Source organism: Bradyrhizobium sp. USDA 4353 (genome assembly GCF_054063215.1).
On sequence record NZ_JBSSGB010000001.1, the window covers coordinates 4,691,205 to 4,805,092 of the forward strand.

General features: G+C 62.9%; 107 protein-coding genes and 3 pseudogenes (2 of these 110 cut by a window edge). 68 read left to right on the forward strand and 42 right to left on the reverse strand.

Translation table 11 applies throughout. From position 1 onward, the window contains the following. From ACVILH_RS21055 to ACVILH_RS21095, 9 genes are all read right to left on the reverse strand, one after another. Positions 1-889 carry the 5' portion of a hypothetical protein gene (locus ACVILH_RS21055; RefSeq protein ID WP_456714582.1) on the reverse strand. 167 nt of this gene lie to the left of the window's left edge, so the window shows 889 of its 1,056 coding nt (coding positions 1-889); the start codon lies at positions 887-889; the stop codon falls past the left edge of the window. 4 nt (positions 890-893) lie between these two features. Then, positions 894-1,238, reverse strand: a complete 345-nt coding sequence (locus tag ACVILH_RS21060; RefSeq protein WP_172108188.1) for a hypothetical protein — start codon at positions 1,236-1,238, stop codon at positions 894-896. Between the two features lie 143 nt (positions 1,239-1,381). Next, entirely contained in the window at positions 1,382-2,014 is a 633-nt protein-coding gene (locus tag ACVILH_RS21065) for a RebB family R body protein (RefSeq protein WP_456714583.1), read from the reverse strand. A 1-nt stretch (position 2,015) separates the two neighbouring features. Further along, a complete protein-coding gene (locus tag ACVILH_RS21070; protein WP_315805053.1) occupies positions 2,016-2,237 on the reverse strand; it encodes a RebB family R body protein in 222 nt (73 codons plus the stop codon). Positions 2,238-2,305: 68 nt separating this feature from the next. Beyond that, positions 2,306-2,578 (reverse strand): RebB family R body protein, encoded by a 273-nt coding sequence (locus ACVILH_RS21075; RefSeq protein ID WP_172108192.1) that lies wholly within the window; start codon positions 2,576-2,578, stop codon positions 2,306-2,308. 73 nt (positions 2,579-2,651) lie between these two features. Next, positions 2,652-2,921: a RebB family R body protein gene (locus ACVILH_RS21080; RefSeq protein WP_456714584.1), complete on the reverse strand. Its 270-nt coding sequence runs from the start codon at positions 2,919-2,921 to the stop codon at positions 2,652-2,654. 70 nt (positions 2,922-2,991) lie between these two features. Beyond that, the gene (locus tag ACVILH_RS21085) at positions 2,992-3,261 is read right to left on the reverse strand and encodes a RebB family R body protein (RefSeq protein ID WP_456714585.1); all 270 of its coding nucleotides are present in this window, start codon (positions 3,259-3,261) and stop codon (positions 2,992-2,994) included. Positions 3,262-3,326: 65 nt separating this feature from the next. Next, positions 3,327-3,617, reverse strand: a complete 291-nt coding sequence (locus ACVILH_RS21090) for a RebB family R body protein (protein WP_456714586.1) — start codon at positions 3,615-3,617, stop codon at positions 3,327-3,329. A gap of 572 nt (positions 3,618-4,189) precedes the next feature. Continuing rightward, complete coding sequence (locus tag ACVILH_RS21095; RefSeq protein ID WP_456714587.1) at positions 4,190-6,565, reverse strand: xanthine dehydrogenase family protein molybdopterin-binding subunit; 2,376 nt, start codon at positions 6,563-6,565, stop codon at positions 4,190-4,192. Between the two features lie 200 nt (positions 6,566-6,765). Between ACVILH_RS21095 and ACVILH_RS21100 the strand changes: the two genes are divergently transcribed. The 10 genes from ACVILH_RS21100 (at position 6,766) to ACVILH_RS21145 (ending at position 17,607) form a co-directional block, all read left to right on the forward strand. Beyond that, positions 6,766-7,839 (forward strand): Ppx/GppA phosphatase family protein, encoded by a 1,074-nt coding sequence (locus tag ACVILH_RS21100; RefSeq protein WP_456714588.1) that lies wholly within the window; start codon positions 6,766-6,768, stop codon positions 7,837-7,839. Positions 7,840-8,064: 225 nt separating this feature from the next. After that, positions 8,065-8,760, forward strand: coding sequence for an RlmE family RNA methyltransferase (locus ACVILH_RS21105; RefSeq protein WP_456714589.1), 696 nt, complete (start codon positions 8,065-8,067; stop codon positions 8,758-8,760). 99 nt (positions 8,761-8,859) lie between these two features. After that, a complete protein-coding gene (locus ACVILH_RS21110; RefSeq protein WP_456714590.1) occupies positions 8,860-9,138 on the forward strand; it encodes a DUF3551 domain-containing protein in 279 nt (92 codons plus the stop codon). An 82-nt stretch (positions 9,139-9,220) separates the two neighbouring features. Next, positions 9,221-9,583, forward strand: coding sequence for a hypothetical protein (locus ACVILH_RS21115; RefSeq protein WP_456714591.1), 363 nt, complete (start codon positions 9,221-9,223; stop codon positions 9,581-9,583). Between the two features lie 207 nt (positions 9,584-9,790). Then, the gene (locus tag ACVILH_RS21120) at positions 9,791-10,759 is read left to right on the forward strand and encodes a Bug family tripartite tricarboxylate transporter substrate binding protein (RefSeq protein ID WP_456714592.1); all 969 of its coding nucleotides are present in this window, start codon (positions 9,791-9,793) and stop codon (positions 10,757-10,759) included. Beyond that, positions 10,756-11,244: a tripartite tricarboxylate transporter TctB family protein gene (locus ACVILH_RS21125; RefSeq protein WP_456714593.1), complete on the forward strand. Its 489-nt coding sequence runs from the start codon at positions 10,756-10,758 to the stop codon at positions 11,242-11,244. Before ACVILH_RS21120 ends, ACVILH_RS21125 begins: the two co-directional genes overlap by 4 nt. Beyond that, on the forward strand, positions 11,244-12,743 hold the full coding sequence (locus tag ACVILH_RS21130) for a tripartite tricarboxylate transporter permease (RefSeq protein WP_456714594.1): 1,500 nt from the start codon (positions 11,244-11,246) through the stop codon (positions 12,741-12,743). The genes ACVILH_RS21125 and ACVILH_RS21130 overlap by 1 nt, the downstream gene beginning before the upstream one ends. A 201-nt stretch (positions 12,744-12,944) precedes the next feature. Next, a complete protein-coding gene (locus ACVILH_RS21135; protein ID WP_456714595.1) occupies positions 12,945-14,423 on the forward strand; it encodes an HlyD family secretion protein in 1,479 nt (492 codons plus the stop codon). Beyond that, positions 14,420-15,634, forward strand: a complete 1,215-nt coding sequence (locus ACVILH_RS21140; RefSeq protein WP_456714596.1) for a hypothetical protein — start codon at positions 14,420-14,422, stop codon at positions 15,632-15,634. Before ACVILH_RS21135 ends, ACVILH_RS21140 begins: the two co-directional genes overlap by 4 nt. After that, complete coding sequence (locus ACVILH_RS21145) at positions 15,634-17,607, forward strand: glycosyltransferase family 2 protein (RefSeq protein WP_456714597.1); 1,974 nt, start codon at positions 15,634-15,636, stop codon at positions 17,605-17,607. The genes ACVILH_RS21140 and ACVILH_RS21145 overlap by 1 nt, the downstream gene beginning before the upstream one ends. A 343-nt stretch (positions 17,608-17,950) precedes the next feature. Here the strand turns inward: ACVILH_RS21145 and ACVILH_RS21150 are convergent, their stop codons facing one another. Beyond that, positions 17,951-18,484, reverse strand: a complete 534-nt coding sequence (locus tag ACVILH_RS21150) for a DUF1003 domain-containing protein (protein WP_456714598.1) — start codon at positions 18,482-18,484, stop codon at positions 17,951-17,953. 189 nt (positions 18,485-18,673) lie between these two features. On the opposite strand from ACVILH_RS21150, the gene ACVILH_RS21155 reads away from it, so the two are divergent. Continuing rightward, a complete protein-coding gene (locus tag ACVILH_RS21155) occupies positions 18,674-19,957 on the forward strand; it encodes a hypothetical protein (RefSeq protein WP_456714599.1) in 1,284 nt (427 codons plus the stop codon). 347 nt (positions 19,958-20,304) lie between these two features. Further along, positions 20,305-20,778, forward strand: coding sequence for an SgcJ/EcaC family oxidoreductase (locus ACVILH_RS21160; protein ID WP_456714600.1), 474 nt, complete (start codon positions 20,305-20,307; stop codon positions 20,776-20,778). Between the two features lie 168 nt (positions 20,779-20,946). On the opposite strand, the gene ACVILH_RS21165 is transcribed toward ACVILH_RS21160, so the two are convergent. Next, positions 20,947-22,434, reverse strand: a complete 1,488-nt coding sequence (locus ACVILH_RS21165; RefSeq protein ID WP_456714601.1) for a DHA2 family efflux MFS transporter permease subunit — start codon at positions 22,432-22,434, stop codon at positions 20,947-20,949. 139 nt (positions 22,435-22,573) lie between these two features. Here ACVILH_RS21165 and ACVILH_RS21170 point away from each other — a divergent pair, with 139 nt between their 5' ends. From ACVILH_RS21170 to ACVILH_RS21200, 7 genes are all read left to right on the forward strand, one after another. After that, positions 22,574-22,822 carry a hypothetical protein gene (locus tag ACVILH_RS21170; RefSeq protein ID WP_006612633.1) on the forward strand — a complete coding sequence of 83 codons (249 nt, stop codon included), beginning with the start codon at positions 22,574-22,576 and terminating at the stop codon, positions 22,820-22,822. A 250-nt stretch (positions 22,823-23,072) separates the two neighbouring features. After that, positions 23,073-24,560 (forward strand): IMP dehydrogenase, encoded by a 1,488-nt coding sequence (gene guaB, locus ACVILH_RS21175; protein ID WP_456714602.1) that lies wholly within the window; start codon positions 23,073-23,075, stop codon positions 24,558-24,560. A gap of 152 nt (positions 24,561-24,712) precedes the next feature. Then, positions 24,713-25,735 (forward strand): NADP-dependent oxidoreductase, encoded by a 1,023-nt coding sequence (locus tag ACVILH_RS21180; protein WP_456714603.1) that lies wholly within the window; start codon positions 24,713-24,715, stop codon positions 25,733-25,735. A gap of 148 nt (positions 25,736-25,883) precedes the next feature. Continuing rightward, complete coding sequence (locus ACVILH_RS21185) at positions 25,884-26,216, forward strand: MAPEG family protein (RefSeq protein ID WP_456714604.1); 333 nt, start codon at positions 25,884-25,886, stop codon at positions 26,214-26,216. A 13-nt stretch (positions 26,217-26,229) separates the two neighbouring features. Then, positions 26,230-27,531, forward strand: a complete 1,302-nt coding sequence (locus ACVILH_RS21190) for an RsmB/NOP family class I SAM-dependent RNA methyltransferase (protein ID WP_456714605.1) — start codon at positions 26,230-26,232, stop codon at positions 27,529-27,531. A 604-nt stretch (positions 27,532-28,135) separates the two neighbouring features. Further along, entirely contained in the window at positions 28,136-29,740 is a 1,605-nt protein-coding gene (guaA, locus tag ACVILH_RS21195; protein WP_456714606.1) for a glutamine-hydrolyzing GMP synthase, read from the forward strand. Positions 29,741-30,032: 292 nt separating this feature from the next. After that, positions 30,033-31,289, forward strand: coding sequence for a tyrosine-type recombinase/integrase (locus ACVILH_RS21200; RefSeq protein ID WP_456717036.1), 1,257 nt, complete (start codon positions 30,033-30,035; stop codon positions 31,287-31,289). Here ACVILH_RS21200 and ACVILH_RS21205 read toward each other — a convergent pair. Continuing rightward, entirely contained in the window at positions 31,243-31,539 is a 297-nt protein-coding gene (locus tag ACVILH_RS21205; protein WP_456714607.1) for a helix-turn-helix transcriptional regulator, read from the reverse strand. The two genes, ACVILH_RS21200 and ACVILH_RS21205, sit on opposite strands and share 47 nt — an antisense overlap. A gap of 975 nt (positions 31,540-32,514) precedes the next feature. After that, complete coding sequence (locus ACVILH_RS21210; protein WP_456714608.1) at positions 32,515-33,318, reverse strand: helix-turn-helix domain-containing protein; 804 nt, start codon at positions 33,316-33,318, stop codon at positions 32,515-32,517. A 187-nt stretch (positions 33,319-33,505) separates the two neighbouring features. Between ACVILH_RS21210 and ACVILH_RS21215 the strand changes: the two genes are divergently transcribed. Next, on the forward strand, positions 33,506-34,696 hold the full coding sequence (locus ACVILH_RS21215; protein WP_456714609.1) for a hypothetical protein: 1,191 nt from the start codon (positions 33,506-33,508) through the stop codon (positions 34,694-34,696). 341 nt (positions 34,697-35,037) lie between these two features. Here ACVILH_RS21215 and ACVILH_RS21220 read toward each other — a convergent pair whose 3' ends face one another. The 6 genes from ACVILH_RS21220 to ACVILH_RS21245 all read right to left on the reverse strand — a co-directional run bounded on the left by ACVILH_RS21220 (position 35,038) and on the right by ACVILH_RS21245 (position 40,025). Then, a complete protein-coding gene (locus ACVILH_RS21220; RefSeq protein WP_456714610.1) occupies positions 35,038-35,727 on the reverse strand; it encodes a hypothetical protein in 690 nt (229 codons plus the stop codon). 33 nt (positions 35,728-35,760) lie between these two features. Beyond that, entirely contained in the window at positions 35,761-37,965 is a 2,205-nt protein-coding gene (locus ACVILH_RS21225; protein WP_456714611.1) for a DUF6371 domain-containing protein, read from the reverse strand. After that, positions 37,955-38,269, reverse strand: coding sequence for a hypothetical protein (locus ACVILH_RS21230; protein WP_456714612.1), 315 nt, complete (start codon positions 38,267-38,269; stop codon positions 37,955-37,957). The genes ACVILH_RS21225 and ACVILH_RS21230 overlap by 11 nt, the downstream gene beginning before the upstream one ends. Continuing rightward, on the reverse strand, positions 38,266-38,562 hold the full coding sequence (locus ACVILH_RS21235; RefSeq protein WP_456714613.1) for a hypothetical protein: 297 nt from the start codon (positions 38,560-38,562) through the stop codon (positions 38,266-38,268). Before ACVILH_RS21235 ends, ACVILH_RS21230 begins: the two co-directional genes overlap by 4 nt. Beyond that, on the reverse strand, positions 38,559-38,918 hold the full coding sequence (locus ACVILH_RS21240; protein ID WP_456714614.1) for a hypothetical protein: 360 nt from the start codon (positions 38,916-38,918) through the stop codon (positions 38,559-38,561). Before ACVILH_RS21240 ends, ACVILH_RS21235 begins: the two co-directional genes overlap by 4 nt. 408 nt (positions 38,919-39,326) lie before the next feature. Further along, entirely contained in the window at positions 39,327-40,025 is a 699-nt protein-coding gene (locus ACVILH_RS21245) for a hypothetical protein (protein ID WP_456714615.1), read from the reverse strand. A 428-nt stretch (positions 40,026-40,453) separates the two neighbouring features. Here ACVILH_RS21245 and ACVILH_RS21250 point away from each other — a divergent pair, with 428 nt between their 5' ends. From ACVILH_RS21250 to ACVILH_RS21275, 6 genes are read left to right on the forward strand one after another with little or no spacing between them, the layout of a single operon-like run. Further along, positions 40,454-42,298, forward strand: coding sequence for an N-6 DNA methylase (locus ACVILH_RS21250; RefSeq protein WP_456714616.1), 1,845 nt, complete (start codon positions 40,454-40,456; stop codon positions 42,296-42,298). Then, positions 42,291-43,517: a restriction endonuclease subunit S gene (locus tag ACVILH_RS21255; protein WP_456714617.1), complete on the forward strand. Its 1,227-nt coding sequence runs from the start codon at positions 42,291-42,293 to the stop codon at positions 43,515-43,517. Before ACVILH_RS21250 ends, ACVILH_RS21255 begins: the two co-directional genes overlap by 8 nt. Further along, entirely contained in the window at positions 43,514-44,137 is a 624-nt protein-coding gene (locus tag ACVILH_RS21260; protein WP_456714618.1) for a hypothetical protein, read from the forward strand. The genes ACVILH_RS21255 and ACVILH_RS21260 overlap by 4 nt, the downstream gene beginning before the upstream one ends. Next, positions 44,134-47,067 carry a type I restriction endonuclease subunit R gene (locus tag ACVILH_RS21265; protein ID WP_456714619.1) on the forward strand — a complete coding sequence of 978 codons (2,934 nt, stop codon included), beginning with the start codon at positions 44,134-44,136 and terminating at the stop codon, positions 47,065-47,067. The genes ACVILH_RS21260 and ACVILH_RS21265 overlap by 4 nt, the downstream gene beginning before the upstream one ends. After that, positions 47,064-47,405, forward strand: coding sequence for a M48 metallopeptidase family protein (locus tag ACVILH_RS21270; RefSeq protein WP_456714620.1), 342 nt, complete (start codon positions 47,064-47,066; stop codon positions 47,403-47,405). Before ACVILH_RS21265 ends, ACVILH_RS21270 begins: the two co-directional genes overlap by 4 nt. 42 nt (positions 47,406-47,447) lie before the next feature. Next, entirely contained in the window at positions 47,448-49,964 is a 2,517-nt protein-coding gene (locus ACVILH_RS21275; RefSeq protein ID WP_456714621.1) for a DEAD/DEAH box helicase family protein, read from the forward strand. A gap of 51 nt (positions 49,965-50,015) precedes the next feature. Here the strand turns inward: ACVILH_RS21275 and ACVILH_RS21280 are convergent, their stop codons facing one another. Both ACVILH_RS21280 and ACVILH_RS21285 read right to left on the reverse strand, forming a co-directional pair. Further along, entirely contained in the window at positions 50,016-50,459 is a 444-nt protein-coding gene (locus ACVILH_RS21280) for a hypothetical protein (protein WP_456714622.1), read from the reverse strand. Between the two features lie 54 nt (positions 50,460-50,513). Further along, complete coding sequence (locus ACVILH_RS21285) at positions 50,514-51,359, reverse strand: abortive infection family protein (protein WP_456714623.1); 846 nt, start codon at positions 51,357-51,359, stop codon at positions 50,514-50,516. Between the two features lie 1,092 nt (positions 51,360-52,451). Here ACVILH_RS21285 and ACVILH_RS21290 point away from each other — a divergent pair. Further along, positions 52,452-52,733, forward strand: a pseudogene (locus tag ACVILH_RS21290) (DNA-directed RNA polymerase subunit alpha C-terminal domain-containing protein); the annotation flags it as partial. Positions 52,734-52,830: 97 nt separating this feature from the next. Here the strand turns inward: ACVILH_RS21290 and ACVILH_RS21295 are convergent. Together ACVILH_RS21295 and ACVILH_RS21300 are read right to left on the reverse strand one after the other, a co-directional pair. After that, positions 52,831-53,592 (reverse strand): site-specific integrase, encoded by a 762-nt coding sequence (locus ACVILH_RS21295; protein ID WP_456714624.1) that lies wholly within the window; start codon positions 53,590-53,592, stop codon positions 52,831-52,833. Next, positions 53,564-54,145, reverse strand: a complete 582-nt coding sequence (locus ACVILH_RS21300; protein WP_456714625.1) for an integrase arm-type DNA-binding domain-containing protein — start codon at positions 54,143-54,145, stop codon at positions 53,564-53,566. The genes ACVILH_RS21295 and ACVILH_RS21300 overlap by 29 nt, the downstream gene beginning before the upstream one ends. A 660-nt stretch (positions 54,146-54,805) precedes the next feature. Between ACVILH_RS21300 and ACVILH_RS21305 the strand changes: the two genes are divergently transcribed. From ACVILH_RS21305 to ACVILH_RS21350, 10 genes are all read left to right on the forward strand, one after another. Next, positions 54,806-55,018, forward strand: coding sequence for a M48 metallopeptidase family protein (locus tag ACVILH_RS21305; RefSeq protein ID WP_456714626.1), 213 nt, complete (start codon positions 54,806-54,808; stop codon positions 55,016-55,018). Positions 55,019-55,158: 140 nt separating this feature from the next. Then, positions 55,159-55,503 (forward strand): hypothetical protein, encoded by a 345-nt coding sequence (locus ACVILH_RS21310; protein ID WP_456714627.1) that lies wholly within the window; start codon positions 55,159-55,161, stop codon positions 55,501-55,503. Positions 55,504-55,567: 64 nt separating this feature from the next. Continuing rightward, positions 55,568-57,448: a caspase family protein gene (locus ACVILH_RS21315; RefSeq protein WP_456714628.1), complete on the forward strand. Its 1,881-nt coding sequence runs from the start codon at positions 55,568-55,570 to the stop codon at positions 57,446-57,448. Between the two features lie 196 nt (positions 57,449-57,644). Then, complete coding sequence (locus ACVILH_RS21320) at positions 57,645-58,601, forward strand: ArdC family protein (RefSeq protein ID WP_456714629.1); 957 nt, start codon at positions 57,645-57,647, stop codon at positions 58,599-58,601. Positions 58,602-58,711: 110 nt separating this feature from the next. Next, complete coding sequence (locus tag ACVILH_RS21325) at positions 58,712-60,838, forward strand: chromosome partitioning protein ParB (RefSeq protein WP_456714630.1); 2,127 nt, start codon at positions 58,712-58,714, stop codon at positions 60,836-60,838. A gap of 201 nt (positions 60,839-61,039) precedes the next feature. Next, positions 61,040-65,353 (forward strand): strawberry notch-like NTP hydrolase domain-containing protein, encoded by a 4,314-nt coding sequence (locus ACVILH_RS21330; protein ID WP_456714631.1) that lies wholly within the window; start codon positions 61,040-61,042, stop codon positions 65,351-65,353. Continuing rightward, positions 65,353-66,402, forward strand: coding sequence for a DUF7146 domain-containing protein (locus tag ACVILH_RS21335; RefSeq protein WP_456714632.1), 1,050 nt, complete (start codon positions 65,353-65,355; stop codon positions 66,400-66,402). Before ACVILH_RS21330 ends, ACVILH_RS21335 begins: the two co-directional genes overlap by 1 nt. A gap of 339 nt (positions 66,403-66,741) precedes the next feature. Beyond that, complete coding sequence (locus ACVILH_RS21340) at positions 66,742-67,677, forward strand: DUF2493 domain-containing protein (RefSeq protein ID WP_456714633.1); 936 nt, start codon at positions 66,742-66,744, stop codon at positions 67,675-67,677. 161 nt (positions 67,678-67,838) lie between these two features. Then, positions 67,839-68,303, forward strand: a complete 465-nt coding sequence (locus ACVILH_RS21345; protein ID WP_456714634.1) for a hypothetical protein — start codon at positions 67,839-67,841, stop codon at positions 68,301-68,303. Positions 68,304-68,848: 545 nt separating this feature from the next. After that, on the forward strand, positions 68,849-69,169 hold the full coding sequence (locus ACVILH_RS21350; RefSeq protein WP_456714635.1) for a DUF736 domain-containing protein: 321 nt from the start codon (positions 68,849-68,851) through the stop codon (positions 69,167-69,169). A 333-nt stretch (positions 69,170-69,502) separates the two neighbouring features. Here the strand turns inward: ACVILH_RS21350 and ACVILH_RS21355 are convergent, their stop codons facing one another. Then, positions 69,503-70,423: an AraC family transcriptional regulator gene (locus tag ACVILH_RS21355; RefSeq protein WP_456714636.1), complete on the reverse strand. Its 921-nt coding sequence runs from the start codon at positions 70,421-70,423 to the stop codon at positions 69,503-69,505. A gap of 72 nt (positions 70,424-70,495) precedes the next feature. On the opposite strand from ACVILH_RS21355, the gene ACVILH_RS21360 reads away from it, so the two are divergent. Continuing rightward, complete coding sequence (locus ACVILH_RS21360) at positions 70,496-71,230, forward strand: SDR family oxidoreductase (RefSeq protein WP_456714637.1); 735 nt, start codon at positions 70,496-70,498, stop codon at positions 71,228-71,230. A 225-nt stretch (positions 71,231-71,455) separates the two neighbouring features. Here the strand turns inward: ACVILH_RS21360 and ACVILH_RS21365 are convergent, their stop codons facing one another. From ACVILH_RS21365 to ligD, 4 genes are all read right to left on the reverse strand, one after another. Next, entirely contained in the window at positions 71,456-72,463 is a 1,008-nt protein-coding gene (locus tag ACVILH_RS21365) for an HWE histidine kinase domain-containing protein (RefSeq protein ID WP_456714638.1), read from the reverse strand. A 132-nt stretch (positions 72,464-72,595) separates the two neighbouring features. After that, on the reverse strand, positions 72,596-74,041 hold the full coding sequence (locus ACVILH_RS21370) for a PAS domain-containing protein (protein ID WP_456714639.1): 1,446 nt from the start codon (positions 74,039-74,041) through the stop codon (positions 72,596-72,598). Between the two features lie 241 nt (positions 74,042-74,282). Next, a complete protein-coding gene (locus ACVILH_RS21375; protein ID WP_456714640.1) occupies positions 74,283-74,663 on the reverse strand; it encodes a hypothetical protein in 381 nt (126 codons plus the stop codon). Continuing rightward, positions 74,663-75,583 carry a non-homologous end-joining DNA ligase gene (gene ligD / locus ACVILH_RS21380; protein WP_456714641.1) on the reverse strand — a complete coding sequence of 307 codons (921 nt, stop codon included), beginning with the start codon at positions 75,581-75,583 and terminating at the stop codon, positions 74,663-74,665. The genes ACVILH_RS21375 and ligD overlap by 1 nt, the downstream gene beginning before the upstream one ends. A 474-nt stretch (positions 75,584-76,057) precedes the next feature. Between ligD and ACVILH_RS21385 the strand changes: the two genes are divergently transcribed. Both ACVILH_RS21385 and ACVILH_RS21390 read left to right on the forward strand, forming a co-directional pair. Further along, a complete protein-coding gene (locus ACVILH_RS21385) occupies positions 76,058-76,570 on the forward strand; it encodes a DUF2243 domain-containing protein (RefSeq protein WP_456714642.1) in 513 nt (170 codons plus the stop codon). Positions 76,571-76,739: 169 nt separating this feature from the next. Next, positions 76,740-76,838, forward strand: a pseudogene (locus ACVILH_RS21390) (succinate dehydrogenase iron-sulfur subunit); the annotation flags it as partial. A gap of 149 nt (positions 76,839-76,987) precedes the next feature. Here ACVILH_RS21390 and ACVILH_RS21395 read toward each other — a convergent pair. Next, positions 76,988-77,245 (reverse strand): helix-turn-helix domain-containing protein, encoded by a 258-nt coding sequence (locus tag ACVILH_RS21395; RefSeq protein WP_456717037.1) that lies wholly within the window; start codon positions 77,243-77,245, stop codon positions 76,988-76,990. A gap of 177 nt (positions 77,246-77,422) precedes the next feature. On the opposite strand from ACVILH_RS21395, the gene ACVILH_RS21400 reads away from it, so the two are divergent. The 26 genes from ACVILH_RS21400 (at position 77,423) to ACVILH_RS21525 (ending at position 99,525) form a co-directional block, all read left to right on the forward strand. Continuing rightward, positions 77,423-77,701 (forward strand): DNA -binding domain-containing protein, encoded by a 279-nt coding sequence (locus tag ACVILH_RS21400; protein WP_456714643.1) that lies wholly within the window; start codon positions 77,423-77,425, stop codon positions 77,699-77,701. A 167-nt stretch (positions 77,702-77,868) separates the two neighbouring features. Next, positions 77,869-78,057: a transcriptional regulator domain-containing protein gene (locus ACVILH_RS21405; protein WP_456714644.1), complete on the forward strand. Its 189-nt coding sequence runs from the start codon at positions 77,869-77,871 to the stop codon at positions 78,055-78,057. 58 nt (positions 78,058-78,115) lie between these two features. Next, on the forward strand, positions 78,116-78,637 hold the full coding sequence (locus ACVILH_RS21410; protein ID WP_456717038.1) for a DUF2285 domain-containing protein: 522 nt from the start codon (positions 78,116-78,118) through the stop codon (positions 78,635-78,637). Positions 78,638-78,776: 139 nt separating this feature from the next. Next, positions 78,777-79,079 (forward strand): helix-turn-helix transcriptional regulator, encoded by a 303-nt coding sequence (locus tag ACVILH_RS21415; RefSeq protein ID WP_456714645.1) that lies wholly within the window; start codon positions 78,777-78,779, stop codon positions 79,077-79,079. Between the two features lie 2 nt (positions 79,080-79,081). After that, entirely contained in the window at positions 79,082-79,963 is an 882-nt protein-coding gene (locus ACVILH_RS21420) for a replication initiator protein A (RefSeq protein ID WP_456717039.1), read from the forward strand. Between the two features lie 292 nt (positions 79,964-80,255). Then, positions 80,256-80,720, forward strand: a complete 465-nt coding sequence (locus tag ACVILH_RS21425) for a DUF2840 domain-containing protein (RefSeq protein WP_456714646.1) — start codon at positions 80,256-80,258, stop codon at positions 80,718-80,720. Next, positions 80,717-81,232, forward strand: coding sequence for a S26 family signal peptidase (locus ACVILH_RS21430; RefSeq protein WP_456714647.1), 516 nt, complete (start codon positions 80,717-80,719; stop codon positions 81,230-81,232). Before ACVILH_RS21425 ends, ACVILH_RS21430 begins: the two co-directional genes overlap by 4 nt. Positions 81,233-81,692: 460 nt before the next feature. Next, the gene (locus ACVILH_RS21435; RefSeq protein ID WP_456714648.1) at positions 81,693-83,453 is read left to right on the forward strand and encodes a relaxase/mobilization nuclease domain-containing protein; all 1,761 of its coding nucleotides are present in this window, start codon (positions 81,693-81,695) and stop codon (positions 83,451-83,453) included. A 19-nt stretch (positions 83,454-83,472) separates the two neighbouring features. After that, on the forward strand, positions 83,473-85,461 hold the full coding sequence (locus ACVILH_RS21440) for a conjugal transfer protein TraG (protein WP_456714649.1): 1,989 nt from the start codon (positions 83,473-83,475) through the stop codon (positions 85,459-85,461). Positions 85,462-85,471: 10 nt separating this feature from the next. Continuing rightward, on the forward strand, positions 85,472-85,900 hold the full coding sequence (locus tag ACVILH_RS21445; RefSeq protein WP_456714650.1) for a ribbon-helix-helix domain-containing protein: 429 nt from the start codon (positions 85,472-85,474) through the stop codon (positions 85,898-85,900). 136 nt (positions 85,901-86,036) lie between these two features. Continuing rightward, positions 86,037-86,564 carry a hypothetical protein gene (locus ACVILH_RS21450; RefSeq protein ID WP_456714651.1) on the forward strand — a complete coding sequence of 176 codons (528 nt, stop codon included), beginning with the start codon at positions 86,037-86,039 and terminating at the stop codon, positions 86,562-86,564. Between the two features lie 43 nt (positions 86,565-86,607). Then, a complete protein-coding gene (locus tag ACVILH_RS21455; RefSeq protein ID WP_456714652.1) occupies positions 86,608-87,972 on the forward strand; it encodes an MFS transporter in 1,365 nt (454 codons plus the stop codon). A gap of 273 nt (positions 87,973-88,245) precedes the next feature. Further along, complete coding sequence (gene trbB / locus ACVILH_RS21460; protein WP_456714653.1) at positions 88,246-89,211, forward strand: P-type conjugative transfer ATPase TrbB; 966 nt, start codon at positions 88,246-88,248, stop codon at positions 89,209-89,211. 53 nt (positions 89,212-89,264) lie between these two features. Further along, positions 89,265-89,531: a TrbC/VirB2 family protein gene (locus tag ACVILH_RS21465; RefSeq protein WP_456712881.1), complete on the forward strand. Its 267-nt coding sequence runs from the start codon at positions 89,265-89,267 to the stop codon at positions 89,529-89,531. After that, positions 89,531-89,794, forward strand: coding sequence for a VirB3 family type IV secretion system protein (locus tag ACVILH_RS21470; RefSeq protein WP_456714654.1), 264 nt, complete (start codon positions 89,531-89,533; stop codon positions 89,792-89,794). The genes ACVILH_RS21465 and ACVILH_RS21470 overlap by 1 nt, the downstream gene beginning before the upstream one ends. 8 nt (positions 89,795-89,802) lie before the next feature. Beyond that, on the forward strand, positions 89,803-92,244 hold the full coding sequence (trbE, locus tag ACVILH_RS21475; RefSeq protein WP_456714655.1) for a conjugal transfer protein TrbE: 2,442 nt from the start codon (positions 89,803-89,805) through the stop codon (positions 92,242-92,244). Next, positions 92,244-92,969: a P-type conjugative transfer protein TrbJ gene (trbJ, locus tag ACVILH_RS21480; RefSeq protein WP_456714656.1), complete on the forward strand. Its 726-nt coding sequence runs from the start codon at positions 92,244-92,246 to the stop codon at positions 92,967-92,969. The genes trbE and trbJ overlap by 1 nt, the downstream gene beginning before the upstream one ends. A gap of 52 nt (positions 92,970-93,021) precedes the next feature. Further along, positions 93,022-94,245, forward strand: coding sequence for a P-type conjugative transfer protein TrbL (trbL, locus tag ACVILH_RS21485; protein WP_456714657.1), 1,224 nt, complete (start codon positions 93,022-93,024; stop codon positions 94,243-94,245). Between the two features lies 1 nt (position 94,246). Further along, a complete protein-coding gene (gene trbF, locus ACVILH_RS21490; RefSeq protein ID WP_456714658.1) occupies positions 94,247-94,930 on the forward strand; it encodes a conjugal transfer protein TrbF in 684 nt (227 codons plus the stop codon). Between the two features lie 17 nt (positions 94,931-94,947). Further along, the gene (trbG, locus tag ACVILH_RS21495) at positions 94,948-95,895 is read left to right on the forward strand and encodes a P-type conjugative transfer protein TrbG (protein ID WP_456717040.1); all 948 of its coding nucleotides are present in this window, start codon (positions 94,948-94,950) and stop codon (positions 95,893-95,895) included. Continuing rightward, positions 95,892-97,091 (forward strand): TrbI/VirB10 family protein, encoded by a 1,200-nt coding sequence (locus ACVILH_RS21500; protein WP_456712887.1) that lies wholly within the window; start codon positions 95,892-95,894, stop codon positions 97,089-97,091. The genes trbG and ACVILH_RS21500 overlap by 4 nt, the downstream gene beginning before the upstream one ends. A gap of 2 nt (positions 97,092-97,093) precedes the next feature. Next, entirely contained in the window at positions 97,094-97,324 is a 231-nt protein-coding gene (locus ACVILH_RS21505; RefSeq protein ID WP_009032023.1) for a DUF2274 domain-containing protein, read from the forward strand. Positions 97,325-97,597: 273 nt separating this feature from the next. Beyond that, complete coding sequence (locus ACVILH_RS21510; RefSeq protein ID WP_456714659.1) at positions 97,598-97,957, forward strand: hypothetical protein; 360 nt, start codon at positions 97,598-97,600, stop codon at positions 97,955-97,957. 9 nt (positions 97,958-97,966) lie between these two features. Next, positions 97,967-98,416 (forward strand): hypothetical protein, encoded by a 450-nt coding sequence (locus ACVILH_RS21515; RefSeq protein WP_456714660.1) that lies wholly within the window; start codon positions 97,967-97,969, stop codon positions 98,414-98,416. Between the two features lie 2 nt (positions 98,417-98,418). Next, positions 98,419-99,141: an SOS response-associated peptidase gene (locus ACVILH_RS21520; protein WP_456714661.1), complete on the forward strand. Its 723-nt coding sequence runs from the start codon at positions 98,419-98,421 to the stop codon at positions 99,139-99,141. Between the two features lie 120 nt (positions 99,142-99,261). Further along, positions 99,262-99,525, forward strand: a complete 264-nt coding sequence (locus ACVILH_RS21525; RefSeq protein ID WP_456714662.1) for a hypothetical protein — start codon at positions 99,262-99,264, stop codon at positions 99,523-99,525. A gap of 59 nt (positions 99,526-99,584) precedes the next feature. Here ACVILH_RS21525 and ACVILH_RS21530 read toward each other — a convergent pair whose 3' ends face one another. From ACVILH_RS21530 to ACVILH_RS21590, 13 genes and pseudogenes are all read right to left on the reverse strand, one after another. Next, positions 99,585-100,217, reverse strand: a complete 633-nt coding sequence (locus tag ACVILH_RS21530) for a histidine phosphatase family protein (protein ID WP_456714663.1) — start codon at positions 100,215-100,217, stop codon at positions 99,585-99,587. 323 nt (positions 100,218-100,540) lie between these two features. Further along, complete coding sequence (locus ACVILH_RS21535) at positions 100,541-102,262, reverse strand: peptidoglycan D,D-transpeptidase FtsI family protein (protein ID WP_456714664.1); 1,722 nt, start codon at positions 102,260-102,262, stop codon at positions 100,541-100,543. A 201-nt stretch (positions 102,263-102,463) separates the two neighbouring features. Further along, a complete protein-coding gene (locus tag ACVILH_RS21540; protein WP_456714665.1) occupies positions 102,464-103,312 on the reverse strand; it encodes an IclR family transcriptional regulator in 849 nt (282 codons plus the stop codon). A gap of 234 nt (positions 103,313-103,546) precedes the next feature. Then, on the reverse strand, positions 103,547-104,152 hold the full coding sequence (locus ACVILH_RS21545; protein WP_456714666.1) for a cell envelope biogenesis protein TolA: 606 nt from the start codon (positions 104,150-104,152) through the stop codon (positions 103,547-103,549). A gap of 6 nt (positions 104,153-104,158) precedes the next feature. Beyond that, positions 104,159-104,485, reverse strand: coding sequence for a hypothetical protein (locus ACVILH_RS21550; RefSeq protein WP_456714667.1), 327 nt, complete (start codon positions 104,483-104,485; stop codon positions 104,159-104,161). Beyond that, positions 104,482-105,411, reverse strand: a complete 930-nt coding sequence (gene ku, locus ACVILH_RS21555; RefSeq protein WP_456714668.1) for a non-homologous end joining protein Ku — start codon at positions 105,409-105,411, stop codon at positions 104,482-104,484. The genes ACVILH_RS21550 and ku overlap by 4 nt, the downstream gene beginning before the upstream one ends. A gap of 313 nt (positions 105,412-105,724) precedes the next feature. Continuing rightward, complete coding sequence (locus ACVILH_RS21560; protein WP_456714669.1) at positions 105,725-106,612, reverse strand: outer membrane protein assembly factor BamB family protein; 888 nt, start codon at positions 106,610-106,612, stop codon at positions 105,725-105,727. A gap of 55 nt (positions 106,613-106,667) precedes the next feature. Further along, positions 106,668-107,849, reverse strand: a pseudogene (locus ACVILH_RS21565) (outer membrane protein assembly factor BamB family protein); the annotation flags it as partial. Next, positions 107,846-108,208, reverse strand: coding sequence for a hypothetical protein (locus ACVILH_RS21570; protein ID WP_456714670.1), 363 nt, complete (start codon positions 108,206-108,208; stop codon positions 107,846-107,848). The gene ACVILH_RS21570 and the pseudogene ACVILH_RS21565, both read right to left, overlap by 4 nt. Before the next feature lie 201 nt (positions 108,209-108,409). Beyond that, positions 108,410-109,144 (reverse strand): DUF4396 domain-containing protein, encoded by a 735-nt coding sequence (locus tag ACVILH_RS21575; RefSeq protein WP_456714671.1) that lies wholly within the window; start codon positions 109,142-109,144, stop codon positions 108,410-108,412. A gap of 19 nt (positions 109,145-109,163) precedes the next feature. Continuing rightward, entirely contained in the window at positions 109,164-110,618 is a 1,455-nt protein-coding gene (locus tag ACVILH_RS21580) for an aldehyde dehydrogenase family protein (RefSeq protein ID WP_456717041.1), read from the reverse strand. A 73-nt stretch (positions 110,619-110,691) separates the two neighbouring features. Further along, positions 110,692-111,633, reverse strand: a complete 942-nt coding sequence (locus ACVILH_RS21585) for an NADP-dependent oxidoreductase (protein ID WP_456714672.1) — start codon at positions 111,631-111,633, stop codon at positions 110,692-110,694. 210 nt (positions 111,634-111,843) lie between these two features. Further along, positions 111,844-112,776 carry an FUSC family protein gene (locus ACVILH_RS21590; RefSeq protein ID WP_456714673.1) on the reverse strand — a complete coding sequence of 311 codons (933 nt, stop codon included), beginning with the start codon at positions 112,774-112,776 and terminating at the stop codon, positions 111,844-111,846. Between the two features lie 426 nt (positions 112,777-113,202). Here ACVILH_RS21590 and ACVILH_RS21595 point away from each other — a divergent pair, with 426 nt between their 5' ends. Further along, positions 113,203-113,349 carry a zinc ribbon-containing protein gene (locus ACVILH_RS21595; RefSeq protein ID WP_456714674.1) on the forward strand — a complete coding sequence of 49 codons (147 nt, stop codon included), beginning with the start codon at positions 113,203-113,205 and terminating at the stop codon, positions 113,347-113,349. Further along, on the forward strand, positions 113,316-113,888 hold the 5' portion of the coding sequence (locus ACVILH_RS21600; RefSeq protein WP_456714675.1) for a (2Fe-2S)-binding protein. 9 nt of this gene lie beyond the right edge of the window; 573 of the gene's 582 nt are visible here — the first part of the coding sequence; the start codon lies at positions 113,316-113,318; its stop codon lies beyond the right edge, outside the window. The genes ACVILH_RS21595 and ACVILH_RS21600 overlap by 34 nt, the downstream gene beginning before the upstream one ends.

Consider the following 113,888-nt stretch of genomic DNA (forward strand, 5'->3'; position numbering starts at 1 on the left):
ACGACTGGGCGTTGGCGAGATACAGCGTGACGACTTGCTGGGCCGCGGCGCCGGTCTCCTGCGTGAAGGTCGTGCTCTCGATGATGCGGCAGACCCCCTCCGACAGCCGCGCGAAGCCGAGCCGCCGGCCTTGCCGCAGCCAGTTGTTGACCGCGGCCGCGACCTCGTGCGGCGGCACCAGGCCCTTGACCTGCGGGCAGTCGAGCGCGCCGAACAACAGCGGCAGCAGCGTCTGCACAGCGGCATTGGCTTGCGACAGGCGCTGGTCGGCAGGGTTGGCGGCGCTCTTGAGCTTGGCCGTCAGCGCCATGTAGATGCGGTAATAGTCGCAGAACTCCTCGGGCGTGCGGGCCTGCTGCACGGCGAATGTCGCCGCGTCGTTGCGGATGTCGGGATGGCCGTCCTGCGGCTGCGGCAGCGCGATGAGCTCCCACAGCGCAATGGTCTCGTTGAGGCCCAGGCACTGGAAAGCGGGCGACGTCGCGACGCCGAGCTGGGTGAGCAGGGCCGGGACCGCGGCGAGATCCGATTGTCCACGAATGCCGTGGGCATTGAGGATGCTCTCGGTCTGGCTTACCGTCGCGGCATCCTGTGCGCCGCTCTCCGCCTTCGCGAGCGTGCGCAGGTCGCCGAGATTGAAGGTCAGGAGCTTCACCGGGCTGACCTGCAGGCGGAGGCCGGGCAGCAGCGCCAGCGGCGAGCCGTGCAGCCCGTCCTGGATTTCCGCCATCATGCTGGTTTCGTCCGGGAAGCTGTAGCTCGCGGTCGGTGCGCGCACCGCCCAGTCCAGCCATTGCACTCCGCCGTCGATGAACGCCAGGACCACCGCCCCGATCTCGGAGAGGCCGCCGCGGCCTTGGATCAGCCTGTTTGCGACCGTCACCGTCATGACATCACCCCGACGGGAAGTTCTTCAGGATGGTGGAGGCGGCGGCGCCGATCTGCGCGAAGTCCTCCGTCGCCGATTTCATCATGCCCTGTGCCGTCACCAGCGCTTCGGCATATTTCGGCTCGCCGGTCGCCAGCAGCTGCGCCATGGCGACGCCGGAGGCGGTGGTGGCGATGGTCGAGACGTTGCGCAGGGCGTCGGCCGCATCCTGGATCGCGATCGCCGCCGACTGCGCCACCGACTGATAGGCCTTGCCGGCGCCGCTGGTGAGCACGACCTGCGGCGCCATGGTCGCCTTCTGGACCTGGTTGATCACGTCGATGATCTGCGCGTCGACATTGCTCGGCATCTGCGTTTCCTCAACCGAACCGGCAGCCGCAGCAGGATGCGGCCTTCCGGATCATGATGGTCTGGTCGTCAGCTCGTCGGCCTGTCCGGCGCGGGGACCGGCCGGCGCTCGGATCTTTGATCAGGATCAGGTCCTGATCAGGATCATGTCTTGGGTGGAGGGGGCGGCGTTCCGCCCGCTTCGGTGATCAGCTTGTTGAGATCGTCCTGCGCGGCCTGCGCCAGGCTGTTCGCGCTCGCGGCCTGCGCCTTCAGCGTATCGATCGCGGTCTCGGCGTCGGCAAAGGCGGTGGCGATCGAGCTGCCCGGCGTCGGCGGCGTCGCCGGCGTCGTGCCGCCGGCATCGGCGACGATCTGATTGAGATCCGCGGTCGCAGTCTGCGCGAGGTTCGAGGCTGCGCTGGCTTGCATCTTCAGCGCCGTCACCGCGCTTTCGGCCTCGGCGAAGGCCGCGGCGACCGCTGCGCTGGGCGACGGGTTGGGCGGCGGTCCGGGCAGCGGATCGACCGAGGGCGGCGGGGGCTTCGGCACGGGCGGCGGTGCGATCGGAAACGGCACCGCCAGCATCTTGGCGCAGGCGGCGGTCACCGCGGCCGAGCCGATCACGCTCGCGCCTTGCTGGCGCCCGATGGCGTTGTGCATAGCCATGCCGAGCGTCTCGACCATGACGGCATCGAGCAGCCCGAACGCCTGCGAGGGGGACTGACCGGTGAGCAGCGTGACCACGCCGGTCGTCGAGTCGATGATCTGGCTGTTGACCGTACCCGGATCGTTCATGTCACGAGCTCCCTTGTGCGATGATCATCGCCAGGACCTGCGCGAGCGCCGCGCCGGCCAGGACCTGGCCACGTTGCTGATTGGCCGCGGCGTTCGCCATCGCGAGCCCGAGGCTGTCGGCCATGGCCACATAGGTCATGCCCATGGCGACCGATGGCGCGAGGCCGACATTGACGACGTTGCCGTCGACCACGGCTGTCAGGGATGCGGATGCAGCTGGCACGGCGAACCGCTCCGTTGGCCGCGCGCACGCCTGCGGCTAGCCGGCGGCACCGTCGATGGACGGCCGGCTTACACCAGGCCGAGCACCTTCTCGGTGGCGATGCCGGTCGTGCCCGTATCCAGCGTCAGCAGCGTGGAGATGCCCTGCGTGGTCGAGGCCTGCATCGTCACATAGGACTGCTGCTGATTGTTGGTGGCGTTGTGGGCCGCGTTGGACAGCGCCTGGCTGGTGGCGATGAACAGATTGCCCATCGCGACGGCCGGCGCATCACCGAGCACCTTGGTGTTCACCTGGCTGATGGAGTCGGTGATCTGACTGTTGACGGCGGTGGGGAATGCCATGATGTCTCTCCTTTGCGAGTGCTGTTGCAGTAGGGTCGTCTCTCGATCGGCCAGGCGTCACGCGGGACGATGCCTAGCTCTTCAGGATGGTCGACGTCGCCAAACCGGTCGACGCGGTATCGAGCGAATACAGCAGCGCGACGCCTGCCGTCGTCGCTGCCTGGGCAGTGACGTACATCTGCTGCTGCGCCAGGGTGGCGTTATGCGCCGCATTCGCCAGCGCCTGCGCCGTCGCCTGGTACAGGTTGCCCATTGCGATCGCAGGTGCCGTACCGATCACCTGGACGTTGCTCTGGGTCACGGAGTCCGTGATCTGACTGTTGACTGCCGTGGGAAATGCCATCTCACCAGCTCCCTGGGATCGTTAGGCGCGTGCCAAGATCGGACGTGACCGGTCCCGCGCTCGTGCTTCGTCAGGACGACAGGATGTCCTTGGTGGCGATACCGGTGGCGGCGGTGTCGAGCGAGTAGAGCGTGGCGACGCCCATGGTCGTTGCCGCCTGCGCGGTCACGTAGCTCTGCTGCTGCGAGTTGGTGGCGTTGTGCGCGGCGTTCGCGAGCGCCTGCGCGGTCGCCTGGAACAGGTTGCCCATCGCGATCGCCGGCGCGTCGCCGAGCACCTTGGTGTTGGCCTGGGTGACGGAATCGGTGATCTGATTGTTGACTGAGGTCGGGAATGCCATGGTTTGATCCTTTCGGGTGGGAGGCGATCGAAGTTGTCAGCCAGCGAACCGGTGCAGAGCGTGCGTCAGTTGGTCAGGCCCTTGACGCCGGTGTTGAGAATGTCGGCGGTTGCGACGCCGGTGGAGGCGGTGTCGAGCGAGTAGAGCGTGGCGACGCCCATGGTGGTGGCGGCCTGGGTCGTCACGTAGCTCTGCTGCTGCGCATTGGTCGCGTTGTGGGCGGCATTGGCCAGCGCCTGCGCGGTGGCCTGATACAGGTTGCCCATCGCGATCGCGGGCGCGTCGCCGAGGACCTTGGTGTTGGCCTGGGTGACGGAATCGGTGATCTGGTCATTGACTGACGTCGGGAAAGCCATCTCGTCCTTCTCCCTGTTTGAACCGAGATCCACCTCGTGACGCGTTGCGCGTCCTTCGGCGTGGCACCGGCGTCCGGCGTGTCCGATGCCAACCGGCGTTGCAACAACCTTAGGGCGAGCGGAACTCGCGCGATAGGCGAAAGGAATGGAACTCAGGGACAAATCCGGGAGAAAACGGCCGGGTGGTTTCGTCGATTCTGCCGTAATTCAGCGATTTGTACGCATGCAAATCATGTGGCGGCCAGTGGAGGCGAGGGCACCTGCGCCAGATGGCCGCTGATTGCGAGCGCCGCGCGTCAATCCGGCATCCGGTCCAACGCGCTAGATGGCGTCGCCGGGGCCGCCCTCGCATCGACGCCATGTTTCGACAAACCAAATCGCATGCCCGGGATTACCCCGGGGCATCGATGTCGATCGTCGTTGTGGCCCGTAGATGACCGGGGCGAGCCCGGCCATGGCGATTGACGAGAGTTTGTCCTGAAGCGGTGGCTTACGGCGAGGGGGCAGCGGTGGCGGCGTTGAAGCTCACGTCGCCAGATCCCGCGCTGCCCTTTGCCTCACCACACGCGGACTCACGCCGCCGTCTTCGCCTTGCCGTCCTGGATCGCACGCCAGATCTTCTCGGCGGTGAGCGGCATGTCGAGGTGCTTCACGCCGTAATCCGACAGTGCATCGATCACCGCATTGATCACGGATGCCATCGAGCCGGCGCAGCCGGCTTCGCCGCAGCCCTTGGTGCCCAAGGGATTGCTCTTGGCCGGCACCGGGTGATTGTCGACCGTCATCATCGGCACGTCGGAGGCGCGCGGCAGCGCGTAGTCCATCAGCGAGCCCGTGATCGGCTGGCCGCTCTCGTCGTAGCGCAGGTGCTCCATCATCGCCTGACCGATGCCCTGGGCGACGCCGCCATGCAGCTGGCCGGCAACGATCATGGGGTTGATGACCGTGCCGAAGTCGTTGATCGCGGTGTAGCCGACGATGTGGGCCACGCCCGTATCCGGCTCGATCTCGACCTCGCAGACATGGCAGCCGTTCGGGAATGTCGACTCCGTCGCTGTCGAGTTGTGGTCGACGTCGAGCGAGGCCGGCACGCCGTCGGGCATCTTGCCCTCGCGCATCCGCCGCGCCAGCTCCATGATGTCGATGCTGCGGTCGGTTCCGGCGATGGTGAACTGGCCGTTCGCGAACTCGATGTCGGCTTCCGAGGCCTCCAGCAGATGCGCCGCTGCCTGCTTGCCCTTGGCGATCACGAGCTGCGAGGACTCGACGATGGCCTGGCCGGTCGCGGTGATCGAGCGTGAACCGCCGGTGCCGTTGCCATAGCGGACGAGATCGGAGTCGCTCTGCTCCAGCCGGATCTTCTCGAAGGGCACGCCGAGCTGCGCCGACAGCACCTGCGCGAACGGCGTCGCATGGCCTTGGCCGTAATCGAGCGTGCCGGTGGTGAGCGTCACGCCGCCATCGGCGTCGAAGGTGATCTTGCCCAGCTCGCCGTTGGGCGGCGCGGTCACCTCGAGATAAGAGCCGACGGCAATGCCGCGCAGCTTGCCTTGCTTGCGGCTCTCGCGCTTGCGCTTGGCGAAGCCGGCGTAGTCGGAGACCTCGAGTGCCTTCTCGAACACGGCGGCGAAGTCGCCCGAGTCATAAGTGACGCCGGATGCGGCCGGGAACGGCATCTGGCTCGGCTTGATGAAGTTGCGCTTGCGGATGGTGAGGCGGTCGATGCCCATCTCGCGCGCGGCGGTGTCGATCAGCCGCTCCATGAAGTAGTTGGCCTCAGGCCGGCCGGCGCCGCGATAGGCCCCCATCAGGGTGACGTTGGTCAGCACCGTCTTGATGTCGACGCCGAGCAGCGGCGTCTTGTAGACGCTGGCGAGGTTCTTGCCGGTGTTGAGCGACAGCGGCAGCGGCGCGACGCCCATGATGTAGGCGCCGAGATTGCCGTAGCCGGAGAGTCTCACGGCGAGGAACTTGCCGTCGGCATCGAGCGCGAGCTCGCCATGGATGATCTGGTCGCGGCCCTGGCTGTCGGACAGGAACGCGGTGGTGCGCTCGTCGCGCCACTTCACCGGGCGCCCGAGCTGCTTAGCCGCATGCAGGATGCAGACATACTCGGGATAGGAGACGTTCTTCATCCCGAAGGAGCCGCCGACATTGGTGGTGACGATCCGGACCTTCTCCGGCGCGACGTTGAGGATTTTGGCCAAGGTCGCCTTGTTGCCGGACACGCCCTGCGTCGGCACCTGCAAGGTGAACCGCTCGCTCTTGCCGTCGAACGCAGCGAGCGCCACGCGCGGCTCCATCGACACCACCGCGACGCGGGTGTTGACGATGTCGAGCTTGGTCACATGCGCGGCCTTCGCGAAGGCCTCGTCGATCTTGGCGGTGTCGCCATAATGGTAATCGAGCGCGACGTTGTTCGGGATGTGGTCATAGAGCTGCGGCGCGCCGGGCTTGGTGGCTTCCTCGGCATTGGTGACCGCGGGCAGGGGCTCGATGTCGACCTCGACCGCCTCCGCGGCGTCGCGGGCCTGCGCCGCGGTCTCCGCCACCACAAAGGCGATGGGGTCGCCGACGAAGCGCACTTTGTCGGTGACCAGCGCCGGCCGGTTGGTCTGCAGCAGCGGCGAGCCGTCCCGGCTCTTCATCGGCAGGCCGCAGGTGAACGGGCCATAATTGGCGCTCGCGAGGTCCGCGCCGGTCCACACCCCGAGCACGCCAGGCATGGCCTTGGCCGCGGCGGTGTCGATGCCCTTGATGATCCCGTGGGCGTGGCTGGACCGGACGATCCAGGCATGCGCCTGTCCCGGCAGGTTGAAATCGTCGGTATATTTGCCGTGGCCGCGCACCAGCGTGTCGTCCTCCTTGCGCCGGACCGGCTGCCCGACGCCGAATTTCTGCAGCGCAATCGCGTTTTCGAGGGAGGCCGGGGCGGTGTGATCTTGCATGGAAAGTGACCTGCGAAGCTGGATGGAGCGCAAATGCGGGCTGTTCCCAGATAGTGCAGCGCCCGCGGCCGGACAACGGTTGATTAGGAATGGTGCATCACGCCTGGCGGAGGGACTGTTGCGCCAGCGCTATGCACTGATAATGTCTCGGGAAAGAGAACTTCCATCTGGGCCGGTTCGGCCAGCGGAAAGACATTTGAATGATCAATGACACGCGGCTGCGGGAAAGTCCGACGCCGCGCGGGAACTTGGAGCCCGGCTTGCATCCGGGTCTGGACGTCGCGACACCGGCCTGCGCCAGCAATGGCAGCAGCGTGTACGCGGCGCTGGACCTCGGAACCAACAATTGCCGGCTGCTGATCGCCTGTCCCTCGGGCGACAGTTTCCGCGTGGTCGACTCGTTCTCGCGCATTGTCCGGCTGGGCGAGGGCATCTCGACCACCGGATGCATCAGCGACGCGGCGATGGACCGAGCCATCGCGGCGCTCTCCATCTGCCGGGACAAGATCCAGTCGAAGAAGGCGAGGCGCCTGCGCCTGATCGCGACCGAGGCCTGTCGCGCGGCAGCCAACGCCGAGGGGTTCCGGACCCGGGTGGCGGCGGAGACGGGTATCCAGCTCGAGGTGATCGATCGCGAGACGGAGGCGGCGCTCGCGGTGAAGGGCTGCGCGCCGCTGCTCGACTCCGGCGGTCGCGGGGCGATCCTGTTCGACATCGGCGGCGGCTCCAGCGAGCTGGTGCGCATCGAGCGCGATCCGGCGGACCGGAATGCGGAACCGCGGATCAAGGCCTGGATGTCGATCCCGCTCGGGGTCGTGACCCTGGCCGAGCGCTTCGGCGGCCGCGACGTCACGCCGGAGATTTACGCCGCCATGGTCGAGGCCGTGGCCGAGCATGTCGGGCCGTTCGCGGCCGAGAACGGCGGTGATCTCGACGGCATGCATCTGCTGGGCACGTCCGGCACGGTGACGACGCTTGCGGGCATTCACCTCAATCTCGCGCGCTACGATCGCCGTCGCGTCGACGGCATCTGGATCAATGATGCCGACATCACCGCGACGATCGGCAAGCTGCTGGCGATGACCTACCAGGAGCGCGCGGAGAACAACTGCATCAGCATCGACCGCGCCGATCTCGTGCTGGCCGGCTGTGCCATCCTCGACGCCATCCGCCAGTCCTTCCCGCTGCCGCGCCTGCGCGTCGCCGATCGTGGCCTGCGCGAAGGCATGCTGGTCGAGATGATGCGCGAGGACGGCGCGTTGAGGACGGCGTAACGCGCGTTTCCTCAATGGCCGCAATGGTCGCCACGCCCTCGGTTCACCTCTCCCCGTCGGGGAGAGGTCGGCGCGCAGCGCCGGGTGAGGGGCCGCAGGCCTCTTGATGGACCACAACCCCTCACCCGGATTGCATCTGGCGATGCAATCCGACCTCTCCCTTCGGGAGAGGTGAACGCCCGTCGCCGCACGAGTTGACCGAAACGTCGCCAGACAGAGACCGACATGGCAAAAGACACCACCGGCCGCATGCATGTGCAGGTCAAGACCGGGGGCAAGCGCAAGCTGTCCTCAAAGCTCTGGCTGGAGCGCCAGCTCAACGATCCCTATGTGGCGCAGGCCAAGCGCGACGGCTATCGCTCGCGCGCGACCTACAAGCTGATCGAGATCGACGATAAATATCACATGCTCAAGCCCGGCATGACCGTGGTCGATCTTGGCGCTGCGCCCGGCGGCTGGAGCCAGATCGCGGCGCGCCGCGTCGGCGCTGAAGCGGGGAAGGGCAAGGTGGTCGCGATCGATCTCCTGGAGATGGGCGAGATTCCGGGCGTCACCTTCACCCAGCTCGACTTCCATGCCGAGGATGCCCCGGAGAAGCTGCGTGAAATGATCGGCGGCCGCGCCGATGTCGTGATGTCGGACATGGCGGCCAACACCACGGGGCATCGCAAGACCGACCAGCTCCGCATCGTTGGCCTCGTGGAACTCGCCGCGCATTTCGCCGGCGAGGTCTTGAAGCCCGGCGGCAGCTTCCTCGCCAAGACGTTCCAGAGCGGCGCCGATGCCGAGCTGCTGGCGCAGCTCAAGCGTGATTACGCCACCGTCCGTCACGTCAAGCCGGCGGCGAGCCGCCAGGATTCGTCGGAGCGCTACGTGCTGGCGATGGGCTTCCGTGGCGGAGAGCAGGGCGACGTGTTGTAATGGCGTCATTGCGACGGCCCGGCCCCGGCGATACAGAGCAGGGGCAATCAAGGTCTCGGGAATCGGCGTGGGCCGGCGAGATCAGACCGGAGGTCCTGCATGCGTGTTCTGACCTGGAGCGCCCTCGTGCTTGCTGTGACGGCGGGCTGGGCGATGACAAGCCCCGCTCAGGCCCAGGCCTATGATCCGCGCTATCCCGTGTGCATGAAGGTCTATGAAGGCGGCCGGTTTGGCGGTGGCGAGTGGATCGACTGCAGCTATACGTCGCTGCCGCAATGTCGTGCGACCGCATCCGGTCGGTCAGCGACGTGCGACCTCAATCCGTTCTACGCGCCGCCGGAACCGCCGCCGCGCCGGGCGCATCGGCGGCATCACTGAAACATGTCGTGACGGAACGGCGGTTGCCGTGCCACGCGAACCAGCTCAAGATCCGAGACACCATCGCCATCGGACCGCCGCCATGCCGCATCGCTTCATCGTTTCGATCCTGACGCTCCTGCTGCTGGTGCCCGCGATCGCGCTCGCCGCGCCGGCGCACAAGCGCAAGGCGCAGCGGTGGCAGGGCTATGGCTTCCTGCCAGGCTACAAGCAACCGCCGAACAACAGCCTGCCGCTCTATGCGGACAAGGAGGCGATGCGCAACGGGCCGCCGCGCGGCAGCCGCCGCCACTGGTACATCGATGGCACGCCGAAATACATGCTGTACAACGGCGAGTGGCACTATTTCGGCCAGCCCGGCTTCTATCGCGGCCATTACAATGGCGGCAGCTTCGGCCCGTGCTGGACACGGACCCCGGTCGGCATGGTCTGGACCTGCGGCTAGGCCCGCTCGGTAGCTTACTCCAGACCGAACGCCCGCAGATGGGTGCGCTATCCTGTCGCAGCCCGGCGCCTTGAACGGCCCCCCTGCGGCTGTAGGCTTTTGGCGCGTCTTGAGAATCCGGGAACCGCTCCAGCCGTTCGCGGTGACTGCTCGCTTGTTCAAGCGCAAGAAGAAACGAGAGCCGCCGAGGCGGTCGTGGAGGGTGCTTTGACGTGGTTTTGTGCGCGCCTGTTCGGCGCGGTGGTCGCGCTGACGGCGCTGACCGGTGCTCCGGTTTTGGCTCAGCAGATGGAATTGAAGGTGATGGCGCCGGCTGCGCCTGGCGGCGGCTGGGACCAGACCGCGCGGGCGATGCAGCAAGCGTTCGTCGCCTCGGGCGTTGCGCGCAGCGTCCAGGTCACGAACGTGGCGGGCGCGGGCGGTACTGTGGGCATCGCGCAGTTCGTCAACGGCGCCAAGGGCGACGGCAACCAGCTGATGGTCAACGGCTTCGTCATGGTCGGCGCGCTCGCCATGAACAAGTCGCCAGTGACCCTGGAGCAGGTGACGCCGATCGCGCGGCTGACGGAGGAGATTCAGGTCATCGTCGTGCCGGCGAATTCGCCGATCAAGACCGCGCAGGATCTCGCAGCGGCCCTGAAGGCCGACATCGCCAAGGTCACCTTCGCCGGCGGCTCGGCCGGCGGCGTCGACCACGTCATGGCGGCGCTGTTCGCCGGCACCGTCGGGGCCGATGCGAAGAAGGTCAACTACATCCCGTTCTCCGGCGGCGGCGAGTCGCTGGCGGCCATCCTCGGCGGCAAGGTCACCGCCGGCATCTCCGGCCTCTCCGAATATGACGGGCAGATCAAGAGCGGCAAGCTGCGCGCGATCGGCGTGTCCTCGGAGAACCGCATTCCCGGCGTCGACATCCCGACCTTCAAGGAGCAGGGCATCGACCTCGTGCTCGCCAATTGGCGCTCGGTGGTCGCTGCGCCCGGCATCACGCCGGAGCAGAAGAAGACGCTCAGCGAGGCCGTCGAGAAGATGGTCAAGTCGGATGCGTGGAAGGACATCCTGAAGCAGAAGGGCTGGGATGACGCCTATCTCGCCGGCGATGCCTTTGCCGACTTCCTGAGGAAGGAGAACGTCCGCGTCACCGACGTGCTCAAGTCGGTCGGCCTCGTCAAGTCATGACGGACAGCGCCGCAAGGGAAGCTCCCGCTGGAGGCATCGACAAGGCCGGCATCGCCATTGCGGCGCTGCTGGCCGCCGTCGCGCTGGTGCTGGTCTACGACGCCAACCAGATCCCGGCGACGACGATGTACGGCATGGGTCCGCAGGTCATGCCGGTGGTGATCGCGATCGGGCTGGGCATCCTCGCGCTCGCCAATCTGATCGACGCGCTCAGGGGCAACCTGCCGCCGCGCGAGAGCGCGGATCCGGTGGCGGTGCTGCTGATCCTCGTTGGCCTCGCGCTCCTCATCGCGGTCATCGGCTTCGGCGGCGGCTTCATCCTGGCGACGACGGCGCTGTTCGTGACGACATCTGCCGCGTTCGGCCGCCGCGCCTTCGCGACCGACCTCGTCATCGGCGCGGTGCTGACGACCTTGATCTACCTGGCCTTCGACCGTCTCCTCACCCTGAGCCTTCCTGCCGGCCCGCTCGAAAGACTGCTTTGATGGACACCTTCGCCGCGCTCGCGCATGGGATGGCGATCGCCGCCCAGCCTATGAACCTGCTCTATGCGCTGATCGGCGTGTTCCTCGGCACCGCGGTCGGCGTGCTGCCGGGCATCGGTCCCGCGCTCACCGTCGCGCTGCTGTTGCCGGTCACCTACAAGCTCGATCCCGGCGGCTCGCTGATCATGTTCGCCGGCATCTATTACGGCGGCATGTATGGCGGCTCGACCACCGCGATCCTGATCAATACACCGGGCGAGAGCGCCTCGATGGCCACCGCGCTCGAGGGCAACAAGATGGCCAAGGCCGGCCGCGGCGGCCCGGCGCTCGCGACCTCGGCGATCGGCTCGTTCGTGGCCGGCACGATCGCCACCATTGGTCTCGCGTTCCTGTCGCCGTATCTCGTCGACATCGCCGTGCGCTTCGGCCCCGAGGATTACTTCGCATTGATGTGCGTCGCCTTCATCACGGTGTCTGCGACGTTCGGCGACTCGCCGGTCCGGGGCCTCACCAGCCTGTTCATCGGGCTGGTGCTCGGCCTTGTCGGCATCGACAAGCTCACCGGACAGGCGCGTCTCGCTTTCGGCGTGCCGGAGCTGCTCGACGGCGTCGAAGTGACGACACTTGCGGTCGGCCTGTTCGCGGTCGGTGAGGCGCTCTATGTCGCCTCGCGCCGGCATCATACCGAGGAGAAGATCGAGGCCGTCAAAGGCTCGCTGTGGATGACGCGCGAAGACTGGAAGCGCTCGTGGAAGCCGTGGCTGCGCGGCACCGCGTTCGGCTTTCCGATCGGCGCGCTGCCGGCCGGCGGCGCGGAGATTCCAACCTTCCTGTCCTATTCGACCGAGCGGCGGCTGACGAAATATCCCGACGAGTTCGGCAAGGGCGCGATCGAAGGCGTCGCCGGGCCGGAGGCCGCCAACAACGCGTCCGCCGCCGGCACCTTGGTGCCGCTGTTGACGCTCGGACTACCAACCTCCGCAACCGCGGCGATGATGCTCGCGGGCTTTCAGCAATATGGCCTCAATCCGGGGCCGCTGCTGTTCGCCGAACGTCCTGATCTCGTCTGGGGCCTGATTGCGAGCCTGTTCATCGCCAACACGATGCTGCTGGTGCTGAACTTGCCGCTGGTCGGCCTATGGGTGCGGCTCCTGAAGATCCCGACGCCCTGGCTCTATGCCGGCATCCTCGTGTTCGCGACCATGGGGACGATCGCCGCGAAACCATCGGTGGTCGAACTGTCCATGCTCGCCGGCTTCGGCGTGCTCGGCTTCCTGATGCGGCGCTTCGACTTTCCGATTGCGCCCGTCGTCGTCGGCCTGATCCTCGGTCCCATCGCCGAAAGCCAGTTGCGCCGCGCGCTGGCGATCAGTCTCGGCGATCCCATGACTTTGCTGCAATCTCCGATCTCCGCGACATTGTTAGTTGTCGCGCTGATTGCGCTGATCGCGCCGTTCATCTTGAAGGGACTCGGGCGCTTCAAGGCGAATGAGGATTGAGTGTGGCGACGACGGCGGAACCCGCGCCATCGCACTGCAACATAACGTGACCGGCAGCCGGGGCGAACATCGGACCCGGCTTGAAACGATGTCGGCGTGATCTGGTTTGCGCTTCAACCATCGAGACCGAGGCCTGGAACCTCGGATCAACTTGGAGGAAGCGTCTTTCGGGGCGTGTCACCCCAAACCGAAAGAGACCCGATGACCGATCGCTTCGATGACGGTTTCAAGCCAGCCGCCGCACCTCCTCGCTCCGCGCCGAAGACACCGGCCCGGCCGCCGCGCCATCCCGTGATCCTGCGCGCCTCCGCCATCGGCGTCGCCGGCATCCTGTCGGCGCTGATGCTGACGGCCGTGGTGCCGCCGATCATCGCCGACCAGTCGGACCGCGCTGTGGTCGATGCGCCGGTGATGCTGCTGACCTCGCCGATCGCGGGCCAGGTCGAAACGCTCGACGCCACGCCAGCGGCCGAGGTGAAGGCCGGGGATCGCCTGGCTCAGATCACCAATTCGCGGCTCGATCGCACCACGCTGATCTCCTTGGAGGAGAAAGCGGGCGATGCGCGGCAGAAGCTCGACGCCACGCGCGCGAAACATCAATCCGACATCAGCTATGTCGCTTCGCTCGATCAGGAGATCAAGAGTCAGGCCGAGCAGTTGAAGGCGCAGCTGCAGTCGCAGATCGAGGAGCTGCGCGCGCGCGTCGCTCAATCGAATGCGATGAGCAGCGAGAAGAAGGCGATCGTCGACCGCCAGAACCGCATGGTCGCGCGCGATGCCGCGAGCGCCGAGATGCTGAAGCCGACCGAGCAGCAATATGCGGCGGCGCTGCACGACACCGATGCGCAGAATGCGAAACTGAACCAGAAGCAGACGCAGTTGAAGGCGCTCAACGCCGGCATCTATGTCGGCGAGGATCTGGTCGCGCTCAACATGCTCGGCCAGAAGCGCCGCGACATCGATCTCGACGCGAGACGGATGGAGATCGAGGAGAAGCAGCAGGCCGCTGTGCTCGACGATCTCGAAGGCCTGATCAAGTCCGAGCGCGCGCGGCTCGCGCGGCTTGCTGCTGCGGACGTCCTTTCGCCAGGCCCAGGCAAGGTCCTCGCGGTCGGCGCCGATACCGGACGACAGGTCAGCGCCGGCGATACGATCGCTTCGGTGGTCGATTGCGACAAGCGCTTCGTGGTCGCGATCTTCTCCTACCGGCAGGGTGAGGCGATGAAGCCGGGCACCAAGGTCCGCATCGACGGCGGCGGCTTTCACACCGGCGTCGTCAGCGCCGTGTTGCCGAAGACCAGCGACAAGGTCGACGAGCGCTTCGCGGTGCCGTTTCCGCAGACCGAGCGGCGCGAGCTCTATGTGATGATCACGCCGGATGCGGCCGATGAAAAGGCTGCGGCGCAGCCTGCGTCCGCGGCGACGCCGGCCTGCACGGTCGGGCAGTGGGTCACGGTGACCCGTGACAACGGCATCGTGCCGTCGATGTCGGTGACATGGCGGCGGCTCGGGCATCTGGTGGCGTCTCTCGCCGATCTCGACTCGTCGGGGCCCGATGAGGCGACGCGGCGTGCCGGCGTCGCCAAGCTCGACTCCGCGCTGCGGTCGCAGCCGGCTGCGCAGCAGAGCGAGCTGACGAATCCTTGGCTTCCGGCCACCGACACGGTGGCGGCGCAATGAGGCTCGTCATCATGATGCTGTCGATGGCGCTGCTCGGCGCCGTCATGCCGTCGCACGCCGAGGCCTCGCTCTGCCCAGGTCTGATCAAGGCCATCGAGCCGAAGCTCGCTGGCCACGAGGCGGCGTTCATTCGCAGCTACGAGCCTGGCGCGGACGAGGAGGGGCTGCCGCTCGGCCTCTCCACCACCGCGTTCACCTACGACAATGCGTTGGCCGCGATCGCGCTCGTCGCATGTGGCCGCGTCAAGGAGGCCCGCGTGATCGGCAATGCGCTCGTGCACGCGGCCTCGCACGATCGCACCTTCGATGACGGTCGCCTCCGCAATGCCTATCGCGCCGGTCCGGTCGGTCTGGGCGCCGCGCTGCTGCCCGGCTGGTGGGATCACCAGAAGAACATCTGGGGCGAGGACCCTGCGCAGGACGGCACCGCGACCGGCAACGTCGCCTGGGCGGCGCTCGCGCTGCTGACGCTGCATGAGGCGACGGGTGATGCGACGTATCTGACCAGCGCAAGGAAGCTGATGGACTGGGTCATCGTCAACGCGAGTAGCGGCGATGACGGCTTCAGCGGCGGCTTCCACGGCTACGATCCGCAGCAGGTGCGGCTGACCTGGATGTCCACCGAGCACAATGCCGATGTCTACGCCGTGGCGTCATGGCTGCACCGCCTCACCTCCGAGCCGCGCTATCAGGATGCCACACGGAAGGCGCGACGGCTGCTCGATCGCAGCTTCCGCGGCGATCACTTCCTGCTCGGGACCAAGCCGGACGGCAGCGACGCCGATAGCAAGCTGCTGGCGCTCGACGTGCAGCTATGGCCATGGATGGCGGTGCCGGATGCGCCCGACTGGCGCAAGGCGCTCGGTTTTGCGCAAGCCCATCTCGCCGTCGATAACGGCTTCGATTTCAACGGCGATCGCGACGGCGTGTGGGTCGAAGGCACCGCGCAGGCCGCGTTGGCCTATCGCATGGTCGGCGATATCGCCGCGAGCGAGCGGCTGCTCGCCGGGATGCGTGCCGACGGCACGCCGTCCGGGCTGCTGAACGCAACCCGCAATGCGCGTCTGACCACCGGGCTGTCGATCGATCCGACCGGGGCGACCACCATCCAGGACTTCTTCTACTACAAGCGGCCGCATCTCGGCGCCACCGCCTGGGCCGTGCTGGCCGAGGCCGGCTGGAATCCGTTCACCGGCGCGAGGGTGCCCTGATGTTTCCAACTGCCAGCAATGCTCCCTCGGTGCTGTCCACCGATCTCGGGGTCCTGCTCGGGCTCCTTGTCATGGCCCGGCTGCTCGATCCCATCAGGCTACGCGATCGGCTGCTGTTCGGCGCCACCGCCGCGTCGTTCCTCCTGATCTACACATTGTGGCGCTGGAACGACACGCTGCCTCCACTCGATCTCACCTTGCAGGCGTTGTGGCCGCGGCTGTTCATCACGCTGGAGATCATCGCCATCTCCTACACGCTGATGTCGATCCTGATCCTGTCTCGCAGCGTGGACCGCTCGGGACAGGCCGATGCCGCGCAGCGCGCGCTGGCCGAGCGCGGCGAGCAGCCGGCCGTCGACGTCTTCATCTGCACCTATGACGAGCCCAAGGAGATCGTGGAGCGCTCGATCCTCGCCGCGCTCGCCCTCGACTACGCCAACAAGACGGTCTGGGTGCTCGACGACACCCGTCGCGACTGGCTGCGCACGTTTTGCGACGAGGTCGGCGCGCGCCATCTGATACGGCCTGACAACAAGGGGGCCAAGGCCGGCAATCTCAACAATGCGCTCGCAGCTACGGGGCAACTGTCGAACGCGCCGGTCATCCTGGTGCTCGACGCCGACTTCGCGCCGCGACGGGATTTCCTGCAGCGCACCGTCGGCCTGCTGCTGTCCGAGCCGGATATCGCCGTCGTGCAGACGCCGCAGTTCTACTACAATCCCGATCCGATCCAGCACAATCTGCTGGCGTCAGGCCATTGGGTCGACGACCAGCGCTTCTTCTTCGACGTCTTCCAGCCGGCCAAGGACGCCTGGGGCTGCGCGTTCTGCGTCGGCACCTCCTTCGTGGTCCGCCGCGAGCGGCTGAAGGAGATCGGCGGCTTCCCGCATGCGGCGATCTCCGAGGATCTCAATCTCACCTACACGCTGCTCAAGCGCGGCTTCCGCACCGTCTGGCTCAACGAGTCGCTCAGCTTCGGGCTCTCAGCCGAAGGCGTGCCGGAATACATCACCCAGCGCGCGCGCTGGTGCCTCGGCACGATCCAGGTCGCGCTGCTGCGCGACGGTCCGATGCGCAGCCGCGGCTACAGCTTGACGCAACGCTGGCACTTCCTGCACGGCGTGCTCAACTGGGCCTGCAAGCCGTTCATGGTGCTTCTCTTGATCGCACCGCCGATCTACTGGTTCGCAGGTCTCCCGGCCTTCGAGGCCGATTATCTGTCGTTCCTGCGCTACGGCGTGCCGGCGCTGCTCGGCACCATCATCTACATGGGCTGGATCTCGCGCTCCAAGACCTTGCCGCTGTTCATGGAGGCGACGCATGCGGTGACGTGCTTCGCCGTCACCGCGACGTTGCTCAGTTCTCTCGTGAGGCCGTTCGGCCGCCCGTTCAAGGTGACGGACAAGGGCGGCGACCGCTCGCAGCCGCGGGTCCACGGCAGGCTCGCCGCGATCTTCGGCCTGATCGCCGCGAGTTCGGCCGCGGCGATCGTCTGGGCCTTCATATCGCCGAACGCGGCGAGCGAGATCTCGTCGATCGATTATTTCAACCTGCTATGGGCCGGCATCGCGATGCTGATCGCCTTCATCGCATTCCTCGTCTGCTTCGAGCTGCCGAGGACAGAGGATCTGTTTCCGACGGATGAAGCAGGGTGGTTGGCGCACGGTGGTGAGGTCGTGCCGTGCCGCATCGAGGCGCTCTCGCTGTCGTCGGCGCGCATCGCGGGCTTGCGCAGTGGCGTGTCCAAGCCAGGGAGCGCGATGCCCGTCCATCTCGATGGTCTGGGCTGGATCGACGCCACCGTCGACGTCGTCGCGAAGAAGACCACGCATCTTCGCCTGCACCCAACCGAAGCGCAGCGACGTCAGCTCGTGGTCCGCCTGTTCAGCTCCTCCTGCGGCGTCATCACCAACCGCGCCCGCCTGCGCGGTGCCCTCACAGGCCTCGTCCGCCGCGGCTTCGTCGGACGGTGATGCGCGAGCGCGTAGCTCGGGCGAGCGAAGCGAACCCGGGTTCTCCGACGCAGTCGCGTGACCCCGCACCAACTATCATCTTGGGACGCGCTCGCTATGGGTAACCTGACGCGTTGCCTATGAATGTGCCCTCTCCCCTTGCGGGAGAGGGCATGTACGGCCCGTCCACGTATACGGTTGGGTGAGGGGTATCTCTCCCCAGTCACTGCTCGCGGAAGCATACCCCTCACCCTAGCGCATTTGCGGCGCTGTCTACATGCCCTCTCCCGCAAGGGGAGAGGGCGCTGTATTGCACAGCGGCGATCGCTGCAATCAAAGTGAATCTTCAGCGAGCTCGCGCTTATCACTTCTGCACTTCTTCGATCTTGTCCAGCACGCGCTCCGGCGCGATGTCCTTCGAGGCGTCGCGCAGCTCGGGCTTGGCGTCGGGCTCGATCCCCATCTGCTTCGCCATCTTGCTGAGCAGCGTCACGACCTGCGTCAGCTCGTGCTCGGTCAAGAGGCTGATCTGAAGATCGAGATCGGCGCGCTTGTCGGCTTCGCCGGCCATGCGGTTCTGCGAGATCAGCACGAAAGTCGACAGGAAGATCGCTTCGACCGAGGCGATCATCGCCAGCACGACGAAGCTTTCGTCCCAGGCGGGGACGCCGGGGATGAAGTGCAGATTGGCGATGATCCAGAAGCCGAACACGGCCAGATGCAGATAGACGAAGGTCATCGAGCCGGTGAAGCCAGTGATGGCGTCGGCGACCTTCTGCTGCGTGGTCGCCTCGCGCTGCTCACGCTTGCGGCGGTCGACCAGCGCCTGGATGTTGCGTTCGAGCGCGGGCGTGAGCCCCGGGCTCGGGGTGGGATGCGGTGCCAGCTCTTCGGTCATGCGATCAGAACGAAACCTCGCGGCCAAGCGTTCCATCGTTCGCTCGCAAACCGGCGGCGCGCGCAGCTGTGGCCGCGCGGCCACGCGAGGCCAATCTTGCCTGCTCTCCATCATTTGGCGGAGGCGTCGCGCCGTCGCGATTGGCAAGCAGCAATCTCGCAGTTTCTTCGATTGCAGATGGGAATGACCATGAGCACCGCGCTTTGTCGTAACGTGTCGATCCTCAGCCTCGTGCTTGCATCGGCGAGCGCGTCGGCGTCCGAGGTCGAGGATCTCAATGCCCGGCTGGCAAGGCTGGAACGGGAGAATGCAGCCATCCGGATGGAGAACGCGGCGCTGCGCGAGAACAAGCGGCTGCGCGAGGAAAACGGCAGGCTGCGCTCGGCGCAGGATGCCGAGCCCGTGCGATCGGTCCTGCCGGGCGGCTTTGGCCGACCTGCCGCCGATCGAAGCGCTGCGTCGGCTGCGTCGCGGCTCGGACTGGAGAACAGAGATCCCTATCGCAGCTTTGCATCGGCAGAGGGTCCCGGCCTGTACAAGGCTCCGGCGCGTTTCGCCGGGGGCGTGCTGAAGATCTGGGGCGAGGGCGGCGCCGTCTGGAGCGGTGGCGACCGGTTCTTCCAGGATGCGGGCACGCCGCTCGCTGCATTTCCCAACACGCCCGTGTCGTCGCCGCTCGATCTGACGCCCAAGGTCGGTTGGGAGGCCGCTACCGGCTTCGACTATCTGATCGCCGGCTCACCATGGCATGTCAGCGGCCAGCTCCGCTACGGTCAGAGCGGCCAGGCCAGCGCACAACTCCTGTCATCCGGACGGCTCGATCTCGGACAGGGCCGCGTCATCACTGCGTCCGACACGTTCGGCGCGACCTATCAGGAGTCGCGTTGGCTGGCCGATATCGCCATCGGGCGCGACGTGTTGGGAGCCGGGCCGGCGGCGATTCAGGTCAAGGGCGGACTGCGGCTGCTCGACTTCGAGACCCGCGCGACCAACTCCGATCTGCTGCGGCAGAATGCGAGCATCGTGAATCTCGGCAACGCCGTCTTCACCAACGTCGACGCCGCGCTGCTGAACGACGGCGAGACTCGCAACAGCTTTCTTGGAGCCGGCCCGCGTGTCGGCGTGGAAGGCTCGATTCCCTTCGCCGGCCGCTGGTCAGTGGATTATCTGAGCGACGTCGCCGTGCTGTTCGGCGTTCAGCGCAACGTCGTCAACAGCAGGTCGCAGTCATCCGCCAGCGTGCCCGGGCTGGCCCCACCCGGCACCAGCGTCAGCTTCTCCACGGAGCGCAACACCGCGCTGTTCAATGCCGATCTACAGTTCGGCCTGTCGTATTGGATCACCGAAAACGTCAAGCTCGGCGGCAGCTATCGAGTCGATGCCTTGATCAACACGCAGGACACGGCCTTCACGCCGAACCGCTATACGCATGGTCCGCGATTGACCGTGACGGGACAATTCGATGCGCGCTGATGCGCCGTGGGCCTCTTGCCGGCCGAGAGCTCGGTCCTGAAGCGGCCTCAGGCACGCGAGACGCCTTTCGCTCGCTTGTCGACCTTTCTGAAGCTGAGCTATCCCAGCTTCTGATCCCGCGCGTCGTGCGTGGTCTCGCTCGCGCACTCGGTGGCCGCTTTCTCAATGCCCTTACGGCTCGCAATCCTCGCGACCTCGCGGCCCGAGAGCTCGCTGCCCACATCACCAGCCTCTGGTTGACGCCGGCCAGCGTCGTGGCGCGGAGACGCAGGTCAGGTTGTCGCAGTGCCTTGCCCGATCGCAGCTTCTATTTAGATGCTCGCCACTGTCCACAGGAGAACAGAGACGTGTCTATCGGAGTGAAGTCCACGGTGTCGGCCCTCGTCGTGATGGCGTCCTTGAGTGCAGCCCAGGCCAAGAGCATGGAATGTCCGACGATATCCGAGACGCAGATTGAGGGCCTGTTCACCAGCTTCAACGAGGCCTGGGCAACCAAGGACCCCGGGAAGGTCACCGCGCTCTTCACCAAGAAGCCGGTGCTGCTGGCCACCGTATCGAACCAGCCGCGCACCACACCCGAGGAGGTCAACGACTACTTCGTCAAATTCCTCAAGAGCAGCCCGGTCGGCCGTATCGACACCTCGACCATCGAGCTCGACTGCAACACGGCCACCCGTCTCGGCACCTGGACGGTGACCTTGACCGATCCGGCGAGCGGCACGAAGACCGACGTCAAAGCGCGCTACTCCTTCATCTATCGCTATGAGGACGGCGCCTGGAAGATCGACCATCTGCACTCGTCGATGATGCCGGAGAAGTAGGCGGCCTCGGACCGCTCCGGCCGGAACGGGTCCGCTCTCCACGTCGCCCCGGCGTGGATGACATTGCTCGCGATGTGGAGCCCGGATGAACAGTGCGACATCCGGGTTCTCACAATTGTCCATCACACCGATGGCGCGCGCGTGCGCTCGCCCGGGCGACGCGGCCAACTACCCCAGCTTCTGATCCCGCGCGTCGTGCGTGGTCTCGCTCGCCGACTTGGTCGCCGCTTTTTCTGCGCCTTTCTCGGCACCCTTGCGGCTTGCGATCGCCGCGACCTTCCGGCCCGAGATCTCGCTGCCGGCATCGTCGGGCATCTGCCAGAAGAAGAATGACGACAGCGCCGAGGTGATGGCGACGACGATGAAGGCCGGCGCGAAGGAGGTGGCGGTCAGCTCGCTCGCGCCATGGGCCCACATCGTCGTTTCAACTGAAAATGCGCCGACGGCGACGCCGGCTGATATCGCGAGCTGCTGGTTGACGCTGGTGAGCGTCGTGGCGCGGCTCATCTGGGCGGTCTCGACCTCGGCATAGGCCACGGTGTTGATCGCGGTGAACTGCAGCGAGCGGAAGAAGCCGCCGACGAACAGGATGATCACGATCAGGAGCAGCGGCGTCGCCGGCGTGAACAGCGCGCAGGCGGCGAGGAAGACCGAGCTGACGACGGCGTTGACGGTCATCAAATGGCGGAAGCCGAAGGTCTTGATCAGCCGCGCCGCCAGCGCCTTCATGCCCATCGCGCCGGCCGAGGAGCCGAAGGTGACGAGGCCGGACTGGAACGGCGACAGGCCGAAGCCGAGCTGCATCAAGAGCGGCAGCAGGAAGGGCAGGGCGCCGATGCCGAGCCGGAACATGAAGCCGCCCACGATCGAGGCGCGCAACGTCGGCAGCCGCAGCAGCGAGAAGTCGAGCACCGGCGAATTGGTGCGCCAGGAGTGGCGCACATACAGCGTCATCGAGATCGCGCCGATCGCAATGAGGCTGCCGACCACCGACCATGGCAGCAGATTGAGGCCGGCAACCGAGAGGCCGAAGGCGAGGCCGGCGAGACCGATGCCGGCGAGCACCATCCCATACAGATCGAACGGCTCGGGATTGTCGCTCTTGATCGGATCGATGAAGCGCAACGCCATGATGATGCCGACGATGCCGATCGGAATGTTGATCAGGAAGATCCAGTGCCAGGAGAAATAGGTGGTGATGAAGCCGCCGACCGGCGGCCCGATCACGGGCCCGATCAGCGCGGGGATCGTCACCCAGGCCATCGCGCCGACCAGCGCGCTCTTGTCGACGGAGCGCAACAGCACGAGACGTCCGACCGGCGTCATCATCGCCCCGCCCATGCCCTGCAGGATGCGCGCGAACACGAAGTTCTCGACCGAGTTGGCGAGCGCGCAGCCGATCGAGCCGATCATGAACACGGCGACCGCGCTCGAGAACACCCGCCGCGCGCCAAAGCGGTCGGCGGTCCAGCCGCTCGCCGGGATGAACACCGCGAGCGACAGCAGGTAGGAGGTGATGGCGAGCTTCAAGGTCAGCGGGCTGGTGCCGATATCCCTGGCGATGGCCGGCAGCGAGGTCGCGATGACCGTGGAGTCCATGTTCTCCATGAACAGGGCGGTGGCGACGATCAGCGGAATGATTCGTTGCTTGTTCATCGAATCCTGGGGAAGGGCAAGGAGGAGGGCCGGCGCGGCGGCTTTAACACCCTGCGACGAACAGGGCCATTGCGCTGCCGGCATGGCGCCCCAAATGCAGCGTGACGCTGTCGCGTCCCGCTCTTGGGGAGATGTGCCGATGATCTACCTGCTCGCCGCTTTGGTGCCGCCGCTGGGTCTGCTGCTCAACGGGCAGCCGTTCGCGGCCATCTTCAACCTGCTGCTGTGTGTGGTCTGCCTGGTGCTCGGCCTGTTCTTCCACGTGCTGCTGCTGGTGCCCTCGGCCCACGCTCTGGTCGCCGTCCACATGCGACGGGAGGACCGCCGCCACCGCGAGGTGGTCGACGCCATCCGCCGCTACGGCCCGCCGCCGGGCGCCTGGCGCTAAAAGCCGAACTTCCGCCCCGGAACCGGGGTTTTCGCGACCTTTTGTTGCGCATCAGGGGCCGATCCGGGCCGTCATTCGCATTCGCGAGAGGACGGCGGATCGGCTCTTTGATTCGTCACAGGCCCATGCTATCGACCCGCGTCAACCCCACCGATGGGCTCCGATTCGACGGCGAGGCATGGTCTCGACGGCGGCGCCGCTCATCCGTAATCCCATCGCGGTCGTTGTGGCCGCAGACAAGGAGTTGACGATGGCGACCGTGCAGACACTTCGCGAAGCCTTCACCTTCGACGACGTGCTCTTGAAGCCGGGCCTCTCCGATGTGCTTCCCTCCGAGGTCGACATCCGCTCGCGCGTGACGCGCGAGATCCCGCTCAACATTCCGATCATGGCCTCCGCCATGGATACCGTCACCGAAGCCAAGATGGCGATCGCCATGGCGCAGGCCGGCGGTGTCGGGGTGATCCACCGCAATTTCGATCCCGAGGGCCAGGCCGCCCAGGTGCGCCAGGTCAAGAAGTTCGAATCCGGCATGGTGGTCAACCCGCTGACCATCTCCCCGGACGCGACGCTGGCCGACGCGCTGGCGCTGATGAAGGATTACGGCTTCTCCGGCATTCCCGTGGTCACCGGTGGGTCAAAGGGCATTCCCGGCAAGCTGGTCGGCATCCTCACCAACCGCGACGTGCGTTTCGCGACCGATCCGCGGCAGAAGATCTCCGAGCTGATGACGCATGAGAACCTCGTCACCGTGCGCGAGGGCGTCGGCCAGGACGAGGCCAAGAAGATCCTGCACAAGCACCGCATCGAGAAGCTGCTCGTCGTCGACGATCAGTACCGCTGCGTCGGCCTGATCACCGTCAAGGACATGGAGAAGGCGGTCGCGCATCCGCTCGCCTGCAAGGACGCGCAGGGGCGCCTGCGCGTCGCCGCCGCCACCACGGTGGGCGAGGGCGGCTTCGAGCGCACCGAGAAGCTGATCGAGGCCGGCGTCGACCTCGTCGTGGTCGACACCGCGCACGGCCATTCCTCGCGCGTGCTGGAGGCGGTCAATCGCATCAAGCGCATCTCCAACGCGGTGCAGGTGATCGCCGGCAACATCGCCACCCGCGACGGCGCGCAGGCGCTGATCGATGCCGGCGCTGACGCCGTCAAGGTCGGCATCGGCCCGGGCTCGATCTGCACCACCCGCATCGTCGCCGGCGTCGGCGTGCCGCAGCTCACCGCGATCATGGATGCGGTCGAGGCCGCCAAGAAGGCCGACGTGCCCGTGATCGCCGACGGCGGCATCAAGTTCTCCGGCGACCTCGCCAAGGCGCTCGCCGCCGGCGCCGATGTCGCCATGGTCGGCTCGCTGCTCGCCGGCACCGACGAGACCCCCGGCGAGGTGTTCCTGTGGCAGGGCCGCTCCTACAAGGCCTATCGCGGCATGGGCTCGGTCGGCGCGATGGCCCGCGGCTCGGCCGACCGCTACTTCCAGCAGGACATCAAGGACACCTTGAAGCTCGTGCCTGAGGGCATCGAGGGCCAGGTGCCGTACAAGGGCCCGGTCGGCAACGTCATGCACCAGCTCGCCGGCGGCCTCCGCGCCGCCATGGGCTATGTCGGCGCCAAGACCTTGGAAGACTTCCACAGCAAGGCCGAGTTCGTCCGCATCACCGGCGCGGGCCTGCGCGAAAGCCACGTCCACGACGTCACCATCACGCGCGAAAGCCCGAACTATCCGGGCGGGGCGTAAGCTTTCCCCGCTCTCTCCGTCATTGCGAGGAGCGCAGCGACGAAGCAATCCAGGGGTTGCGCACGCCGCCCTGGATTGCTTCGCTGCGCTCGCAATGACGGCGTCCTTTGGGGCCGGCACCAAGCGTCACATCAACAACAAGAGGAAACACCATGTCCCAAGCCAAGCGCATCGTGCTCGCCGCGCGTCCCGTCGGCGAGCCCAAGCCGTCCGATTTCCGCCTCGAGGATTATGCCGTCCCGACGCCCGGCGCCGGCGAGGTGCTGCTGCGCACGATCTGGCTGTCGCTCGATCCCTATATGCGCGGGCGCATGAGCGACGGGCCGTCCTATGCCCAGCCGGTGCCGGTCGGCGGCGTGATGGAGGCGGGGACCGTGTGCGAGGTGGCGGCCTCCAACAATCCCGGCTTCAAGCCCGGCGACATCGTGCTGGCCCGCGCCGGCTGGCAGACGCATGCGATCTCCGACGGCCGTGGCCTCGCCAAGGTCGACCCGAGCCTCGCCCCGATCTCGACCGCCGTCGGCGTGCTCGGCATGCCCGGCATGACCGCCTATACCGGCCTGCTCGACATCGGCCAGCCCAAGGCCGGCGAGACCGTGGTGGTCGCCGCCGCCTCAGGCGCGGTCGGCTCTGCGGTCGGGCAGATCGCCAAGATCAAGGGCGCCCGCGCCATCGGCATCGCCGGCGGCAAGGACAAATGCGACTACGTGAAAAAGGAATTCGGCTTCGACGACTGCCTCGACCATCGCGATCCCGATCTCGCGGCCAAGCTGAAGGAAGCCTGTCCCAAGGGCATCGACGTCTATTTCGAGAACGTCGGCGGCCCGGTCTTCGAGGCGGTGTTCCCGCTGTTCAACGCGTTCGCCCGCATGCCCGTCTGCGGCCTGATCGCGCATTACAACGACACCCAGTCGACCTCGCCGAAATGGGCCGGCGCGCTGATGCGCAACGTGCTGACCAAGCGGCTCCTGATCCGCGGCTTCATCGTCTCCGACTTCGCCTCCCGCCACGGCGACTTCCTCAAGGACATGTCGGCCTGGGTCCGCGACGGCAAGGTCAAGTACAAGGAGCACGTCACCGAGGGCCTGGAGAACGCGCCGGATGCGTTCATGGGCCTGCTCAAGGGCGCCAATTTCGGCAAGCAACTGGTGCGGGTCGGGCAGGACAAAGCCTGAGGCCTGAGCCACACTTGATGTGAAAGTTCAGCGCGGCCGTAAAATCACGGGAACCACGAGGGCTTATCGGGAGTCCTGAGGGAACCGGTTCATTTGAGGAGGGCCCGGCACCATGCCGGGCCTTCGTCATTCCAAAGGGGGATTTACGATGTCGCTACCCATGGTGCTGCTGCCCGTCTTCGTCGAGGTCGCGCTCACCTTCGCGTTGCTGTTTTGGAATAAGAGGCGCGGCCAAGCCACGGACGCCGCCGACGAATTCGGCCTGCCGACCTTGTTCTATGCCCTGATCGCGCTAGCGCTGCCGCTGCGCCATGCCGATCTGGTGATCGTGCTGTTGTCCTGGGTGTTCGTCGTCACCCGCTTCGTTAATGCCGGCTTTGTACGCGGGGCAGACAAGCGCTCCCTCGCCTGGACCGCCTCGGCGCTGGTGCTGCTGGCGATGTGGCTGTATTTCGCCCTGAAGATGCTTCTCCTGATCTAGAACGGAAGACCTGATGACTCCCGCCGCCCGGCTGTCCGCCGCCATCGACATCATCGAGACCATCGAAGCCGAGCGCGCGCCGGCGGCCAAGGCGCTGAAGGATTGGGGCACCAGCCACCGCTTCGCCGGCTCCGGCGACCGCGCCGCCATCGCCGGCCTGGTCTGGGACGTGCTCCGCCGCCGCGCCTCCAGCGCCTATGTGATGGAGGACGACACGGCGCGGGCGCGGGTGCTCGGCATGCTCAAGCTCGAGCGCGGCCTGGATGTGCCGACCATCGCCGCGATGTGCGACGGCAGCCGCTTCGCCCCGCCGCCGCTGTCGGCGGCCGAGGAAAAGGCGCTGGCCTCGCGCACGACCGAGGGCGCGCCGCCGCCGGTCGCCGGCGACTATCCGGAGTGGCTCGACCCGTATCTCGCAGCCGTCTTCGGCGACGATCGCGTTGCGGAAGCCATGGCGATGGCGAGTCGCGCGCCGCTCGACCTGCGCGTCAACTCGCTGAAGGCCAAGCGCGACAAGGTGCAGGCCTCGCTGAAGCATCTCGGCGCCGTGCCGACGCCGTGGTCGCCGCTCGGCCTGCGCATCACGCTGTCAGCCGACGCCCGCAACCCCGGAATCCATGCCGAGGAGGATTTCATCAAGGGGGCGATCGAGGTCCAGGACGAGGGCTCGCAACTCGCGGCGCTGTTCACCGCCGCCAAGCCCGGCGAGCAGGTCATCGACCTCTGCGCCGGCGCCGGCGGCAAGACCTTGGCGCTCGCGGCGATGATGGGCGGCAAGGGCCGCCTGATCGCCACCGACGCCGACAAGCGCCAGCTCGCCCCGATCCACGAGCGCCTCTCGCGCGCCGGCGTCCACAACGCCGAGATCCGCACGCCGAAAGGCGATGCCGACCCGCTCGCCGACATCAAGGCCTCCGCCGATCTGGTCGTCATCGACGCCCCCTGCACGGGCACCGGCACCTGGCGCCGCAACCCCGACGCCAAATGGCGCATGCGCCCCGGCGCGCTGGAGATCCGCCTGAAGGACCAGGCGGAGGTGCTGGACCGCGCCGCAGCCCTGGTCAAACCCGGCGGCCGCATCGCCTACATCACCTGCTCGGTGCTGCAGCCGGAGAACGGCGACCAGATCAGGGCGTTCGTCGCGCGCCATCCGGAATTCGCCGTCCAGCCCCCCGACCAGACCGCCACCGTCCTCTGGGACAAGGCCGAAGCCTTCGGCGAAGCCGCCCTGCAGACCCCCCAAGGCTGGCTGATGACCCCCCGCCGGACGGGCACGGACGGGTTTTTCGTGTCGGTGCTGAAGAAGCAGGCCTAGCCCCGCCAAGACTGCCGTAGGGTGGGCAAAGGCGCCGCCGTGCCGTCTCCGCGCACGACACGGGTCATGGCGCCGTGCCCACCATCTCACCCCAGCGACCGCCGCCCGACGGTGGGCACGGCGCGCGCCAGCGTGCTCCAAACGATTGTCGTGCCCCGCGCCTTTGCCCACCCTACGATCTCTCGATCCTCAACGGCGTCATTGCGAGCGAAGCGAAGCAATCCAGGGGCTCGGGCGGGACTCTGGATTGCTTCGCTACGCTCGCAATGACGAAAGAGGCGATCGTGCCCCCACGGCTGGACTGATGAATCATCCGAGGCTTAGGCGAAGCTGTCGCCCCCACGCACACTGCGCTCCCTCCCCCCTTGTGGGGGAGGGTTGGGGAGGGGGGTACCCAGCAAAGACTGCCGCCGGAGCCCCCCACCCCCAACCCCTCCCCGCAAGGGGGAGGGGAGCCGACCGCGCCCGGCGCAACAGCGGTGCTACCAAACGGGCAGGGGCGTCCCCAGAGCAGGCGCGTCGCGCTCTCATTCGCTGGGAATCACCACATCACACGATCGTCCCAAGGGTTGCGGGACTCGTGCTCTCGGCGTAATTCCTTGCCATGACAGCCCCATCCAACACCCCGACCGCCGCCGCCACCGACACCTCCGTGGCCGCGCTCCACGACAAGATCCTGATCGTCGATTTCGGCAGCCAGGTCACGCAGCTGATCGCGCGCCGGGTGCGCGAGGACGGCGTGTATTGCGAGATCGTGCCGTTCCAGAAGGCGGAGGCCGCCTTCCGGCAGATGAACCCGAAGGCCGTGATCCTCTCCGGCGGCCCCGAATCCGTCCACGAGGAAGGCTCGCCGCGCGCCCCACAGCTGATCTTCGAGTCAGGCGTCCCGGTGATGGGCATCTGCTACGGCCAGATGACGATGGCCGCCCAGCTCGGCGGCACCGTCGAGGGCGGCCACCACCGCGAGTTCGGCCGCGCCGACGTCGAGGTCAAAACCAACAGCCTGCTGTTCGACGGCGTCTGGCAGCCGGGCGAGCAGCACCAGGTGTGGATGAGCCATGGCGACCGCATCACCCAGATGCCGCCGGGCTTCTCGGTCGCCGGCGTCTCGCCGAACGCGCCCTTTGCCGTGATCCAGGACGAGGCGCGCAAGTACTACGGCCTGATGTTCCACCCTGAAGTGGTGCACACGCCCGACGGCGCCAAACTGATCCGCAACTTCGTCCGCAACATCGCCGGCCTCGGCGGCGACTGGACGATGCACGCCTTCCGCGAGGAGGAGATCAAGAAGATCCGCGCGCAGGTAGGCCCGGGCAAGGTGATCTGCGGCCTCTCCGGCGGCGTCGATTCCGCGGTCGCCGCGGTGCTGATTCATGAAGCGATCGGCGACCAGCTCACCTGCGTGTTCGTCGATCACGGCCTGCTCCGGCTCAACGAGGCCGAGACCGTCGTCGACCTGTTCCGCCACCACTACAACATCCCCCTGGTGCATGTGGACGCCTCAAAGCTCTTCCTCGGCGAGCTCGAAGGGGTCACCGACCCGGAGCAGAAGCGCAAGACCATCGGAAGACTCTTCATCGACGTGTTCGAGGCCGAGGCCAAGAAGATCGGCGGCGCCGATTTCTTAGCTCAAGGCACGCTCTATCCCGACGTGATCGAGAGCGTCTCCTTCACCGGCGGCCCCTCGGTGACGATCAAGTCGCACCACAATGTCGGCGGCCTCCCGGCCCGCATGAACATGAAGCTGGTCGAGCCGCTGCGCGAATTGTTCAAGGACGAGGTCCGCGTGCTCGGCCGCGAGCTCGGCCTCCCCGACGTCTTCGTCGGCCGCCACCCGTTCCCGGGCCCCGGCCTCGCCATCCGCTGCCCCGGCGAGATCACGACCGACAAGCTCGACATCCTGCGCAAGGCCGACGCCATCTACATCGACGAGATCCGCAAGGCCGGCCTCTACGACACCATCTGGCAGGCCTTCGCCGTGCTGCTCCCCGTCAAGACCGTCGGCGTCATGGGCGACGGCCGCACCTACGACTACGTCGTCGGCCTCCGCGCGGTCACCTCGACGGACGGCATGACGGCGGATTTCTATCCGTTCGATATGAAGTTTTTGGGCGCGGTGGCAACGCGCATCATCAACGAGGTGAAGGGCGTGAATAGGGTGGTGTATGACGTGACGAGCAAGCCGCCGGGGACGATTGAGTGGGAATAATTCGCGGCTAGCCAGAGCTAGCCGGATCTACTCAAATCTACGCTCTAACTGCCTGAAACGAAAAATAAAATCCGCCGGCACCTATCGCGGACTATCGGTGGACCAAGGTCGCCGGTGCTGGACTGGTTGACGGCATCGGCTTCCTTATTCCCATCCCGTTTTGATCAATACCGTCAGCTCAAAATGAGCCCTGACGGTATTTTTTTTGGTCCAACCAATTGAAATAGCGTCGCTTTCCTTCAGATCCGCGGCCGAAAACGGCATGACGGTATCGAACCTAGAAGGCGGACAAATGCTGACCGATGCTGCGCTTAAGCACCTGAGACCAAAAGAGAAGTCCTACAAGGTGACGGATCGGGACGGCATGTACGTCCTCGTCAGTACGAAGGGCTCGATCTCCTTCCGGCTCGACTACCGAATGAACGGACGCAGGGAGACCATCACCTTCGGCAAATACGGTCCGGCCGACCTGTCGCTTGCGCGAGCAAGAGAGCTCTGCACCGACGCCAGGCGCGCCATCAAGGAGGGGCGGTCGCCAGCCATCGAGAAGCAGCGCGCCAAACGGCGCCTGATGGAAGCCAAGGCGTTCGGCGAGTTCGGTGAGAAGTGGCTTACGGCGGCCCCCATGGCGGACAGCACGCGGGCGATGCGTCGTTCAATCTTCGAGCGCGAGCTGTTGCCACCTTGGCGCAAGCGGCTTTTATCGGAAATCACGCCAGACGATTTGCGAAAGCACTGTGCGGCCATCGTTGAGCGGGGCGCGCCGGCAACTGCGATTCACGCCCGCGACATCGTCAAGCAGATCTACGGCTTTGCCATTCTGCACGGCGAGAAGGTCGCCAATCCTGCAGACGACGTTGGACCATCTTCGATCGCGCAGTTCGTCCCTCGCGATCGCTCGCTGTCGCCGTCAGAGATCCGCATCATGCTCAAGCAGCTGGAGCACGTTGCTACGCTCCCGACCATCCGGCTGGGCGTCAGGCTCTATCTTCTCTCCATGGTGCGGAAAAGCGAATTGCAGGATGCGACGTGGGACGAGGTCGACTTCGAGAATGCCGTTTGGACCATCCCAAAGGAGCGGATGAAGCGGTCGAAGGCGCACAACGTGTACCTCTCGCGACAAATGCTCGATATCTTCATCGCGCTTAAGACCTGCGCCGGCAATTCGCGATATGTGTTTCCGTCCCGGTATGATGCCGACAGCACGATGTCACGGGCGACCTTCAATCGCGTCACCACCGCGGTCGTCGAGCGCGCTCGGACAGAGGGGCTGCCGCTCGAACATTTCACGGTCCACGACCTCAGGCGGACAGCGTCGACGCTGCTCAACGAGGTCGGCTTCAACAGCGATTGGATCGAGAAGTGCCTGGCGCATGAGGATGGTCGCTCGTCGCGCGGGGTCTACAACAAGGCTGAGTACGAGCTGCAGCGCCGGCACATGATGCAGGAGTGGTCGAACATCATCGACGCGTGGGTCGGAGGCCAGAAATACGCGCCAACCCTCAATCCGCCGTCGATGCCGATCTTCGAGCCCGATCCTGCCCTTTGACGGGCCGGCTTCTTCGCAGTTTCACGTCTGGATGCGGGGCGCGGGTGAGGGGAGCGCTCCGGCGCAGCAAAAGCCAAGCCTCCACTTCGCTGAGGTCCCACACTACGCAGCGAGGAGAGAGGGCGAAGCGTCTCGGGAATTCGCCGCGCTGCTCCATCTCGTAGATGGTGCTGTCGGCGAGAGGGACCATTTCACGGAGCTGATGCCGCCGGATTGTTCGTCTGAGTCCCGCGCCTTCCTGGCGAGCCATGATCGATCCCCTTGTGCGATACGCAGCAAATGAAGCCGATCGAACTGGAATGAAACAGACATACGCCTGTCGGTAGGGCAATTGGAAGGATCCGCGAACGAATGGAAGCAATCGGGTGCCCTGGCGTAGTCAGAGGTCAGACCCTCCAACTACGAATCTGAGGGTCGGACGTTCGAATCGTTCCGGGCGCGCCAACTTTTTCATTTAAAATCAACGTGCTATCTCCGCTGCTGCACGGCTTGGCAATTTTGCACGGTCGCTGTGCAAGCACGGTGCAAGCTGGCGGCCGAATTTCGAGACCTTCGGGGGGTAATTCCCCCTCCCTTGCTCACATCTTTGCCGCACCGCTGGCCGGGGCTGGCGAGCCGAGCGAGCCATGCGGTCGTGGCATGGGTCCCGGATGCTCGCACCTCTCTGTGAAAGCTTTTTCTCTCAAATAGGAATTCGGCCGTCCAAGTCGCCCAAGATGTCCGAAAGGCTGTAGTTCTGCGGGTTTCTCATGCGTACGGTTTGCCGTCCGGTGCCGCCCGAGCCGCCCGGAAAATACGAGATCGTCAGGGGCGCCGGCCTCGATCCTGACGCTGTGGAGCGGGCCAGGTGCGGTACGTCAGGGTTGTCAGGTGAGAATCGCAACTGAGCGGCTGGCGAGTTTTTGGGGCGCGCTTGTGCCGTAGGGGGTAGGTGCCCGGGAAGGACCCGTGAGGGGGCGTCGCCAGGCATCCAAGGACTCCGCAGCGCAGAGTGGATGGCGAAGGCGCAATGACCAATGTACCGCCCAGGACGGCGGGTGATGTCGGTCGTCCACGGGCAACGTGCCGATCGCTAGCAGCAGGGGGAGCGGGGAGGCGTGGTGCATCATACCTCTTGACGCTGGCCGTTGCAGAGTTACGTGCCGCTAAGACTACCCGCGCCGAGCAAGAGCGCATAACCAACATCGGCGTATGGTGTTCGCCGTAGTAGTGTTTGACAACGGTCTTACGTCAGCACGGTCACCTTTTCATTGCTGAGCAGTCGCCGCGCGGCTTCGGGTATGCCGGCAGGCGACCCATAACCCAGCTCCTTTCCAATCGCATCTCGCCAGTTCTCGATCCGGCGTTGCCGCTTGAGAGCCACGAGCGGCCTTGCAGCAATGTAGCTAACTTCGTCGACTACACCGATTCCCGAAATCATGCCCTTGAGCACATTCACGGACGGCGTCCGCGCTTCGTGCAGTACTATCGAAAGTATCTCATAATCATTTGTCTTCTGTTCAAGCAGAAAATACATGTATTCGCGCACAGGATAAAAGTAGCCGTGGTATTCATAGGCTGAGATATTGCCGCTCGAATCTCTGTGCGGATTGATCAGTGTGACATGAAGGCCGTCAGTGGTGAGGCGGTCTATCTCAAGAAGTGATCCGATGACGGTGTCGGCATTGTGCATATAATAAAGCACGTACTGCCCGCGGTACTTCTCGAAGCTTGTCTGCCAACGACCATTGTTTTCTCTCAGGGTACGAAACGTCAATAAGGGTAGGTTCGAAGAAGCAGTGCTTCCCCCGAAACGGGCGCGGAACGCTTCGTGGTCGAGTTCAAGAGTAGCTCCATCGATGCGGAAGAAGGATGCCAAAGTAATCGCTTGCTGAACGTTTGGATCGCGCTCGCCGCTCATGAGTTTCGCGAGGACTGCTCTATTCCAACCCAGCTCCGCCGCCAATTCCTCTTGTTTCAACCGGTGCAATCTCGCAATGTAACGAAGATTTTTGCAGAAATTAGTCAGCTTACGTTCCGTCGATGGCATCGCCAATTCCCTCGGTCCAATCGCGCCACAGTTTGGCACATTTTGCCACAAGCTGGGATGACCGGATCTTCCTAGATTACGGGATGAGCCTCAACGAGGTTTCGGGGTCCCCACCGCGGAGAGGCGGACTATCCCGTGCTTGCGAGAGAGCGCGGGTGTGACCATACGGATAAGAAGGAAGGCGATAATGTCACGTAAAGGTCGTGCAATGGGTGTCGCGTTGCTTGGCGCGTTGTCCACCAATCCTGTCAGTGCTGGAGGGATTTTTGATAAACCTTTCAGCCGAGGTGGCGCTTTCAGCATTGACAAGCCCTTTGACAGGGGCGGGGCTCTTAGCATCGATAAGCCCTTCGACAAGGGCGGCGCGCTTAGCATAGACAAGCCTTTCGATAAGGGCGGCGGCCTTAGTATCGATAAGCCCTTCAGCAAAGGTGGCTCCCTAAGTATCGACAAAATCGATGATAAGACCTGGGAGGCGATAGGAGTTGTAGCAGCTGTTGTTGTTGTCGGTTGGGCTGTGTGCATTGACGGCTGCACCCTCGTGGCAAGCGTTGTCGTCGATGGCTCGACGGTTGGCGCATCCGGTGGCGCGGCGACTGCAGTGTCCATTCCGTTGGTCACACACGAGTTTGGTGGCTCCGGCAGTGCATCTAAAAGCAATCCGGGGGCGCCAATCCAAAGCCGCGCCGATGCTAAGTCAGCTCCATCGGAAAACACGACGACGGGGGCGGACAAAGACCCTCTCTCTCCGACGAAGACGTATCCAAGGTATTATTCTGTAAAGGAGTATCCGAGCCCTGAGGGGATGACGAACGCAATCCCGAAGGTCTCCTTTAGATCGTTGTCGGACAAGTTCACCGACGCTCTGCTACAGTTTGCGTATCCATCGCCTGATGCCAAACCTCGAGTGCCCACTGCAAGTGATCCGGCCGGGGGCGTGTTTACGTCCCCTCGATCCGGCCTGACTAAAGATGCAGACAGCTTGTACGGCAAGGGCAATGCTCGAAGAATGCACGCCGCGACAGACTATTTGGTCAAGCCGGGTACAGAGATTTACGCGACAATGAGCGGCACTGTAACGCGTATCGATGGTCATACCGAGACGAATTTTCCAATGGTGACTATCGCGGCCTTTGACGGCACGCAGTCCCGCATACTCTACGTCGATCTCGACCCTGCGATAAAAAAAGGCGCCAAGGTTGTAGCGGGAGAAACTAAAATCGGACACGCTGCCGATTTGTCAAAGGCGCCTGAATACGCGGGCATTCCCAACCATGTTCATGTCGACTACACGGACAGAGAGGGGCGCCGGTTCGATCCGTTCCTGAACATGTATGTTGATGACAAAACCGAAGCGACCGCAGGTAAAGCGAAATAGCGGTAGCGCTTTTTGTGAAGAGGGCGCTCCTGCCAAGTCTGCGGGTAGTCTAACACGAAGAGGTTGGGGATCTGTCCGGTTCTCGGTAGAGCCCCAACCGAAATCAGTCGACCATGCCTCTCAGTGTTTTTGAACCAATTCGGCCCTTCTGTGGCAAGAACCAATATGGTGCAAGTGCCTTGCGCTTCGTAAGTATACGGCCGCGGTCTTACGGACCAGCGGCCGCCACGATCGCGCCGATCCTCGATAGTACTCGCGAAGCCTCACAATATGGCCGTTGCCATTAGGCGATACAGCAAGCCTTAGTAAAAGATTACGCTCGCTAATGGTTGCCAGCGCGGTTAGTCTCCCGCGGATTGGCTGGCATTTGAGTTGAGGTGGGCACCGGTAGTTTGATCACAGTCAATATTGTCTTTTCTTGATTGAGCGGGCTGAATCCCGCGCACCGGATCGACGACCCATGGCTCGGCGTTTCGTGCGATGACGCCAAAAGCGTCCGCGATCTCCACACGCATGTTGTGAACGATTGCGTTCAATTCGGCCCGCACTTGTGGAATGCCCGCCTTTGTGAAGGCCGCCGCTAGAGTGTCGGCATGCGAGGGAAGGCGCGCGATGACCTTGAGGACAGTCTCGGCCATAGTGCGCGCCCCCGCCTTCGCCTCGGCGACAGGCACCAACTCGCCGAGCCGTTGTTGAAGTTCGAGGTACTTCAGATCGGCGGTGTATTGTTTCTCTCGCGTCTGCGCGTCACGGAAGGCGGAAGATGTTGGCGCATCGACATCGGCCATTGCTTTCGTTGCTGTACCGGCCTCGCGGGCGGCATCTCCGGTCGAGCCAACCGCAAGGTCATATTGCGCGAGATTTACGCGAAGCGACCGCCCCTCGCCACGCGTAAAGATGTCGCCGGCCTCGACGAGCCGCCGGACACGTTCGTGAACGCTTTGGCGAGACAGGTTCTTTAATCGCGCCAGTTCAGCAACGGAAAGCCAAAGGCCGGAAGCCAACTCGCTATCGAATGATGTTTGAGACATTGAAGCTCCTTTAGATTAGCACGACGCCAGTCGTCAGACCGGCGCGATATCGTTGTCGGCTGGATGTGGCGGCGTCGCTGCGCGGCGGCCCGGTGCGACTGGCATGTCGTCGGGTGCGATGATCGAGATCAACCTTGCATCCGACTTCCGCCGGTCGATCACGAAACCTTTCGCGCGCAGAAGAGGGGCTGCTCGATCGAGGCGATTGCCGAGCCCCGATGCTGTCGCCGGCCAGGCGCGCGACTTGCGAACCGTCTCGCTGGCATGCCCGGTCAATCGACTAAGCAATTCGGTTGCCGTGCCCGTCCAAACCCGCTCGGTGCTCGCACACATGAAATCTCGGATCGCGACGGCCACCGCATCAGCTTCGAAGGCGCCGTCCGCAACATCAGCCCGGTTTCGGTTGTATGCGGCGACGAAGTCCCCGGGCTCCCAGCCGAGACCGCCCTCCGACGCGGTAATCCACTTCATGAAGTCGGCCATGCGAGGCAGCCGATCCAGTTTTATGCTCGCAATGTTGCGCAACCCCGCGCTGACGGCATCCAGCAACGCGCCGAGGATCAGCGGCTGCCGATCGTGGTAATCCTGCCACAACGCATCCTCTGGCCGGCGCTCCGACTCGGGAATGACGCGCAGGTGCACATTGAGCGCGCGATCGGCCAAGTCGGCACGATCAGTCAATGACGGGATGCCGTTGAGAATAACAGGCGACTGCACCTCGCAGATCACCTCGTCGCGGTCGGTGTGCAGCATGCGCGTTGCGAAGCCGCCGCCCGTCGCGATCCGGCAGAGCGCGTCACTTAGCCAATTCGGCACCGAGGACAGGTTGTCGAAAGCGAGAACCTTCGAATTCATCGCCGACACGATAAGGTCGCGATCGTCTTTTGGTGCAGCGCGGATTGGCGCAGCGCTCGGATCGATCAGCCCGCGCACCATGCGAGAGAATACCGACTTGCCTGTGCCCTGCTCGCCATTCACTACGAGGACCGGATATGGTCCTCGGTCGCGCAACGCGGCGACCATGAAAGCGACGACAAGCTTGAAGCTGTCGTCATCCTTGACGTTGACAAGATCGCGAAAAATCTCGATGCCTTCACCGGCCTCGGGCTCGGGTAACGCGCGCATCGCTGGTGTCCGGATGAATTTAACCGGAGGGCGCTCGACCACCCGCCATCCGTGCGCAGTGATCTCGACGGCGCGCCACGCGTCATCGCAGAGATCAAGGTAGATATGTTCGCCATGTCGGCCCGTCCGCATGGAAGCGATGTGGCGAGGACGTTCGTTGATCGCGATCGCTTCGAGAGTCCGGATCACGTCGTCGAGCGTCGAGCTACTGAGAACCTGTCCGGTTTTCAGCCGAGAGAGGTTCGCCAGCCATCGCTTGAAGGCTTGCGATTTAAGTGCCCAATTCTCGGCGTGACCGGCAATCTCGATCGTGGCGTAAGCAACAAGATCGGCATCATGCCAGAGATCGAGCCCGTCAAGCGCGGCCATCAATGCGTCGCTGCGGCTTTCGCGGCGCTTGCGCTCCCCCGGTTCGGTGGTTTGGTCCGGCTTGTCAGCTTGGGCGGCGCGCGCAGCGTCGATCAACGCCGCGATGCGATCCGGTCCCCAACCGGTGGCCTCGGCGTCCGCCGCGTCCCATCCCTCAGCGCAGGAGTCGGGCGGCGACACGATGCGCACGGATGCCGCGATTGGCCCGACGATTGATGCGACGGCTTGAGAGTACGCCAGTCCGGCATCGTCCGCGTCGGGCCAGATGATCACACGCCTTCCGGCAAGCGGCGACCAATCGGCTTTCTTCGCGCTCTTTGAGCCGTTGGGACTCGTGATCGCAATGAAGCCCGCCGGCAGCAAGCGGCGAGCAGCGTCGCAGGCCTTCTCACCCTCGGTTACGACAACCGGTGCACTCGGCTTTGCTGCAAGAAGATCGAGTCCATAGAGCGGGCGCGGCGCCGTCCACGATTCCCACCGCCATTCGAGCGTGCCGGCCGCGCCATCGCGCCAAAGGGTTTGAGGCCTAAATTGCTTGTCCTCATACTGATCGAAGCGATGCACATAACCGAGCAAGGCGCCGTTGGCGTCGGTATATCTCCACGTGGCAGTCGGTTGTCCGAGCCGGTGTCCAGGCGGCGAGGGCGCGTCGGCAGGAATTGGAACAATGATGCTGCGACCGGGCTCGGCCGCCGGCGCGGCGGCTGGCTTGCCGCTGAGCGGCGCAAAAGGATCACTGCTCATGTGGATTCAATCCGAGCATGCCAGCCACGCGCAACGCGGCCTCAGCCTGCTTCAAGTGAAACAAATAGGCGGCCAGGGAGACGAGATCGCCCCCACGATCGCCGGTCGCGAAGTCTGCCCACGAACCGGTGCGGAGATTGATCTTGAAGCTCCCCAGCTTTGCGTCTCCCCGTGTCGGGTTAAGTGCGATCCACTCAGCGCCTTCGCGCCGGCCGCTAGGCAGCCAGCGCGAAACGATGGATTCAGCTTGGGCGCGCGCGGCCAATGCCACGCGCGAGAAAGCGATGGGTTTGCGTGTTTTCATCGGTCGGCCATGGCCTCATTCAGAGCCAGGATGTCGGCCGCCGTGCACACCGGCAGTTGCCTCGGTGAGCCGATGGCGCCAAGGATCATCAGGCGGTAACCGTGCCCAAACCAAGGAGATTGCGGCTTGTGGCAGTGAGCTCCACGGCCGGTCACCGCCGCTCGCTCATCTGGCGGTTCGCCGTGGGAGTGCAAAACCCGGCAATACGGACACCGGAACATCAGCGAAACTCCGCCGTCGTCACGCTTGACGCGGTAAGCCGGAATCAAGTCTTCACGATGCGCCTTTGTCATTGTCGGCGCTCCCGCCTGAGCCGGCACTTGATGCAGGGACACGTTTGGACCGTCGCCTTGGGCGGTCGGCGATCGCGCCGTGGCTCCGCATCGCATTGCAGACACGCACAGCCGCGCCCACAACCCCGCTTGATCGGATGCAGGCGCTCGTCACGTGGGCAGACAAAGCCCACGCCGAGGCGCACATTGTGCAAGACTTCGACGACGTCATTACGGATAACGCTGCCGTCATCCGCATCGAAGTAGCGCTGACCAGACATCCGGATCGCCGGCCGGAATGGCAGCAGCGACCGCCGGGCCTCCCGCCCGGTCTGTTTGGTTTCGCTATCAGCGCGTTCTGCGAACCGCTTAGCCATGCGCTGCCCTCCGCACGTCGGCTTCGGTCGTCGAGGTAACGATCCGCGAGTTGATGTAGGCGAGAACGTCGCCGCGCCGATATCGCACCGACGACCCAGCTTCACATAAGGACAGCCCGAACCGCGGAGGCGTTCCATTTGCAGCGTTCGTACGCTCTGGCTGCGCATGCGAGCAGCCTCGATTTCGTTGATAAGATCATCTTGAGAATTCATCATTTGCCCCACAGGTTATCGCCAGGCGTCCCGCCTGGCGTTGCTGCAACGTTTGAGCGCTGATGAATATCCGGCGCTGCATCCGTTACTGGGGAGCAACTTAGTCGACGATGTTCTCTCTGGCTAAAGGACGAAACTGTCTTGTTTTGTCTCCGAGTTTCGTACCGTCCAACGCCTTACCTTCAGGCCGAGGGGCTATATTCGTTTACGCGTGTAGACTCGACCGTCGTCCAAGACGAGGGCTGATGATTTCGCTTCGATTACATCGGGCGCACGTCCAATCTGCAGTGCGGCTTTGATCTGTCGTTCCTGGTTGCCGCGCCGCCCAATAGTTGCGTATGCGCTTTTGACGAACATGAAAAATGCTTCAGATCGTGCGGGCTCGACACCTGTCAGAAGGCGGTAGAGCTCGCCGACTTCTTCGATGAAGGTACGATCCCAGAAGCTTGGCGGACGCCCTTCGTGCGTGGACAGGGTCACTTCTCTCGCCAAGAGTTCGGACAGCGAATGCGAGGCGTTGATCATCGGGGCAGCCGCGATTTTTAGATGCCCTACTGCCCTGTGCAATTCTGCGGCGCGTTCTGCTTCATCCTTCAGATCGATGAATCCAGTCCGGCGATCTACGTCACTAAGAACGAGGTTTCGAGGCCACCCAAGTGACGAATCCGAAGTGTCCGCATCGGAACGCAGCAACGCGTTGACTTGCGCAATGATACTATCCAGCTTTGCCTTGAGTTTTAAATTCCGAGCCCTTGCAAGATCGAGCCTGCGTTCGGCGCTATGTATCTTTTGAGCAAGGTTTGTTGCGCGGAAAAGATACAGGCGAGCGGTGTAGTAAGGGCAGAGCACCGGTCCGAACCTGGATTGGCGACCGTTAAGGTCCTCTTCGGCCAAGAGCCTTACCCCGCGTTGGGCGCGCCGCAACTTGCTAATCCGCTTGTCAATCAGAAGAGGAGACCCCGGTTCTTTCCAAGGAGTCCAATGTTCCGGTCTCGGGATATCCGCTGGCCGCGAAACACCAAACAAGTGGCTGAGCGCCTGCTCAGACGTAATAGGCGGCTCAATTAACTTTCGAACCAAGCGCCGTCACTGCTCCTTGCCAGTCGGTTTGAGGGCCATTGCTCGCGAGATCAGGTGGTCTTTTACGACGATTCGTTGCTGGTGGCATAAGTGCCAAAGGTGCTCGGGTTTTGCGCTGACAAGGGCAACTCAACCGGCCGCCATATCCGGCCATCGAGTTCCGGTCGTCCGAGGATCAAATCAGGTAGGGATCGCCACATTTCGCCATTGACGGGGAGGCAAATATAACAAATATAACAAATATGACAAGTGATCAGACTTATGCCGCGACCCTACGGTCCATACGGGCCAAGCTCAATCTTACGCAAGAACAGCTCGCCGAGAGGTTGGGCGTGTCGTTCGCGACCGTCAATCGCTGGGAGGGAGGTTCCAATGTGCCCCAGAAAGCGGCCCGCGAAGTGATTTCCGCTCTCGCTGTGGAAGCCGGGGTAAGCACCCCTGAGGGTCTCAACGAATCGCCGGAACCGGCAGCCGGTGTGACGCGTCGACGTCGTGGGGCTGCTGCCGCACCATCCACCAAGCCGATGGAGCAGATGCTGTGGGATGCCGCCTGCTCTATTCGGGGCGAGAAGGACGCGGCCAAGTTCAAGGACTACCTGCTGCCGCTCCTGTTCCTGAAGCGACTGTCGGACGTGTTCGACGACGAGATCCTGCGACTTGCCGAGGAATTTGGCGACCAGGAAACCGCGCTCGAAATCGCTGAAAGCGATCATTCCTTGCTACGCTTCTATCTGCCGCCCGAAGCTAGATGGAGGGTAATAAGCGGTCGCGAGAGCTATGGTTGGCCTCTCGACGACAAAGGCGAGAGCACGAAGCCGAAGGACATCGGCGAGCACCTCACCAAGGCGGTGCGCGCCGTCGTGAAACAGAACCCTTCGCTGTCGGGCGTTATCGACGTGGTCGATTTCGCCGCCGAGCGCAACGGCGAGCGCGACGTCAACCCGGCCAAGCTGCGCGGCGTCATCGAGACGTTTTCGGATGGGCGCTACCGACTCGGCCTTGCCGACGTGCAGCCGGATTTCCTCGGCCGCGCCTATGAATACTTGCTGCGGAAATTCGCGGAAGGCTCGGGGCAGAGCGCAGGCGAGTTCTTCACGCCGACCGAGGTCGGTTTCCTGATGGCGCACATCATGCGCCCGCGCCCCGGCGAGGATTGCCACGACTACGCCTGCGGCTCCGCCGGCCTCCTGGTGAAGCTGCAACTGGTCGCGCGTGAGCTCGATCCGACCAGCAAGGTGCCGCTCAAGCTCACCGGCCAGGAGCTTCAGGCCGAGAGCTACGCCGTCGCGCAGATGAACGGCATCATCCACGACATGGAGGTCGAGATCGCCCGCGGCGACACGATGATCAATCCGAAGTTTCGGACGGCTGACGGCAGGGTGAAGACCCACGACATCATCGTCGCCAATCCGATGTGGAATCAGCCGTTCAATCCCGATGTCTTCGCCAACGATCCGTTCGATCGCTTTCGCACGGCGGGCGGCATCACCACCGGCAAGGGCGATTGGGCTTGGCTCCAGCACACACTGGCTTGCCTCAATGATCACGGCCGCGCCGCCGTGGTGCTCGACACCGGCGCGGTGACGCGCGGCTCGGGCTCGAAGAACGAGGACAAGGAGCGCAACATCCGCAAATGGTTCGTCGATCGCGACCTGATCGACGGCGTGATCCTGTTGCCTGACAACCTTTTCTACAACACCAGCGCCGCCGGCGTGATCGTGGTGCTCAGCAAGCGCAAGCCGGCCGCGCGCAAGGACAAGATCGTTCTTCTCAATGCCAGCCGGCGCCTGAGGAAGGGCAAGCCCAAGAACTACATTCCCGAAGACGACATCCGGCCGCTGGCCACGGCGTTCCTCAAAGGCGAGCCGGAGGAAGGCGAGGTTGGGATCATTACGCGCGCGCAGGCTGAGGAAGCCGATTACAACCTCAGCCCGAGTCGGTGGATTCAGCAGAATGGAGATGTCGAGCACGGCTCAATCCACATGCTTCTACGGGAACTTGAGCGCCTCCACGAACTGGACGCAGCACTGACCGGCGATGTGCTTAAAGCCCTGGGGCCGCTCGCCAAGGAGGCGACGAATGGCTGAGTGGAGGACTGAGACTGTCGAAGACTGCCTTGTTCGGCTTCCTCTCGCGGCTGTTCCAAAGCTCCAAACGCGAGACTATCGCCCGTCTGGGCGTCATCCGATCATCGATCAGGGACAATCTCTCATTGCTGGCTGGACGGATGACGAGAGCGGGCTAATAGCGCATAACCTGCCAGTCGTTGTTTTTGGTGACCACACACGGGCCTTCAAGTTCGTGGATTTTCCGTTCGTTCGAGGAGCGGATGGAACTCAGATCCTCAAGCCCAAGCCGGACATTGATCCGCTGTTTTTCTACTATGCCCTCCGGGCTATCGATCTTCCTTCCCGCGGGTACAATCGCCATTTCAAAGCCCTGAAAGAAAAAGAAATCTCCGTGCCGACAAAGCCCGAGCAGAATGATATCGGGCGCGTGCTGAAGGCGGTCGAAGGCTCGCTAAACCTTCAAGACGAAGAACTGGCGGCATGGGATCGGTGCAAGCGCGCGGCGATGCGCACGCTATTCACGCGCGGACTCCGCGACGAGCCGCAGAAGGAAACCGAAATAGGCTTGGTGCCGGAGAGTTGGGATGTCGTCGATTTCGCAAGTATTCGGGATCGGCTGCAATACGGCACCTCAACGCGCTGCACTTATGAACCTGATGGCCTGCCGGTTCTGCGCATTCCGAACATTGAACCTGGACGCGTCAATGCGTCGGACCTGAAATTCGGAAGGCTGCCCGCTGAGGAAGCCAACCGATACAAGCTTCAGGACGGGGACCTCATTTTTATTCGGACCAATGGCGTCCTCGATCGGCTTGGCTCTTGCGCTGTCTATTCAGGCGCGCCAGAAAACGCCTTGTTCGCCTCATACCTTATCCGCGCGCAATTGAACCGCGAGAAGGTCGATCCATACTTCGCTGCGTTCTTCTATGGCTCGGAAGCTGGCACGGGCATTGTGGCCGGACGAGCGACGCCCGCAGCCGATGGCAAATACAATTTGAATACAGGCACAATCGACAGCTTGCCGCTTCCGTTGCCGGCAATACTGGACGAGCAGCGCGAGATCGTCGCCATTCTCGACGCCATCGACCGCAAGATCGACCTTCACAAAAAGAAGCGCGCTGTGCTCGAAGAGCTTTTCAAGTCGCTCCTGCACAAGCTGACGACCGACGAAATCCGGGTCGGCGACCTCGATCTGTCCGCGCTCGATTTGTCCAGGGTCGCGGAGGTTGCCGCATGACCGAGATCAGCAAGGATCACGTTGAATGGGCGATGGTCGGCCGCTTGCGGCTGATGCTTGAGGAGCCGCCGCATCAGAGTTTCAACGTGACGCAGACCTATGCGCTCTTCACGTCAGTCCTGTGCTGGGTAATGCAACGAGTGCGCATCAAGTCGCATGAAATCGTCAGCAAGGACGATAAGACCGCATGCAGTCTGTTCAAGAGGCTGGAAGGTGATTCGATCAGTGCCGATCCCTGGCGCATTCATGTCGCCCCGACCGGGCGGATCGAGCGCGTAGGAGCGGTGAGCGTTCCGGTCCCGGTGCCACAGGGATTTGAGGCCCACACGGCCGCGCGCTTTCTCATCAATCTGCGTGACGCCACCGCTCACGGCGACGCGCGCAACGTCGAGCCGTTCAACAACGGCAGTTTGCTGGTTGGCTTCACTTTCTCATGCGCGGAATTCAAGAGCCGAAAGAAGGTATGGGACGGAAGGATCACTCTTCTCGAAGCCGATATTCGCCGGATCGGTATCCAATTAGCGAAGCTCTATTGCGACGCCATTCGGCACAGTGAGCCGAATCGGCGCGATGGCCACTTTGGTGGCGATGCTGCTTCGATTAAGGAGGCCGCGGCATGAAAAAGCCTCTCAAGATTGGCGAAGCCGGCACCGTTCAATTCCCGATGGTGAAGCACGCGGTCGAGATCGGCTGGACGTCTATCACCCCCGAAGTCGCCAAGCAGAAGCGCGGCGGCGAGGCCGGAATGCTGCTCCGCGACGAACTGGAGGCGAAGCTCGCCGAGTTCAACCCGTGGATGACCAAGGATGCGATCCGTTCGGTCATCGAGACGCTCGACGCCATTCCGCCAACCATCGAGGGCAACCGTGAGATGCTGTCCTGGATGCGTGGCGAGCGGCAATGGTACGACGAGGACGAAAAACGCCACCGCCGGGTGACGCTGATCGATTTCGAGCACCCTGACGCCAACGCCTTTCATGTCTCATGGGAATGGGCGCTCAAACCGCCGGCCCGCAAGGGCAACCGCGCCGATGTGATGTTTCTCGTCAACGGCGTGCCGGTCTGCATTGTGGAGCACAAGAATCCAAAGGACGGCGACGCCATCGAGCGCGCCATCAAGCAGCTGCGGCGATACGAAATGGAGACGCCGGAACTGATCGGCTCGCCGCAGCTTTTCAACGTCACACATCTGCTCGATTACTGGTACGGTGTCACCTGGAACGCCAATCGCCGGTTCCTCGCCCGCTGGAAGCAGGCGCCCGATGAAGCCTATCGCTTCGCTGTGCAGGCCTTTTTCGAGCGCACCGACTTTCTGCGCACGCTCCAGCACTGGATTCTGTTCTACGTAGAGGACAGCGAGACAAAGAAATCTGTGCTGCGCCAGCATCAGCGCCGTGCCATCGACACCGTAATCGAACGTTGCGCCGATCCCACCAAGGATCGCGGTCTTGTCTGGCATACCCAAGGCTCGGGCAAGACCTTCACCCTGCTCACGGCAGCCCGCCTGATTCTGGAGCAAAAGGAGCGGTTCAAGAACGCGACGGTGATCCTAGTAGTCGATCGCACCGAGCTTGAAGGTCAGATGAAGGGCTGGGTCGAGAAACTGCTCGGCGAGATGCAAAAGCAGGACATCGCGACTTGGCGCGCCAACTCCAAGGCCGAATTGCAAGACCTGCTTAAGAGCGACAAGCGTGGCTTGATCCTGTCGATGATCCACAAGTTCGAAGGTGTCGACAAGGACAGCAACACCCGCGACAACATTTACGTCTTCATCGATGAGGCCCACCGTTCGATCGCCAAAGACCTTGGCACCTATCTCATGGCATCGGTGCCGAACGCGACGATCATTGGCTTCACCGGGACACCGATCGCCAAGACCGAACAGGGCGAAGGCACCTTCAAGATCTTCGGCAAGGACGACGAGCGCGGCTATCTGGACAAGTATTCCATCGCCGAGTCCATCGAAGACGAAACGACCCTGCCGATCAAGCACGTCATGGCGCCGAGCGAGATGACCGTGCCGACCGAACGGCTCGACCAGGAATTCTTCGAGCTGGCCGAAGCCGAAGGCGTGACCGACATCGACGAGCTCAACAAGGCGCTGGACCGCGCCGTCGGCCTGCGCACGTTCCTCACGGCTGACGACCGCATCGAGAAAGTTGTCGCCTTCCTGGCCGAGCATTTCAAGGAGAATGTCCTGCCGCTCGGCTACAAGGCATTTCTAGTGGGTGTGAACCGCGAAGCCTGCGCCAAATACAAGAAGGCGCTGGACAAGCTGCTGCCGCCCGAATGGAGCGTGCCGATCTATACGGAGAACGCCGCCGATATCGTCGATCGGCCACTGGTCCATGAACTACAGGTGAGCGACGAACGCGAGGCCGATGTCCGTCTCCTGTTCAAGAAGGCGGATCAGGACCCGAAAATCCTCATCGTCACTGACAAGCTGCTGACCGGCTACGACGCACCGGTGCTCTATTGTCTTTACCTTGACAAGCCGATGCGGGACCATGTGCTGTTGCAGGCAGTGGCGCGTGTTAACAGGCCTTATGTCGACCCGCAGGGTGTCCGGAAGCGCGTCGGGCTCGTGGTAGATTTTGTCGGTGTGCTGCGCGAGCTCAAGAAGGCCTTGAAATTTGATTCCTCCGACGTGAGTGGTGTGATCGAGGACCTCGATCTTCTCCTCAAGGATTTCCAAGAAAAGATCGTCAAAGCCGAAACCGATTACCTCGACGCTGGCGAGGGTGGGGACCCCGACGAGAAGCTTGAGCGGGTAGTCTACGGTCGGTTTTTGGAACCGGAATCGCGCAAGGCATTTTTCGAAGCCTACAAGGACATCGAAGCCCTTTGGGAAATCCTGTCGCCGTCTCCCGAGTTGCGGGATCATATCGAGACATTCAAACGTCTAGCACAGCTCTATGCGGCCGTGCGCAACGCGTATGCCGAGAAGATCGGCTTCGTGGCTGATCTCGCATACAAGACCAAGCGTCTCGTCGAGGTGAGCGCCATCCAGAGCGGGCTCGGCAATCTGACTAAGAGCGTCACGTTCGATCTGAAGACGCTTGAAGCGCTGCGCGGCGAGAAGGGATCAGATGAGGGAAAAGTCTTCAATCTGGTTCGTGGCTTGCAGAAAGAGATCGACGACGATGCCAGTGCGGCACCCGTCTTGCAACCGCTCAAGGACCGTGCCGAGCGCATTTTGAAGGACATGGAGGACCGGAAGACGACTGGCCTAGCGGCAATGGACCTGCTGGCAGCGCTCGCTGCCGAGAAGGAGCGAGCCGCTAAGGCCGCCAAGGATACTGGCTTGTCGCCGAAGGCCTTTGGCACGTTCTGGGCACTTAAGGACGATGAAGAGCTTAAGAAGGCCGGTGTGTCGGTTCTGGACCTCGCCAAGGAAGTTGAGAAGTTGATGGCCCGTTTCCCCAATGCGAGCGTGAATACGGACGAGCAAAGGCAGTTTCGAGCATCACTGTATCGTCCTCTTCTCGGCGTCGAGCGGGCGGCACGATCCAGGATTGTTGATCTCATTGCCGAGATCGTGACGCAATGAAGTGGTCGACGAACGGTTCACTCTCGCCCGCCGCGAGACTTAAGCGGCGAGTGGATGCGTGGGCGGTCAAGCTGCGGGTGATGCCCAAGTTTGTTCGGGTGCAGCATATGAGTCGTAAATGGGGGTCATGTTCCACCGCAGGCACAATCACGCTGGCAATCGACCTCGACGATCAGAGCGAAGGATTTCAGGACTTCGTGATTGCTCACGAGCTCATCCATTTGAAAGTGCCGAATCACGGTCGACTCTTTAAGGCTCTCATGACAACTCATGTGCCGGATTGGCGATCGCAAGATGTTCAGCGCCGTAGACGCCGACATTCGCGCAGCGCAATCTGACGCGCGCGCCGCTGCAAAACGGATGCTGGGAAGGAGGATCTAATGGATTTCTCTAAGCTTGGAAGCACTAAGAAGACTCCGGCACCAACCGATCCTATTAAGATCTTTGAGACGTTACCCAGCCTTCCCGGCACGTTCAACGATCTCTGGCGCGGGCAAGATAAGGCGCTTGTCGAGTGGAATAAGGCGCGATCCAAGCACGATGTGTTGGTTTCGCTGAATACGGGAGCTGGCAAGACCGTCGTCGGACTACTTATCGCGCAGAGCCTCGTCAACGAGGGACTCGAAAACGTCCTCTACGTCTGCTCGACGATCGATCTTGTGAGGCAAACGTCGGAGGAGGCCAGCCGTATTGGTATGGATCATACCACACGCGTAAGACGTGAGTTTTCTAACGATCTCTTCGAAACCGGCAAGTCGTTCTGTATCACCACTTATGCGGCGCTATTCAACGGCCACAGCGCACTCCGCAATAGGTTTTTTCCTGGCGCCATTGTCTTTGATGATGCTCACGTTGCCGAGAGTTTGCTGCGCGATTCCTTCACTCTAAGAATCGACATTCGCGATCACAATGGGCTGTTTGGAGAGATTGCTGAACTATTTAAGTCTCACTTTCAGGAATTGGGTATTTCGGGTCGGTTTCGCGATGCGCTCGATCTATCCCGCCAATCGACGGCGTTTGTAGCTCCTCGTGGGCTTTACGAACGTAGCGAAAGACTTCTCGAAATTCTGCTGCGCCATAGAGTCAAGGATGATGAACACCTTGCATATCCGTTCGCTTGGCTTGAGGACCATATCGATAGTTGTGCGGCCATCTTCACCCGCGGAGTCTTTGAGCTCGCCCCGCCGTTTCTTCCCTCTTTGGCCCTGGACATGTTCCAGCAGGGGGTCCGACGCGTGTACTTGTCGGCAACACTTCAAAGCCAGGCAGATTTTATCCGTGCCTTCGGTCGCCTTCCCGACGAGACAATTACGCCATCAAACGATGCCGGCAATGGCGAGCGTCTGATAATCAACGGTCGGAAGGTAAAGGGTGGCTTTGGCCCAAACTTTGCTGCGGAGCTCGTGAAAGCGCAGAAGGTCGTGATTGCCGTTCCTGACTACGAGAGAGCGAAGGGGTGGTCTAAGCTCGCCTTACCGCCGGACCCGGCGACGTTTTCCGAAAAGCTGAATGAATTTCGTAAAGCAAAAGACGGAGCGTTCACGCTCGTGTCACGAGTCGACGGCATCGACTTGCCTCATGACACCTGCCGAATCATGCTTATGGAGGGGCTTCCTTCCGGCACGTCGCTGGTCGAGCGTTACCAGTGGGAGTTCCTCCGCATGAATAACGTGCATGCAGTGCGGCTTGCAAACAGGCTGGCCCAACTCTTCGGCCGAATTAATCGTGGTCGCAATGATTATGGTGCCTTCCTTGTCGAAGGTGACGATCTGAATAAGTGGCTTTCTAACGACCGAAATCTTGCACTTCTGCCTCCTCTTCTTCAGAAGCAGATCTTGATTGGTCGCGAGGTTCAATCTGAATTCGACATTAAAGAAGGAAGTCAGGTCATCGACTTAATCGAGCGTGTGCTTGGCCGAGATGAGGGCTGGCTTGACTACTATCAAAGAGAAGTAAAACTTGCAGAACTCGATAAAGACCAGCTAGCGCGGCATAGAGCAGCCGAGCCGTTCTTGGTAGCGGCCGCGCTGAGCGAAGCGAAATATGGCGCGGCAATGTGGAATGACGATCCGACAAGCGCGCGCCGAGAGTTGGAAAAGACAGTGGATACAACGGCTCAGCACGATACACCTCTCGGTGGTTGGCACGCCGTTTGGCTTGGCGCTGCCTTCGATCGCGAAGGGGACAAAGACGCAGCCTTCGTTGCTTATGGTCACGCCATGCGCAGGCTCGGCGGTGGGATGACGTTGCCGCGCCCTGCAGGTGGGCGTGTTGAAAAAGCCAGAGCGCCTGAGCTTAACGCATTTGGCCGCTCCTTGCGGGACTTACTGAGTTACAGTCACGGAAACAAGTTCGAAGCCGAACTAGGAAAGGTGACGAAGGCGCTTGCGCTGATCGACCAGGGCGATCCTAAGCAAGCAGAAGCAGGTGTACGAGCGCTGGGAGAGTTGCTGGGCTTTACTTCCAGCCGCCCTGATAATGACGAGGGGACCGGGCCAGACGTCCTCTGGCGAGATGAAGCGCAGCCGCGCCAGTTCGGGTTTGAGTTGAAGACCGACAAGCAGAGTCCGGCAACCTATTTCAAGAAAGACATTTCCCAGGCACACGATCATTTGGAATGGATGGCCCAATCCAATCCTGATCACACTATTGTGGGGTTAGCATTCGTCGGACCGGCAGGCCAAGTTCACAGGCAGGCAAATCCGTCTACTCAAATGACCCTCTGTCTCGTGCAATCGTTAGCTGCACTTCGCGATCAAGTGCTCGCGCTGATCGAGGACTTGCGGAAGCGGACGCCTGTGGAACGCGCCATTGCCATCTCAGAGGAGACAGAGCGTGAGTGCTGGGATCTCGAAGAACTTATGAAAGCTCTGGGCCTTCAGCCGCTGTCGAAATAGCGTTCATCGAATCTGCAGAGTGACGCCTGCCAATGGCGCGAGTGCGATTAGCTAAGCAAGCGTCGCTGACATTCCCCAGCTGTAGACCGCCCATGAGCCATCGGCGGCGTTCTCGACGGTGAAATGAAGATCGCGCAGCCGCTTTGTCTCTAACATCCTTAGCATGTCCGAGAACTGGCTTCGTGTGACCGTAAGTGAGAGGTGCAGCGAGGGAAGGCGCTCGGCTTTGCGGAGGTGGCCGGCATCTGAAAACGCCGTCTTCATCGGAGTCGGCGCCATAATCATGATGACGCCGGGCCAGGTGAAGCGCTCATCCCACATGGTGAAAGCTGCGGGCAAAATCATGTAGGTGAATTCGACGGAGTGCCGCGGTGGGCCGGGCTGGACGACCTGGCCAAAGTTGATCGTGTAACCTCCAAGTATTTCACCGCGCCAGTCACCCGCGCTTACGTCCGGCAGTTTCAGCGTTGGCTTTCTCTTCGCGTCTCGGCGCAACGTGCTTTTCCTCCATCAACCTTCCGAGGAGTAACGCCACAGAACGAACCGTAATCATTCGACTTTGTGGAGCTTGAGCTCGCGGGAGGGATATTTTCTCTGCCACGTCTCGATCAGAAACAGGGCAATGGTGCTGGCAGAATGGATCGCAAGGCTGGCGATTCTTTGATCGATCCTCGCATAACCGCGCTCCCTACCGTGCGCGTCGCCGCCATGCGTGCGCAGGGACCCGATGCCCTCTACGACAGTGGCAAGTCCATTCAGAACTTTGCGCACATCGTCAGCAATGAGCGGATCGAGGTCAGCCCGGTCGGTGCCCAGTCCTAACGGCTTGCGGACGGCTGCGAACAGGCCCTTGATGTCCTTCTTTTCGGGCAGTCCGGCTCCGAGCTCGATCAAGATCGAGCGACAGACGCTTTCAACGGTCGAGCAGGCGGCCGTCACAGCATCCTCGGGATCGGCTTTTGCGCTCGCGAGGGCGCGATCTAAGTCACGGGTAACAGTGTCGAAGTTCAGAATCTGAGCGGCATCCGATAAGGAGCCTAAAACAGGGGGCGCGAAGCCGGCCTCGACCTGCGCGACGACGTCGAAAAACCGGCTTTGCACGGTGTCTGCAAGCGCCTCCGCTGATCCGCGCGCGACGAGTATTGTTGTACGATAATCAAAGAGCTTTCGCAGTGCCTTCCCGACGGTGAAGCCGTCTTCAATTTCAATGAAGCTGCGCAGATGATTGGCCTTTGACGTGCCGCGGCCTTGATATTTTTCCTCGTAGATGTTGATTCCGAATTCATCCTCGAAGAAATCTGAGAAGGTTCTGTTCGAGAAGTCGAGCACGTAACCCGACCCCATGCCGAACACCTCATCGATCAGTCGCATATCGGAACGCTTGATGTTGGGCATCGCAATCACCGCGCATCAGTCCGCGCGGTCAATTCCTACTTTGCTGCCGCGCCACCCCAGCATTGATTCTTCACACGATTTTATATCATGGAAGGGCAAATCTGATCTCGGCGCCACTTTAAAATACTCCCCGGGCCGTGGAATGTCGGCCATTGCGCAAGTATTGCGGAACCCCCATGTCCTGTTAATGGCGCGAGCAATCAGGCCCGGCCAGGCAGGGCAGTGGCCCGTTCGTTTAATGGTTTTGCGGTCATGACTGCAGACGAACTCGCAGCTGCGGGGCGCGCTCTGTATGGGGAGCGATGGCAAACGCCTTTGGCATTGGACCTGAACGTCGCCGAACGCAGTCTAAGGCGCTGGTTAAACAGGGAGAGTTCCGTTCCTAAGGGGGTAGAGCTTGAGGTGCGCGAACGTCTTATAAAGCGATTCAGGCAGATAGGTAACCTGATTGGGTATCTGCTCAACAAGGCGGATAGATCGGTGCTTCACTATCCGACGAATGCACTCTTTCGCTACGAGCAAGATGGAGAGTTGGCGCTCGCCCATTCCGGAGTCACGGATCAGTTCGGCATCTTGGGCGTGACTGAAGGGGCGCGCGAGGTAGTCCGTAAGGAAATCGAGCGCGAAAAGGTATTGGCCGAAGGATTCGTGCGCGCATCAGCTTGGTGGCTCACGCATTCGTCTTATCGACCGGTGCGAGCGCCTCGGCATGCCGAGCGACTTTACATGTCGCATCACGGATGGGCTGTGGACTTCGGCGCCAATTCTTTCTTGGTTGGAAAAGCAATCGAGCGATGCCAGTCGATTTTGGATCAATGCGAGGAAGAGGCAGCCGCAGGTCATGTCGTCTCGCGCGTCGATATAGAGGCAAAATTAAAGAAAGCGATAAGCGGAGCTGTCGCCAATTCCAATGGCGAAGAATACCAGGGATATTACCCAATAAAGGGCGATCTACTCGTATTTGGTGCCCAGGGGATCGGTGTCGACGACGGTGCGAGCTATATGATCAACGAGGCAAATCTTCGTTGGGATGGGGAAGCGCTCGCTGTTCCGGAGCCGCCGGCTGCAGCCGACCGTTCCAAAATTGAAGACCTGCCGTTCAATCCTACACTGTTAAAAATCGTCGATGAGCTAGAACTATCGATGCGTACAGCGTACGGCCTCAAGAACCAAGAGATCGTCTATCTCGGCGATTTGGTGCAAAAAAGTGAAGCGGATATGTTGAGACTGCCCAACTTTGGGCGCAAGTCACTCAACGAGATTAAAGAAGTGCTGGCTCAATTGGGGCTTCAGCTTGGTGTTGACGTGCCGAGCTGGCCGCCTCTGAATATTGAAGAGCTAGCTCAAGCCTATGGGACGCAGCTGGACGAATGAGGGTGGCTAAGGATTAATTTGTGTCGTTTCCGATCGCTGACCTTGGCGAGTGGCAGGTAGAACGTATTCGCGATCCTCGTGCGTTACGGCCGCCAAGCTATTTATGGATAGCCGTCGAAATAGGTACTACATCGGCAGCCTTACGTCCTTCAAGACTCGCGGCGATGCGCTCGCCAACAAGATCACTGAGCGTCCGCACCGGATCGTCAGCCTTGTTTACGTAGCGCCCGGTCATCGCCAGGTTGGCGTGGCGCAACAGGTCGCGCACGAGAAAGGCGTTCGCGCCAGACTGCCCGGCGTAGGTGCCGACTGTGTGACGTAGATCGTGCATTCTCACATCATGGAGGCCCGCGGCGGCACGAATTTTCTGCCATGCTGCCTCCATCGCGTCCTTTGCTAGCGGCTTCCATTGATCCTGTTCGGACTTGCGCTTGCCGGGAAGGACCCAGGGGCAAGCGTCGTCACGCTTAAGGCTGCTCAGCACCTGCCGGGCAGGCGCATTGATTGTCACTGTCTGCGGTTTCCCTGCCTTTGTCCTCTGCAGTAGGATAGTTCCGGCGCTGAAATCGACCTGATCCCATCGGAGCGTCAGTACCTCTGACAGACGGCATCCGGTGTACAATAGGAGTTCAACCACCGCGGTGGTGACACGGGAGTAAATCGTGAAGCGATGTTCCTCGCCGGCCAAGTGCTTCGCATTGGGTTTCGTTTCGTCCACCTTCCACGGCAAGCCCGTCGTTGCCGCCTGACGCAAAACCGCGCCGAGACGAGTCAATTCGTCGCCTGAAAGGAAACGTTCCCGGTGCACCTCGGCGTTGCGCTCAATCCGCTTACACGGATTGGTGCCATCCGGGCGCATGCCCCAAAGCTCGGCGAGGCTGAAAGGCCTTTGAGCAAATAGCCAGCGCAAAGTTGGCTTGTCGCGGTGTGACGGATAGGGCGCGATGAACCTTCGATATATCGTTGCGCGTCACGGCCGCCACCTTGAGCGTGCCGAGGACTGGACGGATGTGAAGGGTCACCAGGCGTTCCACCTCGGCCTGGGTGGTTGCCGCGTTCCTTTTCCTGACGTGCTCGGCAATATAGCGGTCCAACAGGTCATTCATAGTCGGGGCGCTACGGAAAGTTTCCCGCTCAGCCGACGGGTCCTTGCCATCTGCCGCGCTGTGCAACACACGCTTGGCGATTGTGCGCGCCTGATCCACAGTGACCTTGCCGTGGGCGCCGATCGTGTACCAGCGCGAGCGCCCCTCCTTGTTCCGGTACTGGACGAAATAGGATCGGTGGCCGCTCGGCATGACCCGAACCCCGAACCCGGCCAAGCCAGCATCAAACACTACTACCGGCGCCTCAGCTGGTTTGAGGCTTTCGACGTAGCGTTTCGTCAGAGCGCGGTCACTGGCTTTGCGCATAGCTCACCTCAAGCTTGTGGACGTGGGTGGACGGCGAAGGCGGCAGCGCCGTCGTGCCGGAAGTGCTTGCATCTATTGATGTTGGACGGCGCCGGACGGCCCGGACGGCGTTTCGCGCCCACAGGCAACGCTGCCTGAGCGACTAAGCCCGTCGGTGCGATATATAGCTCAATTCGTGCAAGCATTATGCAAGCAAAAGCCATAGAAATAGATGAACGCTGTTTGAACGCTATAGCATACGAAATAGCTAATTGTGCAGCAATTTCAGTAAGCCAGAGAAAGCGATCGAAATCTATGAATATCTATATAAACAGACTACGAATCTGAGGGTCGGACGTTCGAATCGTTCCGGGCGCGCCATTCAAATCAAGCACTTAGCCAAAAACACCGTTTGAGTTTTGAAAACTAAAACGGTTATTCAAACGGTCGAAGTACTGTCCGGCTCTCGCTTCGTCCGCTGTTCGCAGCCAAAACTTGAAATTGCGGTAAGCGGTTTTCACTCCCTAGTCCCTGCCAAAAAATTCCCAGGAGCTTTAGATCCTTTAAGCTCCGGAAGGCTCCGAGCCGCATCCGGCGGCCGCGGTCGGCGCACATTCGAAGCGTCCCAAGATCAAGAGCGTCGCGGTCAGCCAGCGACGTTTTGATCTGGGCGAGGCTGTTGTGGCGAAGCTCATTGTCATTATCATTGCAGTACAAGCCCTACTGCAAAAAATACTTGTTGACTCGCGTCTCCCCTGTATCGACTACGTGATCGTCCACGAACTGGCCCACAGCCGCTATCCGAACCATGGCCGAGCTTTCTTCGATCTGCTCAGCCAGATGATGCCGGACTGGGAGCGACGGAAACTGGCCCTGGAGCGTATGCTGGCTTAGGGACATCCCGCCGGTCACGTCACCTGACGACCTCATTATTGTTCATGTGCTTCGCAGGTACTGAAAAACTCATTGCCGAGCATCGATCTCTGATTGTATTCAGTCTATTATGCGCACTAGATTACTATTGGGAGCAGAGCATGACCCAAAGTCATCGCATCGACATCCGTTTCGATAATTGTCTCGCTTCAGAAGCTTTGATTCTTGCTAATGATCTCGAGCAGGACATTCGAGAAGCCGCGGCGAGCGTCGAAGTATCGAGACTGAAGGATCGTCCAGATTCTCAAGACTTTGGCGCCACTCTTGTGCTTGTCTTCGGAACGCCGGTTGCTGTTATCCTAGCCAGGGCGATAGGAAACTTTCTTCAGCGGCACTCCGGCGCGAGTATAACGATCACTAAAGAAGGAGCTGTAGTCGCCACGAATGTCGATAGCAAAGATGTGGCCCGTATTGCCGAAGCATTTCGACCTCAGGGCCCGCGATAGGAACCGTTTGAACAAGAGCGTTTCATTTCGTGCCTTTCATAAGGGGACTCGCAGCTGAAAAGCTATGTTGGAGCCAGAAAAAACTTTAGCAATTATTCTTGGAGTAAGCGAATGCCCGCGCGCGCCTGCGCTTCAGCCGCTCCCTCATTGTGCGAATTCTGCAAGTGATTTTGAGGATTATCTAAGAAAAGTCGTTGGATTGGCGTCAGGCCACATTCTTAATTTATTCGACTCGAAGTCACCTGCTTCCGAGCAATTAGAGAAAATCGAAGACTGGCTCTCGGCTCTCTTATTGGATCAGGAGTCAGTCCTGTCCGATTTAATAGTGTATTATACAGGTCACGGTGGATTTTCTCGCAACGATCAATCGTACTTTCTGGCCGTGAATCGTACCAGGTCCGGCTCAGAAGGCGCCACTAGTATTCGCTATATTGATCTCTCGGCGAGTATAAAGCGTCATGCCGAGTCTGTGCGCAAGTTCCTAATACTGGACTGTTGCTTCGCGGCGGCGGCGGTTGTTCGAATGCAGTCCAGTGTGGAGGAGATGGTCTCGCAGCGAATCGAAGATGAGCTGCCAGGATCCGGTACCGCTGTCCTTTGTTCTTCGGCCGCAAAGCTCGTGTCAATTGCTCCGCCGGGAATGCGACATACGATGTTCTCCGGTGCCTTTCTAAAATGCTTAAACGAAGGCATTCGAAACGGTCCTGCGGTGCTGTCGCTCGAGGATCTCTGCCAAGGAACCAGACGCTTCATACGTGAACAGTTCCCGACCGACTCGGTAAGACCCGAGCTGCATGTTCCCGAACAGACCAAGGGCAACCCTGCCTCAGTTCCCCTTTTTCCGAATGTCATGTTCAGAGATGAGGCTGAGACGGAGCCGGCGCATATTCTCAAGGGTGACCGTTTAGGTCTCCAGAATGCGGTACCGGATCAGAGACGATTGCGAGATTGGTCTGCAATCAGGTCATTTCTGGCTCGTTACGAGTTTTTATTAGTCGGATTCTTGAGTGGGTCTCTAAGCGCTCTTGCGTTTAACTACCTTCCTTTTCCGATAGGAATAAAAACTACAGGGTATGGCGTCGAGCCGGTCGCTCCCGTGAGTCCGGCGGTCATTCTTCTGCTTGCTCTATTGTACAAGCTTTACCGACTTGGGCGGCTCAACGTTTTGACGTTCAGTGTTCTTTCGGTCGCCTCTTATCCAGGCTGGGCTGCTGCCTATAGCGCGTTGTATTTTAGCGTGATCGCAATGGGAGGCAGGCAGACTACAGCTATGATTGTGCCGGCAGCTGCAGCGGCTGGGTTTGTCGGGGCATTTTTACTTAATCTTTCATTTGAGTTTGTGACTAAAGGGATAAGTAGAAAGGGGTTTCGAGCTTCGGCAATTAAGTCGTGGCCGTTGTCAGTCTTCGCTGCTCTATCTTATTTCCTCTCCCTTCTGGTGAAAGCATATTCTATTGAGCAGTATCTTGGTCTCTTCATCCCGTGGCAGTTATTCTTCGTTGCGAACTTTACCGAACAGCCAATAGGCAAATTAAGAGACTTAAAGCGCGTTGCGCCAATAGTAGCGGTTGCTTTGATTGCGACCCTCAACAATCCCGTGATGCATCGAGTGTTCTTTGAGATCAAGCCGGCTGCTGTTCTTTTTGAGGTCAAGAGTGCAAAAGACAGAGCCGTGGGTAGGGATCTGGAAGAGCTTGAATTGGAAATCGAAATTTCGAAAACCCTTGATGTAGCTTTGAACTGTAGCGCGGAGATCGAAGCGCGAGATAGCGTGCATACTATTTTGCCGCTAGGGGAGCTTGATCAGGGCGTAAAGGCAATAACGAAGACAATTGACGTCAGACATATGCCAGAGAGTGCACGCGCTCGACTGATTTGCTCTGCCGAGGGAGGGGTCGGGTACGTCACAGATTGGGCGTCATTTGATGTCGAAAAGCAAAAGTAGCTTGTAACGGCAGTGATGCCGTAGCGCCTACATCTGAAGCGTGTCAGTATTCTGCGCGGATCGGTACCGAACCAATCTCGTGAGAGATCAGTCCGCGAAATATGACGCGCGATGAGAGGAAGAGTGCAGGCCGGGTTGGCCGTGACGGGTTGGAAGCGGCGAGAGAGGTTCGCCGCGCCCGTCGCGGAGAACCGCGATGCAGGGACGGAGAGTTGGTGGGTGCGCTGGCGAGGGCCGGGCGAGCCTCTATGAGGAGATCACGAGCAAGATCATCGGCGAGCTGGAGGCCGGCCGTGTGCCCTGGGTTCAGCCGTGGGGCACGCAAGCGGCGAAGGCTCAGCTTACCTTGCCCAGGAATGCGACGACGGGTCGGCCATACACCGGGATTAACCTCCTAATTCTATGGGGCGCCGTGATCGAGCACGGATTTGCCGGCCAGAGTTGGCTGACGTTCCGGCAGGCGCTGTCCATCGGCGGCCATGTGCGCAAGGGCGAGCGTGGTGTCACCGTCGTCTATGCCGATCGCTTTGTCCCGTCCGATGAGCGGCAGCGTGCCCGCCAGGTGGGCGAGGAGGCGCAGGCGATTCCGTTTCTCAAGCGGTTTACGGTCTTCAATACCGATCAATGCGACGGCTTGCCCGAGGAGATCGCGACAGCGACGCCACCGCCGCCCGCAGGAGCGATTGAGCCTGTGGTGGAGACGCTGATCGCGAACAGCGGCATCGACTTCCGGATTGGCGGTCACCGGGCGTACTATGCTCCCGTTGAAGATTTCGTGCAGGTGCCGCCGCCTGCGGCCTTCTTCGAGCCGATCAACTGGCACCGCACGGCCCTGCATGAGCTCGCCCATGCGAGTGGGCATTCGTCGCGGCTGGCCCGCGATCTCTCGGGCCGGTTCGGCAGCAGCAAATATGCCTTCGAGGAGTTGATCGCAGAGATCGCGTCCGCCTTCAGCTGCGCCGCGCTCGGCGTCGTGCCGACCGTACGCCATGCCGACTATGTCGGCGCCTGGCTCGATGTCCTGCGCGAGGACAATCGCGCGATCGTTAGGGCGGCGAGCCAGGCGAGCCGTGTGGCCGACTATCTGCTCGGCTTTGCATCGGACGCGGTTGGGCAGGACGAGGCGTTCGGAGCGGACAGCGCTGCTGCCTGAGTGCGGTGCTCCGCGGCTGAGTGGAGGAGAGGAAGAGGCGAGAGGTGCTCTGCGACGGGTTGAAGGCCTGAGAGAGAGTTTCTTGGGCCGCCCGTCGTGGAGAACGACCCATGACCCAGGCTACCCAGAAGATCACGCTGTCGCCGTCGCGCGACATTCCCTTCAACAAGCTCGTCCTGAGCCAATCCAACGTCCGCCGGATCAAGGGGGGCGTTTCGATCGAACAATTGGCGGAGAGCATTGCCGAGCGGACGCTGCTGCAGAGCTTGAACGTTCGCGCCGTGCTGGATGACGATGGCAAGGAGACCGGCATGTTCGAGGTGCCGGCGGGCGGTAGGCGGTACCGGGCGCTGGAGCTCCTGGTCAAACAGAAGCGGATGGCCAAGACGCAAGCCGTGCCTTGCGTGGTGCGGGATCAGGGCTCGGCTCTGGATGACTCGCTGGCCGAAAACGACCAGCGCATCGGTCTGCATCCCCTCGACCAATTCCGCGCGTTCCAGGCGTTGCGCGACAGCGGCATGAGCGAGGAGGAGATCGCGGCGCGGCATTTCGTAACGGTTGCGATCGTAAAGCAGCGCTTGCGGCTGGCCGCTGTCTCGCCAGCACTGCTCGATATCTACGCGACCGACGGCATGACGCTCGAGCAGTTGATGGCCTTCACGGTCACGACCGATCATGCGCGCCAGCAGGAGGTCTGGGACAAGGTCTGCCGCTCCGGCTGTGATGCGCCGTACCAGATCCGGCGCCAGCTCACGGAGCAGACGGTTCGGGCTTTCGATCGCAGGGTCCAATTCGTCGGGCTCGCCGCCTATAAGGCTGCAGGCGGGGTGGTGCTGCGGGATCTGTTCGAGGCTGATGACGGCGGCTGGCTGCAGGATGTTGCCCTGCTCGATCGCCTCGTGGCGGAGAAGCTGCAGACCGAGGCCGAGCGGATCGGCGCCGAGGGCTGGAAGTGGATCGCGGCCGCCGTCGACTTCCCGTTCGGCCATACGCATGGCTTGCGCGAGCTTCAGGGTGAACCGGCCGAACTCACCGCCGGCGAGCAGGCGGCAATCGAAGCGCTGAGGGCGGAACAGGCCAAGCTCGAAGCCGACTATGGTCAGGCGGATGAGCTGCCGGAGGAGGTCGATCGACGCATCGGTCAGATCGAGCAGGCGCTGGAATCCTTCGAGGAACGGCCCATGATCTTTAATGCTGCGGACATGGCGCGCGCCGGCGCGTTCGTCAGCGTCGACTCGGAGGGCCGGCTCCGTGTCGCTCGCGGCTTTGTCCGTCCGGAGGATGATGTCGTCGCGACGAGTGACCAGCTGCGTGCCGAAGCTGGGACGGACGGCGACGGCTGGACCGGCTCCCCAGACGCGGAAGTCAGGGCAACGGTGCCGACGATCGTGATCGGCGGCGGCCAGAGCGAGGTGCCCGATGAAGAAGGGGAGGAGGTCGAAAGGCCCTTGCCAGATCGGCTGATCAGCGAGCTTTCGGCCTATCGCACGCTCGCTTTACGCGATGCGCTGGGGCAGCAGCCGCAGGTCGCCTTCCAGGCGGTGCTGCACAACTTCGTGCTGGCGACGTTCTATCCGTTCGGCTCCGCGCTCAACTGTCTGGAGATCTCGCTGCGCTGTCCGAGCTTTCCCGAGCAACCACCGGGTCTGCAGGACAGCATCCCGGCAAAGGCGATTGCCGCCCGTCACGCGGCCTGGAAGGCGAAGCTGCCGGCGAGCGATAAGGATCTCTGGACGGCACTGACGGCGATGGATGGGACGGCACAGGCCGAGCTCTTCGCCCATTGCGCGGCGCAGGCGGTGAACGCGATCTCTGAGCCGGCCAACCGTGTGCATCAAGGGCGCCTGTCCGCGCAGGGCATCCGTGGTCGCCTCGAACAGGCAGGCCGGCTGTCGCGCGCCGTCGGGCTCGACATGATCAGTGCCGGCTGGAAGCCCACCGTGGACAACTATCTCGGGCGCGTCACCAAGCATCGCATCCTGCAGACCGTGCGCGAGGCCAAGGGCGAGGGCTCAGCCCAGCTCATCGAGCACCTCAAGAAGCCGGACATGGCGCGCGAAGCCGAGCGGCTGCTCGACGGCAGCGGCTGGTTGCCGGAGCCGTTGCGAGGATCAGAGACCGATGTCGCACCGGCAACTGAGGGCGAAAGGGGCGACGGCCTGCCGGCTTTCCTCAGCGAGGACGAGGAGGCGACGGAAGGGGCTGACGAAGTCGAGGAAATTATCGCTGCGGAGTGACCCCCTGTTCGGAGCGGCCCGAGTGTGGAGATAGCGATGATGGAAGCCCGGCCAGGTCGGCCGGGCTTTGTCATGCAGGTCATCAGTGAACTGAGGAGAGGGGAGAGTGAGAGGGGTGGGGCAGCGCGGGTGAGGTCGCCCGACAAGAGAGAGCGTTCGGCGGCCGTTCCGCATCCTCGCTCTCCCTTGAGGTTCTTTGCCATGGTCACCGAGACGAGCTGCCCGACGGCTCCCTTCGCGCTCCTCGCACGAGCCAAGGCCATCCATCGTGCGGCCGAGCTGCTGCTCCAAAACCTTGCCCGCGGCGAGCGCATCGATGCGAGATGCCTGCGCCAGGCTATGCAGACCGCCTTCGGTGCCAGTGACGCCGAGGGCAGCTGGGACTGGAAGACGGCCTACGAGGCTTGTGAGATCGCCGCCGTTCTGTTCCTCGCCAAGTACGGTCCAGCGATCATCAAGGCCAGCAATGGCAGCCCCTCGGCCATGCTGCCGATGGTCAGCAAGATCGCAGCGCTTCTGCCGAGCCATACCAGGCGCTCGTTGGAGAGCCAGACCCTTCAGCAGTTCTCTACGCCATTGCCGCTGGCGCTCGCCGTAGCCACGGCGGCGCAAGTGACCTCGGCCGATCGGGTGCTGGAGCCGTCCGCAGGGACGGGGAGCCTCGCTATCTTCGCGGAGCTCGCCGGCGGCTCGCTTCTGCTCAACGAACTCGCTGCAAGCCGCGCCGCTTTGCTCGATCTGGTGTTCGCAGGGCTGACCGTGACGCGCTTCGACGCTGCGCAGATCGATGACTATCTCGATAGGGCGTGCGTCCCGAGCGTGGTCCTGATGAACCCGCCGTTCTCGGCAACGGTGAATGTGGATCGGCCCCAGGCCGATACGACGTTGCGCCATGTCTCTTCGGCGCTCGCGCGGCTTGGAGAGGGCGGGCGCCTGGTGGCTATCACGGCCGCTGGCTTTGCGCCGGACAACCCGACCTGGACGGAGGCTTTCGTCTGCCTGCAGGAGCGAGGTCGTCTGGTGTTCTCCGCCGCGATGGATGGCTCGATCTACGCGCGACAAGGCACCACCACCGCCACGCGCTTGATCGTGATCGACAAGCAGCCGGCGCCGGATCCTCGCGTGCTTCCGCAGTCGGCGGGAATGGCACCGGATGTCAGGACCTTGCTCGACTGGATCACGGCGCTCGTGCCGCCGCGGCTGCCGATGGCGGGGCGCCTTGTCGCGCAGGCGGCGGAGCCTGTTGGTCACCGTGCGAGACCAGGACGCATCCCGCCGGCTGCCTACGAAGCTTCATCGGCGCCGGCCCGCGAGCCGGCCGGCTGCGAGCTTGCCTATGAACTCGTGGACGATCTGCCCGAAGACGGACCTCGCCTGACTGAGGCGCTTTATGAGGCGTATCGGCTACAGTCGATCCGAATTCCGGACGCGAAACCCCATCCGACCAAGCTGGTGCAATCGGCGGCGATGGCCTCGGTCTTGCCGCCCAAGCCCACCTATCGGCCGCATGTGCTGCCCCAGGTCGTCTCCAACGGCATTCTTTCCGATGCGCAGCTCGAGAGCCTCATCTATGCCGGCGAGGCGCATGGTGGATTCCTTGCGGGCTCCTGGATGGTCGATGAGACCTTCGATCAGGTTCGTGCAGCCGGCGACGATATCGAGGGGGCGGTGCGCTTCCGGCGTGGCTGGTTCCTCGGCGATGGGACCGGCGCGGGCAAGGGGCGCCAGGTCGCAGGCATTCTGCTCGACAATTGGCTGAAGGGCCGGCGCCGCGCGATCTGGGTCAGCAAGTCCGACAAGCTGATCGAGGACGCCCAGCGCGATTGGGCAGCACTCGGCATGGAGCGGCTCCTGGTGACGCCGCTGTCGCGCTTCCGCCAGGGCGTGCCGATCCGGCTCAGCGAAGGCATCCTTTTTACGACCTACGCCACGCTACGGACCGACGAGAAGGGCGAGAAGCTTTCCCGCGTTCGGCAGATCGTCGACTGGGTAGGGCGCGACTTCGATGGCGCAATCATCTTCGACGAGAGCCATGCGATGCAGAATGCCGCAGGTAGCAAGGGCGATCGGGGCGAGCAGGCGGCGTCACAGCAGGGCCGCGCCGGCCTGAGGCTGCAGCACGCGCTGCCCTATGCCCGCGTCGTCTACGTCTCGGCAACAGGTGCGACGACCGTCCATAATCTGGCTTATGCGCAGCGGCTTGGATTGTGGGGCGGTGCCGACTTCCCCTTTGCGACGCGTGCGGATTTCGTATCGGCGATCGAGGAGGGAGGTGTCGCGGCGATGGAGGTGATGGCCAGGGATCTCAAGGCGCTCGGGCTGTATGCAGCGCGATCGCTGTCGTTCGAGGGCGTCGAATATGAGCTGATCGAGCACCGGCTGACGGACGAGCAGGTCAGGATCTACGACGCTTATGCCGAAGCGTTCGCGGTCATTCACAATAATCTAGAAGCCGCGATGCGCGCGTCCAACATCACCGGAGCAAATGGGACGTTGAACGCCCAGGCCAAGTCGGCGGCGCGCTCTGCGTTCGAGTCGGCAAAGCAGCGCTTCTTCGGGCATCTCCTGACCTCGATGAAGACGCCGACCCTGATCAACGCGGTCAAGCGCGATCTCGACGCCGGCCATGCCGCTGTCATCCAGATCGTCTCGACGGGCGAAGCCTTGATGGAGCGCCGTCTCGCCGAAATCCCGACGGAGGAATGGCGAGACGTGCAGGTCGACATCACGCCGCGCGAATACGTCCTCGACTATCTCGCCCATTCCTTCCCGGTCCAGCTCTATGAGCCGTTCACCGACGGCGAGGGCAACCTGTCCTCGCGACCTGTGACTCGCGACGGCCAGCCGGTCGAATGTCGTGAGGCAGTGGCGCGGCGGATGGAGATGATCGAGGGCCTCGCGTCACTTGCGCCGGTGCCCGGCGCGCTCGACCAGATCGTCCAGCGCTTCGGCAACGATGTGGTCGCCGAGGTCACCGGGCGTTCCAGGCGCATCGTTCGTATCCGCGATCGGATGGCGGTTGAGACCAGGGCAGCTTCCGCGAATCTGGCCGAAGCCGCGGCCTTCATGGATGACCAGAAGCGCATCCTGGTGTTCTCCGATGCCGGAGGCACCGGCCGCAGCTATCATGCCGAGCTGTCGGCGAAGAACACGCGGCAGCGCGTGCATTATCTGCTGGAGCCCGGCTGGAAGGCAGATGCGGCGATCCAGGGGCTTGGGCGTACCAACCGCACCAACCAGGCGCAGCCGCCGCTGTTTCGCCCGATCGCGACCGACGTCAAAGCCGAGAAGCGCTTCCTGTCGACGATTGCGCGCCGGCTCGACACGCTCGGGGCCATCACCCGCGGCCAACGTCAGACCGGCGGGCAGGGGCTGTTCCGACCTGAAGACAATCTCGAAAGTCCGCACGCCCGCGATGCCTTGCGCCAGCTCTATGGGCTTCTGGTCCGTGGCCAGGTCGGGAGCTGCTCGCTGGAGCGCTTCGAGCAGGCCACGGGATTGAAGCTGACGGACGAGAACGGCCTGCGCGACGAGCTGCCGCCGGTCACGACGTTCCTGAACCGGCTGCTTGCGCTGACGATCGAGCTGCAGAACATCCTGTTCACGGTGTTTGAGCAATTGCTCGCAGCGCGCATCGAGGGGGCGATCGCCTCCGGGACCTTGGACGTCGGTTTGGAGACGCTGCGCGCCGAGAGCTTCGTCGTCACCGGGCGGAGGACGATCTACAGCCATCCGGCCACGGGTGCAGAGACTCATCTCGTCACCATCACCCAGCGCGACCGCAACCGGCCGATGCCGCTGAACGAGGCCTTGGAGCGGCTCCTTCAGCGGCGCGCCGTTCCGCTGTGCAATGTTCGATCCGGACGTGCAGCGATCCAACTGCCGGCGCCGAGCTGGCTGCTCGACGACGGAGAGATCGAGCCACGCGTCCATCTCGTGGGACCGATGGGACGTCAGACTCTGCCGATCGCAAAGCTCGCTGAGCGCGATTGGGTCGAAGCGGATCGCGAGCAGTTCAAGGCGGCCTGGAGCGCGCAGCTCGCGTCGATCCCAGAGTTCACGACGAGCACGATCTATCTCGTCACGGGCCTGCTGCTGCCGATCTGGAAGCGCCTGCCGCAGGAGTTCACGCGGGTCTACCAACTTCAGACCGACGCGGGCGAGCGCATCATCGGTCGCAAGGTGCCGCTCAGCTGGGTCACTGCCATGTCGGCGGACGCTCCCGTGCTCGCGCCTGAGGACGCGTTCGCCGCGCTGCTGCGCGACGATTATGCGCTCGATCTCGCCGAAGGCCCGCAGCTCCGGCGCGTCCGTGTCATGGGGAAGCACCGTATCGAGCTGTCCGGCTTTGCCGAAGGCCTGAGGGACTGTCTCAGGGCCTACGGGCTGTTCGCTGAGATCATCTCCTGGAAGCTCAGGATGTTCGTTCCAACCGATGCAAGTGGCCCTGCGGTCCTGGCCAAGGTTCTGGAGCGGTTTCCGATTGCGGATGTTCGTGGGCGGGAGCGGACGTGATGGCAGGCGACGCGTCCGAACTGGCAGGCCGGCTCGCGCGTGAGGCCGAGGCGGTCTGCCGTCACTATCTCTCCAACGGCCGGCGTGAGGGCCGCTATTGGCTGGTTGGCGACGTCAACAATACGCCCGGCCGGTCGCTGTTCGTGCGGCTGCAGGCCTCCTCGAAGGGAGCGGCCGGCAAGTGGGTCGATGCCGCGACCGGCGAGCACGGTGATCTGCTCGACATCATCGGGACGACGCGTGGCCTGCGGAGCTTTCGCGAGATTGCTGAGGAGGCGCGGCGGTTCTTGAAGCTGCCGCGGTGGCAGCGCGAGCCGCCGGTCGAGGCCAAGGCCATCCGCCCGCGCGACGCGATCAAAGCTTCCAGGCGTCTGTTTGCGATGGCGCAGCCGCTGCCTGGAACGCTCGGAGAGACCTATCTTGCCAACCGCAGCATCGACGCACCGATCAGCGCCGATGCTCTGCGCTTCCACCCGCGCTGCTTCTATCGTTCGGAAGGCACAGACATTGTGGAGACTTGGCCGGCGCTGATCGCCGCTGTGACCGACCTCAAGGGCCGTATCACGGGCGTCCATCGAACCTGGCTCGATCCCGACGGCTTCGACGATCGCAGGCTTGGCAAAGCCCCGATCGATACGCCGCGACGAGCAATGGGCGACCTGCTCAGACATGCCGTTCGCTTCGGCGTCGCTGACGATGTGCTGGCGGCCGGGGAAGGCATCGAGACCATGCTGTCGTTGCGCACGGTGCTGCCGACCTTGCCGGTTGTCGCCGCACTCTCGGCCAGCCATCTCGCGACGCTGCTGTGGCCGGCCACGCTGCGCCGGCTCTATGTCGCTGTCGACCCTGATGCTGCTGGTCTCAATGCGGCGAAGGCTTTGACCACACGTGCGCTGGACGCCGGCATTGAGGCGGTCGCACTTTGTCCGCGTCTGGAGGACTTCAACGAAGATCTCCGCGCATATGGGAAAGTCCCGCTTCAGGAGATGTTACGGCGTCAGTTGCTGTCGGAGGACGTCGTCAGATTCATGGGCGTCGGCGCGGCCTAGACGTCCGACCTCTGCTTGGGTGCCGTTCGGCGTCCGCGACGCGTGGGTTGGGCAAGAGGATCTCGTCTATCCCCGAGAGGGCCGCGCCGAGGGCCTTCTTCAGAGGCGATCGGACGTCAGCCGGTCCGGTCCGGCAATGGCGGTTCGCAGCTATTTTCCGCCGGCCCGCAAGCGGGCCTTTGCATCGCGAGGCAAAATAGCTGCGCCCCGCCATCCTCCGCTGTCGCTCCGGCCCGCTGCCCGAAGGCCGCGGGTTCTGGTCCGGGCCGCCCGCCGTCTTGGAGATCGCTATGGAAGGCCGCGATGGGCGCGGCTCTGACGATCAAAGACGAGGTCCCCATGTCCGCCCCGCACGACGAGACGCATGAGCCGCGCGACATCCAATCGACGACCGACGATGCCCTGACCGAACTCCAGCTCCATGGCTACCGGCCGTTCGACGACGAACCCGATCCGCGGCCACTGCCCGAGGGTAGGATGATCGCAGGCGCAGTCGCCGATATCTTCGACGCCCTGGTCGCGACGCTCTCTGACACCCGCCTCGAGCCCGAGCTGAAGGATCTCTTGTGGTCGACGGTCAACCTGTTCCACCGCGTGACCATGCGCATCGAACGCGAGCTCGATGACAACGAGCAGGCGCAGCGCGCGAGCCAGCGTGAGCAGAACGGCTCGGAGGTCCGCTCCGTCGAGCTCGAGCGCCTGACGTCGGAAGGGCTGTCACTGGTCGAGCGCCGCAACGCCATGGAGCTGTTCCGCGACTTCGCGACCGAGGCCTTCGAGCTCCACACGCGATCACCTTGGCGCCCGCGGTCGGGATCGCAGGTCAACCATCGCACGCTGACAGCGGCCATGATCGACTCCCGCGATTTCCTCGCAGCCAAGCGTCGCGCCGAGACCGAGGTCATGCTGCCGCAGGGGCCGAAGATCGCACTCACCGGCGGGCCGGACTTCAACGACGTCGCTCTCATCTGGGACCGGCTCGACAAGGTCCACGCCAAGCATCCGGAAATGGTCCTCCTGCACGGCGGCTCGCCGAAAGGCGCCGAACTGATCGCCTCGAAATGGGCCGCGAACCGCAAGGTGCCGCAGATCGCCTTCAAGCCCGATTGGACTAGGCACAACAAGGCTGCCCCCTTCAAGCGCAACGACGCCATGCTAGAGACGCTGCCGATCGGTGTCATGGTCTTCCCAGGCTCGGGCATCCAGGGCAACCTCGCTGACAAGGCCCGTCGTCTCGGCATTCCCGTTTGGACCTTTGGCCAGGGCGGCGCGTGAGCGCCGCCGACTCAACCCCTTGTCGAAACGCAAGCGGAGAGAGACGCCGAGTCAGCGCGCCTCTCCGCAACTTTGTCCAAATCGAGATTTATGCCTTTTGGATCGCGCCGCGGTGGTGGTGGAAGGCGCATCCGTCAAAGACATGTGCGGAGGCCACCACCATGCTTGCCATTGCTCTCCTTCTCGGACTGATCAGCCTTGGTCTGATGTGCCGGGCGCTGTTTGCCCTTGCAGTACACGCGCTGCCGTTCTTCGTCGCGGTCAGCACCGGCATCGCGCTCGTGAATGCCGGAAGCGGCGTCGGATTGGCATGTCTCGCCGGGCTCATCGCAGGCGTGTTCACCCTGGTCTTTGGCCGGCTTCTGTTCGCCGCCTCGGGATCTGTTCTGGTGCGAGGCGGGGTCGCGGCTGCCTTTCTCATTCCCGCTGCGATCGCTGGGCGTCACGCGGCGCTGGGGCTAGCTCTGCTCGTCGGCCCGTTACCTCTCTGGCGCGAGATCATCGGATGGTCAGGAGCGCTGCTGGTGTGTTGTGTCGCCTTGCGCCAGTTGCTTGGTCACGAACTGCCTCGCCCGTCTCGCTCCGAGCGGGATCACGACCAGCCTCTTCGTTCCTTGCGGCTATGAACTCTGTGGGGACGCCAAGCCGCCCGGTTCTCGAGTGGGCGTCGATGATGGCAGGTATGCATGATGAGCGCGTCTTGAGCTGAAGGAGCGCTCGACCGCGCAGCTTGCGGCCATTTTGGCGAGGATCTCGACCCAGCTCGATCGGTTGGACCGCGGAAGCGGCGCGCGTTCGCAAGGCATTGAGTGCGATCCAGACGCTCTTTTCTTTCCGGCGATTTCTGATCGTACGCCTGGTGCTGCCGTCCTCTTGTGCTGCCTCAGTTCACGATGTTTCTCCTATGAGCTGATCAGGACAGCGACGCACCTTGCCTCGTGATGGCTTGATCTGGCCGAAGGCCGGCTACGCCTCGATCGCCTGAGCGCAACGCCGCCGGCCAACTTTCTTCCCCTGGGCTGAAGCCCATTCCTCGCGGGACAAGAAAGTTGGCCGGCGCCGTCCTCCGCTGTCGCTTCAGCCCTTCGGGTGCGCCGTCGCTCGCCATTCGCCCGAGATGCGCCATCGAGGCCGCGGTGGTCGTGGCCCGAACCAACCAAGGAGAGACAACATGGCTTCCATCGGTTCCTTCAAGAAGGTCGGCGACGATTTCCAGGGCGAGATCATCACCCTGAGCCTCAAAGCCAAGGGCGTACGCATCGTCCCTGAAGCCAACCGCTCCAGCGAGAACGCGCCCAGCCACCGGGTCTACGCCGGCCGGGTCGAGATCGGCGCCGCCTGGGCACGCCGCTCCGAGGAGGGACGCGACTATCTCTCGCTCAAGCTCGACGATCCCTCTTTCAACGCCCCGATCTACGCCAACCTGTTCGACGACGAGGGCGGCGAGGGCTACACGCTCCTCTGGTCGCGGCCGCGGAAGTCGGCGGAGTGAAACGATAGCGCCCCGCTCGATTTGCCCGAGCGGGGCGCTATCGACCGTGCTTTAGCGGAGGCCCCAGCTGCAGCGGCACAGCGACGACACGCTCCTTGTCCGCCCGCGACCAATTCCGCCGTCGCCGCTAAGGCGTGATACCGCCACTTCGCTTTGGCCATAGGATTAGCTCCAGGACTAGTTCTATGGCTTAAACAAGCGTCAGCTCCGGCGCAAAGCGGCCGTCACCGGGGCTTACCTTGGGCTGAGTGACCCGCCGAAGCGTCTCCGGCCTGACGAGAAAGACGGCGTGAATTAGGCAGCCTCTCTCAGAAGCTTACCTCAGACGGTTTACTATGCTAGGCCAGCTTTCGGACTGATGCCGAACTCGCGTTTGAAGGCGTGGGCAAAAGCGCTCTGCGACTCGTAGCCAACTTTGCTTGCGATAGTAGCAACAGTCGCGCCACCTCTGGCCAAAGCTGCACGGGCGATGGTGAGACGCCAGGCTCGCAAATAGGCGAGCGGTGCTTGCCCTAAGCGGCGCGTGAACGTTGCGGAAAAGGCCGCGCGCGACATACCCGCGACATTGGCAAGCTCCTCCACGGTCCAACGCCGTGAGACATCTTGATGGATCGCACGAAGAACCCGACCGAGCCGGAGATCTGAAAGCGCGCCAAGCCATCCAACCCCAACTTGGTCGGACCGGCTCGCAAAAGCGCGGATCGCTTCTACCAACAGCAGGTCGGCCAGCCGTGCACTGACGACTTCTCCGCCAATTCCGTCTCTCTGGAGCTCGTCGTTCATCAGGCTGAGGATCGTTGCTATTGCTCTCGACGCAGGTGTGGTGCGGGAAACGAGCAGAAAGTCTGGCAACAAGTCGAGCAAAAAGCCTGCATTGTCAGCGGCAAACGTGACTGTTCCTCCGATCCCGATTGTGTCATCGCCGCCGAAGCGCGTCACATCGCGGCCAGAAGCTCCATAAAAGACCTTTCCATCGATCGGTGTCTGTGTCGGATCGCTGGCCACGACGTAGGGTGTGCGTCCGAGCAGACAGACGTCGCCCGCTTGCAGGAACTGTGGCTCGCGCGACGGCAGCAGCATCCAGCTTGTGCCGCGTAGCACCGCAACGAACTTGAGCCGATCCATCGCGGGAAACGCGAGAGCCCAGTTCCCCGCGGCCTCCATGCGGGTGCGCCGCGTCACCCTCGCTCCAAGGGCATCGAGAACATTCGATAGCGGGTCGGGCATCAATTTGGACGATTGCGACAACTTCATAGCCTACGAAGCATAGGGCATCTTGTTCCGTTTAGCTATCATTCTGGGAAGGACTCGCAATGGAGACGGGCAATGAGCTTGGAAGGCAAAGTCGTTGCGATTACGGGGGCAAGCAGCGGCATTGGATGCGCCACCGCTAAACTGCTGGCCGAACATGGTGCTTTCGTCGTGTTGGGCGCCCGTAACGAGAAGGCGCTCGCAGCGATCACGGACGAGATCACCGCTGCAGGCGGCAAGGCCGCGTTCCAGAGGACGGACGTACGCCATCGTCAAGATCTTGAAGCGCTTGTCGCATTGGCTATCAAATGCGGCGGCAAACTTGATGCCATGATCAACAACGCTGGAATCGGGCCGATCTCACGGTTCGACGCACTGCGTGTCGAGGATTGGGACGCCATGATCGACGTCAATCTTCGTGGCACACTGTATGGGATTGCGGCCGCGCTGCCCGTATTTAAGCGGCAGGGAAGCGGTCACATGATCAACGTCGTCTCGACGGCGGGACTCAAGATACTACCGACAATGGGCGTCTACGCCGCGACCAAGAATGCAGTCCGTACGGCGACGGAAGCGCTGAGGCAGGAGGCAGGACCGAACCTTCGAGTCACAGAGGTATCACCGGGAATGGTCGCCACCAATTTTGGAGAGTCGATTACAGACCGGACAGTCAAGGAGGTCATCGAGAAGCGCCTAGGAAATATTGCAATCCCTCCCGATGCCGTCGCACGAGGCATTCTCTTTGCACTCGAGCAGCCGCCCGAAATCGATGTTGGCAGCATAGTGATACGGCCGACAGCGCAAGACTGACTTAAATCGCTTGCGTTTCATGTCGCTCCAGCCCTTCGGGTGCGCCGTCGCTCGCCATTCGAGGGCAGAGCTGACTTGTCGCAACACGCGATCAGCATATGACGGTTGAAAAGCTGAAGGGGCTGCCAGTATTGTGCGGCATCAGGTCAGCGGAAAACATTAGTGTCGCTCGCTTATGTGGGGGCATGGAAGCTGCCTTGCGCACGATCGTCGCCCGCAAGCTCCTCAGCCGGCCTCAGGAGGCTTCGCGAGCGGGATCTGGAGCGTTGCTCGAAGGCCGTCCTGCTTGAAGTTGAGTTCGGCATTGCCGTGCAAGCTGAACTTGGCCATTTCCGCGATGATCGTCGTTCCCGTCCCCGTCCGGGTTCGTGAGGGGATCGGCTCAGGGCACGCCTCTTGCCATACGAAGCAAAGACAAGGGCGCTTGCAGCTGTCTGAAGTAATTTGCCAGCTCACCTCGACGGTGCCACGGCGTTGAGCTAGTGCCCCATATTTGAGGCTGTTGGTCGCGAGTTCACTCAGGATCATCGCGAATGGAACCACCTGATTGTACGGCAATGAATAGGGCGGTCCACCGGACAAGATGAGCTGCTCGGCTCTCAACGATGATAACACCTGTGGCACCAGATTGGCTAAATCGATCGATGAGCTGCCAGCGGCCATCATCGACTGGGCCTTGGCCAGGGCGTTAAAGCGGGTCAGGAATGTTGCCTTGTAGTCCTCGGCAGACCTGTCTTTCGTCTCGATCTGGTTTGCGATCGCCTGCACAACTCCCAGGAGATTGACGAGCCGGTGGCGGATCTCTGAATATAGCAGAGAGCTCTCATGCTCCTTAGCGCGCCTGTCGGTCACGTCCGTGAAGACAATGACAAGATGCGTACTGTTGTTGTCCGGCTTGGACAGGCGCCTCGCTGTGATCAAGAAGGTGCGCCGGCCAATGGCCGGGAAGTCGTGGGTAACCTCATAGTCGATCACCGCAGCGGATCTGGGGATGACCTCCGCGATCAAGCGCTTGAGTTCGGGAATATTCCACTGGCCGTTGCCGAGGCGGTCGAGAGGCACGCCGATCGTATCGTCTCGCTCGGCGAGAAACGTGGCGAAGAAGGCGCGGTTGGCCTCGATCACGACGCCGCTTTCGTCAAGGACGAGAAGCGAATCGTCGATCGTATCGACAATGCCTTGCGCCTGAACATGGCTGGTTCGGAGAAGCCGATACAGATCTTCGAGGTTCATTGCCGCGACTCGAATACACAAACATCCGTTTGAAGGAGGCGCGTGGGGGCACCTCCCGCCCTAAAGTACAGGGGCAAGTTTCTTTCAAGTTGCAGCTACTGGCAAGAGCGTGCCCGACGTAGAGGGCTGAATTTACGTTTTGATCGACACGTCCTCGAGCACCCTCGTCACTGGGCAGGAGACGCTCCAAACCAGCCCGCCAGCAGCAAAATGAGCCTCCACTTCGCCGCCGATATTGGCCTTCAGCATGCTGCCAGTCATGACGGACCCGAAGCCGTGCGATGTAGGCTTCGACACCGGCGGGCCGCCGGCTTCCGTCCAGACCAGAATGAACTTTGAAGCGCTGCCCTCGGTTGCCAATCTCCAGGAGACATCGACACGACCCGCTTCGCACGATAGGGCGCCATACTTGGCGGCGTTCGTAGCGAGCTCATGGAGCGCCATACCGAGCGCTTGTGCCGCGGTCGCGCTGATCTCGATAGGAGGGCCGGATAAGCGGATGCGATCGCGCATCAGATCGGCGAAGTGGCCAAGGTGAGCGCGCACCAGTTCCTCGATTGGCACCTTCCGCCAGCCGTTCTTGACCAGGACGTCTTGGCTCGCGGAGAGCGCTTGGAGCCGGTCGGTGAGGCGGTCCACTAAGTCCTTCGGGTTATCGGCAGCTGTTCGTCGCGCGATGGCTTGGACCACGCTGAGCAGATTTTTGGCGCGGTGGTTGACTTCGTGCATCAGCAGCCGCTCCCGTTGCTCGGCCGCCTTGCGTTCTGTGATGTCGGCAACGACAGCAAAAGCCCCAACGATGCGCCCGTCTGTGTCGCGGACGGCGACGCAGGCGACATTCGTCCAGGTCTCTCGACCGTCATCGTCCGTGTAGACCATGTCTATACCGGGAACGATACGTTCTCCGCGCAGGGCGCGTTCGCCGGGAAACTCGTGGGGCTGCAACGGCGTGCCGTCTGGATGCTGTGCCCGCCAGCGTATCAGTCGCGCCGGATCTCGGGACGGCATCAAGCTCGTCGGGATGTAGCGGCGCATCTCGGCGTTCGCTAGAATGACCTCGCCGCGTAAACCGAACTGGGCGACTGCCACCGGCAGACTGTTGAACATCGTCGACAGAAGCGCTTCGCGCTCCTTGAGTGCTGCCTCGGCGCGCCTGCGCGCGGTGACCTCCTCGACCGCGACGTTGACCCCGACGATTTCGCCCGATGGGCTACGTAGCGGCAACCACTGCTCGATCCAGTGACGTTCGACGTCGGGTTGCGCTGGTGTTGCGCCCGAAATCTCGAGGTCAATGACAGGCTCCCCGGTCTCGAAGATCCGACTGGCGATGCGCTCGACTTCGTCCGCAAGCGTCGGCACGATCTCGCGAACTGTCTTGCCGATGTGACCCATAGCCGGAATCCCATTCATCTCGGCAAGCCGACCGTTGACGCGACGATAGCGCAGGTCGCGGTCGAGCACGCACAGGCCGACGCGTGCGGACGCATAGATCGTCTCGATTTCTCTGAGCCCCGCAGAAAGCAATTCGTGATCAGGATGATGGCGCGCTGTATCGCTCGGAACATCGCCGGCACTCAAGGGAACTCTCCTGAAGAATTACACGAGTGGGAATACTAGCAATTCTTGGAAATACCGCTATTCTAAAGATGTTGCAGACGAAAGGGGTTACGACCGTAGGCCACTGTGTACGGCCAGGGCTTGATATCTTCATGTCGTCTGAGAATCGTCGATTATCCGCTTAGAGCAACGAAGTGGCGTCCCCTTAACTCATAAGACGCTTGTGTGTTGCTTATCCTTCCGGAGCTCTCTTGCCAGGCCTTCATGTTTGGTCGGCTATTTGTCCGCATGTCTTGAGTGCTTCTAAAAATCCTGCGATCCGGATGACCTTCCCGTCCTCTGAAAGAGGCACGTACAGCGCGGTTCGCCCGTCAGCATCGATGGCCTCGATGACCTGAGGCATTGTGTCCGGATACTCCCCGCCTTGCTCGAGCGTCCTGATCTTGTAGCCGTTGAAACGCATATCCCGGCCGTCAAGGTAAGGGTCTTGCGGACGCTGGGCGGGCGGCATCGGTGCGACGTCAGTAATGGCCTCACCGTCTGTTTCTGGATATTGCGGATGGACGTTTCCGTAGATCGCATAGCGCAGCTCCGGGACGCTCATCGACCCCTTGGGCTTCATCGATCGCCGATAGCTCGCCATCAAAGATCCTCCCGGAGCCCCTTGAAAAACGGGTGTCTGACCTTTCCTTCTGCCGATTTCGTGCGGTACTCGATTTCCGCCAGCAGCTCCGGCTCGACCCACACCCCGCGGTGGGCGATCCGCTTGGAATAGGGCTGTGTCTTGCGGATCAGCGGCGTGAGGCGGGTGCGGAGCTCATCGGCCGAGTTGCGATCGAAGCCGTGATCGACCTTGCCGGCATAGACCAGGTCACCGTTCTTGTAACGGCCGACATAGATGCCGTCCCAGGCGTCCCCGTCGAGCGAGAAGCCGGCTATGGGTAAGGTCTCCCGTTGTGCGCAGGTCTTCTTGACCCAATCATTGTTGCGGCCCGAAACGTAGCGACTGTCCGCCACCTTGGACACGACACCCTCCAGACCAACCTTGCACGCGTGGCTGAACATCTCGCGGCCGTGGATAGCGAAGCTTTCGCTGAACTGGAGCCTGCTGCCGGCGATGAGCTTCTTGAGTCTGGTTTTGCGCTCCGTCAGTGGCAAATGGCGCACATCGTGGCCATCGAGATAGAGCAGGTCGAAGGCGACCAGGACGATCTTCTGGGAGCGGCCTTTGAGTTCATTCTGCAGAACGGAGAAGTCCGTGGCGCCGTTTGCTTGGGGCACGACGACCTCGCCATCGATGATGGCCGAATGCGTTTTGATCTCGGCGGCCTCGCGGGCGATCTTGCGGAAGCGGGGCGTCCAGTCGTAGCCGCGGCGCGTAAAGACCTTGACGTCGTTGCTCCCCAAATGAACCTGGACGCGATACCCGTCAAACTTGATCTCGTGGATCCATCGCGCTCCGCTCGGCACGCGGTCGACGGTACTCGCAAGAGCGGGCTCGATGAAGCCGGGGTCGGGTAATTTTGGGCCGGCCGCACTGCGTCGGCGACGTTGCAACGCCACTGAACAACTCCACGCAAACAAGCGATTCGAGTCTTTTCGGCGACTTTGGTTCCGGCGATGGGCGACGTGAGTTTGGATGTGCTGGCGGCTCCTCGAGTCTCAGTTGACCGGTCCAGATCAACGGCCGGCCAGCCGCCTCCGCCGATCGCGGATGGTCGAACTCGGGGTTACTTTCCTGCCGCGCATGGTTCCACCTCGCACACGCTCTTGCCGATCAGTCTCGTTCTGCTTGATGAGCCCCCGGCATGGAACGGAGCGTGGCCGGGGCGGGGCGCCGTGGGCCGACGTGTCGACGGCTCTCGCTGTCTGGCTCAGGGGATTGGGAAGCGGGGAGGCGCCGGCTGGGCGCCTCCAAAGTTAACATAGAATATCCCAGCAGCGAACTTGCAGAACCACTGGTGTAGGAACGCGGCCCGAAAGCGGCTGTTGGTGGCTCACCCGCGAGCTTCGCGGCGCTCCGAGGAAGTCAACGGAATGGTCGACCACGTCCAAAGACCCGGCTTTCCGATTGCTGCGGGGCTCCTGTTCGGTCTCGGGCTCGGCGGCTTCTTCGATGGCATTGTACTGCATCAGCTGCTGCAATGGCACCACATGGTGAGCAGCTGGTATCCGCCGACGACCATCGAGAACCTGCAGCTGAATACGATCTGGGACGGAATCTTCCATGCGGGAACGTATCTGTTCGTCGTCGCCGGCCTCTACGTGCTCTGGAGGTCGGCCCATCGGCGCCATTTGCGCTGGTCGAACCGGCAACTGGTCGGCACGCTGCTGCTTGGCTGGGGCCTGTTCAATCTGCTCGAAGGTCTCGTCGATCACGAATGGCTCGGACTTCACCACGTCAACGAGGTCGCTCCCGCCGCGCAGCGCGGCGTGTGGGACATGGGCTTCTTGATCTGGGGAGCGGCGATGCTTGCCGCGGGTTGGGTGATCACACGCGTCGGCATCCGGGAGGCGGCACATGCACCGCTCCGCGACCGTGCGGTTTGAAGGCATCCCGCCATGGGCGGCGTATGTCGCTTTTGGCCTGCTGAGTGTCGCCGCAACGGCGCCGGTCTGGCGGCCGCTCCTGTTCGGGCTCAGCGTGGAGGATTGGCTGCAACTGCGATGCTTCTGACGAGGACCAGCGGGACGACCTGCAAGGTCGAAAGGACCTGTGATGGCCGAATTCAGACTACCGAAGAACTCCGCCCTCCGCGAAGGCAAGTCCTGGCCGAAGCCGAAAAGCGTCACGTTGCGCGAGTTTCGCATCTATCGGCTGGCGCGTACCGAGGTCTCGGTCACGTTAATGGAATTCCTCATGTCCCCCCTCCTGCAGTTCGGCTGGCGACCTTTTGGGAGCTGGGAGAGGACCACCAGGCGGGTGGCGCGGGAGTCCGACTGCCAAATTTTGAGCACGCTTTGGCATTATCGGCTTTTGATACGTCGCCCCTTCTTGTTGAGATCCTCTGCCGGCGGCGTCGGCTTCAACAGGTCTGCCGGCTCGACGCCGAGGCCCGCCGCGAGTGCGGCGAGCACGTCGATCGAAGCGGCATTGCGGCGTCTCTCGACCATGCTGATATAGGTCCGATCGATATCGGCGCGGTGGGCAAGTTCTTCCTGCGAAACGCCCTTGGTTCGGCGCAAGCGCTTCAAGTTGGCGGCCAAGACGTCTCGGATGTTCATCTCCAAGACAGCACAGGCTTGTCGAGTATTTCACCACGGAGTATTTTCTACAAATTGGGACCAAGCGATTGATTACGTTGGCTAATGGTGCCTGATCTAGGTCTTCTGTAAGGCTGCTTCCGTCTCTGTCCCCGGCCGATCTCGAGCGTAGTGTTTGCCTTTGTGGGTTTCTGACCGATGTCCTTTCCCCCGCTTGATCCTGACGTTGCCGATACGGCTCCGAGCGATTCCGTTCTGACGCCGTATGACGAGGAGCACCTCGTTACGTATCTGCGTCTTCTTGATGCCGAGGCCGCCGGCGCGGAGTGGGAAGAGGTTGCCCAGATCGTTCTGCACATTGATCCGGTCCGCGAACCCGAACGTGCGCGCCGCGCGTTCGACAGCCATCTCGCGCGGGCAAAGTGGTTGTCTGAGGAAGGCTACGACGGCTTCCTACGTAGTCCTCCTGAGACCTGAAGTTGTGCAACCAGGACGGAACTCGATCGCTTCAAGCAATCGTGTAGTTGGTTGTGGCAGTCATCCGCATCCATGTACCTGCACGAGTCGAGAATCTCTTCAACAATCTTAAATGGCGCCATCATTGGTCTATTGCGTTGCAGTCCTAACCTGATGAGGACAGCACGATGTCGGAATTCGATTGGCGCGCACCCAAGGCCTACGCGAACATTCATCGCGCCGACCGCCCAGGCTTCGCTTGGGAGTGTGTTCGCCGCTCTCCGAACTATCGTGCGCAATTCTCGGCGGTCACTCATCCTGAGCGCAGCGCGCCCGCCAACTTCCGGAAGCACTGGGGGTTGATATTTCGCCGCTGATCCAAGGCTGTCTTTCGATGCCCAGTCGGTGTTCTGGGCGCCTGAGCGGTTGTCCACTGTGCTTGCGCTTGTCGAGATCGGCACGCGCGTGCCGGTCGTCGCGCCGATCGTAAAGCTGCCGTCGTTCGCGCCGGACCAGCTGCGCCGCGCGACAGATGGTTGGCATGTCGTCGTGCAAATCGGCGCGAGCCAACACCGCGTCTGGGTGCGCAGGCGGCCGTTGAGCTCGGTGTCCTACGCGGTAATGCTGCCGTACGATCGCGACTTCAAGATGCGCAACGAGGCTGCCGAGCGTCTCTGGCGTGCCCTGCGGGCGCAGCCGCTTGGGCCCGCCTCGGACGGCTTAACGGAGCAGCGCCGCAGGCGCCTGGTGCTGATCTTGCGCGCGCTCGACGGCTGGCAGCAGGGTCATCGTCATCGAACGATTGCAGAAGTGCTGTTCGGCGCAGCGCGCATTCCTGCCCGGGCTTGGAAGACGAGCGAAGTGCGCAGTCAAACCCGACGTTTGGTCGAGGACGGCCTGTCCTTGATCCGCGGGGGATATCGGCAACTCCTGCGACCGCCGCGTAAGGACGAATAGCTTCTCGCATTCGAAGGGAGGTGGCCGGAAACGGCCACCTCGATCTGCGGCCTCCCCCTTCGCGGGCCTACGCCTCCATGCTGACCGGCAACGCGCTGCACTACGAGGAAGCGCGCAGGTCTGTCCTGGAGGTTGCCAGATGTCCGATTCCTTGGCCGGTCTTCCGCCGCGCTTTCTTCGCACACCCGAGGCTGCGCGTTATCTCGGCCTGTCCGGCCGCACGCTCGAGAAGCACCGAACCTACGGGACTGGCCCGACCTATCGCAAGATCGGCGGCCGCGTCGTCTATGCGATCGATGACCTCAAAGCCTGGGTTGATCGCGGCACGAAAACGTCGACCGCCGATCCCGGGCAGGGGACGGTCCTGCCGGCCAAGCGGCATGCCGGTCTCATCCCCTATGCGGGCAAAGAGCGCCGCGCGCAGCGGACTGTGCGGGCGTGACGATGCGTCATTTGCGCAAGTCCGAGCGCGCCCAGCTCGATCTGTTTCGCGCGCTGCCGGGCGATCTCGCGCCACGCGATGCGCAGGATCTGATGGCCTATCCGTTCTTCTCGCTGGCCAAAACCAAGCGTGTGGTGCCGATCGACTTCCGCGCCGGGACCGTCGCGATCCGGGTCGAGGCCGTCCCCGAGCACGGCATGGCGACCATCTGGGATGCGGATGTTCTGATCTGGGCCGCGTCGCAGATCGTCGAAGCACGTGACGCCGGACTGAAGACGTCGCGCCTGATGGCGGCCACGCCGTATGAGATCCTGACGTTCGTCGGACGCGGTACGGGCGTGCGCGATTACGACCGTCTGAAGGCAGGGCTCGACCGTCTGCAATCGACAACTGTGCTGACCTCGATCCGCCAGCCGACCGAGCGCCGACGGCACCGCTTCTCCTGGATCAACGAGTGGAAGGAGACGGCGGATGCACACGGAAAGCCATCGGGATTGCAGCTGATCCTGCCGGATTGGTTCTATTCGGGCGTCGTCGATGCTGCGCTTGTGCTGACGATCGACCGCGATTATTTCGCACTGACGGGCGGCTTGGAGCGCTGGCTTTATCGTCTCGTGCGCAAGCATGGCGGTCATCAGGACGGCGGCTGGAGCTTCGATCTCGGCTATCTCCACGCCAAGTCCGGTAGCCTCTCGCCGCTCAAACATTTTGCCTACGACCTGCGCGAAATTGTCCGCCGCCAGACATTGCCGGGCTACGAGCTCGTGCTCACGCGCGATCCGAACGGAACGGAGCGGCTGAACTTTACAGCCGCCGTCACGGACCCTGTCGCGCGCCGCTTCGCCAAGCATCCCTCATCGAGCGTTGCGGGGGACAAGCTGTGAATTGTCTCGTGCTATCGGGGACCGGAAGACTCGTGCCATCGGGGACCGGATCCTCGTGCTATCGGGGACCGAAATCGGTCTTAACCCGCTCTGTCGGTTCAGCTTTTCGGCCCCTTAACTTACCTAACTGCAAAATCCTTCGGATTTTGTCTAACGGGCACCGTCAGTGCCGCCCCGTCGGACGCCCGCCACGTTTGCGTGGGCGGTCCTCGGGGATGCTCGAGCAGCCTTCTGTGCGCTCGTGCCGGGCCCCCTAGTGCCTCCCAATCCTGTCCAAACGAGAGATGATCAGATGAGCGAGCTGACGTGCGTCCAGCTGCTGTGGCTGCAGGGTAGAATCGAGAACCGCATCCGTTTCGGCCGAACCGTGCAAGAGTTGCGGCTCGATCACTTCCGCCGCGTCGTCTCATTCACGCCCGGCAGCGTGTTTGCGTTCGTCCGCTGGTCGTCGAATGACTACGGCACGGTGCTGTCGCGGATCGACATTCTGCAGGCTGTTTACCCAGGGGAGGCGTGCGCCACAGTACCCTTCGTCGGCCCTGGAGCAGCCATTCTGCTGCAGGTTTTCGGCTGGCCGAAGGTCGAACGCGTGCTGCAGCACATCGATGCGATCGAGGCGCTCGGCATCGATCCAGCGGATGTCGCACCGGATCATTGGTGGCACGTCCAGAACCGCTTCACGGCGAATGAGCCACCGCGGCCCTACACGCTGCTGCGGCACCGCGCCTGGCTGCATCGCCGGAGCATCATGCTATGAGACGGCGCTTGCCCCTCGTCGTCGCGATGTTCTCAGGCGTTGCGCTTTTGCTCGGACCGAGCGCGCTCGATCTGCGGCCGCGCTTGATCTGGAATGCCTCGGAAAGCGTGCCCATCGGGCTCTATGCCGTGCATCCGGTCAGAGACTGGTACGTCACCGAGCTGGTGGTCGTGAGGCCTCAAGCGCAGCTGGCGTCGTTCCTCGCCGCCAGCGGCTACTTGCCGGTCGGCCTGCCGATGCTCAAGCGGATCCTTGCCCTTCCCGGCCAAAACGTCTGTCGCCGCGAACTCCTGATCATCGTGGATGGCGTTGAAGTTGGCGCCGCGCGACCGAACGATCACCGTGGTCGTCCGCTGCCGGATTGGCAGGGATGTCGCGCCGTCGGCGACGGGCAGATTTTCCTGATGAATTGGCAGTCGGACAGCTCGTTGGACGGCCGATATTTTGGTTTAACGGCGATGTCGGATGTCATCGGACGCGCCGCTCCCTTGTGGACCAGGGAGCCGTCATGATGCGCTCGATCTGCAGCCGAACTGCAAAACACGGGTGCGATCTGATACAAAGCGACGGCGCTCGAATGCGAGCCATGCGCGCGTTGAAGACTCGATCTTTCGTCTGCGAAGTTGAGCGGGTTGTTGCATGTGGAGTTGATTTTGCTGCCGTCGAGCGACGCAATCTCGCGATGTCCGTTCTCCGTCTCGTTCAGGACCGCCGAGAGTGCTCTGGAGTAGCCGAACCTGCGAAGGAGACCGCGGTCGTACGAGCAGATTGCCGGGAAGGAAGCGGGGCGGAAGAGGGCGACATTCCAGGGCAAGATAAAAGCGGCTCGCCGGTTGAACGACAAGCCATTGATATGGCTTGTGTTCAACCGTGCCGGTCGGTCGGAGCGCGTGCCGCGCTTTGGACTTTTAGTAACGAGATCAATGTTGTTTTCGGCACTGTAGCTTTTCCGGCTGCCCCCGGGCGCCGCGCATGACCACGAGCGAGCGCGAGTTTCGCATTCGACCGGGGCGCATTCGTCAGGGACGGAGCGCCAAGGCGAAGAGCTTCATCAGTCGCGTGCTGCGGGCGGCAAATGCAGCGGGGCACATGCCGCCGCTTTCAGTGGTGAATGGACGCTACGCGGCGCGGGCTCATTCGACGTTCGGAAGGGGGCGGGTCAGCTTCAGTCGAGAGCGCCTGTTCGCTCCGGCCCGCCGGGTCACGGTCAAGGCGCGCATCGCCAGACACAAGGGGCGCGCGTTTCGGTCAGCGCCTCTGGCAACCCACCTTGCTTACCTGAAGCGGGACGGGGTCACGCGTGATGGCCAGCCGGCGCGGATGTTCGATGCAACTGGCGATCAGGCCGATGAGGCTGGCTTCGAAGCGCGGGGCAGGGGTGACCGGCATCATTTCCGCTTCATCGTCTCGCCGGAGGATGCCGCCGACATGGTGGACCTCAGGGCCTTCACCCGCGATCTGATGCGGCAGATGGAGGCCGATCTCTCGACGCGATTGGAGTGGATCGCTGTCGACCATTGGAACACGGATAATCCACACGTCCATGTCCTCGTCCGCGGCGTCGACGAGACGGGCGCCGATCTCGTGATCTCCCGCGACTACATCAGCCGTGGCCTGCGCGCTAGGGCTGAGGAGCTGGTTGGGCTCGAGCTCGGTCCGAAGCCGGAGCACGAGATCCGCAGCGCGTTGGAGAAGGAGATCACGGCCGATCGGTGGACCCGGCTTGACGGCGAGATCCGGATGGCGGCCGACGAGGTCGGCGCCATCGATCTTCGTCAAGATGCGCCAGGTCTGCCGGATCGGCAGGTCGTCGGACTGATGCGCGGGCGTCTACAATATCTCGAGCGCTTGGGGCTCGCGACTGCGGCCGGCCCGAACGAGTGGATGATTGAGCTCGGGGCCGAGCGGAAGCTCCGGGAGCTCAGCACGCGTGATGACATCATCAAGACCATGCATCGGGCGTTCGCTGACCTCGGCGAAGAGCGGACTGTTGCGGACTACGCTATCGATGGTTTTGAGGCTGCCTCGCCGATCGTCGGCCGGTTGGTCGATCGCGGGCTGCATGACGAACTGACGGGCGAAGCTTATGCCGTGATCGACGGCGTCGATGGTCGGGCGCACCATGTCCGCTTCCGAGGGCTCAAAGCCTTTGCACAAGCGCCGCCGGTCGGCGGCATCGTGGAGGTTCGCTGCTTCGGCGGATCCGACGAGGTCCGGCCAACGCTGGTGTTGGCGAAGCGGTCCGATCTCGGCCTCGCCGACCAAGTCGGGGCCGAGGGCGCGACCTGGCTCGACCACCGGCTGGTCGAGCGCGAGCCCATGCCGCTGGCCCATGGCGGCTTTGGTGCCGAGGCCAGGGACGCACTCCGTGCCAGGGCCGAGCATCTCGTGAGCCAAGGACTGGCCCGGCGTGATGGCCAGCGGATCGTCGTCCAGCGGGATCTCTTGAAGACGCTGCGGCAGCGGGAGCTCGAGGCCGTCGGCGCCAGGATGGCGGCCGAGCTCAAGCTCCCGCATCTGCCGGTGGAGCCTGGCATGGCGGTTGCCGGCACCTACCGTCAGCGGCTCGCGCTCACCTCCGGACGCTTCGCCCTGATCGACAATGGTCTCGGCTTCCACCTCGTGCCGTGGTCACGCGAGATGGACCAGCGGCTCGGCAAGTCCGTCACGGGCCTCGCCAAGGCCGGCGGCATCGAATGGCAGCTCGGTCGCAAGCGTGACCTCGGCCTCTAGTTCAATCGGGAGAGCGTACATGCCGGCAACCAGGATCCTGTGGGGCCAAGTCCTTGTCGTCTCGTTGATCGTCCTGCTCGCGGTCTGGGGCGCGACTGAATGGACGGCGTGGCGGCTTGCATTTCAGGCTCGATTAGGACCGCCGTGGTTCACCCTTGCGGGATGGCCGGTCTATTGGCCGCCGGCGTTCTTCTGGTGGTGGTTCGTCTATGACGCTTACGCGCCGGCGGTGTTCACTGAGGGGGCGGCGATCGCGGCACTGGGGAGCCTGCTGGCCGTTGCAGCCGCCATCGGCATGTCGTTGTGGCGGGCGCGCGAGGCGAGGATCGTCGCGACCTACGGCTCTGCACGTTGGGCTGAGCCGGTGGAGGTCGAGAAGGCGGGGCTGCTCGGTGATGACGGTGTCGTGCTGGGACGGCTTGGGGCGCGCTATCTGCGTCACAACGGACCCGAACACGTGCTCTGCTTTGCGCCGACCCGCTCCGGCAAGGGTGTGGGTCTCGTGGTGCCCTCGCTTCTGACCTGGTCGGGATCAGCCATTGTCCATGACATCAAGGGCGAGAACTGGCAGCTGACGGCCGGCTTCCGCGCGCGGCACGGCCGGGTGCTGCTGTTCGATCCTACCAATCCAAAGGCGTCCGCCTATAATCCGCTGCTCGAGGTCAGGCGCGGGGCGTTCGAAGTCCGTGACGTGCAGAACGTCGCGGACGTGCTGGTCGACCCCGAAGGCTCGCTCGACAAACGCAACCATTGGGAAAAGACCAGCCATTCACTGCTGGTCGGCGCCATCCTGCACGTGCTCTACGCCGAGCCCGACAAGACATTGGCCGGCGTCGCAGCCTTCTTGTCCGATCCGAAGCGTCCGATCGAGACCACGCTGACGGCCATGATGGCGACGCCCCATCTGGGCGAGGAGGGGCCGCATCCTGTTGTCGCGTCGACCGCACGCGAGCTCCTGAACAAATCCGAGAACGAACGATCGGGCGTGCTCTCGACCGCGATGTCGTTCCTAGGTCTTTATCGCGATCCAGTCGTGGCTGAAGTCACCGGCCGCTGCGATTGGCGCATCGCGGACCTGATCGCGGCCGAGGAGCCAGCCACGCTGTACCTGGTCGTGCCGCCGTCCGACATCTCCCGCACCAAGCCGCTCATCCGGCTCGTGCTCAATCAGATCGGCCGACGTCTGACCGAGGATCTCCAGGCGCGCGAGCGGCGGCATCGCCTGCTGATGATGCTGGACGAGTTTCCGGCACTCGGGCGGCTCGACTTCTTCGAGTCGGCGCTCGCCTTCATGGCCGGCTATGGGATCAAGAGCTTTCTGATCGCGCAGTCGCTCAATCAGATCGAAAAAGCCTATGGGCCGAACAACGCGATCCTGGACAATTGCCATGTTCGGGTCAGCTTCGCCACGAACGACGAGCGGACCGCCAAGCGTGTCTCGGATGCGCTCGGCACCGCGACCGAAATGCGCGCCATGAAGAACTATGCCGGTCATCGCTTGGCGCCTTGGCTCGGCCACCTCATGGTCTCCCGCCAGGAAACTCCGCGGGCGCTGCTGACGCCGGGCGAGGTAATGCAGCTGCCGCCGGCGGATGAGGTTGTCATGGTCGCGGGCGCACCGCCGATCCGAGCCAAGAAGGTTCGCTATTTCGAGGACCCGCGGCTTGTCTCGCGGATCATGCCGCCATCGGAGCTGGCGCGATCCGAGACGTTGCGGCGGGAAGACGATTGGTCAGCTCTGTTACCGATCGCGCCGGCGCTGGGCAAGTCGGAGGCGAGATCGCCGACTGACGAGGATCAGGCCAATGGTGGTTTGCGCCGTGAGCCGGAGCTCCCGGAGCACGTCGCGATTGCGAGTGAAGCGATGCCAGCGGACCCAGCCGACGAGTTCTCGCTCGTGCTCGATGATGATGACCAAGCGCCTCTTCCCAGAAGTGGTCGATATCCGACGATGGTGGGTGTTGCGCGCCAAGCTGCGCTCGACCCTGGCGACGATCTCGGTCTCTGAGGATCGTCCGATGCGCGATCGCATGAACGTCTACTTCCCGCCCGAACTCCTGAAACAGATCACAGAGCTCGCCGCTCGCAAGAAGCTGTCGCGCTCGGCGATCGTGGAGGCTGCCGTGCTGTCGTTCCTGTCGCCCGACGGCGCTGACCGCCGCGAGGCGGCCTTCACCCGCAGGCTCGACCGGCTGACCCGGCAGATGCAGCGGCTGGAGCGCGACGTCGGCATTCTCGCCGAGACGCTCGCGCTGTTCGTCCGCTTCTGGCTGACGGTTACCCCGCCACTGCCGAACGAGGCGCAGTCCGCGGCGCAGCTCAAGGGGCGTGAGCGCTTCGAAGGCTTCGTCGAGGCACTCGGCCGGCGGTTGCAAAAGGGACAGAGCTTTCTGCGGGAGATCCCGGAGGATTTCGTCAGGAAGACACCGGAGGAGCCCGGCAATTGAGAGATGGCTTCGGGCGATGTCCAGGCGCGAGCCTACGCTAAAGCTTGTTTTCCTGCGCTTGAGCACGATCGGCCGATCACCTCAGGTGCCATTCAGTCAATAGGGGACTATCGACGGACCAAATGGGGTCCGAACGATGAAGAAAAAGATCACTCTGCAGCTCTCCAGTGAGATTCTCGATTGCCTGAAGGGTGCAACAGACGAGCGATGTGTGAACCGCGCGATCCTGGTGGAGAAAGCGCTAGAGCGATTCCTCCGCGAGCCGGTGGATGGTGCAGCGCCGCCACAGGATCGACTCGCTGGTTTGGAACAGCAGCTCGAGGGCATTCAGCGGGAGCTGAAGGCGCTGAATGACACCGTCGGTCTTCATGCCCGCTATCACTTGGCCTTGACGTCGCTCGGGCGCGACGGGACCACCCAAGCTTCGGCGGATCGTCTTGGCGAGGCACCGGAGACCCGACGCGGTGAAGGGGAGGTTCGAGAGCGTATAACGGAGGATCGTTCTTCCGAGCAGGATGGCGAGCCATTGCCGTTCGGAGCTCCGACCCGTCGCGTGAGTAACAGCCGAACCGCTGTGCCAATCACTGAGGTGTCCTGGGGTGTGCCGGCCGCCGGGGAGGGCGGCGAGGATCCCTTTCGCCTTGCGGAGGGATCGCTACGCTGAGCAGCCTCACTGCAACCGTCCCCGAGAGGCCGAGCCGGACTACATGTTCGGGAGGAAGGATGCTGAGGCCAATGATCACGGCCGCGGCATCGCCGGCTGGGCTGTCGTGGCTCTGGTCTTCATGCCATTCGCGGCAGGCTATTTTCTCTCGTACCTGTTCCGGACGATCAATGGGGTCGTCTCTGCGCGTCTCGCGGCCGAACTAGACCTGAACGCAGCCGATCTCGGCCTGATCACGGCAGTCTACTTTCTGGTGCTCGCGGCGGCACAGATCCCGGTTGGCGTGATGCTCGATCGCTACGGTCCGCGACGGGTTCAGAGCGCGCTGCTGCTTGTCGCTGCGGTGGGCGCAGCCGGGTTCGCGCGCTCGACCGGACCGCTCTCGCTGCTGATGTCGCGCGCGGTCATCGGGCTCGGCGTCGCAGCGGCTCTCACCGCAGGCCTGAAGGCGATCGTTCTCTGGTTCCCGCGGGAGCGTGTTGCGCTCGTGAACGGATACATGGTCATGCTCGGCGCGCTTGGTGCCGTTGCCGCCACGCTGCCGGCGGAAGCGGTGCTGGCCAAGACTGGATGGCGGGATCTATTCGAAATCCTGGCTGTGACCACGGCAGGCACGGCGATCCTGATCTTCTTCCTGGTTCCGGAGCGCGATGTTGAAGCGCCGTTCGTAGCAGCAGGCGGCGGTCTGCGAGAGATTCTGGCCGACAGACGCTTCTGGAAGATCGCGCCGCTGTCGGGCGCCTGCATCGGATCGGCCTGGTCGATGCAAGGTCTCTGGGCACCCGCTTGGCTGACGGACGTGGAGGGAATGACACGGACGGAGGTGGTGACGGCGCTCTGCGCGACGGCCGTCGTACTCAGTCTTGGGGCTTGGCTGCTCGGCCTGCTCGCGAGCTGGACCCGCCGGAAGGGAATCGGGCCCGAGACATTACTCGCATTCGTGGCGATCCTGTTCATCCTGGCGCAGTTGGCGTTGGTGTTACGACTGCCGCTACCGTCGATCGGCCCCTGGTTGATGATCGCCATTGTGGGATCGGCAACCGTGCTGAGCTTTGCGATCATCTCGGACTACTTTCCCAAGGAGATGGCCGGGCGAGCGAATGGCGTTCTGAACGTCGTGCACTTCGGGTGGGGGTTCCTCGCGCAATACGGGACAGGACTTTTGGTGGCGCATTGGGCGCAACAAGACGGACACTATCCGGCCGTCGCTTATCAAGTCGCGTTTGGCGTCAACGTTGCCCTCCAGACTGCCGCCCTCGTTTGGTTCACAATTCCGCGCGGAAGACAGGCGACAAGGAAGTCAGACGATCGATTCAGCTTCGCACTGGATAAGGACACTGACGATTTTGGATCGTACTCCGAACTCCCTGTTCTGATCGAGGAGCCGACGGCCCAAGGCAAGTGGTGAGGCAGTCGCTCCGACGTCCTCAGACCCTCTGAACGTGAGATCCAGTAAGAGCCGTGATGCGTGACGAGCAGCCGTACCCTCGAAGTGCGTCGGACCATCATGCGCACCGTCAATCCTGGTGACTTTCGGGGGCGGGCCCCATGCTCACCGTCCACGCTTTTCTACGCCAGAGCACGCAGACGGCGAGGGTGATCTTGCTCGGTCTGAGGTCCTGCATTCTTTGATCGTCCGGTTCGCGCAGCGTGGGTGCGCTTGACGAGTCGGAGATCAGGGGTGACCGGGATCGCTCAAACGCAGTTGGCCTCGCGTGGCGCGCGCATGCTGCGGACGGCCCTGGGCCCTGCGATCGAGATCCTGCTCGATGATGTATCTGTGGTCGAGGTGATGCTCAATCCGGACGGCCGGCTCTGGGCTGATCGTCTTGCATCTGGTTTGGTTGACACGGGCGAGACGGTTTCGCCTGCTGATGGCGAGCGGATCATTCGTCTCGTCGCACACCATGTCGGACTCGAGGTCCATGCAGGATCGCCGCGCGTCTCGGCAGAATTGCCGGGTACGGGCGAACGCTTCGAAGGTCTGATTCCGCCCGTCGTCGCCGCGCCGACCTTCGCGATCCGCAAGCCGGCAGTCGCGGTCTTCACGATGGATCATTACGTCGCCGACGGGATCATGAGCTTGGTGCAGGCTGATGGCTTGCGGAAGGCCGTGCTCGATCGATGCAACATCCTGGTTGCCGGGGGCACGTCGACGGGCAAGACGACGTTGACGAACGCCCTCCTGGCTGAGGTCGCTCAGACCGCCGATCGAGTCGTGCTGATCGAGGATACCCGTGAGCTGCAGTGCCGTGCGCCCAATCTTGTCGCGCTTCGGACCAAGGACGGCGTGGCCTCGCTTTCCGATCTCGTTCGTTCTTCTTTGCGGCTGCGGCCGGACCGCATTCCGATCGGCGAAGTGCGCGGTCCCGAGGCGCTCGATCTCCTGAAGGCCTGGGGAACCGGCCATCCCGGCGGCATCGGTACGATTCACGCGGGCTCTGCGCTCGGCGCGCTCCGGCGCCTGGAGCAGTTGGTCCAGGAGGCCGTGGTGACCGTGCCGCGAGCCCTGATTGCCGAAACCATCGACGTCATCGCTGTGCTGACCGGCCGCGGTCGCGCGCGCCGCCTGAGCGAGCTCGTGCGCGTGGAGGGGCTTTCTGAATCCGGAGACTACGTCCTCGCACACATGGGAGATCACTGGTGACGATACCGAAAAGAGCATTGCCGGCGAGTTGGGCAGTTGCGACGGCGCTCTTGATGCTGCTCGATACCCCCGCTCGCGCCGCCGGTTCGAACATGCCCTGGGAGCAGCCGCTCAATCAGATCCTGCTGTCGGTCGAGGGGCCGGTCGCCAAGATCGTCGCAGTGATCATCATCATTACGACCGGTCTGTCGCTGGCGTTCGGCGAGACCTCGGGCGGCTTCCGGCGGCTGATCCAGATCGTGTTCGGGCTCTCCATCGCCTTTGCCGCCTCGAGCTTCTTCCTGTCGTTCTTCTCGTTCGGCGGCGGGGTCGTGATCTGATGGATGAAGAGGTCAAAGGTTTTGTCGCGCCGGTCCATCGCTCCCTGACGGAGCCGATCCTGCTGGGTGGTGCGCCGCGCTCTGTCGCGATCGTCAACGGCACGCTGTCGGCCGCGCTGGGCCTCGGTCTGCGGCTCTGGTTCTTCGGCCTGCTGCTCTGGTTCGTTGGCCACATGATGGCGGTGTGGGCAGCAAAGCGTGATCCATCCTTCATCGAAGTGGTGCGCCGCCATCTGCGTATTCCCGGTCATCTCGGTCAGTGAGTAAAGCCATGTTCAATCTCGCCGAATATCGCCGCACCAACATACGTCTGGCCGACTTTCTGCCTTGGGCGGCGCTGGTGGATGAGGGCATCGTCCTCAACAAGGACGGCTCGCTGCAGCGGACGGCGCGTTTCCGAGGTCCTGATCTGGAGAGTTCGGTCGAGTCCGAGCTCGTGGCTGTCGCCGCCCGCCTCAATAGCACGCTGCGGCGGCTGGGATCGGGCTGGGCCATCTTCGTGGAGGCGCAACGTCATTCGGCGGGGGCTTATCCGCCTTGCGTGTTTCCGGATGCTGCGTCCGCCCTGGTCGATGCCGAGCGGAAGGCGCAGTTCGAGGAGGAGGGGGCGCACTATGAGTCGAGCTATTTTCTGACCTTTCTCTATCTGCCGCCGCGCGAGGACGTCGCACGTTCCGAACGCGTGCTCTACGAAGGGCGGCCGCAATCCGATGGCGTCAACGGCCGGGAGATCCTGCGCAGCTTCGTCGACCGCACCGATCGCATCCTGCAGCTGATTGCCGGCTTCATGCCGGAATGCGCCTGGCTAGGTGACGATGCCGTGCTGAGCTATTTGCATTCGACGATCTCGACCCAACGCCAGCGCGTCCGCGTCCCAGAAATTCCAATGCACCTCGATGGCCTGCTGGCGGACCAGCCGCTCACTTGCGGCCTCGAGCCGATGCTGGGATCGGTTCATCTGCGTGTGCTCACCATCATCGGGTTTCCGTCGGCCACCACGCCGGGGATCCTGGATGACCTGAATCGGCTGGCCTTTGCCTATCGCTGGTCGACCCGCGCCATCATGCTGGACAAGCAGGATGCCGTGAAGCTCGTGACGCGGATCCGCCGGCAATGGTTCGCCAAGCGCAAGTCGCTGGCTGCTCTTCTGAAGGAGGTGATGACCAGCGAGGCAGCGAGCCTGGTGGATACCGACGCCCACAACAAGGCGATCGATGCCGATGCGGCGCTGCAGGACCTCGGCTCTGACGACGTCGGCCAGGCCTATGTCACCGCGACCGTGACGGTCTGGGATGCGGACCCGGCACGAGCGGACGAGAAGCGGCGGCTGGTTGAGAAGGTTATCCAGGGCCGCGACTTCACCTGCATGGCCGAGAGCGTGAATGCCGTCGAAGCCTGGCTCGGCGGTCTGCCTGGGCACGTCTACGCCAATGTTCGCCAGCCGCCGCTCTCGACCCTGAATCTGGCGCATATGATTCCGCTGTCCGCCGTCTGGGCCGGCGAGACGCGCGACCATCACCTCAAGGCTCCGCCGCTGCTGTTTGGCCGGACGGAAGGGGCGACGCCGTTCCGCTTCTCGCTTCATGTCGGCGATGTCGGCCATACGCTGGTGGTCGGGCCGACGGGGGCTGGCAAGTCGGTTCTGCTGGCGGCGATGGCCCTGCAGTTCCGCCGCTATCCCGGCTCGCAGATCTTCGCCTTCGACTTTGGCGGCTCGATGCGGGTCGCAGCGCTCGCCATGGGTGGTGATTGGCACGATCTCGGCGGTACGCTGTCGGCCGAGAGCGAGAGCTCGGTTGCGCTGCAGCCCGTGGCCGGGATCGAGGATGTGACCGAGCGCGCCTGGGCGGCAGACTGGATCACGAGCCTGTTGGCTCGTGAGAAGATCGTGGTCACCCCGGAAGCCAAGGAGCACCTGTGGTCCGCTTTGACCTCGCTGGCATCTGCACCGCTCGCCGAGCGGACCTTGACCGGCCTTTCGGTGCTGCTGCAGTCCAACAGCCTGAAGCGGGCGCTCAAGCCGTACTGCCTTGATGGCGCACATGGACGGCTATTGGATGCCGATCACGAGGCGCTCGGAGATGGATCAGTCCAGGCCTTTGAGACCGAGGGACTGATCGGGACGGCCGCCGCTCCCGCCGTGCTGTCCTATCTCTTCCACCGGGTTGCGCAGCGGCTCGACGGCCGGCCGACGCTTCTGATCATCGATGAGGGCTGGCTGGCGCTGGATGATGCCGATTTCGCCGGCCAGCTACGGGAGTGGCTGAAGACGCTGCGGAAGAAGAACGCCTCGGTCATCTTCGCCACCCAGTCACTCTCCGACATCAACGGCTCGGCGATCGCGCCCGCGATCATCGAGAGCTGTCCGACCCGGATCCTGCTGCCGAATGAGCGTGCGATCGAGCCGCAGATTGCGGCGATCTATCGCCGTTTCGGCCTCAATGATCGCCAGATCGAGCTCATCAGCCGCGCCATCCCGAAGCGCGACTACTACTGCCAGTCCCGCCGCGGCAACCGGATGTTCGAGCTGGGGCTGGGCGAGGTGGCGCTCGCATTCACGGCGGTCTCGTCCAAGACAGACCAACTGGCCGTGTCGGAGGTTTTGGCGGCGGCCGGGAAGGAGGAGTTTGCCGCTGCGTGGCTCCGGCAGCGAGGTGCTGGTTGGGCGGCCGATCTCATACCGAATCTTGAGAACCTGGAGAGGGGCTCGTGATGTGGATGCCGAGATGGGTGGCTTCAGTCGCTGTGATCTTCCTCGTTTCGGCACCGCCGTCGCAGGCGCAACTCGTTGTGTTCGATCCCAACAACTACGCCCAGAACGTCCTCACCGCCGCGCGTGAGCTGCAGCAGATCAACAATCAGATCCTGTCACTACAGAACCAGGCGCAGATGCTGATCAACCAGGCGAAGAATCTCGCGAGCCTGCCATACTCTTCGCTGACGCAGCTGCAGCAGTCGATCCAGCGCACGCAGGACCTTCTGAAACAGGCGCAACGCCTCGCCTACGACGTTCAGCAGATCAATAGCGCCTTTGCGACCACCTATGCGCCGGCGAAAGCGAATGCGACCGCGCAGGACCTCGTCAATAACGCGCAGTCCCGCTGGCAGACCTCGGTTGCGGCGCTTCAGGACGCGCTGAAGGTCCAGGCGGGTGTCGTCGGCAATCTGGACGCCGTCAGAAGCCAGTCGGCCGCACTGGTCACAGCGAGCCAGGGCGCCACGGGAGCGCTGCAGGTGACCCAGGCCGGGAACCAGATCCTGGCCTTGCAGGCGCAACAGCTGGCCGATCTCACGGCGGCGGTGGCTGCGCAGGGCAGGGCGCAGAGCCTGGATACGGCGCAGCGTGCGGCCGCCCAGGATCAAGGGCGCGAGCAGCTTCGGCGCTTCCTGGCGCCGGGGCAGGGCTACCAGCCATCGAACGTGCAGATGTTCCACTGAGCATGAGTGGCCGATCTGCGGATCGCTCTACAGCCAATGAGGAGATTGCGCGATGACCGGAACGGGCATCATCGACCAATTCCTGGAGACGTTCACGCGGTCGATCGACAGCGGCTTTGGATTGCTCGGCGGAGAGGTCGGCTATCTGGCGACGACGCTGGTCGCCATCGACGTCACCTTGGCGGCGCTGTTCTGGGCTTGGGGTGGCGAGGACGATGTCATCGCCCGTCTCGTGCGGAAGACCCTGTTCGTCGGGGTGTTCGCCTATCTCATTAGCAATTGGAATAGCCTCGCCCGTGTCGTCTTCGAGAGCTTCGCGGCCCTAGGGTTGAAAGCTTCGGGTTCGGCGCTGTCGACGGCGGATTTCCTCCGGCCGGGAAAGATTGCGCAGGTGGGTCTTGATGCTGGGCGTCCCCTCCTGCAGGCGATCTCGGGCCTGATGGGCTATGTCAGCTTCTTCGAGAACTTCGTGCAGATCACCGTTCTCCTGTTTGCCTGGGTGGTCGTGCTGCTCGCCTTTTTCATTCTGGCGATCCAGCTGTTCGTCACCCTGATCGAGTTCAAGCTGACGACACTCGCCGGCTTTGTGCTGATCCCGTTCGGTCTGTTCGGCAAGACCGCGTTTGCCGCCGAGCGGGTGCTCGGCAACGTGATCTCGTCTGGCATCAAGGTCCTCGTACTGGCGGTGATCTCAGGCATCGGATCGAGCTTGTTCACGCAGCTGACACAAGCCGCCGGGGGGGAACCGCCGACGATCGACAGCGCCATGGCTCTGGTATTGGCGTCGCTGTCCCTGTTGGGTCTTGGGCTGTTCGGACCGGGCATTGCCAATGGGCTGGTGTCGGGCGGGCCGCAGCTGGGCGCCGGTAGCGCTGCCGGCGCATCATTGGCGGCAGGCGGCCTTGTCGTGGCTGGCGCTGGTCTCGCGGCAGGAGCTGCGGGGTTCGGTGGTGCTGCCTTATCCGGCTCAGCAAAGGCGGCTGCTTCCCTTCGCTCTGGTGTGTCTAGCGTTTTGCGCGGCGGCATGACCGGAGCTGATGAGGCGGAGGCAACCGCAAGCCCGCTTCGTCAGAAGGCGGAAGCACGGAGCAGCGGAGTCGATCGCTCTCATGCAGCCGAGGGCGGCGGTTCGGCCGGCGGCTCGCCCCGTTGGGCGCAACGCATCAAGGCGGCGCAAGCCATTCAACAGGGCACATCCACGACCACGCAGGCCGTGCGCAACACCGAGCAAGGCGGGCATGGCGGCTCCGTCGATCTCTCCGAGGGGAAATCCTGACATGTTCAAGCGTCCATCCGTCCACTATGGCCGTACGCCCGAACCCGTAACGCCATATCAGAAGGCGGCTCAGGTTTGGGACGAGCGCATTGGTTCGGCGCGAGTCCAGGCCAAGAATTGGCGGCTGATGGCGTTCGGCAGCCTTGGACTCGCGGCTGGCTTTGCTTCCGCGCTCGTCTGGCAGTCGACGCGCGGCACGGTGACACCTTGGGTGGTCGAGGTCGGCCATCTCGGCGAGGTCCAGCGCGTGGCGCCTGCCATCGCAGACTACAGGCCGACCGATCCGCAAGTCGCCTTCCATCTAGCACGCTTCATCGAGGATGTGAGGGGCCTGCCGGCCGACGGCATCGTGCTGCGCCAGAATTGGCTGCGCGCTTACGACTTTACGACCGATCGCGGAGCGGCGGCGCTCAATGACTATGCGCGCTCCAACGATCCCTTCACGCGGCTCGGTAAGACGCAGGTCTCAGTCGAGGTCTCCAGCGTCATCCGCGCTTCACCCGACAGCTTTCGCATCGCCTGGGTTGAGCGCCGCTATGAGAACGGCGCGCTCGGCGCGACCGAGCGCTGGAGCGCGATCCTCACCATCGTCCTCGTCATGCCAGACAATGCCGACAGGCTCCGTAAGAACCCGCTCGGCGTCTACGTCCATGCCATCAACTGGTCGAAGGAGTTGTCGCAGTGAATAAGCCGATCGACTGGATGTTAGGGGCCAGATGGATCAACGCGGCCGCGATTGCTGGTGCGCTTGGTGGATGCGCGACGACGACACCGCCGAAGATCAGCTACGACAGCGATGTGCCGCCTCTGGCTGCGCCGCCCGCGGTCGTGGATGACAAGCCTCGGCCGTTGCATTTGCCGCCGGCGTGGAAAGTGTCGCTCGGCGGCAAAGCGGGGGTCAAGGAGGAGGCGGAGCCGCTCGATCGAGTCGAGATGGCGAATAGTGCGGCACGCGTGGAGCCACGGAAGAGGGGGTATTACAACGCGGCGCAGATCTACGCCTATAGTCCTGGCGCGCTGTATCAGGTCTATGCCGCGCCCGGCCAGATCACCGATATCATGCTCGAGGAGGGCGAGCAGCTCACGGGATCCGGTCCGGTGTCGGCTGGCGACACGGTTCGCTGGGTCGTCGGTGACACCGAGAGCGGCGCTGGCGAAACCCGCCGCGTGCACATCCTGGTCAAGCCGACCCGTCCAGCGCTCGAGACCAATCTCGTCGTCAACACCGACCGGCGGACCTATCTGATCGAGCTCCGGTCGCGCGAGAAGCCGTATATGCCGGCCGTTGCCTGGTACTATCCGCAGAATGCCAAGGTCCGTGCGCAACAAGCTGCCTTGAAACCCGAATTGCCCGATCCGGCGCGGCGGCATCTTCGCTATCGCATCGAGGGCGATGATCCGCCCTGGAAGCCGGTGAATGCCTATGACGATGGGCGCAAGGTCTATATCGAGTTCGCCCGCGGCATCGTTCAGGGTGAAATGCCGCCGCTGTTCGTGATCGGCCCAGACGGCTCTCCGGAAATCGTCAACTACCGGACCTTCCGCAACATGATCATCGTCGATCGTCTGTTTGCCGCCGCTGAGCTGCGTCTCGGCGGCGAGCAGCAGCAGCAGGTCCGGATCGTCAGAACAGACGGGGCGTCCCAATGACCGGTCCGGAGGATATTGCTTCGGACGCGCCGAAGATGTCTGCAGTTGCAGACCAGCGCGCACAGGAGATGCGACTGAAGGGTGATCCGCCGCCGATCACACGGCTGTCGCGCAAGGTCCTGGCCGGAGGGAGCGCGATGGCTCTACTCTTGATTGGCGGCGCCTTCATCTGGGCATTGCAGGCCAGCAAACCACGCCAGTCAGGCTCGGGTGAGCTCTTCAGTACTGAGCACCACGACGTTGCGGACGGCGTATCGGCCTTGCCGCGCGATTATGCCAGCGTGCCGAAGGACGTTCCAACTCTTGGTCCGCCGCTGCCCGGCGATCTCGGCCGGCCGATCCTGGCCGCGCAGGGACAGGCATCCACCGGGATGCCAGACCAGGACCAGCAGCGGCGCGAGCAGGAGACGGAGGCTGCCCGCGTCAGCCGGCTGTTCGCGACGACCAACGTCCGCGAGACACAACCGCCGGCGACCGCGTCTCAGACCAGTGATCGGGCGGTTGTTTCGTCAGGCGCTGACGATCCGATTGCCCAGAATGGGCAAGAGCGAAAGCTCGCGTTCGTGAATGAGCCTGTCGACCGCCGTACGACAAGCCCAGATCGCGTGACGAGGCCCACATCGCCTTACGTGGTGCAGGCCGGGACCGTCATTCCGGGGGCCCTCATCACAGGAATCCGCTCGGATCTCCCCGGGCAAATCACGGCGCAAGTCACCGAGAACATCTTCGATACACCTTCGGGACGGGTCCTCTTGGTGCCGCAAGGAGCTCGGCTGATCGGAGCCTATGATAGCCAGGTGACCGCCGGTCAATCGCGGGTGCTCCTGGTCTGGACCAGGCTGATCATGCCGAATGGCCGATCCATAGTGCTCGAGCGGCAGCAAGGAGCGGATGCCGGCGGCTATTCGGGACTATCGGACGAGGTGGACAATCACTGGAGGCAACTTGCCGGAGCGGCGCTGCTATCGACATTGCTGTCCGTGGCCAGCGAGGTGAATGCTGGCGCCAATCCGAATACGAACAATGCGACGATCCTTCAGGCGCTGCGCCAAGGGTTCGGCAACGCAATGAGTCAGACGGGGCAGCAGCTCGTACGTCAGCAGATGAACGTTCAGCCGACTTTGACCGTCAGGCCTGGCTTTCCTGTGCGGGTGATCGTCAATCGTGATCTCGTATTGGAGCCCTATCGAGGATAGCCATGTCATCGATCTTGAAGATTACGGCGCTGCCCAATGAGAAACCCGTGAAGCTCACGATAGAGTTGCCAGCTTCAGTGCATCGCGATCTCTTGGCTTATGCGCAGCTGATCGTGCCGCAGACCGGCAAAGCAGAGCAGGAGCTGCCTAACCTGATCGTGGCGATGGTGACGCGGTTTATGGCAACGGATCGTGCGTTCTTGAAAAAGAGACGCACTTCAGATCGCGGTTGACTGCCGGTGTGCCGGCTCTGGCGGGCCGCATAGACGAGTACGTCACCGCAGCGCTGCAGGCTTCGAATGGCAGAGGACAATCACTGAAAGGAGGTCTCCGACAGACGCAGCATGGCGGCTTCCTTGTTCCAGATTGCGGGCTGCCAAGCTCCCTGAACCCACCAATCCTCTGGGCAGCGGTGCAAAGACTCGACTCTATGTTCATGTTGTGTTCTCATGGTGGTCATGACGACCGACCGCCCTGCCAGCTGGCGCATGCCGACCCGGAGACAGATGGACCAGCTTGCCCGCCACGTCGGCAGGAGGGCCCCTCCCGGGCGCGGGCTCGCCCCAAATGACGACCTGCCGCCGGAATATTGGGAGGCGCTCCTGGAGGCCGCCGGCGCCGGCGGCGACCAAGCGGGCCCCGTCGTGTCCCGACGACTGCTTCGACTCAATCAGATGCCGGACCACGTGCTGCGCGTCGGCTGTCGGCGCTGCGGCCGAACCGTCGAGATCCAGAAGGTCGATGCCGTCCGGCTTTATGGTCCAGAGTCCGTCTGGCGGGACGTGGGTCAGCGCTTGCTCGACGACACCTGCACGCAGAGGACGGGACGCCACGAAGAGGACGGCTGCTGGCCGTCGTTTGGGTGAGCCGGCTGGATGGCGCCCAAACGTCACCCGACACCGCTCAGCGGAGGCGACCGCAAGGCGTTGCAGAAGGAGCTCGGCCGGGCTCGCGCCATGACGACCATCCTCGCCGAGCAGGCTGCCGAAGCGCGGGCCGAGGGCGAGGCGCTGATCCGCAAAGCCGATAAGCTTCTCTGCGAAAGCTGGAACGAGCGGATGTGGGCCAACGGCGGCCCGGTCGACCCGTCGCCTGCGATCGACCAGGCGATCAACGGCGGCTATGCGTGGCTCGAGATCGCGTGCTCCCGCTGCAAGGCGCGACGGGACGTTGACTTGGCCACGCTGCGCCATCCGCCGACCACCTTTGTCCACGACTTGGCTGGCCGGCTCCGGTGCAGCCGGTGTGCGGGGGCTAATCGCCGGCCGCCTGCGACGCTGGTACAACTGGCGCAGCGCCCCCGCCAGGCTGCTCCGGAGACCTGACGATGTGCAATCTCTACTCGATGACCAAGAACGCCGACGCCATCCGGCGGCTGTTCGGAGTGCAGCCGGGGAACGACCGCACGGGCAACCTGCCGTCCATGCCGGGCATCTTCCCGGACTACCCGGCGCCGATCGTGCGCACCTCGGCCGCCGGCCTGGAGCTTGCGATGGCGAGGTGGGGCATGCCGTCCTCTGCGAAGGCGTTGATGGACGCGACCAAGAAGCTTGAAGCCAAGGGCAAGACCGTTGATTTCAAGGAGCTATTGCGGCTTGAGCCGGACAGCGGGACGACCAACATCCGCAACGTCAACAGCGCACACTGGAAGCGCTGGCTCGGCCCCGACCACCGGTGCCTGGTCCCGTTCACGTCGTTCTCCGAGTACGACACGATCGACGGCAAGAAGGTGCCCGTGTGGTTCGCCGCCGACGAGAGCCGGCCATTGCTGGCGTTCGCCGGCCTCTGGACGGCCTGGACATCGGTCCGCAAAGCCAAGGAGGGCGAGGTCACGATCGACGTGTACGGTTTCCTCACCTGTGAGCCGAACGCCGAGGTCGGCGCCGTGCACCCGAAGGCGATGCCGGTGATCCTGACTAGATCCGAGGAATTCGACGCCTGGCTGCGCGGCCCGTGGGACGAGGCCAAGGCGCTACAGCGGCCCTTACCAGACGGCGCGCTGCGGATCGTAGCGACCGGTCCGAAAGAGGATCCTTGGCCGTCGGGTTAGGTCTTGAGGCCCGCAACACCTGGACCAACGCGAGCTCTGACGATTGCGAATCCCTGCTGCGTGCTGACCGAGCGGAACGAGCAGGCGGGCGGAAGGATTCGTTCTGGTGGAGTGATTTCGATGCTGACAACGACCGAACGAAGACCTGCAATCCGAAGTCTGCGAGGTTGGGCCATCCACGTCCTGCAAGAGGCTGGAGCCATCCACGAATGCGAGGAGCACGGTTGGGCAAGGGACCGGGCAGATCCGCACGCGCGCCAGCGCGCAGTCGATGTCGCCCGTCAGGACCCTCCGAGCGGCATCTCGGCTGACGAAGCCGTCGCGGAGGTCCGCGAGGTCCTGGATACACTGGGCGACACCTGCCCCGAGTGCCTGCCCGAATAGCGATTGCAGACCTATCCGTGCAAGTACGCGTACCCGAATGCGAGTTGCTGGGCAGCTTGTCACTTGCTGGCCTTTACGGGCCAATCCGCGACCTTGATGCGTCCTACGAAAGCGGCTGGACCGGATCCGTCGACCTTGTAGATGAAAGCCTCGCCTTCCTGGACGTCACCGGCCTCCTTGCCGAAAGCATCGGCAATGTTCGTCTTGTGGGTGATCAGGACAGTGTTAGTGCCTGCCTTCGGCGGCGCATCGATGAGTTGACGTACCGCTTGGCCGGCCTTTGCATTGGCGCCGGCAGGATTGGCCATTCCGGACGCACTCGCGTTGCTGCTATCCGTCAATGCATCGAGAGGCTTGACCTCGTGGCCGGTGATGAGCTTCCCGGTCTCGATCGCGCGGTTCAGCCGGCTGGTGTAGACATCGCCGACCGGGATCGCGATTTCCCTTATCGCTATCCCGATCTGCCGCGCCACGTCCCGGCCTTTCTCGCTCAGCTGGCGCTGGGCGCTCATGTCGTCGAACTTGTAAGGATAAATGTCTTTTTGACTGTCGTCGGTAGCGGTGTGGCGAAAGATCAGTACGTAGCCGCCTTGCTTGAGTGAAGCGATGAGCCCAGCCGTATCGGCGGCGGTAGCGGGTTGAGAGAAGCCGGCGAGAACGGCAAACAATGCGAGGCGCCAAAGAAACTTCATGCGCGAATTCCTCTGTGCAAAGGCCAGAGGATGGTCGCGCGTACCGCAGTCCGTTTCAATCGCAATCTTCGGCCGGACCAAGTTCCCGCTTGCGCAATTGAGCAACTGCGAATAGCCGTGCGGCGACGGAAGGCGCTTGGCAGCGCCGCTGACCCGAATCCGGACATGCTCTTAGGACGAAGCAGTGGAACTGGATTTCTTGCCGCGATCGAATCCTAATAATCCGGATTGAACCTGGTGACCTTGCGCAAGAGACCAACATCTATAATGCAGTTGGCCTAGTCGGAGATCGCTGAGGCCCTGCGTCGGCTACATAGCTTAGCCTATCGATCGCTGTGGTTCGCCAGGATGAGGTGCTCCGCCGATGGCAGGGTGAAACGAGGCTCGATACCGAGCAGCGGGGCAATTCTCGCGATGACGCGACCTCCAGTTGGCGCGGCATTCCAAGCCGCCGCAATATTCCCGTGAGTTTCGGTCAGTCCCGAGGGTTCGTCTAGCATAATGAGAACCTGATATCGCGGCTCGTCAGCAGGAAAGACCGCGATGAAGGATGTTAGCACGCGCTTCTTCACATAGCGTCCATTGACAACCTTCTCGGCCGTTCCGGTCTTTCCTCCGATGTAATATCCGGCCACATCGGCCTTTCGTGCAGTTCCTACTTCTGCATTGAGGCGCATGAGGAACCGCATTTTCTCGCTTGTTTCAGCTTTGATAACGCGTTTTGCGATCAAGGCGGCCTCGGATTCATTCCTCTTCAGAAAGGTTGGCGGAATCAGGAGGCCGCCGTTCACAAGGGCATCAACCCCCATCACGGCCTGGAGTGGCGCTACCGCTATGCCGTGGCCAAACGAAATGGTGACGAGGTTTATGTCGCCCCACCGCTTTGGAAGAAGTGGCGTCGCCGCCTCAGGAAGTTCGGTCCGAAGTCGAGATAATTGTCCCATCTTAGCGAGGAAGGCTTTTTGAGCCTGCACCCCTTGTCCGAGCGCAATCCGCGCAGCCCCGATGTTGGACGAATAAGTGAACACCTCTTTCGTCGTGATGAATCGGTGCTGCAGTTCGTCATCGTGGATGGTAAACTTTCCATAATGAAGATTGCTTCGGTCGTCCCATGTGGAGTCCAGGCTGATCTTTCCCGAGTCCAGCGCCATCGCGACAGTGAACGCCTTGAAGGTCGAGCCCATTTCATAGACGCCAGTGGTTAGTCGGTTGATGCGATCGGGGGCGCTGGCTTCCTTGGGATTGTTCGGGTCGAAGTCGGGCAGCGAGGTCATGGCCACGATTTCGCCCGTGCGCACGTTGCTGACAATGCCGGATGCCGCCTTTGCGTGATACTTCTGCTTCGCGCTGACGAGTTCGTCGCGCAACGCGTGCTGAACCCTGAGGTCGACCGAGAGCTCGATCGGCACCTGCTGTCGATCGGTCGCAAACCCGGCCCGATGAAGATCCAAAAGCCCGCTGCTATCGAGCCACTTCTCGATCCCGGCGATGCCCTGATTATCGATATTAACAAGCCCTAGGACATGCGCCATTTCCTGGCCACTCGGATAGGCGCGCTTGTTCTCGTTCAGGAAGCCCACACCTGGAATACCTAACCGATGTATGTCCTGCTGCTGCCGAGACGTCACATCGCGCTTCAACCAGACGAAGCCTTTGTGGGAAACCAGTCGCTGCCTTAACTCGAGACCATCGAGGTCAGGGAGCGCTGCCGTGAGAAGCTCAACTGCTTCGTCCTTGTCGACGATGCGACGCGGTTCAGCGTAGAGCGAGGGAACCTTGACATCGATCGCCAGAATTTGCCCGTTGCGGTCGAGAAGCTCTGGGCGAGCTGTAGCAATAGCATCGACGGCGCCGGCGGTCCGCAAATTGTGCCCCTCTCCGACGATTGCGATCTGCGCGAGCCGTAAACCTATCAAGCCGTAGAGGGCCGCAAATGCAATTGCCGCGAGCGCAATGCGGGCCCGCGTCTTAGCTTCGCGGCCCTTGCTTCCGTACAGGAATAACTGCGTCAGCCGCCGGCTGAATGGTTTTGCGGGGCTGGGCATCGAGACTTGCGAGGGAAAAGTGCCTGGAGCAACGAGGCGCGACCCGCTGACGCGGGGAGGCGACATCCACATCGACCTAGCACGCCCGGCGGGCGGTGTCTACAGAGTGGACATTTTTCTCATATTTTTGCTTTCGATGCCAATCCCGAAGAACGTGAGCCCGACGCCTGGACTTGGGCGGCGAGGGACACAGCGCAGACCTCAGGGTTTCCGGCCAGCCCGAGATTGCGATTTCGGAGTTTTAGAGTGCGTTTCAGCTTCTTGGGTGAGATTGCCGGACTGGAAGCCGAGGAGGCTGGAAATTCTGCGTCCGGCGTCTACGACAAGATGGGCAAACTCTTCCAGGTGATCGTCGGTGACCCTTGCGCTGGGACCGTACAATCCGACGGCACCGCTCACCGCTCCGCGATGATCGAAATAGGGCGCCGCGACTGCAACGGCACCGAGGACGACTTCGCCGCGGCTTGTCGTGTAGCCTTTCCGTCTGGCGATCGCGAGGGCCTGCTCCAGATTGGCGCGATGCGCGTCCTTCGGCATCCGGCTGAGAAACTCGGCCTGGCGATCGCCGTCCATGAAGGCCAGCATGGCCTTGCCCGTCGCACCCTGCGCGATGCCGAGGGATTCGCCGATACCACGACTGATCGACAGAAAATGCCGGCTTTCGCATTCAAATACGCAGATCCTTCGATCTTGCTGCAGTTTGAACAAGGCTGCAGTTTCGCCGGTCGCGTCGCGCAAGCCCTCCACAATTGGCCGCGCAACGTTGACGACCTCCAGGGCCTTGAGCCACACGTGCGCAAGAGCCATGACGCCGTTCGCCAGCCTGAAGCGCTGCGGATCACCTTCGGCCTCGATCAATCCTCGTTGAGAGAGCGTATGAAGCATTCGATAGAGAGTAGGCCGGCTAAGCCCCACGCGCTTCTGAATATCGATCACACTCATCGTGGGGTTTTCGGCGCTGAATGATTGCAGAATCGCTATCGCGCGGTCCACGGCTCTCACACTGCTCGCGCCGGAGTCTTCGAGATCGGATTCGGTTGCTTTTGCCATGACGCCTGCTTCGGTCCTGAGATGGAGCGACAGTACTGGACCCGAAGACCGAGACACAACTTAAGCCCGTCTATGCTGTGGACGGCATGAACTGAGGATCTGTGTCTGCCGGTTAGCCACCGGCGCCCGATCGACCTTACTGTGTCCGTCAGATAGACATGGTTATCATATTTGATAAGCGGGGCGAAGCGGGAAGCCAAGGCAGGCCCGCAGTCCGGAGGTGTTCCATGAAACCTAGTCTCTGGCCCGGCGCAGTGCTTCCTTGAGCTTCTCCCTCTCGCTCTCCCATCGCGCATCTTCGGCTTCGATGCGCTTCTCCAGTTCCCGCCGCTCGCCTTCGAGGGCTTCCGAACGTTCTTCGTGCTGCCGCTGCGCTGCTTCCAGCGCCGCCTGTGCTTTCGAGACAAGCTTCTCGCGCTTGGCCCGCACCTTCTCCCGAGCTGCCTCTTCCCTCCGCCGCTCAGCCTCGCGTCTCTTCTGCTCGCGCTCGAACTCAGCGGCGGCCTTGCGCGCATCTTCGGCGCTGAGCGCGGGCACCGCCTTCTGCTTGGGATCGGGACGATGCCTTTTCTTCGCGCTGGCAGGCTCGTCATCCAGGTCAGGCAAATCGGCATGCTCCGCGAAGCGACCGTTCGATCCGGCCGGACGCTTTAGGACCACGCCCGGCTTCGCCATGGTAGCCGCGACCACGTCCGGATCTTCGGTCTCCTTCGCGGCCCCTTGGTGAAATAGGTTGCTGCCAGCGCCCCATGCCTCCAAGGCCGCCTTCATGGAGGGCGCAGCGATCGCGAGATCGTAGAAGCCGAGCGAGGTCTGATAGGTCTTCAGCTTACGCGGCACGAGAGGTTACCTGTACGACTGTGAGGCTTCAGCGTACCATGCCGCGTAGGGCGTGTTCTTAGCCATATGGCGGTTCAGGTCGGGCGAGCCGTCCGTCCACCAGACCGGCCCCCGCTCGACCAGCGCTCTCTTGGCCTGGTCCACGGCGCGGTGCGCCGCGGCTTCGGCCTCCGGGTCCTCCGCCGCCTTGGCGGCTCGAACGGCGCGCCTGGCAGACATCAGCTGCCGTGTCAGCGCGGAACGCTCGGGCTCTCCGAGCCTCGGATCGGCCATTCGCCAAAGGCGCCCTCGGACCACGAAGTAGCGCCCGTCCGGAGTCACGGGATGCTTCAAGCCGACTTCCGCTGGCGGCCGGCGGCTGGCTTCTTCGCCGGCGCCACCTTGGCGGCAGCCTTCTTACCGGCGATCGGCATCAGCATCTCCTTCTGGCCGGCGGCAGCCTTCTTCGGCTTCTTGGCGGACTTGGCCGCCTCTGGGGGCTGCGCTTGCTGCCCGACGGAGCGGCGCAGCGCTTCCATCAGATCGACGACGTTCTCGCCCTTCGGCCGATCCTTCGGGCGGATCGTCTTGCCCGCGCTCTTCTGGTTGATCAGGTCGACCAGCGCGGTCTCATAATTGTCCTCGAACTTCTCCGGCGCGAACGTCCCAGCCTTCTGGTTCACGATGTGCCGGGCGAGGTCGAGCATGTCCTTCGTGATCTTCACGTCCTGGATCTCTTCAAAATACTCCTGCTCTGACCGCACCTCATAGGGATACCGGAGCAGGGTGCCGACCAGGCCCTTGTCCATCGGCTCGAGCGCGATGATGTGCTCGCGGTTCGTGAGCACGATCCGGCCGATCGCGACCTTGTTCATCTCGCGGATGGTCTCGCGGATCACCGCGAAGGCGTCATGGCCGACCTTGCCGTCCGGACGCAGGTAGTAGGGGCGGATCAGATAGCGCGGGTCGATGTCGGTCTTGTCGACGAACTCGTCGATCTCGATCGTGCGCGTGGACTCCAAGGCGATCTCCTCGAGCTCTTCCTTCGAGACCTCGATGTACTGGCCCTTTTCAAGCTCATAGCCCTTGACGATGTCCTCGCTGGGGACCTCTTCCCCGGTGTCGGCATCGACCTTGATGTACTTGATCCGGTGGCCAGTCGTCCGGTTTAGCTGGTTGAAGCTGATCTTCTCGGACTCCGACGTGGCGGGGTAGAGTGCCACCGGGCAGGTGACGAGCGACAGGCGCAGGAAGCCTTTCCAGTTGGCGCGGGGGGCCATGAACGTGGAACTCCGGTTGAAACGCTCAGGATTCAAGACGAATGACGGCGGCGGGTTCCGACATGGCGGCCGATCAGAATCAAGGGACCCCGTGACGCGCTCCCTCCCGGGCCGATCGTCATGCTCGGCATGGCCTCGCTCGACTGCAGCCGGAATGGCCGCGTCGTCGGCGTCAGGAACGTCTTCTGCGCGTTTACTGTCAGGTCTTCGAGCACAACGCCTTGGGTTGCAGTGCGACCAAGGTACCATGGCTCTCGCATGACCTCGCCGCCGTCTCGCAGCGCTTGGATCGTGCAGAGGCGAATGACGGTGCCTACTGCGGCAGGGCGTACACTGCGATCTGGTCGCCGACCTGGTCCTTGAGGATCGTGTTGCCGCCGGCGACGAAGGCGACGTATTCGCGGCCCTTGTACTTGTAGACGGCGGGATTGGCGACCGCTGGCGCCTGGACGATGTCGGACCACAACTCCTTGCCGTCGGACAAAGCGTAGGCCCGCACCTTGGCGTCCATCGAGGCGCCGATGAAGATGACGCCGCCGGCCGTCACCGCGGGACCGCCGATCGTGACCGAGCCCATCGACTCCGGCATGTAGAAGCCCCATTTCTGGGACGCGCCGATCGGACGGCGCCATTTGATGTCGCCGGTGGACATGTCGATCGCGGCGATTTCGCCGAACGGCGGAGCCCAGCAGGGCATGCCGAGCCAGTTCAGCGCGTTGTCGAGCGACATGCCATAGGGCGCGCCTTCCTGCGGATAGAAGCCCTGCTCGTTGCCGGAGCCGGCTGCGCGCTGCTCATATTCGTTCCGGGGGTAGAGCTTGATGGATTGCACCACGTGCGAGAAGTTGACGATGGCGGTCTTGCCGCGCGGATCGAACGCGACGCCGCCCCACTGCACGCCGCCGGCCGAGTCGGGATAGGCGAGCACGCCGTTGTTGTTGTGCGTCGGCGGCGAGTACATGCCGGCGTAGTTGAGGTTCTTCCACATCCGGGAGCATTGGCCGAGCCCGAGCGCGTCGGCGACCCACCAGACGGGGGGCTTCTTGGATTGATCCAGCAGCGGCGCCGGCCTGGTCGGGAAAGGCTGCGTCGGCGCGTAGACTTCGCCCTGGATCGAGCCGTCGCCGCCGGGCACTTTGCGCTCCTCGATCGGCCAGACGTCCTTGCCGGTGCGGCGGTCGACGACGAACAGGAAGCCCATCTTGGGTGGCCTGCATCAAAGCCGGGATCTGCTGCCCGTTGACGGTGATGTCCATCAAGGTCGGCGCGGAGTTGATGTCGTAGTCCCAGATGTCGTGATGCACCCATTGCCGCGACCAGACGACCTCGCCGGTCTCGAGATTGAGCGCCGTCGTCGAGGTGGCGAGCGGGATCTTCTCGGTGCGGTTGCCGCCCCAGTAGTTCGGGGAGGGGCTGGAGACCGGGAGATAGATCAGTCCGAGCGCCTCATCGACCGACATGCCCGTCCACACATTGGCGGTGCCGGTGCGCGGCGCGATGTCCGGCGGCAGCGCGGCGAACGACCACTGTCGCTGGCCGGTCTGCGGATCGACGGAGAAGACGGTGCCGGGAGGCGCTTCGGCATAGGCCCAGTCCTTGCCGGCCCAGCCGAGAATGACGTGATTGCCGGCGACCGTCGGCGGCTGCAGCAGCGACAGCGGATATTTGTTGTTGACGTCGTTCCACTGGTCGACGTTGAGGACGCCCTTGTTCGCGAAGCCCTGGCAGAGCTTTCCGGTATCGGCGTCCATGGCGAAGAGCTGCGCGTCCATGGTGCCGAGATAGACGATCTTCTGGCACGGCTGGCCGGCGACGGGATTGGGCGACTGCCAATAGGCGACGCCGCGGTTCTTCAGCGCCGGCTGTGTCAGCGCCTTCAGCGTCGACTTGGAATCGAAGGTCCATTTGACCTTGCCGGTCCCGGGGTCCAGCGCGATCACGCGATAGAACGGCGTGCCGATGTACAGCGTGTCGTTTGCAAAGATGGGGGTGGCGGACCAGACGCTGGTCGGCCGCTCGCCGGAGCCGTCGGACACATCACCGGTGTGATACTCCCAGACCTTCACCAGCGATTTGACGTTGTCGGCCGTGATCTGAGTGAGGGGAGAGTACTTCTGCGCGTTGAGCTGGCCGTGGAAGGTATTCCACGTGGCCTGCGCCGGGACGAGCGGGATCGGCTTCGGCGTGGGCAGGTTGCCGGACGGCTGCTGCGCGGCGGCGTTGGTGGTTGCTGATGGGCTGCTGGCCGGTGCCGACGATGGGTTTTCGACATTGCCCGATGGCGGTGACTGTTCGTGCTGGCGCTGGCCGGGGATGCCCCCGGAGGTGGCCGCCGGATCTTTCGTGTCGTTCTGGGCGATGGCCGACGGCAGCGCGGCCGCCAACGCCAGACCGAGCGCTGCAGCTGGTGCGCCACGGATTACCGAGCGGATGCTCATACCACGGCCCTCCTTGGCTGGGAGGGGGACGCGAGCGTCACGATCAAGCCGACGAAGACGAAAACGGTCGCCGCCGCCAGCCACCACGCGTGCAGAAACCAGGCGGCAATGATCGTGCCGAGCCCGCCGAGCAGCCCGAGCGCCCAGAACACACCGAACAGCCATCCGCGTCCGCCGAACCAGAGGATGAAAGCGTCGATGACAAGGGCGAGGCTGGAGCCGATGACGAGCAGCACGCCGGGCGCTCCGGTAATCCCGGTCAAGGGTGTCAGATAATAGTAGAGGCCGAGCAGCGTGCCTGCAGCGGCTGCGACGAGGACGATGATGGGACCGAGCGGATGGCTGCGAGATGAGGTCAAGTGAACGCGTCCAGACTGCATGGCCTGCCGGAGCGGCAGGATGTACCAAATGAGCAGGAAGAGAATGTTCTTTCGAAGCAGCAGTTCCTTCCCCCCGCGTCCGCCCGGCGGGTACCGGGTCTGATCGTGTCCGCAACCGTACACATTCCGTGGGAGCGATCAGCGTTGGAAACGTTGCGCCGCAGACAGCAGTACGCGTCGCTACATCTTCTCCTTCAAGCCCCGCTTGAGAAGCCACCAGTTGGCCGGGTACGACGTGGCGAACCCGAACAGCATGGCGATCTGCATCATGAACCAGAATTCGACGGTGTTGACCTCCAGCCGGGCACCGAGCACGTGCCGGAAGATGTAGAAATTGGCGAATGCCATGAACCCGTACATGCCGATCTGCCAGGACGCGATCGAGATCGTGTCGGCCTTGGCGGCTGCGATGAGCCCCTCTCGGAGCGACAGGCCCCGCATCGGCGCGATCGTGAAGTACTGGAAGAGGATTCCGAAGCCGTAGGCGAGCAGGAAGTCGAGGATCCAGACGGCGAACATCCTTTCCGAGAACAGGCTTTTCCAGCCGAATGCGACGGCCACGGCGGGGACGCCGAAGGCGAGCCATTCGGCAATGATGTCCCCGAGGGTGCATCCGCTGCCGCAGTGAAGCGAGCCGTTGGCGACCATGATCGGGAATGGAGTCTGCCGCGTGTTCGGCGGCTTCTCGCCCTGCGCTTTGGCGAGATGCATCTTCTCCTGGGTCGCAAGCCGCCCATAAGCGAAATATTGCCAGACGACCCAGACACTTCCGAACAATGCGGTCACCGGCCAGACCACATCCATGATCCACATCTGCTGCGGATGGCGAACCACATCGATCGCGATGATCAGGGCGCATACGACGCCCAGGACCAGAAAGACGAGGGAGAGAATGTGCAGCCAATCCGGAATCAAGGGACGCGTCCGCCTGATGTCATTGACCGGCGCTATCTGACGGGTAGGTGCGCGGCAGGTGCTGCACGGTAATCCACTGATCTGTCGTGAAGGCCGCGACGGCCCATTTGCCGCCAAAGCGGCCGATGCCCGAATTCTTGACGCCGCCGAACGGATTGTTCGGCAGATCGAGGACAGGCTGGTCGTTGACGTGAGCCATGCCCGCTTCCATCCGCTGGCCGAAGCGTGCACCACGTGCGAGATCGCGGGTGAACACACATGCGCTCAGGCCCTGGGTGGTCGCATTGGCGGTCCGCAAGGCATCCTCCTCATCGCGCACGCGGATGAGCGGTGCGACGGGTCCGAAGATCTCGTTGGTGGCGATCTCCATGTCGTTGGTGACGTCGGCGAAGACGTGCGGCTGGATCACGAGACCCTCCGGCTCGCCGCCCACGAGCTCGCGGGCGCCGCCGGCGCGGGCCGAGGAGATCAGCTTGTTGATCGCCTCGAATTGACGGCGGTTGACGATCGGACCGATCATCGTGTCGGGCTGCTGTGGATCTCCGACCTTGAGATGGCGGACAGCCGCAGCAAATCGTTCCGCGAATTCATCGTAGACGGCGTCGACGACGATGAAGCGGTTGGTGATCATGCAGATCTGCCCCTGGTGAAGAAACTTGCCGAACACGGCAGCCCGCACGGCCAGATCGAGATCTGCGTCCTCGAGCACCACGAACGGGCCGTTGCCGCCAAGCTCCAGTTCGACGCGCTTGATGATGTCCGCGTCCGCCATCGCCATCCTCGCGATGCCGCGGCCGACGGTCGTGGAGCCGGTGAACGAGATCACGCGTGCGGCGGGGTTCTTGACCAGAGCGGAGCCGATCCGTCCGCCCGAGCCGACCACGACGCTCAGCAGACCTGCCGGCAGGCCGGCCTCCTCGTAGATCTTGGCGAGCAGGGTCCCGCCGCTGACCGGCGTGTCGCTGGCGGGCTTGAGAACCACGGCATTACCGACGGCCAAGGCCGGAGCTACGCTGCGATTGGAAAGCTGCAGCGGCCAATTCCACGGGCTGATCACGCCGACCACCCCGGCCGGCTTGCGGTAGACGCGGCATTCCTTGCCGGGAATGTCGGCGGGCAGGATCGCCCCCTCGACCATGTAAGGCATCGATGCCGCGGCGAGCATCACGGCCTGCGCAGCCTGCCATTCCAGGTTCGCCTTCAGCCGGGTCGAGCCCGCCTCACGGATCAGCCAGCCAACGATCTCTTCGCGGCGTTTGACCATGACATCCGCCGCGCGTTGCATGACTGCAGCGCGCTCGGACGGCAATGCGGCCGCCCATTCGCGTTGAGCGGTGACCGCAGCGGAGTAGGCGGCCTGCACGTCCGAATCATCAGCTTCGACGATCTCCAGCAGTGTGTCGCCCGTGAACGGATCCTTGTCTGCAATCCGGTCCGTCCCGCTTCCGCCGCGCCACACGCCGCCGATCAGCATACGATCGAGTCCATCATGAATGACTGTCAAAGGGGAGCCCTCCGGCACGGATTTGTCGCGCGTGTTGCTGACATCAATGAGCTTTCTCGACAGCGACCTGCAGCACTACCTTGCCGTGCACATGGTCGTGCTCCATGTGCTCGTGGGCCTTGCCGACGTCCTGCAGGGGAAAGGTCGAGTCGATCACGACGGTCACCTTGCCGGTCTCGATCAGGCGCGCGATCTCCGCAAGTTGCGCTCCGCTCGGCTCGGCCATGTAGTTGGTGGCGCGCACGCCGCGGCGTTCGGCTTCGTCCTGATCAGGCTTCTGCAATGTGGAAATCAGGGCGCCACCGTGCTTCAGCACGGTCCAGGACCGGTCCTGGGTGTCGCCACCGATCAGATCGAACACCAGGTCGATGTCCTGAACAGCGTCCTCGAATTGTTCATTCCTGTAGTCGATCGCCTTGTCCGCCCCGAGCTTGCGGACGAACTCGACGTCCACGTCCGAGACGGTGGTCGCAACCCACGCACCGGCATTTTTGGCGAATTGGATCGCGAAATGTCCGACGCCGCCAGATCCGCCATGGATCAATACTCTCTGTCCGGCCTTGAGGTGGCCGTGATCGAACAAGCCCTGCCATGCGGTCAAAGCGGCGAGAGGGACGGCCGCGGCCTTGACGAAGTCGATGCCGTCAGGCGTCCTCGCCGCGTCAGCCTCATGGACGCGCACGAACTCCGCGTAGCCGCCGACCTCGCGATCGAGCATGGCATACACGGCATCGCCGGTGCGAAACCGCGTGACGGTATCGCCAACACGCTCGACCACTCCGGCAACATCGCGTCCGAGGACTTTCGGCAATTGTTCCTGTTTGACTGCCGGATAGCGGCCGGAACGGGTCTTGTAGTCGACCGGGTTGACGCTCGCTGCCCGCACGCGAACGAGCACGTCGCCTTCGCCGGGCTGGGGCATTGGCATATCGTCCAACACCAGTTCGGAAGGGCCGCCGAACGAGTGGATACGGACCGCGTGCATAATTGTGATTCCTTGGACGAGGCGATGAGCTTCCGTCGGGCCTAATGAGCCGGAAAGACGGCCGTTCCAAACGATCGACGATCGGGGACCCTGCTCACAACTCTTCTGAATAACCTCGCGGGCAGACCGCTGCAGGTCGCGAGGTGCGAGAGAGAAGACAATGAGGATGGACGTACGGGAGCGTACCGATTGCGGGACGCGGAGCAGCAGTCATTTCTGCTGACTGGGCTCGATTGAAGAATCCGGACCAGCCAGATACCTGCAACCCACGGCCAACGCGGCGCCTATCGCGGTGGCGATGGTGCGTCGCCAGGCCGCATCCGGTTCGGGTAATCCGGTCAGCGCGATCAGGAAAACGACAGTGGACGTGATCGCGAACGAAAAGGCAGCGTAATTGACACGCTGCACGGCATATGTTGCCCACGCCAGCGCGATGACACAACTAACCAGGATAATGCCGTCCGGCCTGACGATCACTGCGAAGAGCGTCGCGGAGATCGCTCCCAGGAAGGTTCCGGCAATGCGTTGAGCGGTGCGAACCAGAGTGTCGCGCCGCTTGGGTTGCAGAATGATGAGGGCCGTCATCGGCACCCAATACCCGTTGCCCAAACCGAGATGGCGCTCGATCAGGATCGCCGCGCTGACCGTCCCGCCCGCAATGGCGGCATAGCGCAGCCCAGCTTGTCCGCTGATCACGCGTCGGAAGAGCTGGACCAGCCAGCCGAGCCTCGAGCTTGGCGGTGTGGCCTCTGCTCGAGGGACGTCACTGGCTGCGCCGAACGGGTGCCAATGCCAGGCAACGACGATGACAAGGGTCTGCAAAGCTGCACCGGCGAAGACCAACAAGCCTCGCATCAGCGCGGCCGGGAGCTCGGGTGGACCGCGGGCGGCAAGCAGAAATGCGATCGACCACTGCAGGGTCAACCACCACGGCGCTTGGCCATACTGCGTAGCGAAGCCGCAAATCGCTGCGATGCCGCCGCCGACGAGAGCACTTCCAAGCAGGCTGTCGGACAGGAGTGCGCCAAGGAAGCCGCACACGCCCATGCCGAAACCGGCCAGGATCATGGGAGCAGAGCGCAGGTGGGATAGTCGCTGATGAGCGCCAAATCCGGTCGGAAACGCTCCCATCGTCGCGGCCATTCCGGACTGCGGGGATCCTGAGAAAAGTGCGACGAGAAGACAGGCGGCGACGGCGATCGTTGACACGTTGGCAGCTGCGAGCTGGACAGCCGACCATCTGAATTCAAAGGCGCTGCTCAGCAGTGACTTTCGCTGTTCCACTGCGCGGGGTGTCAAAGGGGGGCGCGGCGACCAATGCTGTCGCGGACGTCCATTACGATCAGTCGCATTATTCCAGTCATTGTTGCGGAATCCACCTTCATGCTGGATTGCCAAGCACGGGGGCACTGGATCGCTCGGGTGCGGAGCAATCCGGCCTTGCGGGCAAACCTGTTCGTCGCATCGTCGTTCCTGGGCATGCGCCAATCCTGCGCCGTTGGATAGAAACCCTCACGACGTTTTATCGTTGGTCGTCAAATCTGGACAGGCGGTGCGAGGAGGCGCGGCATGGCTGCTCATGCTGGAGAGACGGCAGAAGAGACCGGCGATTTCCGCTGCGAACGTTGTCACCAAACGACCCACGTGACGAAGGGGCACAAAATCCCGAAGTGCTCCCACTGTTGGTCATGCGACGTTCGACACACGGCGCAATGAGCCTCGATGAGTTCGCGCAAAACAATGCGCAACGGCGATCGTCATTCCACTTCTACGAGGAGCATTCCGTGAGATTGTCGCTGGTCATCAATGGTCATCCTTACGAATTGTCCTGTGATCCGCGCACCACGCTGCTCGACACGCTACGCGAAGCTCTCGGATTGACCGGTACCAAGAAGGGCTGTGACCTCGGTCAGTGCGGCGCCTGCACGGTGCTGGTGGGCGGCCGGCGTGTACTGTCCTGTCTGATGCTGACGGCGACGGTCGACGAGGAGGTCACGACGATCGAAGGTCTTGCAAAGGAAGGCGAGCCGCTGCATCCGATGCAGCAGGCGTTCTGGGACCATGACGCCTTCCAATGCGGCTATTGCACCCCGGGTCAGATTTTGAGCGCGATCGGCTGCATCGCCGAGGGCCACGCAGGGTCGGCCGAGGACATCCGCGACTACATGAGTGGCAATCTCTGTCGTTGCGCCGCCTATCCGAGGATCGTGGAAGCTATCCAGTCCGTCGTGTCGGCTCGCGCCGACGACACGATC

What these genes read in the sequence shown, in the direction of transcription:
- ACVILH_RS21060 (WP_172108188.1), bottom strand. Translation starts at nt 1,238, where the DNA reads ATGCCGAGCAATGTCGACGCGCAGATCATCGACGTGATCAACCAGGTC.
- ACVILH_RS21065 (WP_456714583.1), bottom strand. Translation starts at nt 2,014, where the DNA reads ATGAACGATCCGGGTACGGTCAACAGCCAGATCATCGACTCGACGACC.
- ACVILH_RS21075 (WP_172108192.1), bottom strand. Translation starts at nt 2,578, where the DNA reads ATGGCATTCCCCACCGCCGTCAACAGTCAGATCACCGACTCCATCAGC.
- ACVILH_RS21080 (WP_456714584.1), bottom strand. Translation starts at nt 2,921, where the DNA reads ATGGCATTTCCCACGGCAGTCAACAGTCAGATCACGGACTCCGTGACC.
- ACVILH_RS21085 (WP_456714585.1), bottom strand. Translation starts at nt 3,261, where the DNA reads ATGGCATTCCCGACCTCAGTCAACAATCAGATCACCGATTCCGTCACC.
- ACVILH_RS21090 (WP_456714586.1), bottom strand. Translation starts at nt 3,617, where the DNA reads ATGGCTTTCCCGACGTCAGTCAATGACCAGATCACCGATTCCGTCACC.
- ACVILH_RS21095 (WP_456714587.1), bottom strand. Translation starts at nt 6,565, where the DNA reads ATGCAAGATCACACCGCCCCGGCCTCCCTCGAAAACGCGATTGCGCTG.
- ACVILH_RS21100 (WP_456714588.1), top strand. Translation starts at nt 6,766, where the DNA reads ATGATCAATGACACGCGGCTGCGGGAAAGTCCGACGCCGCGCGGGAAC.
- ACVILH_RS21105 (WP_456714589.1), top strand. Translation starts at nt 8,065, where the DNA reads ATGGCAAAAGACACCACCGGCCGCATGCATGTGCAGGTCAAGACCGGG.
- ACVILH_RS21110 (WP_456714590.1), top strand. Translation starts at nt 8,860, where the DNA reads ATGCGTGTTCTGACCTGGAGCGCCCTCGTGCTTGCTGTGACGGCGGGC.
- ACVILH_RS21115 (WP_456714591.1), top strand. Translation starts at nt 9,221, where the DNA reads ATGCCGCATCGCTTCATCGTTTCGATCCTGACGCTCCTGCTGCTGGTG.
- ACVILH_RS21125 (WP_456714593.1), top strand. Translation starts at nt 10,756, where the DNA reads ATGACGGACAGCGCCGCAAGGGAAGCTCCCGCTGGAGGCATCGACAAG.
- ACVILH_RS21130 (WP_456714594.1), top strand. Translation starts at nt 11,244, where the DNA reads ATGGACACCTTCGCCGCGCTCGCGCATGGGATGGCGATCGCCGCCCAG.
- ACVILH_RS21135 (WP_456714595.1), top strand. Translation starts at nt 12,945, where the DNA reads ATGACCGATCGCTTCGATGACGGTTTCAAGCCAGCCGCCGCACCTCCT.
- ACVILH_RS21140 (WP_456714596.1), top strand. Translation starts at nt 14,420, where the DNA reads ATGAGGCTCGTCATCATGATGCTGTCGATGGCGCTGCTCGGCGCCGTC.
- ACVILH_RS21145 (WP_456714597.1), top strand. Translation starts at nt 15,634, where the DNA reads ATGTTTCCAACTGCCAGCAATGCTCCCTCGGTGCTGTCCACCGATCTC.
- ACVILH_RS21150 (WP_456714598.1), bottom strand. Translation starts at nt 18,484, where the DNA reads ATGACCGAAGAGCTGGCACCGCATCCCACCCCGAGCCCGGGGCTCACG.
- ACVILH_RS21155 (WP_456714599.1), top strand. Translation starts at nt 18,674, where the DNA reads ATGAGCACCGCGCTTTGTCGTAACGTGTCGATCCTCAGCCTCGTGCTT.
- ACVILH_RS21165 (WP_456714601.1), bottom strand. Translation starts at nt 22,434, where the DNA reads ATGAACAAGCAACGAATCATTCCGCTGATCGTCGCCACCGCCCTGTTC.
- ACVILH_RS21170 (WP_006612633.1), top strand. Translation starts at nt 22,574, where the DNA reads ATGATCTACCTGCTCGCCGCTTTGGTGCCGCCGCTGGGTCTGCTGCTC.
- guaB (WP_456714602.1), top strand. Translation starts at nt 23,073, where the DNA reads ATGGCGACCGTGCAGACACTTCGCGAAGCCTTCACCTTCGACGACGTG.
- ACVILH_RS21180 (WP_456714603.1), top strand. Translation starts at nt 24,713, where the DNA reads ATGTCCCAAGCCAAGCGCATCGTGCTCGCCGCGCGTCCCGTCGGCGAG.
- ACVILH_RS21185 (WP_456714604.1), top strand. Translation starts at nt 25,884, where the DNA reads ATGTCGCTACCCATGGTGCTGCTGCCCGTCTTCGTCGAGGTCGCGCTC.
- ACVILH_RS21190 (WP_456714605.1), top strand. Translation starts at nt 26,230, where the DNA reads ATGACTCCCGCCGCCCGGCTGTCCGCCGCCATCGACATCATCGAGACC.
- guaA (WP_456714606.1), top strand. Translation starts at nt 28,136, where the DNA reads ATGACAGCCCCATCCAACACCCCGACCGCCGCCGCCACCGACACCTCC.
- ACVILH_RS21200 (WP_456717036.1), top strand. Translation starts at nt 30,033, where the DNA reads ATGCTGACCGATGCTGCGCTTAAGCACCTGAGACCAAAAGAGAAGTCC.
- ACVILH_RS21205 (WP_456714607.1), bottom strand. Translation starts at nt 31,539, where the DNA reads ATGGCTCGCCAGGAAGGCGCGGGACTCAGACGAACAATCCGGCGGCAT.
- ACVILH_RS21210 (WP_456714608.1), bottom strand. Translation starts at nt 33,318, where the DNA reads ATGCCATCGACGGAACGTAAGCTGACTAATTTCTGCAAAAATCTTCGT.
- ACVILH_RS21215 (WP_456714609.1), top strand. Translation starts at nt 33,506, where the DNA reads ATGTCACGTAAAGGTCGTGCAATGGGTGTCGCGTTGCTTGGCGCGTTG.
- ACVILH_RS21220 (WP_456714610.1), bottom strand. Translation starts at nt 35,727, where the DNA reads ATGTCTCAAACATCATTCGATAGCGAGTTGGCTTCCGGCCTTTGGCTT.
- ACVILH_RS21225 (WP_456714611.1), bottom strand. Translation starts at nt 37,965, where the DNA reads ATGAGCAGTGATCCTTTTGCGCCGCTCAGCGGCAAGCCAGCCGCCGCG.
- ACVILH_RS21230 (WP_456714612.1), bottom strand. Translation starts at nt 38,269, where the DNA reads ATGAAAACACGCAAACCCATCGCTTTCTCGCGCGTGGCATTGGCCGCG.
- ACVILH_RS21235 (WP_456714613.1), bottom strand. Translation starts at nt 38,562, where the DNA reads ATGACAAAGGCGCATCGTGAAGACTTGATTCCGGCTTACCGCGTCAAG.
- ACVILH_RS21240 (WP_456714614.1), bottom strand. Translation starts at nt 38,918, where the DNA reads ATGGCTAAGCGGTTCGCAGAACGCGCTGATAGCGAAACCAAACAGACC.
- ACVILH_RS21250 (WP_456714616.1), top strand. Translation starts at nt 40,454, where the DNA reads ATGACAAGTGATCAGACTTATGCCGCGACCCTACGGTCCATACGGGCC.
- ACVILH_RS21255 (WP_456714617.1), top strand. Translation starts at nt 42,291, where the DNA reads ATGGCTGAGTGGAGGACTGAGACTGTCGAAGACTGCCTTGTTCGGCTT.
- ACVILH_RS21260 (WP_456714618.1), top strand. Translation starts at nt 43,514, where the DNA reads ATGACCGAGATCAGCAAGGATCACGTTGAATGGGCGATGGTCGGCCGC.
- ACVILH_RS21265 (WP_456714619.1), top strand. Translation starts at nt 44,134, where the DNA reads ATGAAAAAGCCTCTCAAGATTGGCGAAGCCGGCACCGTTCAATTCCCG.
- ACVILH_RS21270 (WP_456714620.1), top strand. Translation starts at nt 47,064, where the DNA reads ATGAAGTGGTCGACGAACGGTTCACTCTCGCCCGCCGCGAGACTTAAG.
- ACVILH_RS21275 (WP_456714621.1), top strand. Translation starts at nt 47,448, where the DNA reads ATGGATTTCTCTAAGCTTGGAAGCACTAAGAAGACTCCGGCACCAACC.
- ACVILH_RS21285 (WP_456714623.1), bottom strand. Translation starts at nt 51,359, where the DNA reads ATGCCCAACATCAAGCGTTCCGATATGCGACTGATCGATGAGGTGTTC.
- ACVILH_RS21295 (WP_456714624.1), bottom strand. Translation starts at nt 53,592, where the DNA reads ATGCGCCCGGATGGCACCAATCCGTGTAAGCGGATTGAGCGCAACGCC.
- ACVILH_RS21300 (WP_456714625.1), bottom strand. Translation starts at nt 54,145, where the DNA reads ATGCGCAAAGCCAGTGACCGCGCTCTGACGAAACGCTACGTCGAAAGC.
- ACVILH_RS21310 (WP_456714627.1), top strand. Translation starts at nt 55,159, where the DNA reads ATGACCCAAAGTCATCGCATCGACATCCGTTTCGATAATTGTCTCGCT.
- ACVILH_RS21315 (WP_456714628.1), top strand. Translation starts at nt 55,568, where the DNA reads ATGTTGGAGCCAGAAAAAACTTTAGCAATTATTCTTGGAGTAAGCGAA.
- ACVILH_RS21320 (WP_456714629.1), top strand. Translation starts at nt 57,645, where the DNA reads ATGCAGGGACGGAGAGTTGGTGGGTGCGCTGGCGAGGGCCGGGCGAGC.
- ACVILH_RS21325 (WP_456714630.1), top strand. Translation starts at nt 58,712, where the DNA reads ATGACCCAGGCTACCCAGAAGATCACGCTGTCGCCGTCGCGCGACATT.
- ACVILH_RS21330 (WP_456714631.1), top strand. Translation starts at nt 61,040, where the DNA reads ATGGTCACCGAGACGAGCTGCCCGACGGCTCCCTTCGCGCTCCTCGCA.
- ACVILH_RS21335 (WP_456714632.1), top strand. Translation starts at nt 65,353, where the DNA reads ATGGCAGGCGACGCGTCCGAACTGGCAGGCCGGCTCGCGCGTGAGGCC.
- ACVILH_RS21340 (WP_456714633.1), top strand. Translation starts at nt 66,742, where the DNA reads ATGTCCGCCCCGCACGACGAGACGCATGAGCCGCGCGACATCCAATCG.
- ACVILH_RS21345 (WP_456714634.1), top strand. Translation starts at nt 67,839, where the DNA reads ATGCTTGCCATTGCTCTCCTTCTCGGACTGATCAGCCTTGGTCTGATG.
- ACVILH_RS21350 (WP_456714635.1), top strand. Translation starts at nt 68,849, where the DNA reads ATGGCTTCCATCGGTTCCTTCAAGAAGGTCGGCGACGATTTCCAGGGC.
- ACVILH_RS21355 (WP_456714636.1), bottom strand. Translation starts at nt 70,423, where the DNA reads ATGAAGTTGTCGCAATCGTCCAAATTGATGCCCGACCCGCTATCGAAT.
- ACVILH_RS21360 (WP_456714637.1), top strand. Translation starts at nt 70,496, where the DNA reads ATGAGCTTGGAAGGCAAAGTCGTTGCGATTACGGGGGCAAGCAGCGGC.
- ACVILH_RS21365 (WP_456714638.1), bottom strand. Translation starts at nt 72,463, where the DNA reads ATGAACCTCGAAGATCTGTATCGGCTTCTCCGAACCAGCCATGTTCAG.
- ACVILH_RS21375 (WP_456714640.1), bottom strand. Translation starts at nt 74,663, where the DNA reads ATGGCGAGCTATCGGCGATCGATGAAGCCCAAGGGGTCGATGAGCGTC.
- ACVILH_RS21385 (WP_456714642.1), top strand. Translation starts at nt 76,058, where the DNA reads ATGGTCGACCACGTCCAAAGACCCGGCTTTCCGATTGCTGCGGGGCTC.
- ACVILH_RS21395 (WP_456717037.1), bottom strand. Translation starts at nt 77,245, where the DNA reads ATGAACATCCGAGACGTCTTGGCCGCCAACTTGAAGCGCTTGCGCCGA.
- ACVILH_RS21400 (WP_456714643.1), top strand. Translation starts at nt 77,423, where the DNA reads ATGTCCTTTCCCCCGCTTGATCCTGACGTTGCCGATACGGCTCCGAGC.
- ACVILH_RS21405 (WP_456714644.1), top strand. Translation starts at nt 77,869, where the DNA reads ATGTCGGAATTCGATTGGCGCGCACCCAAGGCCTACGCGAACATTCAT.
- ACVILH_RS21415 (WP_456714645.1), top strand. Translation starts at nt 78,777, where the DNA reads ATGTCCGATTCCTTGGCCGGTCTTCCGCCGCGCTTTCTTCGCACACCC.
- ACVILH_RS21420 (WP_456717039.1), top strand. Translation starts at nt 79,082, where the DNA reads ATGCGTCATTTGCGCAAGTCCGAGCGCGCCCAGCTCGATCTGTTTCGC.
- ACVILH_RS21425 (WP_456714646.1), top strand. Translation starts at nt 80,256, where the DNA reads ATGAGCGAGCTGACGTGCGTCCAGCTGCTGTGGCTGCAGGGTAGAATC.
- ACVILH_RS21430 (WP_456714647.1), top strand. Translation starts at nt 80,717, where the DNA reads ATGAGACGGCGCTTGCCCCTCGTCGTCGCGATGTTCTCAGGCGTTGCG.
- ACVILH_RS21435 (WP_456714648.1), top strand. Translation starts at nt 81,693, where the DNA reads ATGACCACGAGCGAGCGCGAGTTTCGCATTCGACCGGGGCGCATTCGT.
- ACVILH_RS21440 (WP_456714649.1), top strand. Translation starts at nt 83,473, where the DNA reads ATGCCGGCAACCAGGATCCTGTGGGGCCAAGTCCTTGTCGTCTCGTTG.
- ACVILH_RS21445 (WP_456714650.1), top strand. Translation starts at nt 85,472, where the DNA reads ATGCGCGATCGCATGAACGTCTACTTCCCGCCCGAACTCCTGAAACAG.
- ACVILH_RS21450 (WP_456714651.1), top strand. Translation starts at nt 86,037, where the DNA reads ATGAAGAAAAAGATCACTCTGCAGCTCTCCAGTGAGATTCTCGATTGC.
- ACVILH_RS21455 (WP_456714652.1), top strand. Translation starts at nt 86,608, where the DNA reads ATGTTCGGGAGGAAGGATGCTGAGGCCAATGATCACGGCCGCGGCATC.
- ACVILH_RS21465 (WP_456712881.1), top strand. Translation starts at nt 89,265, where the DNA reads ATGCTGCTCGATACCCCCGCTCGCGCCGCCGGTTCGAACATGCCCTGG.
- ACVILH_RS21470 (WP_456714654.1), top strand. Translation starts at nt 89,531, where the DNA reads ATGGATGAAGAGGTCAAAGGTTTTGTCGCGCCGGTCCATCGCTCCCTG.
- trbE (WP_456714655.1), top strand. Translation starts at nt 89,803, where the DNA reads ATGTTCAATCTCGCCGAATATCGCCGCACCAACATACGTCTGGCCGAC.
- trbJ (WP_456714656.1), top strand. Translation starts at nt 92,244, where the DNA reads ATGTGGATGCCGAGATGGGTGGCTTCAGTCGCTGTGATCTTCCTCGTT.
- trbL (WP_456714657.1), top strand. Translation starts at nt 93,022, where the DNA reads ATGACCGGAACGGGCATCATCGACCAATTCCTGGAGACGTTCACGCGG.
- trbF (WP_456714658.1), top strand. Translation starts at nt 94,247, where the DNA reads ATGTTCAAGCGTCCATCCGTCCACTATGGCCGTACGCCCGAACCCGTA.
- trbG (WP_456717040.1), top strand. Translation starts at nt 94,948, where the DNA reads ATGTTAGGGGCCAGATGGATCAACGCGGCCGCGATTGCTGGTGCGCTT.
- ACVILH_RS21500 (WP_456712887.1), top strand. Translation starts at nt 95,892, where the DNA reads ATGACCGGTCCGGAGGATATTGCTTCGGACGCGCCGAAGATGTCTGCA.
- ACVILH_RS21505 (WP_009032023.1), top strand. Translation starts at nt 97,094, where the DNA reads ATGTCATCGATCTTGAAGATTACGGCGCTGCCCAATGAGAAACCCGTG.
- ACVILH_RS21510 (WP_456714659.1), top strand. Translation starts at nt 97,598, where the DNA reads ATGGACCAGCTTGCCCGCCACGTCGGCAGGAGGGCCCCTCCCGGGCGC.
- ACVILH_RS21515 (WP_456714660.1), top strand. Translation starts at nt 97,967, where the DNA reads ATGGCGCCCAAACGTCACCCGACACCGCTCAGCGGAGGCGACCGCAAG.
- ACVILH_RS21520 (WP_456714661.1), top strand. Translation starts at nt 98,419, where the DNA reads ATGTGCAATCTCTACTCGATGACCAAGAACGCCGACGCCATCCGGCGG.
- ACVILH_RS21525 (WP_456714662.1), top strand. Translation starts at nt 99,262, where the DNA reads ATGCTGACAACGACCGAACGAAGACCTGCAATCCGAAGTCTGCGAGGT.
- ACVILH_RS21530 (WP_456714663.1), bottom strand. Translation starts at nt 100,217, where the DNA reads ATGAAGTTTCTTTGGCGCCTCGCATTGTTTGCCGTTCTCGCCGGCTTC.
- ACVILH_RS21535 (WP_456714664.1), bottom strand. Translation starts at nt 102,262, where the DNA reads ATGCCCAGCCCCGCAAAACCATTCAGCCGGCGGCTGACGCAGTTATTC.
- ACVILH_RS21540 (WP_456714665.1), bottom strand. Translation starts at nt 103,312, where the DNA reads ATGGCAAAAGCAACCGAATCCGATCTCGAAGACTCCGGCGCGAGCAGT.
- ku (WP_456714668.1), bottom strand. Translation starts at nt 105,411, where the DNA reads ATGGCCCCCCGCGCCAACTGGAAAGGCTTCCTGCGCCTGTCGCTCGTC.
- ACVILH_RS21560 (WP_456714669.1), bottom strand. Translation starts at nt 106,612, where the DNA reads ATGGGCTTCCTGTTCGTCGTCGACCGCCGCACCGGCAAGGACGTCTGG.
- ACVILH_RS21580 (WP_456717041.1), bottom strand. Translation starts at nt 110,618, where the DNA reads ATGCTGATCGGCGGCGTGTGGCGCGGCGGAAGCGGGACGGACCGGATT.
- ACVILH_RS21585 (WP_456714672.1), bottom strand. Translation starts at nt 111,633, where the DNA reads ATGCACGCGGTCCGTATCCACTCGTTCGGCGGCCCTTCCGAACTGGTG.
- ACVILH_RS21590 (WP_456714673.1), bottom strand. Translation starts at nt 112,776, where the DNA reads ATGGCCGCGACGATGGGAGCGTTTCCGACCGGATTTGGCGCTCATCAG.
- ACVILH_RS21595 (WP_456714674.1), top strand. Translation starts at nt 113,203, where the DNA reads ATGGCTGCTCATGCTGGAGAGACGGCAGAAGAGACCGGCGATTTCCGC.